The following is a 115,343-nucleotide window of genomic DNA, read 5'->3' as shown; positions in this document are numbered from 1 at the left end:
TGAGGCGCGATCGCTTGGTGGTGTTGCTCGGGAGCCTGCTGCTTCTGACCGGCGTCTTGTTGATCATCCGAGCCGCCGATCTGCTTCCCACCGATCGGCCGGTACCAGCGCCACGTCAATCCATCGACGACAACCAGCCAATGCGACCGGTTGCGACCGTCGCCAATACGCCATGGCGAGGACGGGCACGAAAGATTGCCCAGGACCTTATCGCGCCGCCACAGCTTGACCCGGCGCAAATCGAACGGGCGGAGCCGCGCCCGCCGCTCGGCGACCTTGGCCTGGCTTCGCCTGCAGGGATGCGGATGCCAAAGGATTGGACAGCGGTCCTGCTGTACCAACCGGTTGCCACCTCCTCGGCGACCTTCGAATCCATGGGGCGCACGGTAGCCATCAGCGGGGTCCAGGGCATCGACCTGGACAAGGCCTGTTCGTTTCGGGACGTCGCCTGGCCTTGCGGCCAACGTGCACGGGCGGCTTTCAATTCCTGGCTGCGCGGTCGGGCACTTAATTGCGTCGTGCCGCCGGAGATCGATCGTTTCGCCATTGCCGCACCGTGCAATCTGGGCAAACAGGATGTCGGTGCCTGGCTTGTTTCCAACGGCTGGGCGACGGCCTTGGCAGGTGGGATGTACGGCAAGGCGGAGGCAGTGGCCAAGGATGCCGAGATGGGCATATTCGGCCCGCCACAATAACCGACAATTCGGTGTCGCTACCGTTACCAGCGCAGCCTTGCTTTGAAGCCAGGTTTCGGGCCGATGGTAGGCGATTGCGCCATTACTCAAATTGTATGATTCCTCGAAACTGAATGTGCAGCACCCTGGCCTATGCTAGTCGATCAAGCGGGAGATTGACTAATGATGACACCGATGGCGAATAGTTCGCCCAAGCAATGGAAAGAGGTCGCATGGCTTACCGCCCTGGGATTGGCGGGAATTTTGCTGCTCTCCATTGGCCTCAACTATCTGCTTCTGTTCTCGGAAGCATTGACGCCGTTCGGCCGCAGCATGGTCACAGCGATCCTGTTGCCGGTCATCATCGGTTGCCCGCTTCTCCTGTTCATTGGCCTGCAGCGGATCGAACTCGGCCACTATCGAAGAGAACTCAACAAGTCGGCGACCTTTGACAGCCTGACAGGCTGCCTGAACCGCACGGTCTTCACGTCGATGGTCGACAGGAGAACAACCAGGCAGGACTCGTCCGGTCCAAGATCTGGCGCCTTCCTGGTCATTCATCCCGAACACATCAGGTCCATCAACCTGCGCTTCGGGCTGGGCTGGGGTGACGAAGCCTTGCGGCTCATAGCCTCGACCATTCAGTCATCGGTGCGCAAGGAGGATCTGGTGGGGCGCATCGGAACGTCCATGTTCGGGGTCTTTCTGCCCGGTGCGACAGAAGACGACGCCAAGGAGATCGGCGAGCGTATCCGGGCGCGCGTGGCGCAAGCCTATTTCGCGCCGAAAGGAACCGAGGATGTCCTGGCCATCAGCGTCGGCGGTGTGGTGTTTGAAAACGAACTGGAATTCGAAGAGATGTTCCGGTCGGCGGAATCGCTGTTATCTGGCGTCGAACACAAGCCTGGATTTCAATTGTCGCGTCTGCACCACTAACTCAGAAGCGCCGCCTGGCCGCGTCCGCCGGCGACCTGCCGCGCGTCAGTCGCGCGATATGGACAGCCCCGCGAGAAGCGGCGCGTACGCGGCGAGCCTGCGGGATACGAACTCGGTGAAGAGCCGCACGCGCTTCGTCTTGCGTGTCTCGCCCTGTGTGAGAAGCCAAACCGTTCCGTACATGTGCAGGTCGGTACCCGGCACCCTCACCAGTAGGGGGTCGGCATCTCCAACGAAGCATGGCATTGTCGTCATCCCGAGCCCTTGCCGTACGGCAGCGATCTGCGCCTCGCCGTCCGTGGTCCTGAATGGAACCCCCGTGGTGCGAACCTCACCCTCGCTGGCCCAGTCCGGGATTCCATGAATGCTTATGACGATCCACCGGATGGGATCAGGCGCGCCCGCACGCCACGCGGCTAGTCGATCCCGGGACATGTAGACGCCGCCGAACAGCTCCGGTCCCTTCATGCCATGAAGATTGAGCGGCAGGGTTTTGCGGTCGTAGACGACGCGGATCGCCACGTCGGCCTCCCGGTTGGTCAGATTTGCCAGCTCACCGGACGACAAAATTTCCATCTCGATGTCGGGATGCAGACGCGCGAAATCGGCGAAGTCCGGCATCAGCAGATGTGTCGCGAGGGGCGGCGCCAGCGTCACCCGCAGAAGCCCGCGCACGCTCTGGTCGCGCCCGAAGACGCGCGTCTCCAGCTGGTGCGACGACGCTTCCATCTGGTTCGCGAGCTCGAGGACCTCCTCCCCCGCAGCCGTCAGCCGGTAGCCCGAAGGCAGCTTTTCGAACATCTGCGCCCCGAGGCGCTCCTCAAGCTGGGCGATGCGTCGCAGCACGGTTGAATGATTCACCCCGAGATGCGCGGCGGCAGCCCGCACCGAGCCTCCGCGTGCGACGGCAAGAAAGTAGCGAACGTCATCCCAGTCGACCATGGTGCAATCCCGCACCGCAAGGTGCGCCTTCCAAAGCCTGTGTCCAACACATCGAACAGCGTCTCGTATGTAGGTGGCGCGGGGCGGTCATCATAGCCCATGCTGACAAGCACGGCCGAATTCCCAACGGCGGACACCGATCGTCACGGCTGGCGTCAGTCGTCCAGCCGGATCGATTTTGCACCACCGATGTGCGCCTTTCCGCACTCAAAGGCTGACCCCGGCAGACTTACTTCCAGGCTCTCGGGGTTCTTCCCCAAAAGCAGAGCCTGAAAGGAGAAGTCATGGGAAAGCTTGACGATAAGGTTGCAGTCATCACGGGTGGATCGAGCGGCATGGCGCTGGCGAGCGCCAAGCGGTTCGTTGAAGAAGGCGCCTTCGTTTTCATCACGGGCCGGAGGCAGGAGGCGCTCGACGAGGCCATCAGGCTGATTGGCCGGAACGTGACCGGCGTGCGCGGCGATGCGGCCAATCTCGACGACCTCGACCGCCTGTTCGATACAGTCAAGCGGGAAAAGGGCAAGATCGACGTCCTGTATGCGAGCGCCGGCACTGGTGAGGCGGTCCTGCTGGGCGAGATTACCGAGCAGCATTTCGATGCGACCTTCGGCCTGAATACGCGCGGCACGCTGTTTACGGTGCAAAAGGCCTTGCCGCTGTTCAACGATGGCGGGTCGATCTTCATGACCGGATCAGTTGCTTCGATCAAAGGTTTTCCTGGTTATAGCGTGTATGCGGCGAGCAAGGCGGCGTTGCACGCATTCGCACGCGGGTGGCTCAACAAGCTGAAGGACAGGAATATCCGGGTGAACGTGCTGCACCCGGGCCCCATCGCCACACCGATGCAGGACCAGGTTCTCACCGAGGAGGCGAAGCAGATGTTCGAATCCCTGATCCCGCGGGGAAGGATGGGGCGTCCTGAGGAAATTGCGACGGCCGCGCTGTTTCTTGCTTCAGACGATTCGAGCTTCGTGAATGGGCTGGCGGACCGTCAAATATTCGAGCTTTTGATTTCATTGACGAATTTCCACCGATTGGCGATTCCATGCTTTCGCAGACTATCGACAGGACCGGCATGCGCTTGAGCATCCACGTCGGTGATCAGCATGTGTCCGGGCGACACTGTGATCGAAATCGCGAGTTCGGCACGAGCAAGTGCGTCCTGGGCGGTCAGGCTGCTGGCCCAGAAAACAGGGACCTCTCCTTTCAGGATTTCGACCGCATCGCCCCAGTCGGGAGCCATCAAGTCGCTTATGCCGATGATCGCGGGCTCTCCGACATGGATGGGAGAGCCGTGGGCTTGCGGGAAGCGTGCGGTAAGCGCGCGAACCTTGTCGACGTCGCACCGTTTCACCGGCCGCATCGAGACAACCATTTCGCCACCAAACGGTCCGACGCGGCACGTCTCGATTCTGGTTCGAAACTTGGGCGAGGCTTTGCCGCAGCCGATGCGACGGAGTTTCACGCCCTTTTCGGCAAGTGCAGCTTCGACGGTAAGCGAACTGCCGAGCGCGAAAGCGGCGAAGTCATCCCGCCACAGGTCGATAATGTCCGTTGTCTGGCAGATCATCTCCCCGAAACAATAGATGTTGTACTGGGGCGCATCGGTGCGGATATCGATATCACCCAGGCCTGGGAGCAATGGGCTGCCGGTACGGCTCACGCCCACCAAAGGACAGGGTTTCGGATTGCGGACGCAAAACTGATGAAAATCGCCAGCGAAGCTGCGGGGCACAATCGCAACATTGGCCTGAAGCTTGCCGCGCGCAAGCCCTCCCGTATGCCCTTCATAGGCGCCCATTCTGACCAGTCTGCGCAGCCTGTCTGCATCGACCAATCGCAAATCCTCATAGATCAATGAAGTGGTTTGGCGAGCCATGGATTCCGAGGCGTATGCATGTTCAGAGACACGTCGAGAGCGCGTAAGATCATCGACGGGTCAGCCGCTTGTCAAATTATCAGAATCTTTCCTCGTCGATAAATTGTATTTATTGGTCGACCAACCGGCGCTTCTGTTATTATTAGCAATTACTCATAAAGCTTCCGCTCTCATTGACAGCTACGGCAGCCGATCGCTTCTATCTGACGGCCTGCCTCGTGCAAAAAGCCAAGGTCGCGGTTCATGTAGAAGAGCAGGAAAGCCGCATAGAGGACAAAGACGAGACTGAACACCAGCGTCTTGACGACCAGCGAAAGCGCAAAAACATTCAGGTGCGGCGAGGCGCGCGCCAGGAAGGCCAACACAATGTCGGACAGGAGCATACTAATGACGAGCGGGAACACGAGGGTCAGCGCCATCATTACAATGCGGTTCAGCAGACCGAGGAAGATTCCGGCTGCATCCTTGCTGAATACGGGCAGAAGTTGGTCGATCGGCCAAAGGCCATAGCTGTCGTAGAGGCTGGTCAGGGAAAGTTGCAGGCCGCCGGCCGCGAGGTAGACCGTGACCATGACGACGGCGAGCAAGGTGCCGGTAGCACTCGTCTCATGGGTCATCATCGGATCGATCAGGGTTCCCATCGTGGAACCGCGCTGCAGGTCCACGATATCGCCCGCAGCCTCCGCCGCCCAGAACGGTATGCCCATTGCCAGCCCGAGCGTCACCCCGACAACGACCTCCTTGAGCATGTACAGAACGATCATCGTTGTCGTGATGTCGGTGTTCGTCAGCCTGGTCACGATCATCGGAAAGACCGGAACCGCCAACGCCAGAGCCACGCCATTGCGCAGAAGCCCAGATAGCGGCACGCGCGAAAAGAGCGGCATCAGGAGCATGAAACCGGTCAGGCGTGCGAGCGCGAAAGCCCCTGCCAGAAGATAGAACTGAAGCTCTCTGACCGACGCGAAGATTGGTTCGACCGGCATCCGCGTGCCTCAGCGCGTGACGACGGGGAATTCGTCGAGCGCTGTCGAGGCCTGCTCCGCGATCTGCTGGCCGAGCAACGGGCCGAAGACGATGATGACCAACAGGATCACGACGAGCTTGATCGTCTGCGGCAGCGACTGGTCCTGAATCTGCGTCAGCGCCTGGGCGAGACCGACTAGGATGCCGACAGCCAGCGCCGCGATGATCGCCGGACTGGACGCGAGCAACACCGTCAGAAGCGCGCTTTGGACCTTCGCCAGGATGAAGTCGTTGCTCATGCAAACCCCGCGGTGTCAGCCGTAACTCAAGATGAGGCCGTGCATCAGCCGCGACCAGCCATCAATGGCGACGAAAAGGAACAGTTTCAGCGGAATCGAAATGAGAACCGGCGAGACCATGATCATGCCGAGCGTCATCAGAACGTTCGCAACAACGATGTCGATGATGAGGAAAGGAAGATAAAGCAGGAAGCCAATCTCGAAGGCGCGGGTAAGCTCCGATGCGACAAAGGCGGGAACAAGGATCGAGAGATCGTCGTCCTTGAGATTCTGCCGCGCCTGTTCCGGCCACAGGCGACTGGTGCCGTCGAGAAAGAACCGCCGTTCTTCCGGCTGGGTAAATTTCATGAGATGTCGCTGCAATGGTTCCCTGACCAGTTGCGCGGCCCTGGCAAGGTCGTCCGTGGTCTGGAACTGAACCTGCCCCTCCTGAAGCCGGCCCGACATTTCGCTCAGCAACGGCGTGGTGACATAGACCGTAAGCACAAGCGCTATTCCGTAGAGCACCAGATTGGGCGGCATCTGCTGGACGCCGAGCGCGTTGCGGACGAGAAACAGCACGACCGAAATTTTCAAGAAACCCGTCATCGTGACGACGGCCAGCGGCAGCAAGCCGACGAAGCCGACAGCGATCAGAATCCCAAGGAGGTTTGGCGAATTCTCAAGCATTGTCGAACATACGGACGATCCGCACGCCCAGGTTTTCCCCGATCCGCACGATCTCGCCACGACCGACACGCTTGCCGTTGGCGATGATGTCGACGCTCTCGTCCGTCACATCGGCGAGCGGAACGATGGCGCCGGGCGCAAGCTGCCTGACTTCCCCGAGAGCCATTGCCGTGCGGCCGATCTCGAAGGCAAGCGCGACCGGCAACTCGTCCAAGGTCGACTCTTCCAATGTCTGCCCGGATGGCGGCGGCGTGTTCTGATTCATGGTCCACTCCCAATTCGATCCAGCGATTGCAGTCGGCGCGGCAAGCAATTGCGGCCCACCGGCAGTCAAGGTTACCGGCGCATAAAGGCGCTCGGCAATGACGAGTGCCGCCATGCGTTCTTCCTCGACATCCCTGAAAAGCACCACATCGCCGGGCTGCAGGCTTTGAAGCTCGCCAAGGGTGATCGTCAGCGCGCCACGCCGAAGGCAGACCGACAGCGGGAATTCGGCCGAGGTCGGGGGCGTCTCTTTGCCGATCTCGTCGAGAAGGCGGCCGATCCGCGCCGCCAGGCGGGCGTCAGTCGTGTTCAACACGCAGTCTATCGTTTCGCCGTTGCCGACCATGACAAAAGCGAACGGGGTTTGCTCCGAGACCGTATCTCTTCGTTCAACCGACGTGAGCGCGATCCTCTCACCCAGCTTGCCCTCGATCCTTTCGAGGTCCTCTTCGAATACGGATTCCAGCAGCAGTGCAGCGTGAGTAGGCGCCAGTCGTTTCATGTCGACCACGTCGTCCGCCTTGGCGAAGGCCCGTTCGACGACAGAAAGCGGCAGGCGCAATTTGGCGACCTTGTCTGCGACGGTGAACGCAATCGTGCACAGCCGCTGGTCCGCGGGGTTCGCCGCCGGCCAGACGGCAGCGATCGCCATTGCCTTCCCGGCGATGGTGATCTGCGCGGGAGCGCGGCGGCGGTAGAAGGCGTTCAATGCCCCCACTTCCACGGCCGCAACAGATTCCAGCGTTAGCCGTTCGCCGACACGCGGCAGTCTGGCCGTTTGTTTCACCGATTTTCCGCGCGCTTTCGTTTTTGCCGACGCCAGGGCCTGAGGCATTACACTTCCATATCCACGATCACGGATGGCTATTGTTCTGTAGGCAAGCGCAGCGGAGCGCGTTCCTCTTCCTCGACAAGCTCGGAAAGAGCCAGGCGACGGCGCGCGCTGCGTTTGATCAGATGCTCCAACAGTCCATCCAGCTTCGTCACGGCCTTCATGCTCGCACGATGATCATTGCGGGCTGCCGACAACTCCTGTTCCCGTCGCTCCTGGGCGGCACCGGCAATCTTCTCGTTTTCGCGCAACTGTTCGGTGTTTCTGGCGGCGACTTCAAAACGCCCCTGAAGCCGATGGAGGCTGGCAGCCTTTACCGGCTGCCCAACCAGCGAACCGAACGCTGCCTCTTCTGCGTCAACCGTGCGCTGGAGGTGTTCAGTGACCGCTGCGGCTGCCGCCTGAACTTCCTTCGCGGCCCGGTGCGCGGCCGCGTGCCTTCTGATAACGCCTTCCTTCGCGCGTTCTTCCCGGCGGCGTCTGAGGTCGCGCAATCGAGCGATCATGTCACGATCTTTCATTGACGATTTCCCGCATGAGTTGGCGCGTCTTCTCGATGCTCTCGTGTGTGGCGGACGCCTGACGCAGAAAGGCATTGATGCCATCGATCTTCGCCACCGCCTCGTCCGCCATGGCATCGCTGCCCTTTTCGTATTCACCGACCCGCAGCAGAAGTTCGATATCGGCGTAGCGGGCAAGCAACTCACGCAGGTGGCTGGCGTCAGACCGATGTGCCGGCGGCACAACCGCATCCATGAGGCGGCTTCGGCTGCGCAGGATGTCGATGGCCGGGAAATGATTCCGCTGCGCGAGTTCGTTCGACAGGAAGACATGGCCATCGAGGAGCGCCTGAATTTCCTCGGCGACAGGATCCAGCGTGCCGTCGCCTTCCAGAAGAACGCTGTAGAGGCTGGTGATGGAACCGACGCGGCCGGGGCCTGATCGCTCGAGCAGGCGCGGCAAGACCGCGAACAGCGAAGATGGAAAGCCGCGACGCGTCGGTGGCTCGCCCGAGGCCAGGCCAATCTCGCGCTGCGCACGGGCAAACCGCGTTATGTTGTCCATCGCAAGCAGCACGTGCTTGCCCTGGTCACGAAAATATTCGGCAATGCTGGTCGCCACATAGGCGGCCTTGACGCGCTCGATGGCAGGCCGGTCGGAGGTCGCGACAACGACGATTGCGCGCTGCCGCCCTTGCGGCCCAAGCTGATGTTCGAGGAACTCGCGCACTTCACGTCCGCGTTCTCCGACAAGGGCGACGACGGCAACGTCGGCATCGGTACCGCTGACGATGTCGGAAAGCAGGATCGACTTGCCGACGCCCGGTTCGCCGAAGATGCCGACGCGCTGCCCACGCGCGCAAGTGAGCAGCCCGTCGAGGGCGCGGATTCCGAGCTGGATCGACTCGGAAATCAAACTGCGTTCCAGCGGAGACGGCGGATAGGCGTTGACCGGATAGCTGCCGGTAATGCCATCCGGCGAAAGCGGCTTGCCATCCAAGGGTTCGCCGAGCGCGCTGATCACCCGACCAAGAAGCCCGGGGCCGACGGCCACACGCTGGTCCTTTCCGGTCGCAACGACCTCCGTCAGGCTTGAAAGACCGTTCAGATCGCCAAGCGGAACAAGGATCGCCATCTCGTCCATCAGGCCGACGACTTCCGCCTTGGTCATCTTGCCGGTCCTGGGGTCGACCAGTTCGCATATCTCGCCGATCCGGGCCTCCTCCACGGTCGCATGGATGACCGTGCCGATGACCCGCCGCACACGCCCCTTCCTGGGCCGGCTGGCGTCGTCGCGGAGGGCGGAACGCAGGTTGGGAATGACGGAAGCCAGACGGCGTTCGATATCAACAGCGGGCTCTGTCATGGAACCTGCGCCTTTGTCGCAATCGCGGCAGCGATAGCCTGGAGCTGCGCGTCGATGCTCGCATCGACGACGGCAAAGTCAGTCGAAACGATGCAGGCACCGGTTGCCAATGCGTCATCAGCGTCGATCTCGACCGTCATGCCGAGATCACCCTCGCGCAGAACCGCGTCCAGCGTATCGCGAACCCTATCGACGGAAGCGGGATGAACTCGGACTTTCAGATATTTGGCGCGGCGAATTTCAGTCACAGCCTGCCTTGCGGCCTTGGCGACAAGCGTGCTGACATCGAATTCTCCAAGGATTCGCCTGACGACATCGAGGGCCAGGCTGATGACTTCGGCTTCCAACCCGCCAAAATAGCGATCCACCTTGACCGCCGTCTCGCTCATCAACCGCATGGCGTCCGCATCGCCTTGCGCCTTGCCGTCTTCATAGCCCTGCGCATATTCAGCCGCATAGGCTCGCCGAGCGGCATCACGCAACTGCTGCGCATCGCGCCTTGCTTCATCGAGAAAGGCATGCCCGTCTTGCAGCGCGCGCACCTCGGCAGCGCGCAGAATCCGGGCGTAAGGTCGCCTCGGCACGGCATCGGTCGCTTTGCCAGGTTCGGCCATCCCGTCTAGCTCATCGCTCGTCGAACAATCGCGGGACCAGTCTCGGCAAAGGGTTCGGCTGCCGTCTGATCGACAAGCTCGTGCGGCACCAGCTTGAGGCGTACCCGCATGCTCGTCCCGCCAGGCATCGCCTGACACCAGGCGCCAAGGCAACTCAGTCCGTCGGCATAGACACGGGCGTAGATGTCCTCCAGGGGCTCCAAGCGCTGCATCGGACCGGCCAGATCGCGGTTGGCCACCGCGAAAGCGCAGAGATCCGCGCCAAGCGCAGCCTGCCACGCGGCCGCTTCGCGTCCAACAATGACAGCGGCCAGACTGCCGGCCCAGTAGATCGCGCCGGCGCGAAGCGCAAGTTCCTCCAACTCCTCGCCAGAGGACAAGGCGATCGCTCGATCGACCTCGTCGCCCGGCTCTTCGACTGCTGAAGAGAGCCCGTAACGCTCGATCAGAAGCTCAGACAATCGTTCATTCAGACGTCGCGACTGCAGCATGCGCCCGCAGGCAGCCTCGCCGATCGTGCCGTCAAAGCATTCCGCGAGCCTGGCCGCATCCACATTGGATGCAAGGTTGGACACGAATGCCTGCCATTCCAGGCTGGCTGGTTGCTTCGAGCCGGTCTGGGTCATGTCTTCTTCACAGGCATTGCCGAAGCCTCGAGCGCATAGACACCGGATTGTCGGTACCACTGCATGTAGGCCAGGCGGGCAGCCAGCGCGAGTATGGTTCCCGCCATGCCGTAGAACAGCCACATCGCGGCGACGATGCTGTCCGGATGCAACCAGAGGCCGAGGAACGTCGTGAGTTCCGCTTCGCCGGTTCCCTGCTCTGGGGTCGCCGCCGTTACCGGAATGAGGGTGACGGACACATTGTCATAGGTCAGTCCGGCTATGCCCTTGGCCACCAGCATCTTGACCTGCGGGATCAGCTCATTCATCGGAACCGATGCGCGATGCCGAATGAAGACGGAGGCGGATGACGGCACCAGTTGCTGTCTCAGCGGATCGTTTTCGGGCAAGACGAGATGAACACGCGCGGAAAGCACGCCGTCTATATCCGAGATCGTCTGCGACAGTTCCTGGCTCAGGCCATAGATCATCGCCGCCCGCTCTTCCACCGGCGAGGACACGAGCCCACCTCTCTTGAACACGTCGCCCAGCGTCTGGAATTCCTGTTTGGGCAATCCGCTTTCATCCAGAATCGCCATTGCTTCGGCGAACCGGTTTTTCTGCACGGAAACCGTCAGTTTCCCATCTTTGGCGGTCTCGCGTTGGGCCGGAATCCCATGGCGCATCAACGTGGCCACGATCTCGTTGGCTTGCCGCTGGTTGAGGTTGGAATAGAGCTCCTCCGAACACGCCTGCAACGCAAGCATGCCGATGACAATCAACGCCACGCGGCATCGATTAAATAGCGTTGACCGCCGCGGCAGGGATGGCGTGGGCACGAACACTCCGTAGCGCTTACTGTTGTTTGATCAGCGTGCTGGTGGACGACGTGACGGCGGTCACGCTGCTCGTTACCACCTCCAGATTGGCGGCTGCCCACATCACCGAAATGGATCGTTCGAGGAGTTGCGCGGCATTTTTTTCCGGGGAATTTTCGCCTTCCTTGCCTGACGGGGCCGCCTTGCCGGCGGCGTCCTGCACCGTGGCCGCATCAGCGTTCACAGGGGCGTTCGCTCGACCAAGGGCCTTCTGGACCTGTTGCATGGTTCCTTCCAACGACTGAACGGCGGAGCCGAACAGTGCCGACGGATCCGTGAGCGCCCCGCCCCCTGCCTTCTCGGCCTCGGCCAGATAGTCGAAGAGCTGGCGTTCGACGATCGGCTCTGTCCTTTCCGGTTTTGAGGATTGTCCAGCCATTGCCGGATTGGCTCCGGACGATGCCTGTGCCACCTGCTGACCTGCCCGTGTGGCGACATCACCGCGCTCAGGCGTGTTGACCTTCGCGGCGTCGCGCTTTTCCTGCTTGGCTCCGACCATCCGGTTGCCAGGCTGCGCCGCCGCGCCGGCGGTGATCTGCTGTTGCGAGCTTATGCTGGTGGTCAAGGTTGCAAGCGTAGCTTCCAGAGCTCCAATCGGCGCGATTTGCATGGACCTGCCCTCCTGTTTCCTAGTTCTTCGTGGCGGAGGGGACATCATACGCCTCCACCTGCCTTCCGCGGAAAACGCGGACCGAAACAACCTTGCCCGGCTCCGGCTTCGTGCCCGTTGCCGCGGGAACTCCGAGCGTTTTCCTGACCAGTTCGATGTAGGAGGGTGGCCCCGATACCGAGACGACATCGTCTTGCTTGGAAACCTTTACCGGAAACCTCGGATCGATGACGCCCAGCCGCGAAAGCCGATCTTCCGCACCGGCAGCCGTGTTTGCATCAAGCGGGATCATTTCCGTCTGGATTTCGGCTTCGGTTGCGACGTTCATGACAATGCCGTCGAAATGCCAGACCAGCCCGTATCGATTGCAAATCTCTTCCAGAAACTCGCGGGCCGTTCCCATCGGCATGCCGGCGCTGAGGCGTCCCTTTACAAGCTTGCTGACACGCATGGGCACCCGCATGTTGCGGCCAAGCTCGACCAGCGCGTCTGTCACCGACTGGTCGACCGTGATGTATTTGTAAGGACCGGGGGGCCAGCGCGGTTCGGCAGCGTGTGCCTGCTGCGAGCCAAGGCCGAGCGCCAAGACCATGGCAAGGCCGCAGGCGGCAAAAGCAGCCCTGGCTCCCGACAACCGATCCGCATGGCAAATACCGCGTCCCGTCAACTTTGGTCCTATTGCAAGCGACCCACGAGTGGTGACCCGCGTCGCTCGCTTCATGGTTGCCCGCCGGTTTCACTCTATCGCTCACACTGGAGAAATGGAAGTCCAATTGGACTACGTATTAACTTCCCGTGCCAAATGTTGCGAACCACCCCTAACGCGATATGGTGCGCGCTGGAATCAATCACCGGTTCGTGATCGCCGGTTCGATGCTTCGCAGAAGGGGATCGGTCTCGGTGGCGCCAAACAAGATCTCGCTCGCGAAGCTCGATGCTCGCGCAAGCGTTTTTGGAAGCAGGATTCCAATCAGCCCGCATCTCATCCGGAGATTGGGTGCATCGCTTCTGCTCGCCGCCACGTTGATTGCCGCCATGGCGCCATCGCAGGCCCAATCGAACAGCGGTTATGACCCCAGAAGTTGGGCTTACGATCAGGCAAGAAATGTGTTGGTCTCCCCTTCCGGTCGCGACCGGACTTCGGGTGAAGAAATTCAGCCCGGGTGGTCGGCAATCCCCCGGGAGATCGTGACTGTCACCAAAGCTCAACCGAAGGGATCGATCGTGATCAACACCACCGAGCGGCACCTGTACTACATCCTGGGAGACGGCAAGGCGCTGCGATATGCGGTGGGCGTCGGCAAGGAAGGGCTGGAGGGGTCCGGCCGTGACAACGATTTCGAGCAAGAAAGACTGGCCAGATTGGCGGCCGCCCGCCGAAATGCGATCCAGGGAAGCATCAAAGGGCCGCCTGCCGCCCGCGCGCGTCGCGGGAGGGCCGAACAACCCATTGGGCGCCCGCGCGTTGTATATCGGAAACACGCTTTATCGCGTCCATGGCGCCAATCAGCCATGGACCGTCGGACAGGCCAATTCGTCCGGCTGCATCCGCATGACCAATAAGGACGTTATCGACCTATATGACGGAGCAAAGATCGGTGCTCAGATTATTGTCCGGCATTGAATCGTGATCCCTTTCAACATCAAGCAGCTCGAAACCTTTCTCCTGGTGGCGACTTTCGGGAGCTTTCGAAAGGCGGCGGAACGCCTGAACACGACGCAGCCGGCGGTCTCCACGCGAATTGCCGGCCTGGAAGAAGCGCTGGGTGCCAGGCTGTTCGAGCGGCAGAGCGGCACCGTCAGGCTGACCGCCGAGGGACAACGGCTGCTGCCACCTGCTCAACGGGTCCTGCGCGTCGCGGAACGGCTGCAGCTGGCGGCCAACTCTCTTTCGGAGACGGCGGGGGTGCTTCGGCTCGGGGTTGCCGAATCCATCGTGCACACCTGGCTTCCGGATTTTCTCAGGGAACTGCAAGCGAACTATCCGCTTGTCGATACCGATATTGTCGTCGATGCGACGACCACCCTGCGCAATGAACTCATGTCCCATCGGCTCGATCTTGCAGTGCTCATGGGTCCTATACTGGAATACAGCATCGAGAATATCGAGCTGCCATCCTTTCCCCTGGTCTGGGTCTGCTCGCCGCAATTGAAATTGCCCAACCGACGCAAGCTGACGCTGAAGGACCTGATGCAGTTTCCAATCATCAGCTACGCGCGCAGCACGAGACCCTACAGCGAGCTTTACCGCAAGCTCACTGGCGAGTTGGAAGAGACGCCGCGCATCTTTCCGGCTAATTCCCTTGCCGCCTCCATCAAGATGACGCTCAACGGTATCGGCATAGCCACTCTGCCCGAGGAAGTCGTCCAAGAGTATACCGCAAGCGGCAAACTACGCATCGTCGACTGCGAATGGCACCCATCCGACCTGCGGTTTACCGCCTCCTACTCTTCTGAACCATCCAATCCGATAGCGGAGCGGGCGGCGAGGCTGGCCGCCTGTGTTGCAAACGCCTATGCCGCGAGAACCGGCCAAGGCCAGCAAGCCGCCGGACGCTAGACGCTAGACGCTAGACGCTCCGCGCCTAGCGTCAAAACAAGGTAGAGCAGTTCTGCGTTTTCATCAGACGCTGAACCGCTGCGCTCCAGGATTCGGTCGTTCCTTTCTCAGCCGATCGACGTCGCAGGCAGGTAGATGCGGTCGCCCGAGAAGATCATATCCGGGCTCAGGATATGATCCATGTTGAGCACCACGGTCTGCGCCACATCCGCTGAATGGCTTTTGGCGATCAGGCGAATAGAGTCACCGTTCCTGACCTCGACCCATTGATAGCCGTCCTTCTCCAGCGTTGGATTCGTGCGGCCCTCGGAATTGCTGCTGCCCTCGGGATGGACCTCGACATAGTCGCCGGAAACCCAGCCGCTATGCATTTCGCCGTCCGGTCCGAAACCCTCGACGGGTATCCAGGCTTCTCCCGACGGATCGGTCGACGGCTTCGCGGTCTGTTCGACGAACGTGCCGGGTTGCAGGACCGTCGCCACCGTCGAAGTCCCGTCAGGCTGGGTCCGCAAATTCAGGCCGTCATCCCCCTCCACGACGAGCTGCGGGAAGTCCTGCGGCGGGGTTTGCGTCTCACCTGGAACATCCGAGGGATCCTCGGGTTGCTTGGACGACGCATCGCCGTCGGGTTTTTTCGGATCGGGTGGAGAGGCCGGCGCGCCCTCCCAAGGCTTCGTCAGCAGAGAGTCCAGCGAGAAGAGAAGCATGCCGACGCCGAAGGTTATGCCCAGGGTCCACCGATCCCACGCGCCCCATCTTTTGTCGGACTTTTCCGCCGCCGCCATATCGGCATCGGTTCGCGGCACCGAACGGCGATTCATCCGGTCCGTCCTTATCGCCGACGCCCAGAATTCGGCGCAGCCGAACGTGAACAAGGTGCCCGCGACTGTGGCGATCGGCGCCGGCCAGGAGTGCAGCGTATAGACGGCGCAGCCAAGCACATAACCGGGTCCAGCCAGATGTTCGGCCACATTTCGGATCACCGGTCTGCCCGTGAACGACTGCAGCATCGACTTCGTACCATAGACGACGTTGCCGAGCGAAAACGTGCTGTTGACGACAAGGTCCTTGCCCTGGATCATCCCGGTCGCGGCACCTGGCGCCGCTGCAATGAATGTGGCCCCGCCGAGCGCGTTGAGGAATCGCCCGAACGGCTTGTGATTTGCGGTTGCGTTGGGGAAGATCGCCTGCGAGCCGAAAACGAAGCCTCGCACGCCAAATGCCACCGCTGCGGCAGTCGCGCTCCAGGTTGGCGGCAACGAACTCCACAACGCGTAGGAGGTGGTCGACATGCCGCCAAAGGTGGCGAGCGCCTGAGCGTTTTCGCGCATCCTCGCATGGCTGAGCGCCAGGTCGACGCTGGCAGCCTGATCCGGCGTCATCGCCTTGTTGTGGGTTGCCCGGAAGGTCGTCACCTGCAGCACGGAAAGCGCGTTCGTCTGCTCCGTCGACATCCAGGCAAACTGCGTTGGCGTGAACTTGCGCAATTGGCCGGGGCCGAGCTCGCCAAGCTGCTTCGGCGTGAGAGCCGCTATTTGCTGCTTCGTTAGTGCCTCGACCTGATGAATTGTCAGGGCGCCAAGCTGCTCACGCGTAAGCGCCGAAATATGGTCAGGCGACAGCTGTGCCGTCGTCATGGGATTGCGTGCCGCGACGAGATCGGGATTCAACGCTGCGAACTGCGTGGCATCGAGATGGCCGAATTGGGCAGGTCTCATGGCGGCGAACTGTTCCGACGTGAAGGCATTGCGCTGCTCGTCGCTGAGCCCGGCTATCTGGTCGGGCGTCAGCTTGCGCACTTGCTCGATGGTCAAGGCAGCAAGTTGCTCAGGTGAGAGGGCAGCGACCTGATCTGGCCGCAAGGCGGTGATGCGGCCAGGGGCAATTGCCTGCAATCTGCTTGGCCTGATCGCCTGCAGCTGTTCGGCGCTCTCCGCCTGCAACTGCCTCGGCCGCAGCGCCGCAACCTGATCGAACGTCAGCTGCCCGAATTGCTCGGGGCCCAGTGCAGCCAGCTGTTCGGGCGTCAGCTTGGCGATGTGCTCCGGCTTGATTGCATGCAGTTGCGCGTCGGTCAGCCCGGAAATCTGATCGGCCGAAAGCGACCTGACCTCTGGCCCGGTCGGCGCGCGCACAGGTTCGGCAAATCCCGGCTCTGCGGCGGAACTTACCGGAAGCTCGAGGCCGACGAACTTTCCGCTGGCAGGGTTGAAGATCGCCCTGCCGCGGTCAGGCGTTGGGGGCCATGCGGCACCTGCGGACGATGCTTCGGCGGAAGCGTTCAACACCTGCGGCGCTTCGCTGGCCAGAGGCGCCACCTCATTGACGACGGCTTCGGTCACCGGCGGCGCGCTGACATCCCAGAATTCGTCGGCTGGCCGCAGGATTATCTGCGGGCGTTCGGGCGTCGACGCGCCCGGAGCAACGGCATCCTCGTTGCGGGTGAACCCGCCGACGAAGTTGCCGTCAGGATCCATCATCCTCCAACCGTAGACCTCGCTCCACGGTATAGTGCCGTCGATCGCCGTCTCGTCGACGCGGGCCATCCTGTCGCCGACAGGCCGGCCCATCGCCTCGAACTCGGTCGGGACGTGGAGGCGCGGTCTGCTTGGATTCAGCGTATAAAGATAGGTGTAGCCTTGCTGGCGCGCCGCCCGCGACTCTTCCGCGACGAAGGTCTTGGCCCCGGAGACCGACTGGCTCGTACCAACGAACCGGCCATGGGTGTTGCCCATCACATAGTTGCTCAGCGCGATGCCTTGCGGATTGTCCACCCAGATTCCTGTCGGCGGCGGTGGCGAGAAGCCGCCGGCGTCCCTGATCTCGCTCGGCGAGCGCGTATCGGCGCGGAAAACATAGGGGCCGACATTGCCGCGCGACGGGCGGCCGGCATTGCTTGCTTCCTCGGCCGCATTGGCAGGTTGATCGCCCTCTTCCGGCAGGCTTCCCGGCACATGGTCGTCGGAGGCACCGCGTATCCAGGGCAGCACGACGGCTTCGCCCGTGTCGGGGTCGTAGACCAGTATGTGCGTCTTGTCCTGCACCTCCGGAGCATCGGCCGGGGCGCGGGGTCCGTCGGAAGGCGGCACATAAACCTGTTCCGGGCTCCTCGGCTCCGTGCCCAGCATTGCCGCGACGATCACCTCGCCATTCCTGTCCTGGAGATGGATGGTGCGGCCCGCGGCGACCTGGCTCGACACCAGTTGAGATTGCGGAGTTGCCGTAGCGGGCTTGCTGTGTCCGAAGATGTTGCCGACAATTCCCGCATCGTCGAGCGCCCGCTGCAATTCCGCGGAAGGCGGCGCATCGAGGAAGACCCAGCGCGGCTGATAGGCCGGGTTCTCGTTGCGCAGCGCCACATCCTTGTTGATCTGCTCCTGCAGTTTTGGCGTCAGCGGCACTTCGCGCATCTGGGCGACACCGTTGATGGTCGTCCAGCGATGGTAGGTCTTTACCTCGATGGCCTCGATCACGTCAGGGCTCTTGAAGACAGGCGAATCCACGTAGCGCCCGCCCTCGCCGAAGACCGGATGCGGGCCGCCCGGATTGGCCGCGACCGGGAAATGCGCCTCCCCAAGCGATCCGTTGAGTTCGCGTGTGTAAGTCTCGCCGGCCTTCCATTTTTCAGGCTGCCGCATGTTGCGCACCTGCTGCAGCGAATAGGTCGTCGTCGGCGCCGCCTCGATGGCCTTCCTGGCCGGCATTGCCTGCGGCGGCACCGCTTCTCCCTCCGGCCGTCCCTGGCTGCCCGGCACGTGGTCCTGCGAGCCGCCGCGCACCCATGGCAGGACATATGCTTCGCCCGTCTCCGGGTCCCGATAAAGAATATGCGACTTGTCCATCAGCTCCGGTTCGTCGCCGCGCGCCTTTGGTCCGTCGGCCGGCGGCACATAAACCTGCTCCGGACTGTTCGGCCCGTTGCCCAGCATTGTGGCGGTGATCACATTGCCGCTCTCGTCCTCAAGCTGCAGGGTTCGTGGCGGGCGTTTACCGGCCGACGCAGCGTTGGCGGCGCCAGCGGCCGCGTCTTGCCCAGGCGCAGTGTTGCCTGCCGGCGGTGCTGGCCGTCGAAACCAAAGAGGCCTGTCTGAGGGCGAAGGAGCAACTCCTTGCTCTTGATACCAGCGCGCAAGTGCCTGCTGCTGGTCGGATGGTGCCAGATAGACAAATTCCGGCGGAGGCATCTCGGAAGGTTTTGCCTGTGTCTCGAGGAAGTCTCGGACGGCGCTCATCGCGCCAGGTGGAATGAAAGCTTCATCCTCAAGTGACAGCAACGTGGATTGGCGGAACGCCTCAATATCGGCCTTCTGACTGGGTGTCGCGGTAGTCTCGATTTCATCCAGCCATTTTGCGAACGACGCCTGGCCGCCTCTCGGAAATGCGAGCCCTCCCCCCCTGTCAGCACGTTGGTCGAGTTCATGCAGCCAGCGTGGAACCGCTATTTCCACAGGCAGTTTGTCGTCGAAGGCAAATTCACGTCGAACGAAGTCGGCCTTCGCGACGATCGGGGCGACCTCAGGCAAATTCGTTCGGTAAAAGAACCTGATTTCGCCCGTGAACGCCAATGGCAATTGGAGGAACGGGACCGAGGGCACGCGCAACTTGAGGGCCGGGCTCCGCACCGCGAGCGTGACGTCAACTGTCGCCGCGACAGCCTGACGCTTGCCGAAAAGGTTGACATAGATCGGACCACCCGAGCGAACATAATGATTGTAGGGCGCTGGCAGTTTACGCAGCAGAATGCGATCGGGACTTGGCAGGAATTTGTGGAATGCCTCGTTGACGATGACCTCGAGCCGGCTTGCACCGGCATCCCACACGCGTCGACTCCTTCCCGTGAGATCGACAATTGTCTCTCCCAGTGCCAATCCGGGAACCGCAGATTGCCGCATCCCGCTTTGTGAGCCAGGAATGAACAATATCGATTTCTGGGCATCGATTTCTCCCGACGCCACCAGTTCTCGGATCGTGCTCATGTCGGGATTGTCGGCAAGAGCCTCCGCCGTATGTTTGTCGTTCACGACGAACTGGGCCCTCAGTCGGAGGCGGTCAAGTACTCCCTTGTTTGCGTCGACGAATTCCGAGTTGACGATCGTTCCCTTGGGCAATGTTGCGTTCATCGCCACTTCGTAGCGCTTCTCGACGCTTAGCAAACTCGTCAGATAATACTTGTCTTCCAGGTAAACCTTCCGATAGGGAACGTCGCCGTCGAACTCTAAGAATTCTGTCTTGCCGTCCGCTGTTTGACGCAAGAAGTCGCTTTCCCCGTCGTTCAAAATTGCCGACTTTGAGCGAAGGGCCAGGCTGAATGTGAGCTCCACGGCCCAACCCTTGTTCCCCGCCGGACCGGCAAGACGGGCAGAACGCGGCATGACCGTGAAGACAGAGTCCGAGGCTTCGCCGAACAGCCTTTGATGTGCTGCGTCGAGAAGGTCCTGCCCTTTGAATTGAAAGGCCGTCTGGCGCTGAACTTTGAGGCCGAGTTGTGCGAGCGTGATATTGCGATGCTCGTTGGGGCGAATGGAGATTCCCAGTTCTTTGCCGAAAGTGTAGCGCGCCGGTTCGAGCGACCGATATTTGACGCTGTCCGCAAATGATTGCCCAAGGGCACGATAATTGGTGCGTGTCCCGAAGCCCACCATGTATGACCGCCAGGTCGGCGATCCCAGCTGGAATGCCTCAGGCATACCCGGGATCGAATGGAGAGCAAGATTTATAGGATCGGAATTGACCCGGACTCGTCCGAGCGCGGATATCCTGAAATCTCCCCAGCTCTTGTGTTTGGCCGGCTTGACGCCCGCCGGTGGGTTGGCGCCAGGAGCCGCGCTTTCGTTCACCGTCCTCCGTAGCGTTTCTGGAATGCCATCGGGACCGTAGCGATCGGCCAACTCATGGCTGGAATAGTAGCTTTTCTCCTGCTCGTAACGGGTCACGAGCTGTTCGGTGGTCAAGCCGTCGAGATAGGCCGAGGGTGTCTTCGGATCCTTGCCACTGGTGTACACATACCCGCTCGTGTCGCGTTCGGGCGCGCCGGTGAAGCTGCGCGTCTCCGGGTCCCATACGAGATGCACGGGACCGTCCGTCCCGATCGGCGTTTTCGACACGATGATGGGATCGCCGCCAGCGGGATTTGGGCTTCGCTCGGCCGAGCCATCTGGATCGCGGCCCGGCAGCATCGTCGGGTCATCGCCTCCGGTGGCGTCCGGGGCTGGCTCATGCAAGACGATCGGCCGCGACGGCTGGCCGTCCCCTGAGGGATCATTCTTGTCGCCCGGGAGTGGCGGCAGGTTCTGACTCTCTGAGTCGCCGGCCGGCAGCGCGCGCTGACCGGTTGGATTGCCCGCGTCCGGCGCGTTGCGGAAACCTTCCCAGGCAGCGAAACCGGGCTCCTGCTGGCCGCTCGTTTCGCCGAGCACCTCGCCGTCGATGACGATCTCATTCGGATCCGGCATGACCTGCTCGCCGGTGGGCCTGTAGACACCGTCCGGGCCCATCTCATAGACTGCCCGCGGTCGCGGCCCCGAATCCGGTCCGCCCGGCGGTGGAGAGCCCGACGCGGGAGTCCCGTCGCCGCCCCGAGGGCTGGACGCTCCAGGCATATTGTAGAGCAGCGAACGGCCGCCCAGGCCGGTGCCGACCGCGCCGGTGCCGATGCCCATGATGGCGTTCGCAAGTTCGGCAAATGACATTTCGCCGCCATGCTTGGCCAGATCCTCCGCCGATCTGGCAAGCACCGGAACACCCGTGACAACGCCCCCGGCATCAAGGCCCCACGCAGCGGTAGTCAGCTTGCTGCCGCTTTGCAGATAGCTCGCTGCCTGTTCGGCATAAGAGGATTGCGTTACGTTTACGCGGAGTTTGCCAATGCCCCAACTGGCATCGCTCATGCGCGCCATTCCGAATCCGCCTGCGAAAGCCTCGGAGGTGGACAAGCCGGCCCTTGCCAGGCCGAACGTGCGCAGAGCACCGGCTCCTACGGGCAGGAACGCAGTCACGCCGGTCGCGATGTTCCAGGCCGACTGACTATCGAAGTCGCCGCCCTGAAGCAGGTGCTCACCTTCCTTGTACAGAGTCTTGCCGCCAAGAGCCGCGCCGGAGGTGATCGCGATAGGGATGGCCCATTGACCGCCTGGAACGAACGAGACGATAGTGGCGGTGCCGGCCACGATGCCAAGACCGATGTCGGTGGCCTTGTCCCAGAAATCCACCTTGCGTGCGTCGGCGACCTCCACTTCGTCGAGCGAGAACGCATCGGCGCCGAGTTTCATGTCGCCGCCCTTGGCCAGGATCAGCTTGCCGTTCTCGCTGAAGATGCGGTTCTCATGCTGGAATTCGTCGAAGCTGCCGTAGTATTTGCCGGAGCTGTCGACATAGCCGATTTCTTTTCCATCGTTCTTGATCGCGAATAGTGCGGTCGACGATTCCACCCCGCCATCAAGCGCGAAGATCGGCACGACCTTGACCTCTGCGTTTTCGCCGGCACGGTCGGTGATCTCATCTGTAACCTTTGTGACCCCGTCGCTCGATTCATCGAGACCGAGTGTGCGGGCAACCGTCCCGCTGAGTTCCCCAGGCTTGTATTGCTTGTATTCGCCGGTGACCCCGTTGTCGTACAACTGCTTGAGCTGGACCTGGTAGCCGGCGAGCGCCTGATCCCTGTGTTCCTCAAAGTACGTGTTTTTGAGCCGCGCCTCATGCTCCTCGTTGCCATATGTCAGAAGCTTGGAGTTGCTTGCATAGAAGCCGTACCAATCGCGCGCCGCCACCATCGCCGGGCGGACATCCTTTTCCCATGTCTCCAATTGGGTCTTTTCGGTTTCTGCCAGACCCCTGTCGATTTCCGCGGCCGCTACCTCGGGGTGCACCCATAGCCACTGGCCATTCATCTCGATCCGGACTGACTTGCCGCTGGCACCGATTGCGCCCGCTCCTTCCTTCTCGTAGGCATTGGCAACCTCGGGTGCGACCCAGAGATCGCGGCCGTTAACCGTGATCTTGACCGGCTTCTCACCTGGCTGAAGCGTGCCGGCAGGCGCGTCGACGGTTCCCCCGCCGTGCTCGGTGATCGCCTTGTCGCGAGCCGTCGTCGCGTCGACGAGCTTGGTTTTCGCGTCTTTCAGCTGTGCGTCAAAACGATCGACCTGCACGCCGACGATCTTGGACTTGGCGGCCGCCAGCGCCGATTGCGAACCTGTTCCATAGGGCGTGCAGACCTGCGCCGAAGTCGAGCTTTGCGTCGACGCCAGCAACTCCTGCCATTGCTTGTTGAGCGGATCGTTGCGGAAATCGTCCCTGATCTTCTTGTCGTTAAGATCGTATGTGAGCGCATATTTCAGGACCGGCGTGTCATTGCCGTGTTCATCGGTGAAAACATCATTCTCATAGGTGTTTACGAGATAGAGCTGTCCATTTTCCTCGATCACTTCCTGCGATTTCAGTTTGCCGGTGAAGTCGCCCGCGCCGTTCGTGTAGCCGTCCCAATCAAAATGGTGCGGATTTCTTTGCATCGCTCGCGCGACCAAGGCCTGCTTGATCGGCTCGACATCCACGGCAAGGTCGGCCGCATTTTTTTGCGCAACTCCAAATTCCTCATACGCCTCAGCCAGGGTCACCTGGCTGGCTGCCCCCTCCTGCAGCCCTTTAAGGCCCTCGAGCCGACCCTTGATTTCGGTATACTCGGGGCTTCCGGGTTTGGCCTCGGCAAGCTCCAGCTCTGTGGCACCGACCATCTGGTCGATCGTGGCCTTATTGCCTCGCGCGGTATGCAGCGCGGCGTTGATCAAGAGCTGCGTGACCCCGGCGTGCTCAGCTTTGCCCTGCAGGTTGATTTCTTCGCGGGTAGGCCCGCCGGGAGTCCCCACGGCCGGCTTGCTCGGATCGCTGAGCACCGGCAGCGTTGCCTGCTTATCAATAGCACCGAGAAGGCTCTTCTCGCCCGCTTCGTACTCAGCCCTGGCAGTGGTGGCACTTTGAAGCACGCTGTTGGCGGTGGTCAGCCGCTTTTGCGCATCGGCCAGCGTGCCTTTCGGCTCCGGGGCCTGCCATTGCAGTCCATAAGGCGCCAAGACCTCGTCGAGCGTCGTCTCGGCACTCTTCATGGCTCCCTTATATTCGGGATCCAGTGCATAGACGTCGAGTTGGGCCCCGCTCTGCTCAGGCTTTGCCTGTGCTTCGCCGAGACGCGCTATCACAGCGTTCTCGGCGGCGATCGCCTTGGCAACTTGCGGATCGAACCATTGCCAGCTCCCGTCGACCATCAGCGGCACCCATTTGCCGCCTGACGGAGCCGTAGCCGACGGCGGATCGCCGAACGGGAATGTGGCGCTGCCGTCGAGATTCGGCGTGGCAGGCTTGCCGCCACCATATTGCTTGATCGCATCCTTTACCGCTTGCTGCTTGTCTGCGACTTCTTGGGCAAGCTCGGGACTTGCCCCGCCGAGCACCCCTTCCAGAGTCGTCTTGAGAACCGTGTCGGTCTTGGCCTGTTCGGGATCTTTGCTCTGCGGGTTGATTGCCAGCAGCAGTTCGGCCAACGCCTGCTGCGCCGTGCCTGCCTTGATCTTCAGGTCACTGCCGGTGGTGGTGTTGTGCAGCGTCATGCTGCCATCGGGCCTGGTGGTCAGCGTATAGCCGTTGAAGGTCACCTCCACGGTCGTGCGCGTACCGTTGTCGATGGTGATTTTTTCGCCCGTATGGATGGTGTCCGGGTCGCGAGACGAGCTGAAAAGCTCCGGGTTCGTCCTTCTAAGATCCTTCAGTGTCACGCCATATTGCTGCGCAATCCGAGTCAGGTTGTCGCCGGGCTTGACCTCGTACTCGACGGGCTTGCCGCCATTGATCTTCTCGGTGGTGGTGGTCGTCACCCGGCCGTCCTTGTCGGTGACGATCTTGGTCTCGGTCCCTGTTTTCGGATCGACGATGGTGGTCGTGGCCTCGCCCGTTTTGGTGTTGCGTACACTGCTGCGGGTCCCGCCGTTGCCATCGACTGAGTGCGAGGTTTCCTTGCCGTCGGCCGTGGTGGTGACGGTGCGCTCGTCATGCTGATAGTCGTGAGAGTAGACGGTCTTGTCGCCGGTGTGCGGGTCGACGACTTCGACCGACTGCACGTCGCCATTGCCGCTTGCCGCTGCCTGCGTCTTGATCTGATAGCCCGCAGCCTGCAATTCGGCGATCACCTGCTGGCTTGTGAGGCCATGTTCCTGCGCGATCTGGTCGATGCTTTTCCCGTCGGCAAGATCTTTCTTGATGTTCTGCGTGCTTGTGCCGCCTGGATCCTGAGCGGGCGCCAGGATGGTCTTTTTGCCATCAGGACCGGTGACGGTGGTCACGGGAAGTGACGGTCCGCGGCCCGGCGTCACCGTTTCCACCGAAGTGTGATTGGGCAGCGACGTTCGCTCGGTGACGGTACCCGTGCCGAGGTCGTCTTCATACCGCGTCGTGATGGCGCCGGTGTCGGGATTGTAGCTGCTGGTCTCCTTGCGGCCGAGCCCGTCGCGAACCGGGGTGGTGGTCTCGGTGCCGTTGGGCTGCTGCACGCTCGTATAGTAGCTGTCGTGTTGATAGTCGTAATATTGCGTGACGGTGCGGCCATTGGCATCCGTGATTTTCGTCGTCAGCACGTCGCCATTGCCGCTCGGATCGGCGGTCGATACGGCCATGCCGCCAGACCTGAGCGCGGCAATGACCTGGTCGCGCGTCATGCTGCGGGAAGAGGCGATCTGGTCGATGCTCTTGCCGCCGGTGACGTCGTTGACGATGGTGCGGGCAGTCGTCGCTTCCGCGGCGTTGTCTTCGGGCTTGTCTCCCTCAAGTTTCACCGGCGTCAGCGTGGGTGCCGCGAGATCCGTCCGCACATAGACCGCCGGCGTTACCGTCGTGCCGTTGCCGGATGTGCCGGTGCTGGCGTTCACAGCCGGCGCTGCCGGAGCAGTGACCGGCGGCGGCTGAAGGGAACTCAGTTGCGTGTTGACCTGCGCCAGTTCCTGGCGGGCCTGCGCTGCCCAGTCACGCTCGCCCATCCTGTTGGCGAGCCTGATCTGCTCCCGGAGCTTCGCCGCCTGCGCCTCCAGCCGCGCTATCTGCTCGGCGTTTGCCGTGGCATTGACCTTTTGCGGCTGGACGGGCGGCTTGTTGAGCGTTATCGGGCGAACCATCTGGACGACCTCCGGAAATCACTGTTGCCGGCAGCTTGACCGCCGGCACGCCCACCCGATCGCACCCTTTCGGATGTTATCGAGGGGGCTTCCAATAAATGCCGAAAGCGGCAAGCTGCTCTTCCGACTGTTTTACTCGTTCTGCGACATCCTTTTCGGACCGCACTGCCGTCAGTGCCGCCAGAAGTTCGACGGCGGCGAACGCCGGCGCCATGCTTCGGAAGAACGACTGCGAATTCGACGTGACGATGATTGTCTCCCGCGCGATCCGCGTCAGCGGAGACACGCTGCTGTCGGTGATTGCCACCACGCCAACACCCTGCCGAGCCGCCTGGCGCGCCACGTCGATGGTCGTGCGTTCATAAGGCGACATGCCCACAGCCAGCAGCACATCGCCACGTCCCGCGTGCCGGAGAGCGTCCAGGCCCTGTCCGGCCATCTCGCCGACAAGCGTTACCTTGCGGTCACCGCCAGCCAGAAACGACATGACGTGAACGAAGCGGCTCGCGACCGGAGAGGTGGAGCGTGAACCGAGACCGAAAAGATCGCGTGATCTTGCAAGCAGGTCGGCGGCGGCGATGAACTGCATGGCATTGCCGTATTCGCCAAGACTTGAAATCTGGGCCGCGAGCGTGTCGGCAACGACGCCGACGGTCGAGTATCCAGGGGCGCCATACTGCCTGATATCCTGGCGCGCCGGCTCACCAGCGACCGTCTCACGCAACGCGCGCGCATAAAGGCTGCGCATATCCTCGTAGCCTTCAAGGCCAAGCCATCGCGCCAGCCGCATCATCGTGCTGTGCGAAACGCCGGCCTGGTGCGCCTGTTCGCGCATCGACATCAGCGCGACATCCTTGGGATGATCCAGCACGAAACGCGCGGCCACCCGTAGCTGCGGCGGCATATTCTCGAACCGTTCGACCAACAACTCGGCCAAAGGACCTTTTTCCATTGTGACATACCCCATTCACCCGACGCGGAGGTTACTCCTTGAGCGCCCGCGACGCAACAGTTGGAACCTTTATGGCTCAAATATTCCAAATGGACTTTCATTTTCGATCATGCTGTCTTAAGCTTCTTTCGCAACGTGCCGGATCGCAGCGTTGTGAGTCCGCAGTTTGCAACTTGAATAGTCCCTCAAGGAGACAATGATGGCACCTACCCCTCCCATTACGTCCGGCTCTGCAGGGTCGCCGGAACAGAACCTGGACAAGATGATCAAGCACCAGGAGCGCATGTTTGGCCTGGAGATCACGAAAGAGATCGCGAAATCCCAACATGACATGCTGATGAGCACCGCGAAGACCCTCGGTCAGTCGGCTGAGAAGGCCTGAGGCAAGGATTCTCGCACCCATACGCCGCCGCAGCAACCGGCGGCGTACTTGCGCGGCAGAATCTTTGAACGCCGTCGTCGCTGTATTGAGATCGTCATCGGCGGGAGATGAAGTGGCATGACCGATAGTCCTATCGGCAGATATCTGGATGCGGCACCAGCGCGCCTCCTGTCAATTATTGCCCCCTCCCCGGCGACCGGACATTCCATTGCGCTCAGCGTAACCCAGGGATTTCACGCCGGCGCCGAACTTAGCCTGGTCGAGCCGCTATATACGATCGGCTCCAGCACAGAGTCGGACATCGTCCTCAGGGATGGCGGCATCGCACCGATCCACGCGAGGCTGCGGCGCAGGGGCAGCCAGCTTGAAATCGAAGCCGTCGGCGGTGATGTCACACTGGCCACCGGCGAGACCATCCGTGAGGGACATGGCAGCCGCTGCAGGCTGCCGCTGACGATAAGTGTCGGTGACGCCCGTATCCGGCTGGTCAGTCCGGAACGCCCATCGAACAGGTGGTCCGTTACCAATCGCCCTCTCCTGGTTGCGGGCAGCGTTCTCATCGCGGTATTCGCTGTTTCCGTTGCTGCGAACGGGTTCTCTTTCGCCCAGCCCGACATTGGCGAGCAGGTATCTTCTCAGGACGTCAAACCGATCAGAATGGCCTTTGCCGGCGAGGCGGGGCAAGAAGTGCTGGACGATTCATCACCGGCACGGATACAGGGCGCCGCCGAGGCGGAAAGCCAGCTCAAGCTGCGTCTCGAGCAATCCGGCATGAGCGCATTGACGGTTCAGCAATCACCGGGACGCCTCGTGGTCTCGGGAATGATCCCTAATGAAAAGAGCGGCGTCTGGACGGAAACACAATCCTGGTTCGATGAGGCGTTCGGCGCCCATATTACCCTCGTCTCCAACGTCATGATCGGCAACGCGGAGCAGGCTCCGCGCCTGACGCTGCAGGCAATCTGGTATGGCGAGCGGCCATACGTCATCGCAGCCGACGGCGCACGTTACCACGAAGGTGCATTCACGAATGACGGCTGGACCATAAAGCACATCGGCGAGACGGAACTCCTCCTGACCAAGGGCGGCGCCACGGTCGCGCTGAAATATCCGTGAACCGCCGGCTTGAAGGGCCGCGGTTCGACACGGCAAGGGTGGATAGTGCCGGCCGCGAGGTACGGCAGGCGGAAGGTGTGCGCGGCCAGGCAATCAACCGGCGGCGGATGAATGGCGTCGACAAACCCGCAAACCGTGCCCAGGGAACGAAGTCGGCGGCTGGTGCGGAAAAACCGGAAACCGCGGAATTCCAGTCCTCTCGAGGCCCGGCCGAGCAATCGCTTGACGAGATACTCATCAACTTCGTCATGCCCAGCATTCCCGACCCAGCCATCCTGCGTCGCTCCGTACCCATTCTCCAGCATTTTGTAACGCACCTGGTGCCCGACCTTGAGGGCGGCGAGCAGCTCAAGACACTCGCCAGAACGCTGATGGAGGATGAAATCGAGCGTCATCGCGATCTGCTTGGTCGCATGCAGGAAGGAATCGAAATCTGACCGACCCGCATGACACCGTGCACCTGCTGCATGTCCTGGGCTATCTCTACGGGTCTCACGGGCAGGCAAAGCGGGGCGCGGCGTACCTGCTTATCGCTGCACAGCTCGCGCCGGGAAATGCCGGTGTGCTCAGGACATTGGCGCACCTGCTCATACTTGATGGCGAGGCCGAAAAGGCGCTTGCCACCATCGTCAGGCTGGAGACCTTGGAAGGAATGGACCAGCCGGCGCTTGCATTGCTGAAGAGCCGCGCCTTGCTCGTGGCCGGGCGCAAGACCGAGGCGCGCAGTGCCTTGCTGAGCTTCCTGTCGCAACGAGGTGTTTGAATGACCATGTCGGAGCGACTTCTCCAATTCCTCGCCAGGCTTTCACGCCGCAGCGACCTGGTCATTGCCATCCTGATGCTCGTCGCAGTGGTGATGATGCTCATTCCATTGCCGACGTTTCTCGTCGACATTCTCATCACCGCGAATATCGCCATCAGCGTGCTTATCCTGCTGGCCTCGTTTTATGTTTCTCATCCGCTCCAGTTCTCATCGCTGCCGTCGGTCATCCTCATCGCCACCTTGTTCCGGCTGGCGATCACGATCACCACCACGCGACTGATCCTGCTTCAGGCCGATGCTGGCGACATCATTACCGCCTTCGGCACCTTCGTCGTCGGCGGCAGCATTGCGGTGGGCCTCGTCATCTTCCTGATCATCACCGTCGCACAGTTCATCGTGGTGGCGCGGGGCGCCGAACGCGTCGCCGAGGTGGCCGCGCGCTTCACGCTCGATGCGTTGCCGGGCAAGCAGATGAGCATCGATGCCGAGTTGCGAAACGGCGACATCGATCAGGCGGAGGCACGCCGCCTGCGCCAGCAGCTGGAGCGCGAGAGCCAGCTGTTCGGCGCGATGGACGGCGCCATGAAGTTCGTCAAGGGCGACGTCATCGCCGGAATCGTGATCATCCTGGTCAACCTTGTCGGTGGTTTCGCGGTCGGAACGCTGCAACACGGCATGTCGCTGGGGGACGCGGCCGCGACCTACTCGCTGCTCACCGTGGGCGATGGGCTGGTCGCGCAGATACCGGCACTGCTCGTCGCCGTGGCCGCCGGCACGATGGTGACGCGCGTCGGCAGCGCGGACGGCACCGGCGATCTTGGCCGGCAAATAACCAGCCAGCTCCTGCGGGACTCCCGCGCGCTCGCACTCGCCGCGGTGATCATGGTCGGCCTTGCCCTGGTGCCAGGCTTCCCTTTCATCGTGTTCCTGATCCTTGGCGCCTCATTCGGCGCGGGCGCCTATGCAATCAATCGCCGTACCGCCCAGGAATCCGAGCCTCAAGCCACCGGCCAGATCGCCGTGCACGAACAACCGGGGAATTCCACGTCGCTTTCGGCCATTGCGACCGGAACGCTGCCTTCGTCCTACCGCGTCGTCGTACGCTTCGGAGCCGAACTCGGACAGTCGGTTCCGGAACCCGAATTTACCACGCTCGCCGACGGCGTTCGGCGCGAACTCTTCGGCGATCTCGGTGTCGACGTTCCGGCGATCGGCATACAGGTCGATGAGATGCTTTCACCACGAAGCCTCCGCGTCGATCTGGAGGGTGCGCCCATCCTGGATGCGGAAATTCCCGCCGACCGTGTTCTTGTCGAAGCGGACGCAACGCATCTCGATCTGCTCGAGGTAACTTACGAGAAAGGTGCTTCGATTGCAGGCCAGCGCAAATTCGTGTGGGTCGATGACAGCCACGTCCCGGCACTGAAAGAAGCCGGCTTCGCCTTCTGCGCTGCCGCGGAAACAGCGGCCAAATGGACCGAAAATGCACTGCGGCTTTATGCCGGCCATTTCGTCGGAATCCAGGAGACACGCCGGCTCCTGTCGGACATGGAGCCGGATTATGCGGATCTCGTCAGACAGGCACAGGAGATCGTGCCGCTGCAGAAGATCGCTGAAGTGCTCCGCCGGCTTGTCGGCGAAAACGTGCCGATCCGCAATCTGCGGCTGATCCTCGAAGCATTGATCGAATGGGGCCAACGCGAACAGGACGTCGTCCTGCTGACGGAATATGTCCGCACATCCCTGAAACGCCAGATCAGCTTCCGCTCCGCCGGTCGCAACAACATCATCGCAGCCTATGTCCTGCAGCGGTCGGCCGAGGATATCCTGCGAAACGCGGTGCAAAGCACTTCGACCGGCACATTCCTGAATCTTTCCGACGATGACGCGCAGGCCCTGGTGACCGAGATCGAGCGAGCCCTGTCGCAGAACTCGACAGATGTATCGCCGGTGGTCCTCGCCGCGATGGATGTACGGCGTCATATGCGCAGCCTGCTCATGCACAATGCCATCGAGCTTCCGGTTCTGTCCTTCCAGGAACTGGCGCAGGAATTCAATGTCCAGCCGTTGGCCACGATCGCCGGGCGCTCCGGCAGGGCTGGCGCTCGCAACGTCTCCCAGTCGCTGCCATCGGCCCAGGCGAAAGCCGGGCAAGAGGCAGCCTCATGATGCCAACCGGACGGATGGTGACAGTTGGGGAACCCTCATGCTCAGGAGAGGAACGGCATGCGCTGGCTGGCTATCGCTACGGTTGGCTTCCTGCTGGCGTTTCAGCTTCCACTGGTCGATGCGACAGCACAGAACGCATCGCCATTGCCGAGCAAGCCAACGCTCGACCTGCCGGTCGGGCAAGGACGTTTGTTGCGGTTCAATGATCCGGTCGAATCCGTCCTGATTGCGGACACCACCATCGCGGACCTCCAGATCGTATCGCCGAGCATGGATAACGACTGGCAAGAATACGACATGCTGCCGCATATCCACCTCTCCGTATTCAAGCCCGCCCCACCTGACAGTGCGGTAAGATTGCAACATGGCCGAAGAAGCTGAGGAAAAGAGATTACCGGCGTCCGACAAGAAGCTTCGCGACGCCCGCCGCAAAGGCCAGGTTTCGCAGAGCCGCGACCTGGTCTCCGGCTTCACATTCCTCGCAGCGCTCGCGTATCTCTATTTTTCCTGGCCGATGCTCTTCAGGCGCTTTTCCGAACTCGTGCAGACCGTGACCTTGCCTGGCGACTCATTCGGGGAGGTCAGCTTGCGGGCCATCCGCCATTCGTTCTCGTTGCTGATGCTTGCCACATTGCCGCTGGTCGGCATCGTTGTCGTTTTCACCGTGGCCTTCGGCATGCTGGGGACGTTCGGGCCAGTCTTCTCGTTTGAACAGCTCAAGCCGCAGTTCGATCACATAAACCCGGCGAAGGGACTTCAGAAAATCCTGTCGCTGCGCAATGTAATCGAGTTCACCAAGGGCCTGATCAAGGTGGTGTTGCTGGCAAGCCTGTTCGTATTCATCCTGGCCGCGTGGCTGCAGCCGCTCTTCGATGCGCCAGGCTGCGGTCCGTCATGCCTGGAGCCGATTATCAAGGCGGTGCTGACACCCCTTGGAGCCGCCGCGGCCCTGGCCTTTGTCGTTATCGGCTTGATCGATGTTCCCATTCAGCGTTGGCTGTTCCTTCGCGACATGCGCATGACGACAACCGAATACAAGCGCGAACACAAGGATCTCGAAGGAGATCCATTGATCCGCCATGAACAGCAGCGACAGCGGCGTGAAGCGGTGATGCAACCTGCGAAGCTGGGCGTGAGGAATGCGGTCATCGTCTTCGTGTCCGGTGACCGCGCGGTGGCTTTGCGTTACGTCAAAGGCGAAACGCCGGTGCCGACGGTTGTCGCCAAGGGTCAGGGCCGCCCTGCCGATGAGATAATGGCTCAAGCGCGCCAAGCAGGTATTCCCATCGTCGAGGATGCGGCCGCCGAGGCGCTCTTCGAAAATGCGAACACCGGGTCCTATATCGGCCAGCAGGTGTTTTCGCCGGTCGTTCGCCATCTCGTCCGGCTCGGGTTGACCTGATGCAAGAATCCCTGCTGTCGTTCTTTAAATATCGTTGCCGCGAGCGATCAATCGGGGACAAGATGGGCGAGCGGCGCGCCGTCCGTGGTAACGCCTTCGCTGCACGGTTTGAGGACGTCACTCGGGGTCTATCTCGCCGACGCGGAAGCGTCCACCCGGCAGATGATGGACCTCTTGCAATACGGGAGCCATCCACAGAGGACATTGCAGGATCCATCACCAACGTCGTACGCGCGCGCCATCAACGGACATTGATCAATGGAACCACGGGCATTGCCCTCACAGCCAAAAGACAAGCCTATGCCCTGACCAGAGCAAGCTGGCGATACAAAGCGAGGCGCTTTTTAGTCGGGAAGGCCAGCCTTGCGGTAGCCTTCGACGAAGCGCTGGCGTAATTCCTCGTCGCCGAATGGCTGCGATGTTGCCCAGTGCGTGATGGTGAAATGGGGATTGCTCATCATGAAGAGTTCCGCCTCCTGACGGGCTTCTTCCAGGCACCCGAGCTGCGCAAGGGCTGCGGCTAGCATGCGCCGCGACGTGCTGCGGTAGGTTTCCGGCATGCGCAAAGCCTCGACCGCGGATTGATAGTCGCCGAGCGCATAATAGGCCTGGCCCGCCATCCAATGGTACCACCCCGGCGGGTGCGGATTGAGCCGCAACGCCCGCTTCACGAATTCGACGCCCTTGACTGGGTCGCCCCTCAAGGTGATGAGATCCGAGCGGATCGCCCAGGCATCGGCATGATTGGGATCGAGCTTGAAGGTCGCCTCGAACTCGGCATCCGATTCCGCGAAACGCCGTTCGTGACCAAGTATGATGCCCAGAGCCCACCGGTTCCCGGCATCGTTAGGGTCGAGGGCCACGGCCCGCTGCGCTTCCGCGATCGAGCGAGGCCGGCAGGTTTCCTTCGGCTCGTTCCAGAACAGCCAGCCGAGCCACAGATTGAGTGCCAGCCAGCAATGTGCTTCGGCATAATCGGGATCGAGTCCGATCGCCTTTTCCAGGAGGATGCGCGCTTCCCGCGCGCCTAACCCGGTCTGAAAACTGACGCCGCGGGCCTGCACGCAGAGGTCATAGGCTTCGAGACTCGTCGGTCGCTTGCGCGCCGGCTGTCCGGCCAATCGGCCGACCAGGGCTTCGACGATCTTGGCCGTGACCTCGTCCTGCACTGCAAAGATATCCTCGAGGCTGCGGTCGTAGCGCTCGGCCCAGATATGATCGCCGCCGATCGCGTCGATCAGCTGTGCATTGACGCGCACGCGCCCTGCAGCGCGCCCGGCGCTGCCTTCAACCACATAGCGCACGCCAAGATCGCGCGCGGTCAAACGCACATCGACCGGCCGCCCCTTGTAAACAAAGGTGAAGTTGTGCGCGATGACGAAGAGGCCGCCGATCAGCGGCATGGAGGTGGCTTGTCCCTCAGCCTGCTTGGGCGTTGTCAATGTCCATGCGGGGCGATGCTGACGTCGCGACTTTGCCAAGCTTGAAGACCTCCGTTGCCTCGCCACGTCCGCGCAGCCTGTGTTTGCCCGCCGGGATCGTTTCGAATTTTTCGTCGAGCCGCGACGCGGTCTCGCCGGAAATGGCGATTGCCGCTGTGGCACCCGGTTCGAGCTGCTTGCCGAGGTCCTGCAGCCGCTGGCTAACATTCACGGTGTCGCCAACGATCGTATAGTTGACGCGGTCGGATGCGCCGATATTACCGACGATGACGGAGCCCGTGTGGATGCCGATGCGGACATGAAGCGGAGGTCGGCCTTCGCCGGCAGCGTCCAGATTGTCCTTCTCCAGCTGCTCGCGGATCGCCGCGGCGGCGCGGACGGCCGCGGCGGGATGGCCCTTCAGACGGTCCGGCGCACCGAAGAACGCCAGCATGCCATCGCCCAGGAACTTGTCGACGGTGCCGCCATGCGCGTCGACCGCGCCGCACAGGATTGCGAAGTGATGGTTCAGGAGCCTCGCCGCGGCGGCGGCGTCCATCTGCTCCGATAGCGTGGTGAAGCCGGCGATGTCGGTGAACATGACGGTGACGACCGCCTCGCGCGGTTCGGCGATGCCGACCTCTCCGCTGCGCACCAGCTTGGCCACCAGAGAGCGCGGTATATAGGTCGAGAATGCACGCAGACCGATCAGCATTGCATTGAACGCCGAAGCCTGGTTGTCCAACTCCAGAACCCTGCTGGGCGCCAGGGGCGTTACGCCGTCGAGATCGAAATCGGCAACGCGCGTGGCCTGGCCGGCGATCGCCTGGATCGGGCGCGATAGCCGCCTGCCAAGGAGGATCGCCACGATGACCGCCACGACCATCGCCCCAAGACCGAGCAGGGCCGATCCCATGACACGCTCGATCTCGTCACCGATCTGGCTGCTTTCGAAATACCCGCCGATCATCCAGGGCTTATCGCCGTAGCCGGTGATCTTACGGGTGATGGCGATGTAAGTTTTCTCTTCTTCCCATGAGGTAGGATCGTCCCGGTCATCAACGCGGATCTCGGCGATTTCTATGTCGCGGGCATGGCGCGTGTCGAACTCCCGCTCTACCTTGCGCGAACTATATGCGGCCAACACCGGATCGCCATACGTGGCCAGCGGCGTCAGCGGCAGGACGCCATTCTTCAGAGCGCCGGGGTCGGCCAGCCTTTGATCGGCGAGCACGCGATCTTCGCCGCCGAGAATAAAGGCATGCGTGCCAAATCGCGATGACAGCTCCCGCGTGATATCGGACAGTTTGCGCAATTCGACCGCTGCGATCACCCAGCCCTGCGTCACGCCGTCACGTGCCAGCGGCACGGAGACATGCGCGTACAGGCCGAACTCATTGGCCACGAACGCTCCCCACTGCAGGCCGCCAACCCGTCGGCGCTGCTCGAGGGCGGCGCGGACTTGGGGCGACTTCTCGGGCTCGGCCGGAAAATGCTCGATCGCGCCCGTTGCAACGTTGTTTTCGGTGGTGGAGCGCGCGGCGCCACGGCAGACAAGGTCGGGTGTGCAGATCAGCATCGCTTCGACCCCCGAAGCGGCAGCCAACGCACCGCCAACGGTTGCAGACATCGCCGCGTCGTCGATCTGGAACTCGCCCTGGGCATAGAGCTGTGCGATGCCGTTCACCGCATTCTCGGCGTCTCCCATCTCGGCGCGCAGGGAGTCCTCCATCGCGTCGATAAGAAGCGTTGATCGCGCGCCGAGCAGGTCGAACGTGTTGCGAAAATTGGCACCGACCGACAATGCGAGCACGCCGCCGACCGACAGGAACACGAGTGTGCCGAAACTCAGCGCCATGAGGACGGCAATTGGGATGCGACGCCGTTTCTTTTCGGGGCGGACCAGACGCACTGGTTGTGCGGGCGTGCTCATGCACCCAATGTCGCAATGCGTCACCGAAATGCAAGCCCGGTAACGGCTTAACGGGGCAGTTTTGGAAGCCGTTTGACATGAAGCGCAGGAATCACTCCTGCTCGACTTCCATCAAACGAACCAGGTGACGCGTGGCGTGCAGGCAAATCAAGCATCAGGATCGCTCCACCCAACTCTTGCTGTCGGTCTTGATAAGATGCGCAAAGGCATGCGCCGGCCCTGTTGTTGGGCTGGCTGTCCTCATCGTTGAAATACCACATACGGCTCCAGACCTGAGGTGACAGGAACTTCTGTCAGTCCCTGCGCCGGCTGTGCAACATTATTGAAGCACAAACGTTCACCGTCCACTCGGAGGAGGTGCACCATGCGCTACATGATCTTGATCCACCGCACGCCAGATTTCTGGACCAAACTCAGAAAGGATGAGCGTGCCGAGCTCCGCAGTGCTTACATTGCTTACGAAGACGCCGTGAAGAAAGCGGGCGTGCTGGTGGCTGCCGATCAGTTGCAGCCCGCAATGGCAGCCAAAGTCGTTGGCGAAACCGCTGTTCTCGATGGACCTTACGCCGACACCGACTCCAAGGAGGAATTGGGTGGCTATTTCCTGATCGACGTCCCCGGTGAAGCCGATGCCATTGCCTGGGCACGACGTTGCCCCGGCGCCCATTATGGCCGCGACGGCCGCGGCGTCGAAGTGCGTCCTGTCATCCAGCAATGAAGGAAGAACTGGGGTCAGAATGAACTTGATTGGAGTGGCTGAAGTTTCAATTTCAGCCTAACTCTTCACACCGGCGGCACCCCCTCGCCGGTAGGCTGCCGCGCATCGCGCCTCGCTTGTGCTCGCCGCGCCCGTGGCTCGAATTGGTCGACCGGACCAAATCGTCCTTTCACTCCCACTCGATTGTGCCGGGCGGCTTCGAGGTCACGTCGTAGACGACGCGGTTGATGCCCTTGACCTCGTTGATGATGCGGGTGGCGGCGGCGCCGAGGAAGGCCATGTCGTAGTGATAGAAATCCGCCGTCATGCCGTCGACGGACGTCACGGCGCGCAGGGCGCAGACGAATTCGTAGGTGCGGCCGTCGCCCATCACGCCGACGGTCTGCACGGGAAGCAGCACGGCAAAGGCCTGCCAGATGGCGTCGTAGAGGCCGGCCTTGCGGATCTCGTCGAGATAGATGGCGTCGGCCTCGCGCAGGATTTCCAGCTTGTCGCGGGTGATGCCGCCCGGGCAGCGGATGGCCAGGCCCGGGCCCGGGAAGGGGTGGCGGCCAATAAAACTTTCGGGAAGGCCGAGCTCCTTGCCGAGCGCCCTCACCTCATCCTTGAACAGTTCGCGCAGCGGCTCGACCAATTGCATGTTCATGCGCGCCGGCAGACCGCCGACATTGTGGTGCGATTTGATGGTCACCGACGGGCCGCCGGTGAAGGAGACGCTTTCGATGACGTCGGGATAGAGCGTGCCCTGCGCCAGGAAATCGGCGCCGCCGAGCTTCTTGGCCTCTTCCTCGAACACCTCGATGAACAGCCGGCCGATGGTCTTGCGCTTCTTCTCCGGGTCCGACTCGCCTTCCAGCGCCGAGATGAATTTTTCCGAGGCGTCGACCAGGATCAGCGGCAGGTTGTAGTGCTGGCGGAACATCTCGACCACGCCAGCGGCCTCGTCCTTGCGCATCAGGCCATGGTCGACGAGGATGCAGGTCAGCTGGTCGCCGACCGCTTCGTGGATCAAAAGGGCCGCAACCGAGGAATCGACGCCGCCCGACAGCGCGCAGATGACCTTGCCCTTGCCGACCTGCTTGCGGATGGTCTCGACGGCGTGCTCGCGATAGGCGCGCATCGTCCAGTCGCCCTCGATGCCCGCAATGTTGTGGACGAAGTTGCGGAGCAGCCTGGCGCCATCGGGCGTATGCACCACTTCGGGGTGGAACATGATGCCGTACATCTTGCGCGCGACATTGCCGAAGATGGCGAAGGGCGAACCTTCCGACTTGCCGAAGACTTCGAAGCCCTTGGGCAGCGAGATGACACGGTCGCCATGGCTCATCCAGACCTGGTGGCGCTGGCCCGGAGCCCACAGGCCCTCGAACAGCGGGCTGTCCTTCTCGATCTCGACGAAGGCGCGGCCGAATTCGCGATGGTTGGAGCTTTCGGCGACGCCACCCATCTGCACGCAGAGCGCCATCTGGCCGTAGCAGATGCCGAGCACCGGCACGCCGGCGTCGAAGACGATCTGCGGCGCGCGCGGGCTGCCGATATCTGATGTCGAGGCAGGACCGCCGGACAGGATCACGGCTTTTGGCTGGATGCGCTTGAAGGCAGCTTCGGCCGATTGGAACGGCACGATCTCTGAAAACACGCCGGCCTCGCGGATGCGGCGGGCGATGAGCTGCGTAAACTGGCTGCCGAAATCGACAATCAGGACGGTGTCGGGGTGATTGGCTGTCGTCATGGCGAGCCTTTAGAGAAAGAAACGAGTCGGCGCAATGGGTTGCGAAGCCACGCCGTCACTGAACTTCGGTCTCTTTGCCGGTGGCATCCGGCGATCCCGCATCGAGGGTCCGCAAAGCGTCCATCAGTGCTGCGAAGCGCTGCTGGCCGATACGCTCGACGTAGCGCCGTTCGATCTGCAATTTGATGCGGTCACCATCACGCAGGGCGTCCAGACCCTTGCGCGTATAGCCGACAAGCTTGCCACGCCCGTCCCGCGGATCGGGCAGGCGCTGCACCACGCCTTCCGCCTCCAGCCCGTCGAGCAATTGCTGGACCGCCTGCTTGGAAATCGCCGAGCGGTCGATCAGCGCAGACTGGCGAATGCCGTTGCGGGAGATATGCCCGAGCAACCCGGCGCGCGCCTCTGTGAACCAGCTGTGGCCGGAGGAGCGCATCGCGGCGGCGAACTCAGCCTGCCAGGCCCGGCTCGCTTGCCACAGCCGCCAGCCGACGTGATCGGGTAGCGCTTCGGTTTTTTCGTCAAGCTCCTTGACCATTTTGCCAGCACTCCATATAGTCAAGATACTTGACGACTTCGATTGCGTCGAGCGCTTTCAAACTCAACCTGGGAACTGGGACCATGACAATTCTGAACAGGGATACGCTGGCCATTATCATGATCGGCACCACGCATGTCATCGACATGGGCGGCAAGAGTGCGTTCATCCACTACGAAACCGTAGATCGGGCGCACATGCTGCTGCCGAACGGCGCCCGCTTTCATGGAAAATGGGACCTGCTCGACGACGGCTACAAGGTCGAATGGACCGATGGCCCGGCCGGCTCGTGGAAACTCGACCACACGACCGGCGCGATAGACTATGTCGATGCAACCGGCGCCGTGCGCGGGCGCATTTCGCGCATCGATTTTGGCGATCCGAACCGCCTTGCGGCCTGATCGCTACGCTCAGGCGTCGAGCAGGCCGCCGCCTATCGCCTGTTCGAGCCGTCCGACTGCATCCGCCAGCTTTTCGTCGATGACATGGAGATATTCGGTCCAGTCGCCGACATGCCGCAGGTCGGCCGCGCCGTCGGAAATGCCGCGCAGGCCGATCAGCGGGACATCGAACAGCTGGCAGGCGCGCAGGCAGGCGAAGGTCTCCATGTCGACCATGTCCGCGGCAACAGCGTCATAGGCGGCGCCGGTGATGATGGCGCCGCCGGTCGACAGGCTGGCTTGCCTGATGTCCGGAATCCTGAACGGCAGCGGCACGGTCACCGGCAGCTCGAGGAACGGCGTCGCGCCCTTCTCGAAGCCCAAGGGAGACGCGTCGATGTCGCGGTACCTGACCGAGACCGCCTGGTAGATTTCGGTCTGCTCAAGCGTGCGGCTGCCGGCGGAGCCGAGCGAGACGACGAGATCGGGCAACGCGGTCTCAGCCTTCAGCGTTGCAAGCCCGGCGCCCAGCCGCACGCCCGCCTCGACCGGGCCGACGCCCGTCATCAGCGGTTTAAACAGTTTTTGCAGATGCGGGCCGTATTCGGCCTGCGCCGCCATGACGAAGAGGACATGCTTGCCGCCAATACGCACAACGCTGGCCATCAGCCGGCGATTCCGTCGCGGCCAACCACGGTCATCATCGTGCCGGTCATGGTGGCGATCAGCTTTGCCTCGCCGTCGGCGGCAAAGGCATAGGCCTGGCCGTCGGCGACGATGATGGTGCGGCCGGGTTTGGTCACCGAGCCGCGGAACAGGAAGCGCTCGCCCCTGCCCGGCGCCAGCAGATTGACCTTGAACTCGATGGTCAGCACGCCGGAATTTTCCGGCATCAGGGAAAAAGCGGCGTAGCCGCAGGCTGAATCCAGCGCCGTCGAGATGACGCCGGCATGCAGGAAACCGTGCTGCTGGGTGAGCTCGGCCGAATAGGGCATTTCGATCTCGATGATGCCCGGCGTCACCAGCGTCAGTTCGGCTCCGATGGTCGCCATCGCCTGCTGGCGGGCAAAGGACGCCCTGACGCGATCCTCATAATCGGGAGCGGGTACGATCTTTGCTGCCATGGCCATCGCCTTCAATTTTGCCGGAAAAGCTTATCGCAGAGGCACGGGCGGCAAGCAAATGCTTTTGCTGCACTGCAGCAAACGCGCTTGGTTCAACAGGAACAGCGATGCGTTGAGCAAGGTGGCGAACGCCACCCATGTCAACGGCAGCGTCAATTCGCCCGGCGCAGCGCGCAGAAGTAGAATCCGTCGGTAGCGCTGAGCGCCGGCGACAGCGAGATGTCGCCTGCTTTTCCGATCCGCGCAGCCGCAGCGTGGCCGGGGAAATGGACGTCCCAGAGAGCGCGATGATCGATCGGGACAAAGTCTTTGTGGCGCTCGCGGAAGGCGGCGATCTGCTCGCCATTCTCCTCGTCGAACACCGAACAGGTGATGTAGACCAAGAGGCCACCGGGTTTGACGTAGGCATTGGCGGCATCGAGAATGGCCGACTGCTCGCCCTTGCGGGCGTCGAGCTGCCTTAGCGTCAGCCGCCATTTGGCGTCGGGACGGCGCCGCCAGGTGCCGCTGCCGGTGCAGGGCGCATCAACGAGCACAATATCCATGTGACCCACGAGCGGTGCCAGTTCGGCCGGCTTGGTGACCACCTGCACGTTGCGGTTTTCAGAACGGCGGATGCGGTCGAAGATCGGCGCCAGCCGCGCCTTTTCGGCGTCGTGAGCGAAGACCTGGCCTTTGTTGGCCATTGCAGCCGACAGCGCCAGCGTCTTGCCACCGGCGCCGGCGCAGAAGTCCAGCACCTGCATGCCGGATTGCGCACCGGCGAGTGCGGCGACGATCTGCGAGCCCTCGTCCTGGACCTCGAACCAGCCTTTCTGGAAGGCGGGCTCCGCCTGCACATTCGGGTGCCGGCCATCGCCATCGATCGGCGGGATACGAATGCCGTTTGGCGCGATACGGGCCGCCTTCGCGCCAGTATCGGCCAAGTCCGCAAGCACCTTGGCGCGGTCGGACTGAAGCGTGTTGACCCTGATGTCGAGCGGCGGACGGGCAGCCAGGGCGGCCCCCTCCTCCACCCAATCTGTGCCGAAGGCCCGTTCGAACAGCGGCGCGCACCAGTCGGGAATGTCGGCCCGCACCGCCTTGGGCGCGTCTTCAGGGCTGCGCTCGGCCAGCGCCTGCAACTCGGCCGCGCTGAGCAGCGGCGGCGCGAACTTGTCACCGTCGAGCGCGTCGTTGAGCGACCCCGCCGTCTGGCCCCATTCGATGAGAAGCGCGCCGAAGCCGATGGCGCGCGGCGTGTCCTCGCCCAGCAGCCAGCCAGCGGAACGCTTGTGGCGCAACGCGTCGTAGACGATGTTGCCGATCGCCGCGCGGTCGCCGCCGCCGGCAAAGCGATGCGACAGACCCCAATCCTTCAGCGCATCGGCCACCGGCCGGTGGCGCCGGCCAATGTCTTCCAGCACTTCGATGGCTGCCGCCAGCCGTCCGCCCAGTCGCATTCGTCATTCCATCAATCGAGCATCTTCCGGCCTGCTCTTAGAGCCTTTCACGTCGAGATTGAACCCCGCTTGCGTTTCGTGGCGAAAGCTATTGCGATCGCGGTCGGCGAACTTCCCCAATCGGCAAATGTCAACCCGCTGGCGACAACAAATCCCAAATATATGCGAGGCCTCTAATGTTTGGAACTGGCCGCCGCAAGCATCGCCTGTGGCGCAACTGCTCTGCTTTCCAAGCTTTTGCGTTGGGAATACTCTTTGCGCCATGATTCGCGGCGCAGAAAACGCGAGCCGGCGGATCGATACGAGGAGAGGGCAATGAAAATGTATCTTGCGGAAGTTTTGGGAACATTTCTGTTGGTGTTCATCGGTACGGCGTCGGTGGCGACGGGCGGCTTCCTTGCGGACCTGCCGCTCGGCCAGGAAGCCATCGGCCTGGCGTTCGGCATCGGCCTGATTGCGGCGGCCTATGCGGTCGGCCCGATTTCCGGCGCGCATCTCAATCCGGCCGTCACGCTCGGCGTCTTCCTTGCCGGCCGGCTGCCGGCAAAGGATGTGGTTCCCTACTGGATCGCGCAGATCATCGGCGCCATCCTGGCCTCGCTGGCGCTGTGGATCATCGTTTCGGGCCAGACCGGCGGACACACGACCGGCTTCGGCGCCAATGGCTGGGACGTGGCCAAATGGGGGATGAGCTCGGCCTTCCTGTGGGAGCTGATCGGCACCTTCACCTTCGTCACCGTCATCCTCGGCGTCACCGCCGAGAAGCACTCGACGGCGTTCGCCGGCCTGGTGATCGGCCTGACCCTGGCGGGGCTGCACTTCGCCATGATCCCGGTGACCGGCACCTCGGTCAATCCGGCACGCTCGATCGGCCCAGCCCTGTTTACGGGGGGTGCTGCCCTCAGCCAGCTCTGGCTGTTCATCGTAGCCCCACTGATCGGCGGTGCTGTTGCCGGCGTCGTTGCCAAGGCGCGCATCTTCGAAAAGGACTGATTTTCGAAGGCATAAAAAAGGCGCGGGCCGCGGCCCGCGCCTTTTTTATTGGGAGGGCTGCGATCAGCCGACGATGTCGAAGCGGTCGGCGTTCATCACCTTGGTCCACGCCCTGACGAAATCGCCGACGAATTTCGGCCCGGCATCCGCCGACCCGTAGACCTCGGCCAGCGCGCGCAGCTGCGCGTGCGAGCCGAAGATCAGATCGGCGCGAGTGGCGGTCCATTTGACCGCCTTGGTCTTGCGGTCGCGCGCTTCGTAGACCTCATGCGAGCCCGGCTCGGAGGCCGGGTCCCAGACGGTCGCCATCGAGAGCAGGTTGACGAAGAAGTCGTTCGTCAGCGTGCCCGGCCTGTCGGTCAACACGCCATGCTTCGAACCGCCGGCATTGGCGCCGAGCACGCGCAGGCCGGCGACCAGCACCGTCATCTCCGGCGCCGTCAGGTTGAGCAGTTGCGCGCGGTCGACCAGCAACGCTTCGACCGACATCGGCAACTTACCCCCGACATAGTTGCGGAAGCCATCGACTTTCGGCTCGAGCGCGGCGAAGGAATGGACATCTGTCTGCTCCTGCGAGGCGTCGGTGCGGCCGGGCGTGAACGGCACTTTCACCGCGTTGCCGCCGTCCGTCGCCGCCTTCTCGACAGCAGCGACACCGCCGAGCACGATGAGGTCGGCCAGCGACACCTTCTTGCCGCCCGCGTTGAACTCCTTCTGGATGGCTTCGAGCTTCGCGAGCACCTTGGCCAGTTCGGCCGGCTGGTTGACCTCCCAGTGCTTCTGCGGCGCCAAGCGAATGCGCGCGCCATTGGCGCCGCCGCGCTTGTCGGAGTTGCGGAAGGTCGAGGCTGAGGCCCAAGCGGTCGAAACCAGCTGCGAAACAGTGAGGCCCGAGGCGAGGATCTTGGCCTTCAGCGCGGCGATGTCCTGATCGCTGACCAGTTCATGGTCGACTGCCGGTACCGGATCCTGCCAGATCAGCTCTTCCTTCGGCACCAACGGGCCGAGATAGCGCACGACCGGACCCATGTCGCGGTGGGTGAGCTTGTACCAGGCGCGGGCGAAGGCATCGGCGAACTGCTCCGGATGCTGGTGGAAGCGCCGCGAAATCTTCTCGTAGGCCGGGTCGGCCCGCAACGCGAGGTCGGTGGTCAGCATCGCCGGCGCGCGACGCTTGGACGGGTCGTGCGCGTCCGGCACCGTTACCGTGCCGGAGCCGCCTTTCGGCGTCCACTGATGGGCGCCGGCAGGGCTCTTGGTCAGCTCCCATTCGAAGTTGAACAGATTGTCGAAGAAGTTGTTGCTCCACTTGGTCGGCGTCGTCGTCCAGGTGACTTCGAGGCCCGACGTGATCGCATCGCCGGCGATACCGGTGGCGTGCTTGCTCGACCAGCCAAGGCCCTGAGCCTCGATGCCGGCGCCTTCCGGCTCGGCCCCGACAAGGGCTGCATCACCCGCGCCATGGGTCTTGCCGAAGGTGTGACCACCGGCGATCAGCGCCACAGTCTCTTCGTCGTTCATCGCCATACGCCCGAACGTCTCTCTGATATCGCGCGCCGAGGCCAGCGGATCGGGCTTGCCGTTCGGCCCTTCGGGGTTGACGTAGATCAGGCCCATCTGCACGGCGCCGAGATGGCCGTGCAGTTCGCGGTCGCCGGAATAGCGCTTGTCGTCGAGCCACTTGGTTTCGGAACCCCAATTGACATCCTGCTCGGGCTCCCAGACATCGGCGCGGCCGCCGGCAAAGCCGAAGGTCTTGAAGCCCATCGATTCCAGCGCGACATTGCCGGTGAGGATCAACAGGTCGGCCCAGGAAATCTTGCGGCCGTATTTCTGCTTGATCGGCCACAGCAGCCGGCGCGCCTTGTCGAGATTGGCATTGTCCGGCCAGCTGTTCAGCGGCGCGAAACGCTGCTGGCCGGCGCCGGCGCCACCACGGCCGTCGCCGATGCGATAGGTGCCGGCGCTGTGCCAGGCCATGCGGATGAACAGCGGCCCGTAATGGCCGAAATCGGCCGGCCACCAGTCCTGCGAGTCCGTCATCACCTTGTGCAGATCCTTGATCACCGCATCGAGATCGAGGCTTTTGAATTCCTCGGCATAGTCGAACGCCTCCCCCATCGGGTCGGAAAGGTTCGACTGCTGGTGGAGAACGCTGATGTCGAGCTGGTTCGGCCACCAGTCACGATTGGTCCTGCCGGACGTTCCATGCGCGACCGGGCATTTGCCGGCGCTGTTGTCGTCGGTGTTCGCGTCCATCTTAGCCTCCGAATTGCTGATTTTCTTTGTTGGTTTTCCGGGCCGGCCGGGAGCCGCGCCACTCTGGAACTGTTCCAGACTAGGCCGTCTCTTCGATAAAAACAAATTGCCTTTCCTGTTTGTTGCGATAGGTTTTTCTTATGATTGGTCTCACCGTCCGGCAGATGCAATATTTCGAGGCTTTGGCGCAAACGCTGCATTTCGGCCGCGCCGCAAAACTCGCCGGCGTCAGCCAACCAGCGCTGTCAGCACAGATCGCCGAGATGGAACAAAGGCTGAGCTGCCGGCTGTTCGAGCGTGGCGGCAAGACGGTGCGGATGACGCATGAGGCGCAGGCCCTGCTGCCGCGCATCGAACGCATTCTGCGCGACATCAGCGAGGTCGAGACGACGGCGCGGCGCGGCCGCCCGGCCATGGAGGGGCGCTTCCGGCTGGGCATCATTCCGACAGTGGCGCCCTATCTGTTGCCGCACGTGCTGCCGGAACTGAAGCGACATTTTCCCGCTTTGCAGCTCGAACTGCGCGAAGCGGTGACGGCATCTTTGGTCGAGGACACGGCGACGGGACGTCTCGACGCCTTCATCGCCGCGCTGCCGCTCGACCAACCGGGCCTGGTCACCGAAGAACTGTTCGCCGACCGCTTCTTCCTCGCCGTGCCGTCAGGCGACCCGGCCTTCGCCTCGCCACCGGTGCCGCCAGAAAGCCCGGCGCTGGAGCGGCTGATGCTTCTGGAGGAAGGCCACTGCCTGCGCGAACAGGCACTCGCCCTGTGCGGCAGCGTGCGTCCGGTGGCGATGGCCAGCTACGGTGCGACCAGCCTGACGACGCTCCTGCAGATGGTGGCGCATGGGCTCGGCGTCACGCTCATCCCGGAAATGGCGGCCAAGCCGGCCAGCGTCATGCCGGACCTCAAGATCGTCCCGTTCCAGGAGCCGATGCCGCAACGCACGATCTGCCTGGCGTGGCGCCGCAACAAGGTGCGGCATGACGAGTGCGTGGAACTGGCCAAGATCATTCGTGGGCTGGGCGAGGTCGTGCTGGCGGCGTGAGTTGTCTGATAGGCCAACATCGAATGCCTGTTTCTGATCAAGGGGACCTGCGTGAGGGCCGGATGGGGGCTTTGCGCCGCTTCGCGGTCATTGAGATGTTAGCAGCCGCTTCGCCGACGACCTTTTCGACGATGTCAGACTCCCCAACCCGCCATTGGCAGAGCTTGAATTGAAGCTGGCTGAAAGGATGTTGCCCCCACGCATTTCCCAGGACGGCCATTGATCGCTCAGGCCGGAATTCCCGGCCGGTCCGGATCACTCAAACGAGATGGCGTCTGCAGGTCGACGCTGGCGTCGGTCGGCGTACATCAACTCATATTAGGCCGCAATAACTTCGAGAACCACAAGGCGGACTGCCGCGGCCGGAAAAAGCTGTCGTATTTCCGCACTGGTGCGATCCGATACTTTACCTACTATGCGACCTTCAATTGGGGGCTATAGCAAATGAAAGAAGAGACCGGCGTTCAGAAGTTGGTGCGCACGCTGCGTGCCCGAGCACCCGATGACGCAGCTGAGTTGCTCGCCAGAGAGTCTCCCGAGTTCATCCGCGACACACTAAAGCTGTTGCCGGACGGGCACGCCCGTAAGGTGGCCGAGCATTTGCCACTGCATTTGCGGCCCATCGGATCTCATGGCGGTGGCGAGGGTGTCGCTATGCCCGAGTCGCTCATCGAGCTGATGGACCCGATTTCCGCCAGCGTTCCTGTCGGGACGACCGTTGCTGCCGCGGTTGAAGCTGTCAGACGCGCCCAGGTGCCGACCGAGCTCACTTATCTCTACGTCACGGACGAGGGCAATAAACTGGTTGGCCTGGTGGTCCTGCGCGATCTGATGCTGAGCGAACCGGACGCGATTGTCGATCAGATCATGCTGCCCAGGCCGTTCGCTCTTAATGTCGATCTCTCTTTGAGCAACGCATGCGAGGCAGCGGTACGGCGTCACTACCCTGTCTACCCGGTGGTGGACGCGGAGAACCGGCTGCTCGGGCAGGTTCGCGGTTGGCGCTTGTTCGAGCAGCAAATCATCGAGATTTCCGCCCAGTCTGGCCAGATGGTTGGTGTCCAGAAGGAGGAGCGCTCTTTTACGCCGCTGTTTTCAGCCTTCTTGAAGCGTCATCCGTGGCTGCAGTTGAACCTCCTGACGGCCTTCATGGCCGCATTCGTGGTCAGTTCGTTCACAGGCACGATCGAGAAGATCGTCGCCCTGGCGGCGTTCCTCCCGGTCTTGGCCGGGCAAAGCGGAAACACTGGCTGCCAGGCACTGGCTATGACGCTGCGTGGCCTTGCCCTGGGGGATGTGGACAAACGACCGAAGCTGCACTTGGTGATGAGAGAGGGCGCGCTCGGGATCGCTAACGGCTTGCTCGTCGGCCTTGTTGCGGCTGCGGCGATGTGGTTCTACGCCTCGAGGCAACCGGAGTCGGCGGCCCAAGCGCCCATGCTGGCACTCGTGATCCTGCTTGCCATGTCCGGAGCGTGCCTCATGTCCGGAATCTCCGGCGTGCTGATCCCGCTGGGCCTGCGCCGGGTCGGCGCCGATCCGGCGGTCGCTTCGGCGATCTTCCTCACCACCGTGACCGATATTATTGGCATGGGCCTGATGCTGGGGCTGGCCACCATGCTCGTGCTGTAGCAAGGCACGGCCAGGGACGCGTTCCTGCGAATTTTGGGGCAATAAGCTGACCTCGTCGCGTTCAGCGAAATTGTGAGAAGCACCTCACCTCTCCGACCCCTTGCGCAACGCGACGGAAGACCTTTGGAGAAGTCGTGGGTGACCTTGAAGCCTCATTCGGTGACCAGATATGCGCAGAATCGCGCAACAATACAAATCTTGTCGGCTTGCGATCCACCACTGAGGATTTGAGTTATTTGCCGCTGGTGCCGAATACTCCAATTACGTTCAGCAACGCTAAGAAGATGTTTTGGCAACCAGCGCAGCCGAAATAGGAATAAACCCGATGATTTGTTGCACAGCTGCAACAGCTGCTGAAGCTCGCACGGTCTGGTGCCGGTTCCGTCGCCCTTTTTTCTTGTAGTCGTGCTAAATCCTTCGCAGTAGTCGGGTTGGGGTGGGTTCTCGGCATGCTACCTTCGGCTCGAACGATCTTCGGCTTCGCCGCAGCGCTGTTTTTCAGCGGCGTATTGCCGGCCGGCGCACAAGGTCTTTTCACGGTCTATGACGATGCGTTTTCGGCCCGCATCGCCAGTCCGGCCGACAATGGAACGCTCGCCCAATTCGTCACGGTTGCGGTCAACGCGGGACAATACGATCAGGCGATCTCCTCAATCGAGCAGTATCTGATCAAATACCCCCGCGATGCGCGCGCCCGGCTTGCGGCCAGCCGGTTGTATTATCATGTCGGGTCCTATGAATTGGCCCGGCGGCAGGTGCAGTACGGCATCGAAGTCGGCGGTCTGACCGCAAGTGAGCAGCAGGAAGCTGTTCGTTTGCTCGCTCGCATCGAGCGCGCGTTGCGTGGCGTCACCTGGGAACTCGCCTTGACTGGAGGCGTATTCAGCGCATTCACCGATTTTGAGCCAGGCGGGGCGCAGGACGACGACAGCTTCGTCTCGCCCTACGGGCGGGCCGACGGCTTTGTTCGGTGGGACCTCGGCACGCCAAGTGCTGACGCCCTCGTTCTTTCGGGCTCGTTGACGGCGACAGAGCGTTTTTTCACGGAAGACCTGTCGGTTCCGGGTAGCGAGAAGACTTTTATCCACGGCAACGCAGCGATTACCTGGGACAAGGGGCTGCCCAACAGTGGGATCGATTCGCTTCGCCTGCTGCTTTCCGCGTTTACCGTTACAGATCGTTTCGACAGCGATATCAACGAAACCGGCGTCGGCCTCAGTGGACGTTTCCTCGTTCGCCCCACGGTCGAGACGACCCTCTTCGCCGGTGGCGGCTACATCGATCTAAGCGCCTCGCAAGGCATTTTCGCCGATAGCAGGGTCTTCTATGAGGCAGGCGGCAGCTACCGCTTCCGCAATGGCCAGGCGCTCGGACTGCGCTTTGTCGGCTCGAATGACTTCGCGTCAGGATCTGGCGAAATCGGCCACAGCTACTCGGGCGAGGTCCGCTATGGCGGCCTGTTGATGACCGTACCGGATCTTTTCGCATGGTCGCACCAGATCGCCTTCTCGGCCGGCCACAGCGACACTCCCGATCTGTCTGTCGGCATCGGCACAAATATCAAGAGCGACTTCTGGCGCATTGCCTCGGAAAGCGATTTTCAGATGACGGAAGCCCAGAAGATCAGCGTTGATCTCGCCTATCGAGAAACCAACTTCGCAGTCGCTAGCCGCGACCAAAAATCGTTCGAAATGCTCATGAGCTATACGTTGACGCTCAACTGAAAGGGCCGCGATGATGTACCGTCCGATCGCGATTTTTATCGCCTGCCTTGCCTTCGCGGCACCCTCCGCCGCTGAGACGGTCGGGTCGATGACAGCCTATCAGACCAACATCGTCCGCAACAACGGTGGGACAATGGACGTTGGTGCCGGCGTCGAACTGGGCGACCTGCTGCGCAGCGATCCCACCGGTCTTGGAATGCTGGTGTTCCGGGATGAATCGAGCGCCAAGATAGGTCCGAACACCAGCCTGACGATCGATGAATTCGTCTATAATCCGGGCTCCGGATCGGGAAAGATCGACATCGGCATGAACAGCGGCCTGGCCCGTTTTTATGGCGGCCAGGTTTCGAAACGGGGCGCCATGCAGGTTGCGACGCCGCACATGGTGCTCGGCGCGAGGGGCGGCATCATCGAAGTGCTGGTGGCAGCTGGCCAGACTGTCGGCATTCTGCGCGCCGGCCGTATGACCTGCACGATCAATGGCAAACGGCTGGTTATCACAAACCCTGGCTACGCCTGCACATCACAAGATGGCAAGCTGCTGGCCGGCTACGGCGGGATCGACACCTTCCCGATATTGGACAGTATCGACCGGATAGCCGGTACCGGCCTGCCAGGCGCGCCGGGCCCTGGTTTGGACGTAAGCGCACTTTGTGCGTCGGCACTCGGCGGCTCGCTCAAAGTCTGCGATTCCACGGACGGCGCATTGCCAGGAGTGGTCATGGACTTCCCTGACAGCCCAACGCCACCCGTGGGCAGCGGGGGGCGGAGGGACGATGGCGAGGGCGAAGGCTGCGGCCGCTTCTGCAATTAGGCCCGGGCGCCCGGTATGAGCCCCTTTGCTGATTGGCGCTGGGCTGATCGACGTTGGGCGGATTGGCACTGGACCGTGAGGCGCAAGATATCCGGTCTCTTGCTCATTCTTTTGCTGCTCGCTTGCCATTTGGCTTTCGACGGGCCGCTGTCGCGCCTGCGCGAACGCACGTACGACTTCTACCAGTTTCTCGCCCCGCGCCAGGCGACGAGCAATCCTGTCGTGATCGTCTCGATAGACGACGCCAGCCTCAACGCACATGGACGATGGCCCTGGAACCGTGGCCTCTTGGCCGATCTGGTCGATGGCATCACCCAATCCGGTGCGTCGGTGGTCGGGCTTGCGCTGGTACTCCCCGAGGCCGACACCTCGCCTGAGGGCATCGCCGGAGACAAGCGCCTGGCCACGGCGCTGGCCAAAAATCGGACGGCGCTTGCCGTCAGCCTGGGCAATGAGGCGACGGTTTCAGAAGCAGAACCCAAAGCCGGCTGGTCGATCGTCGGGCAAGTCCCGGATACACTTCCCGGTTTCACCGGCCTGACTGGCTCGCTTGCCGAATTCTCGAACGCGGCCGTGGGCCTCGGCGTGATTCGCACCTTGCCCGATCCCGACGGCGTACTGCGCCATGTGCCGCTGCTCTGGATTCGCAACACCGCTCAAGGCGTGCAGCTGTGGCCGTCCTTCTCACTCGAGCTCCTGCGCCTTTACGCCGGACAGGACGGGTACATAGCCCGGATGAATGCAGCCGGGTTCGACGCGCTCAGGATGGCCGGCGCCATTGTGCCGCTCGAGCCGGAGGGGGGGATCCGGCTCTGGGAAACCGCCACCGATACGCCCCGCCTGTCTGCCAGCACCATCCTTTCGGGCCATGGCGATCCGCGGCTACGGAACGCTATCGCCATTGTCGAGCTGTCGGCTGTGGGACTGATGCAGTACCTGCCCACGCCGACGCATCCAACGCGGCCAGGCGCGGATATCCACGCCGATGCCATCGCCCAGATGCTTGCCGGGCGCTACCTGGCAGAGCCAACGCACGCGCGAATGCTCGAGCGGCTCTGGTTTCTCCTCAGTGCCGTCGTTTTCATCGGTCTTTCCGGAGTGCTCGCCGGGCGTGTCGTGCTTGGCGCCCTCGCCCTGGCGCTGCTGGCTGTCGCCCCGTTCGTGTTCGGCGCTCTCGAGTACAGCCTGCAGGGTGCACTCTACGACCCGCTGCAGCCGGCGCTTGCAACGATCATGGTTGCGGGCTTCGAAGGCTACGTCCTATACAGGCGCAGCGAGCAGCGCCGGTCCACCCTGACGCGACAGTTCTCCCAATATCTTTCGCCATCCGTCGTGCAGCGCCTCGCAAGCTCGGACACAGAGGCAATCCTGTCCGGCGAGAAGCGCGAGATCACAATTCTGCTCAGCGACATACGCGGCTTCACGACGATGAGCGAACAGCTCGACACCCAAGAAATCGCCAAGGTGGTCAACCATTTCCTCGGCATTGCGACCGATGAGATCCTCAAGCGCGACGGCACCATCGACAAGTTCATGGGCGATGCGGTGCTGGCCTTCTGGAACGCACCGCTTGATCAACCCGATCATCGCGAACGTGCGCTGGACGCGAGCCTTGCCCTCATCGAGCGGGTGAAGCGCGAAAACGCCGCCTTCACCGCGGATGGCCATCGCTCCATCGAAATCGGCGTCGCCATCGAGACCGGCATCTGCTCGGTAGGCAATTTCGGCTCCGAACGGCGCTTCGATTACACCGCGATCGGCTCCCCGGTGAACCGCGCGGCACGGCTCGAATCGACGACCAAGAAGCTTGGCATCCCCCTGGTGCTGGGACCCGGCTTTGCGGCAGGAGCATCGATGCCGGTCGTCCAGGCAGGCGCCTTTGAGCTCCAGGGTTTCAAGGGCGAGGTACCGGTTTTCACCGTTCCGGAGATGCAAGCTGCTCACCAAGGTATGAGCCGCGAAGTAGAGAGCCAACGTGGTGAGCAATCTGGCGCCCCTGCCGGGGTGGTTGGTTCGCCGCCATCCGTGCAAATGGCCCCGCCTGATGTTGCACCCCGAACCCGAAGCACACGCTGACCGGATCCAGCGGATTGCAGGGGTGCCGACTGAGCGCGGCTTGAAGTTTGATTACCGCTCGGTGTGGGAGTTCGTCCACGCCCGACAAGCTCAGTCACAAAAAAAGACGCTGATCGCGGCTGAGCAGGATCGCCCGGATGTGGCGCATGCCGGCGGGCACAGTGGGCAAAGTATCAGGACCGTATCGATCCTTCCCGCCTGGTGTTCATCGACGAAGAGCTGACCCAAGCAATCGAGGAGTCTGCCGCGTCGCAAAACCAGGCGGGCTTGTTGCCGTGAAGGAGGTCGATATCCAGGTTTGGCAGCATCAACCGCAGGACCTAAATTGACATGGCGTCTGCTCCGCCGCCATGAGGGGCACTCGCGTGTCAGCTTGGCTTCGAGCGGCTGAGCCTTGAGAATATCTCTGCCATCACCAACGCTGGCCGAGCGCCGTCAGCCACTCAGGCCGGTGGAGCGCGAATACATCGGCAACAATCTCTGCCTCACGCCGTCTTCCAAGCCACCATCCCCAGTTCCTTGACCATTGCCTCACGCATCAGCAGCCGCATGCGTCGAACCTTTCATGGTACAAATATAAGAAATACATAAGTAAAAAATACAACAGCATGGACCATTCCGGTCAGGAACGTCGTCCTTTCGTTACTAAAACTTACGCCGCATATGAAAAGCGCCAAAACCAAAAGTACGGCGTCAGCCTCCGGGAGCGCCAGGGTCAACCCTCGTCCCGTCGGCAGGCTGGCTGCTGCGACCGCCGATATCGTCAAAGCAATTGTGGCGCAGGCCGAGCCCATTGCGACATTCAGGCCGCGCTGCAACTCATTGTTGAGTGAAGCGCGAACCGCCGAAATGGCTTCCGGCATCAAAACCAGACCCGCGATCATTGCTCCCACAATGCTGTCAGCCTGGATAGCGGCTTCGTCGAAGTTTCCCATCCTGGAACCGGCTCGGTGCACATCGGGGCGTGCAGATATGATACGGTCAGTCAGGTGCTCGATTCTCGTCCGCGCTCATTCCAGAAATGGCTGTGAGGCCGGCCAGCGCCATGCCAGATCTCAAGATCGTGCCACAGGGCCGTAACAGGCTTATGCCTCACACCATACTGTCTCACTATTTGATGTAGACGAGCACGTACCTGTTTTTGTAGGGCTGGTAGTATTTCGTGCCGCACTTCCAGACCACGATCCCACCGCTATAGGTGGTCTTAACGCAGCCCGATGGAAGTGTCGTAATGTAGATGGTGGTCTTCTGGATGACGACCGTCTTTGCTTCCGCCGATGCGATGAAACGGAATCCAGAGGCGCCTGCCATCGACGAAATCGCGAGCAAAGCTCCAACGGCAAATGTGCATGCAAACAAACCACGTCTGACCATAGGTTTCCCCTCTCCTTAACCTGCAGCCTCTCTAATGTAGCATCAGCGAGCGAAAGCCTCAACGGATCGATTGATTCCGTTCCAGTGAGGCGCGGCCAGATCGGCGATGCAGCACCACCCGGCACAGCCGGACCCTGCATCAGTGGCCAGTTTCACGGCACAAAGATCAGAAACACATACGTAAAAAACACCACGATATGGACCATGCCGGTCAGGAATGTGGTTCTTTCGGTACTGAAGCTTACGGCGCATGTGAAAAGCGCCAGGACCAAGAGGACCGTGTCAGCCGCCGGCAGCCCCAGGGTCAACCCCCTCCCCGTCAGCAGGCTGGCGGCTGCTACTCCCGGTATTGTCAGGCCGATCGTGGCGCAGGCCGAACCCATCGCGACATTCAAGCCGCGCTGCAACTCATTGTTGAGCGAAGCGCGAATTGCCGAAATGGCCTCTGGCATCAACACCAGCCCTGCTATCATTGCTCCGACAATGCTGTCGGCCTGGGTCACCTGGTAGGCAACGAGCATATCTTCAACGCTTGCGGCGACCTGCTCGGCAAGCATAACAATTCCGATCAGCCCGGCCATCAACAGCACAGCGCTGACAAAGATGTTCTCGTCAGAAGCCATTCGCACCGAAACGTGGTGCTCTTGTCCCTCGACAAAGTCTTCCCGGTGCCGGACCGTCTGCGCGAACACGAAGCTTGCATAGAGCAGTACTGAAAGGGCACTGACGAAACCAAGTTGAGCTGCCGAAAACGTGCCGGGACCCGTGGTCTGGGTGTAGGTCGGCAGAACAAGCGTCATGACGGTCAGCGCGATCAAAACCGCCAGATAGGCACTGGTTCCTTGCCGGACGATTGCCTGCTTGCGGTGGCGCCAGCCGCCAAGCGCGAGACAGATGCCGACGACGCCGGTTGAAGTGATCATCACCGTCGAGAAAACGGACTCGCGCGCCAGCGTAGGATTGTTTTCTCCGTGCAACATCATAGAGACGATGATCGACACTTCGATTGCCGTCACCGCAAAAGTCAGCACCAACGTTCCATAAGGCTCCCCCACGCGCCGGGCGACTGCCTCGGCATGCTCGAGCACCACGAAAATGGTGGTGAACAAGATCGCGCTCGACAGCGCGCCAACGAGGATCCTGAGGTTCAGCGATCCTTGGTCGACCGAAAGGCCGCTGGCCCTCACCGCGAGAGCCATGGCCAAGGCACCCAAAGGCATCACCCAAGACATCACCGATCGCCCGAAACCGCCCGATGCGGCCTTGGATGTTGCAACCTTGGGCGTTTGCGTAGGCCTGTCTTCAAGCATCCAGCCAACATTCCACGAGATCAGCGGGCCTTGCCGGCCAGCGTTCGCTGATCCCGCTCAGTCGTCGGATAGGACGAGCCCTAGAGCACTCTATCCCAATTCCGGAGGCAAAATCACCGCGCACTTTTGCTGGAATTGCCTTGGTGGCCCTATTGGGGCGTATTCTCCTTGACGACCTTCTGGCATTGCGGCGTCAGGTCACTTAGATGATCGTTCAGGCACTTGATGATGCGGCCTCCGCCCTGCTCCACCCCCTTGCAGAATTTCTCGTAGTCAGACTGGCAGGCTTCGCGCTCGGCCGCAGTCTGCGCAAATGCGACATTGGCCGTCACCTGAGTTGCCAGAAAAAGCACACTTAACGCAATCCGCATGACAAACTCTCCAAAAAAAGCTAGGTTCACGCAATTTCACAGCAATACGATATATATACCGAAGTATTCAGAGGGGCAAAATGGTTTTCTCATGGAGGAGAGCCGCGCCGACGGCTGGTTCATTCGCACTTGCAGCAATTTTATTGTGCGCCTGCAGCAATGAAAACAGTTACGCGCCGCCCCCGCCACCCAAGATAGATGTAGCGCTTCCGGTCAAGCAGACTGTAACCCCCTATCTCGAGGCCACAGGCAGCGCCGCGGCGGTGAACACGACGCCGCTGGTTGCGCGTGTCTCCGGCTTCATCCAGGAAATCGACTATAAGGACGGAGATGAGGTCAAGGCTGGCACCAGGCTGTTCCTGATCGAACAGGATACCTACCAATTGGCACTCGAACAGGCCCAGGCCGGGCAGGGTTCGGCCGACGCCTCCGCCAAGCAGTCCGGAGCCGACCTCAAGCGGCAGCAGGAGCTGCTATCACAGAAGATCATCTCGCAATCGACCCTCGATCAGTCCGCCGCGGCGGCGGATGTCGACGCGGCCAAACAGAAGCAGAGCGCCGTCGACGTCGAGCAGGCCCAGCTCAATTTGAGCTACACCGAGGTCAAGGCGCCGTTTGCCGGCATCGTTGGCGCCCGCCAGGTGTCGATCGGGCAACTGGTTGGCGCCGGCAGCGCGACTACGCTGGCGACCATCGTTCAGCTCGCGCCCATCTATGTCAACTTCAACATCTCGGAGCAGGACGTGCTGCGCATTCGCGCCGCCATGGCCAAACGGGGCATAACCGGTCAGGACCTCAAGAAGATACCGGCCGAAGTCGGCCTGCAGAACGAGACAGGCTATCCGCACAAGGGAATGCTGGACTACGCCTCTCCTGAGGTTACCGCCACCACCGGCACGCTCGCGGTGCGCGCCGTGCTGCCCAACGACGATCGGGCATTGCTTCCGGGTTACTTCGTGCGCGTGCGCGTGCCGCTGGGAGAAGAACCGGATACGCTGCTGGTTCCCGACCGAGCGATCGGAAGCGACCAGAGGGGTCGCTACCTGCTCGTTGCAGGAAAAGACGACGTCATCGAGGAGCGTCCGGTCGAGATCGGCCAGCTTGTCGGTGCCTTGCGCGTGATCAGCAAGGGGATCACTGCGGAAGACCGCGTCCTAGTCTCCGGCTTACTGACGGCCGTGCCCGGCCAGAAGATCGAGCCGCAGGTGAAAACGCTGGAAGCGGCTGCGGCCGACGGCACTGCCCAATGATCTCCAAATTCTTCATCGAGCGGCCGGTCCTGGCCAATGCAATCGCTGTCCTCATGGTCGTCATCGGCCTGGTCTCGCTCTTCGGCCTGCCGGTGGCGCAATATCCCGACGTGGTGCCGCCGACCGTTTCGGTGACCACCCGCTATCCTGGCGCCAGCGCGCGCTCGATGATCGACACGGTGGCGCTGCCGATCGAGCAGCAGGTCAACGGCGTCGAGGGCATGCTCTACATGCAGTCCTTCTCCGCGTCGGATGGCAGCTACAATCTGACCGTCACTTTCCAGATCGGCACGGACCTCGACCAGGCGCAGGTGCGTGTCCAGAACCGGGTGTCCACAGCGCTCGCATCGCTGCCGCAGCCAGTGCAGGTGCAGGGCGTCAACGTCCAGAAGAAATCGACCTCCATCCTCGAGATCGTCACGCTGACGTCGCCGGACAAACAATACGACAGCCTTTATCTCGCCAACTACGCAACCATCCGGCTGAAGGACGAGCTCTCCCGGATACCAGGTGTCGGCAACGTGAACGTGTTCGGCGCCGGGCAGTATTCGATGCGCGTCTGGCTCGACCCGCAGAAGATGCAGGTGCGCGGCCTTACCACCCAGGACGTCGTCCAGGCCCTGCAGCAGCAAAGCGAGCAGGTCACCGCGGGCCAGGTCGGCGCGCCGCCGGCGCCCGACGGACAGTCCTTCCAATATACGATCGAAGTTTCCAGCCGCCTTGACGACCCCGATCAGTTCGGCGCGGTGGTCGTCAAGACCGGCGCCAGCGGCGACCTGACCCGCGTGCGCGACGTCGGCCGGGTCGAGCTCGGCGCCCAGACCTATGGGCAATTCTTCAATCTCGACGGCCAGCAGGCGGCTGGCCTGGCCATCTTCCTGTCGCCGGGCGCCAACGCGCTCGACGTGGCCGGCAAAGTTGAGGCCAGGATGAAGGAACTGTCTGGCGAGTTCCCGCAAGGCCTTGCTTACTCGATCCCGTTCAACACCACGATCTTCGTCAGCCAAGCGATCGACGAAGTCTATAAGACGCTGCTCGAGGCCGCGGTGCTGGTGCTGATCGTCATCCTGCTTTTCCTGCAGGACTGGCGGGCGATGCTGGTGCCGGCAACGACCGTGCCGGTGACCATCATCGGGGCCTTCGCTGCGATGCTCGCGCTTGGCTTTACCGTCAACCTGTCGACCCTGTTCGCCATCGTGCTTGCCATCGGCATCGTCGTCGATGACGCCATCGTTGTGGTCGAGGGGGCCGCGCACAACATGGAGCGCGGCATGTCCGGCCACGATGCGGCGGTCGCGGCCATGAATGCGCTGTTCGGGCCGATCATCGGCATCACGCTGGTGCTGATGGCGGTGTTCCTACCGGCTGCGTTCCTGCCCGGCCTTACCGGGCAGATGTATGCGCAATTCGCCCTGGTGATTGCGGCAACGGCCTTGATCAGCGCCGTCAACGCGGCAACGCTAAAGCCCACGCAGTGCGCGACCTGGCTGAGGCAGCCGGTGCCGCTGGACAAGCGAAACGCCTTCTTCCGCGGCTTCAATGCCGCCTATCAGCGCGCCGAAAACGGCTACGCCCGCCTGATCGGATCCATGGTGCGCCACAGCACGGCGATGGGCATAATCGCGTTGCTTATCATTGGCGCGGCTGGCTACGGCATGTCGCGCGTGGCCACCGGTTTCATTCCGATCGAGGACCAAGGCTATCTGCTCGCTTCGGTGCAACTGCCTGACGGCGCGTCCCTTGGCCGTACGCAGGAGACGCTGCAGCAGATTTCGAAGATCGCCAAGGCAACGCCGGGCGTGGACCAGGTGGTGACGATCGCCGGCTTGTCGGCCCTCGACAACAACTCGACTTTAGCCAATGCCGGCGTTGCCTACATCGTCCTCAAGGACTGGAGCGTGCGGGGCAAAGGTGAGGATCTCGCCTCGCTTTATGCGACGCTGAACAAGAACCTGTCAGACATGGCGGACGGCAATGTCCTGGTGCTGCCACCGCCGCCGATCCAGGGCATCGGCAACGCCGCCGGCTTCACCATGCAGGTCGAGTTGCGTGACGGCAGTTTCGACCTTGCGAAATTGCAGGGCGCGACCAGCGCGCTGATCAGGGCAGCAGCTACGCAGTCCGGCATCCAGCGCGTATCGGCAACGTTCCGATCCAACGTCCCGCAATACCAGGTCGAGTTCGACCGCGAAAAGGTACAGAAGCTCGGGCTGACCACCGACCAGGTGTTTCAGACGCTCGCCGGCTATCTAGGCTCCACCTATGTCAGCCAGTTCAACAAGTTCGGGCGGGTCTTCCAGATCTATGTGCAGGGCGATTCTCAGTTCCGACTGTCGCCCGAGGACATCAGCCGCTTGACGGTGCGCAACCAGAACGGCGATATGATCCCGCTTGGCACGGTCCTGACGGTCACGCCAAGCGTCGGCCCCTCGCTGATCAGCCTCTATAACCTCTACCCCTCCGCATCGGTCCTTGGCGTTCAGGCGCAGGGTTTCTCATCAGGTGATGCGATCAAGCTGATGGAAGCGGCCGCGGCCGACACGCTGCCGCCCGGGACCGACTACGAGTGGACTGCGCTTTCCTTCCAGGAAAAGCTCGTCGGCAGCCAGATCTACCTGGTGTTCGGCATGGCACTGCTGTTGGTCTATCTGGTGCTGGCGGGCCAGTATGAGAGCTGGCTGGCGCCGATCTCGATATTGCTCGCCGCGCCGCTTTCGCTGGTCGGCCCGGTGCTGGTCCTCACCGGGCTCGGTATCGATAACAACCTCTATGTCCAGATCGGCCTGATCCTGCTGATTGCGCTGTCGGCCAAGAACGCCATTTTGATCGTCGAGGTCGCGCGCGAATTGCGCGCCGCCGGCAAACCGATCATCGAGGCGGCGATAGAGGCCGCGCGCGCCCGCTTCCGCCCCATCTTGATGACGTCCTTCGCCTTCATCCTCGGCGTCGCGCCGCTGGTGCTGGCGACGGGCGCCGGAGCCAGTGCGCGCAAATCGATCGGCATCACGGTCTTCTCCGGCATGATCGCCTCCACCTGCCTTGCTGTTCTCTTCGTGCCTGCCTTCTTCGTGATCTTGCAGCGGTTTGAGGAATGGCGCGCCGAGCGCAAAGGGAAGCAGGTTACGCTTCCCGGCTAGGCATTATGGGCTTGTCGGGCCGCGCCCTGCCCTCACGCGGTCTTCTGCACCACCAGCCCCAACTCCTCCACCATCGCCTCGCGCATCAGAAACTTCTGCGGTTTTCCCGTCACCGTCATCGGCAGTTCGGTGCGGAAGCGGATGTAACGGGGAATTTTGTAGTGGGCGATCTGGCCGGCGCAGAAGTTCTTGATCTCCTGCTCGGTGGCGATCTGGTTGGGTTTGAGCACGATCCAGGCGCACAGCTCCTCGCCATATTTGGCATCGGGAATGCCGAACACCTGCACTTCCTTCACCTTGGGATGGCGGTAGAGAAATTCCTCGATCTCTCTGGGATAGACGTTCTCGCCGCCGCGGATGACCATGTCCTTGACCCGGCCGACAATGTTGCAATAGCCCTCGGCGTCGATCGTCGCGAGATCACCCGTGTGCATCCAGCCGTCACTGTCGATCGCCTCGGCGGTCTTTTCCGCGTCGTCCCAATAGCCCTTCATCACGGAATAGCCTCGCGTGCACAGCTCGCCCGGCGCACCGACCGCGACGGTGGCGCCGTCGGCATCGATGGCCTTGACCTCGACATGCGGATGGATGCGGCCGACGGTGGAGACGCGCTTTTCCAGCGGATCGTCGACGCTGCTCTGGAACGACACCGGGCTGGTCTCGGTCATGCCGTAGGCGATGGTGACCTCTTCCATATGCATCAGCGAGACCACCTTCTTCATCACCTCGATCGGGCAAGGTGAACCCGCCATGATGCCGGTGCGCAGGCTGGAGAGGTCGAAGGTGGAAAAGTCCGCATGGTCGAGCATGGCGACGAACATGGTCGGCACGCCGTAGAGGCCGGTACAGCCTTCCTGTGCCACGGCTTTCAGCGTGGCGCCGGCGTCAAAACCTTCGCCGGGGAAAACCATCGTGGCGCCCTTGGTGACGCAGCCCATCGTGCCCATCGACATGCCGAAGCAGTGATAGAGCGGCACCGGGATGCACAGCCGGTCGTCGACCGTGAGCTTGATCGCCGCTGTGACGAAATTGCCATTGTTGACGATGTTGGTGTGGGTCAGCGTCGCGCCCTTGGGCGCGCCTGTCGTGCCTGACGTGAACTGGATGTTGATGGCCTCGCCCGGCTTCAGCCCCTCGGAGATGCGGTCGAGGCTGTCATGCTCGTCGCGCCCGGCCATCGAAAGCACATCGGCAAAATTGAACATGCCGGGCGAGTTGTCGTCGCCCATGCGGATGACGATCTTCAGCGTCGGCAATTTCTGCGCCTTGAGCTTGCCGGGTACGGCTTTGGCGAGTTCCGGCGCCAACGTCTCGATCATGCCGAGATAGTCCGATGTCTTGAAACTGGCGGCCGTCACCAGCGCCTTGCAGCCGACCTTGTTGAGGGCATATTCCAGTTCGGTCAGCCGGTAGGCCGGGTTGATGTTGACCAGGATCAGGCCGATGCGGGCGGTGGCGAACTGCGTCACCAGCCATTCCCAGCGATTGGGCGACCAGATGCCGACGCGGTCGCCCTTTTCGAGGCCGAGCGCCAGGAAGCCGGCGGCCAGAGTGTCGACCGTGTCAGACAGTTCGCTCCAGGTGAATCGCTTGTCCTGACCGACGAAGACGGCAGCATCCTGGGTGGCGTATTTGCTGACCGTATCGGAGAACAGCTCAGGGATGGTCTTGTCGAGCAGTGGCGGGGTGCGCTCGCCGGAGACATGCGCCCGGCCGTCGATCGGGGCAATGAAAGTGCCACGCGCCCCACGCCCGCGCAGATTGGTGGCGTTGTTGAGCTCGTCGAGATTGATCGCCATCGCCGTCTCCTCCCGGGATAAGCTGAACCTATCAGCCTGATGAGGCGGTGGAAATCCCGTCGATGGTGGTGGGGACGCGAAGGCCCCCTCTCCGTCTCGGGCTTCGCCCGAGCCACCTCTCCCCGCCCTGCAGGGGCGAGGAACCCAAGCTTTGCGACGACTGGGACTTCAATGATTAGCGTTTCCTCGCCCCCCGGAGTGGGGGAGAGGTCGGAGAGGGGGGCGGCGCCGACGTTAAGCGACTATCGCGCTCATCTTCGCGGCTATATCGCGCAGCAGCGCCTCATCGGCCGCCGAGCGCTGCTTCTTTGATGCCACCAGACAAGCCTGCGACTTCAGCACGACCCCATCCGCCAGCACCTTGAGATGGTTGGCGCGCAGTGTCGAGCCGGTGGTGGTGATGTCGACGATGACATCGGCGAGGCCCGCCGCCGGCGCGCCTTCGGTGGCGCCGAGGCTCTCGACGATGCGGTAGACCTGGATGCCATGCTTTTGCGAGAAGAACTGCTGCGTCAGCCGCCAGTATTTGGTGGCGATGCGCAGCCGCCTGCCGTGGCGCTGGCGGAAATCGGCGGCGACATCGTCGAGATCGGCCATGGTGTCGACGTCGAGCCAGATGCCAGGCACTGCGACCACGACATCGGCATGGCCGAAACCGAGACGCGCGACGATTTCCGCACGTGCCTCCCAGTCGGCGAGGTTTTCGCGCAGCAGGTCTTCGCCGGTGATGCCGAGGTCGACCGAGCCTTGGCCGATCTCGCCGGCGATTTCTGACGCCGACAGGAACGCCACCTCGATGCCCTCAGCGCCGTCGATGCGGGCGCGGTACTGGCGCTCGTCGCCGGGCAGGCTGACGGCCAGGCCGGCTCTGGCCAGCACCTCCAGCGCCTGTTCCTTGAGGCGGCCTTTCGACGGAATCGCCAGGGTGATCATTTGGGCTCTCCCCGCAGCGCTTCGATGCGGTCGAGCCAGACGGAGAAGCCGACGCCGGGGATCGGCGTCTTGGCGCCGAGCAGCGTCAGCAGCCGGTCATACCGGCCGCCGCCAGCCAAGGGCCGCTCGCCACCTTTCGCCGCGATCTCGAAGACGATGCCGGTGTAGTAGTCGAGCGGACGGCCGAAGGCGGCGTCATAACGGATGATCTTCGCTGGCAGGCCATGCGTCTCGATGGCGCGAGCGCGGGCAGCGAATTTTTCCAGCGCCGCACCCAGCGACAGGCCGGCGGAGGCGGCGAAGCTTTCGAGCGCAGCACTCGCACCGTCGAGCGGTACGTCTATGGCCAGAAAACCTTCGAGCGCCGCGAAGGCCTCGTTCGACAGCCGCACGCTGCGCAGTTCGGCTTTCTCGATCAGCCGACGGGCAATATCAGCGGGTGCGCGCCCGCCCGATGCCGACAGACCGGCCTCTTCCATGCCGCCGGCGATGTGGGCGGAGAGCGCTTCGAGATCGCCGTCGAGAACAAGTGCTGAAACCTCGGCCTCAAGCTGACCATTGCGGGGCGGGTTGGCAAGATCGGCAAGCGCCGCCTGCAGCATCGGCGCCGAGCCGAAGGCGCGGGCAAGGCGCATACGCCAGCCGCGCGGCAGGCCGAGTGCTGCCAGCACCGCCTCGAAGATGGTCTGGTCACCGAGCGTGATCGCGAGGGGCTGGTCCGGCAGCACCAGCTCAAGCAGCGCATGCGCATCGGCCAGCGAACGGGCATCGGCTTCGGCCGTATCGCGGTCGCCGAGATCCTCGATGCCAGCCTGGAAAAACTCGTTGCCGCCCTCGCGGCGCTGGCGAAACACTTCGCCGAGATAGGAATAGCGGCGCGGCGTGCCGGCTTGCGAGGCGATGTGGTCGAGGCAAACGGGGATGGTGAATTCCGGCCGAAGGCACAGCGTCTTGCCGGTCTCGCTTTCGGTCAGAAAAATGCGGCGGCGCAGATCTTCGCCGGCCATGTCGAGGAACGGATCGGCCGGCTGCAGCACGGCGACCTCGACCGCATGGGTGTTGCGGGTGGCGAAGAGGTTGGTGATTTCGGATGCGATGGCGGGATACCGATTCATCGGCTGGTTGGGCGCGAGGCACCCCCCTCTGTCCTGCCGGACATCTCCCCCGCAAGGGGGGAGATCGGCAGCTTGCGGCTCGGTGCCTTTTCTTCAACGCAGAAAATTGGCGAAAGCCTATGCGACATCCAATCTCCCCCCTTGCGGGGGAGATGGCCGACAGGCCAGAGGGGGGTGTTCAAGCGCCACCTTTCGCGCGATCGGCCGCTTGCGCCGCCAATATCTTTTTCACCTCGGCAACCAACTCGCCCTCCGCCACGGTCACCTGCGCCGGCCTTGCGGCCCGCCATTCGGCATTGTCGGCAATCTCCGCCGACATGCGCGCGCCTTCGATCAGGTCCTTGATCTGCACCTCGCCCTTGGTGCGTTCGTCGCCGCCCTGGATAACGGCGACCGGGCTGCCGCGACGGTCGGCATATTTCAGCTGTGCCTTCATGCCGGCGCCGCCGAGATACATTTCGGAGCGGATGCCGGCGGCGCGCAGCTCTGCGACCATTTTCTGGTAGCGGCCGAGGCTTTCGGTATCCCTGTCCATGACCAGCACGACCACCGGCGCGATCACGTCCGCGGTGTCCAGCTTGCCGAGGTTCTTCAGCGCCGTCATCAGCCGCGAGACGCCGATGGAAAAGCCGGTCGCCGGCACCGGCTCGCCACGGAAGCGCGAGACCAGACCATCGTAGCGGCCGCCGCCGCCGACCGAACCGAAGCGCACGATCTGGCCGTCCTCGTTGGGGATCTCGGCCAGAAGCTCGGCCTCGAAGACCGGGCCGGTGTAATATTCGAGGCCGCGAACGACGGAGCGATCCATGGCGATACGATCTTCGCCGTATCCGGCCGCCCTGACCAAGGCTTCAATGGTCGAGAGTTCGCCAACGCCTTCCTGATAGATCGCGTTCGCATTGACATTGGAATCCTGGCGGGCTTGTTCCCTCGCTGTCGCGAGAAGGACGGCCTCGGCTTGCCCCTCATTCAGTCCGGCACCCTTGGCAAAGTCACCCTCGCCTTCGCTGCCGCCATCCCAGCGCCCCGGACCAAGCAGCAGTCTCACGCCTTCCGGCCCGAGCTTGTCCAGCTTGTCGATGGCGCGCAGCACCGTCAGCCGGCGGCCGGCATTCTCATCGCCGCCAAGGCCAATCGCCTCCAGCACACCATCGAGCACCTTGCGGTTGTTGACGCGGATGACGTAGTCGCCGCGCTTGATGCCGAGCGCTTCCATCACGTCGGCCATCATCATCGCCATCTCGGCATCGGCGGCCACGCCCGGCGTACCAATCGTGTCGGCGTCGAACTGCATGAACTGGCGGAAGCGGCCGGGGCCGGGCTTTTCGTTTCGAAACACCCAGCCGGAACGGTAGCTGCGATAGGGTTTCGGCAGCCGTTCAAAATTCTCAGCAACGAAACGCGCCGTCGGCGCGGTCAGGTCGTAGCGCAGCGACAGCCACTGCTCGTCATCGTCCTGGAACGAGAACACGCCTTCGTTCGGCCGATCCTGGTCGGGCAGGAATTTGCCCAGCGCATCGGTGTATTCGATCAGCGGCTGGTCGGCCGGCTCGAAGCCGTAGAGTTCGTATACCGAGCGGATGGTCACCATCATCTTCTCGACGGCGCGGATGTCTTCCGCACTGCGGTCGGCAAAGCCGCGCGGCAGCCGCGCTTTCGTCTTTTCCGATTTGTCGGCCATGGGATGGGTCTTCCGATCAGCAATAATTTGGTTCGAGCGCGCGTTTCCTAGACGATGCGGCCTAGAGCGGCAAGGGTTAGCGCCCTTCCCTTCTCCCCTTGTGGAAGAAGGTGGATCGGCGCGCAGCGTCGAGACGGTTGAGGGGTGTTCCAGCAGAGTGAGCGGCTGGTGCCTTCTGGAGCACCACTCATCCTACCTCCCGCAAGGAGAAGGGAGAGGCGCTAGCTCTCGAAACAAACACACCAAAAAGGAAACAATTCCGCCATCGGTGCGGCATTGTGCCGACACAATCGGAGCCGATAAGCGCGCCGAAACAAGGGGTTGGGGCCATGACCACGGCACACAAATTCGATATCAGAGACGACGGCTTGCATGAAGTCCGGTTGCGGCCGGCCGAGATCCGTGCGCCGGTGACGGCGAGCCTCGGTCCGTTCGAGGTCACCGCCGACGAGCGGAAGGGCTCGACCATGCGCGAGGCGCTGATGACCGGATTGCTGGTGATCTATCCCGCTTTTGCGGCGCTGGCTGCGATTGTCGCGGGGCTGTTCCTGACTGGTGCTAGCGGGACTTGATTGCCAGCCTTGCCTTCTCCCCTTGTGGGAGAAGGTGGATTGGCGCGATAGCGCCGAGACGGTTGAGGGGTGCTCCAGCGGAGTGAGGCGTTGGCGTTCCCTGGAACACCCCTCATCCGACCTCGCTTCGCGAGGCCACCTTCTCCCACAAGGGAGAAGGTAAAAAGGCGCTCTACTTCGGCCGCTTGAACGCCTTGCGCTCCTTCTCGACCTCCTTGCGGCACACACAGCCTTCGAGATGGTCGTTGACCAGGCCCATGGCCTGCATGAAAGCGTAGACCGTGGTCGGGCCGACAAAACTCCAGCCGCGCTTTTTCAGCTCCTTGGAAATGCGAACCGAAACCGCCGTCGTCGGGTTGGCGCGCAGGTGAGCGAGGTCGACGATCTCAGGCCGCTCCTCCTTGCCGGGCTCGAACTTCCAGAACCAGGCCGCGAGCGAGCCGAACTCATCGACCATTTCTCTCGCCCGTTTCGCGTTGTTGATGGTCGAGACGATCTTGCCGCGGTGGCGGATGATGCCGGCATTGCCGACTAGGCGCTCGACATCCTCGTCAGTGAAGGCGGCGATCTTGTCGAAGTCGAAACCGGCGAAGGCCTCGCGAAAGTTCTCGCGCTTGCGCAAGATGGTCAGCCAGGACAGGCCGGACTGAAAACCTTCGAGGCAGATCTTTTCGAACAGCCTGCGGTCGTCGGCGACCGGCCGGCCCCACTCATGGTCGTGATAGTGCAGATAGTCCGGCAGATTAGCGTGCCAGAAGCAGCGCATAACCCCGTCGGGGCCGGCGATCACGCCTGTGTTTTCTTGTGCCATCGGCAATATCCGTTCATTAACGCGCCTGAGCGCCGGTTTACTGCGGCTTTACCAGATTCCTGAACCCGGCGGTAACCACACCAAAAGGTTTACTGACAAAGCGGCATTTTACGCATTCCGATTCATGTTTCGGTTGCGGCTTCGCGCCAAGGATCGCGCAACCGGGGGCAAGTTCCGCCTCCGTCCGTTCGACGATCAAGGTGCGTTCCGATGAAGATCTTTTTGCGTTCCGTGCTCGGTGCCGTGGCCATTCTGGCCGCCGGCGTCACCACCTCCACCGCGGGCGACCGCTATGCCGACAGGCCGCCGGTGATGGTGAGCCCCGACCTTTCGGCACCCTGGGTGCTGCAGCTTGGCCGCGCGCCCGGCATCGTGCGGCAGAGCCGACAGATGGTCCAGCAGCCACGCCTGCGCTATGCGCAACCGGCGCGACCCGACCGGGTGCGCACGGCTTCGGTGCAGGCGCCGGTCAAACGCATGGCCATGCGGCCGCAGGTCAACCCGCTCTATCTGCCGCAGGAAGTCGCCTATGACGGCCCGCAGAAGCCGGGCACGATCGTCATCGATACGACGCAGAATTTCCTGTTCCTGGTCGAGAACAACGGCAAGGCGCGGCGCTATGGCGTCGGCACCGGCAAGCCGGGCTTCGAATGGTCTGGCACACACAAGATCACCAACAAGCGCGTCTGGCCGGACTGGCGTCCGCCGGCGGAAATGATCAAGCGCGAGGCCGCCAAGGGCCGTTACCTCCCGACCTATCTGGCCGGCGGCGAAGAGAACCCGCTCGGCGCCCGCGCGCTCTATCTCGGCACGACGGAATACCGAATCCACGGCACCAACCAGCCCTGGACGATCGGCGGCGCGGTCTCCTCCGGCTGCATCCGCATGCGCAACGAAGATGTTGTCGATCTCTACGAGCGCGTCAATGTCGGCACCACGGTCGAGGTAATATAGTCACGTCGAATCAGCCGGTTAGGCGGCGCAGCACTTTTAGTCTCATGCTGTTGCAGTCAAGTCATAGTGCGATCCCGCGGGATGTGCTTTAACCGGTGAAGGGTTTACGGGGGACGGGCCGTGTGGGGATACGGCCGGTCACGAAAAGGCAGCGCAGGGAAACCGCGCTGCCTTTTTCGTTCTTCAGTTTTCGTTTGATGCACGGCACGGCAAGTCGCGCCGAAAGCAGGCGGTTTCGCTTTCGGGGCTGATTTCCCGGCGCTCCTCTGCTATTGCAGCGCACAAATCTCGGTAGTTACGCAATTCCGGACCGAAGGCCGCTTCAACGCTTGTCCTCGAATTGCTCCAGAAGGCAAAGGTGCCAGCCATGACCCGGACCGACGACAGCCGCTACCTGAAAGGCGGCCCGGTCGCCCAGCGCATCATCGCTTCGGTGCGCGAAGACGCAGCGATCGCCGCGGCCGAGGGCTTTCCGCCGAAGCTGGTTTCGATCACCGTCGGCGATACCGATGCGGTCGATGTCTATGTGCGCAATCAGCGCGCCAAGGCCGCGCTTGCCGGCATCGGTTTCGAGGAGCGGCGGTTTCCAGCCGACATCACCGCTGGCGAGCTCGAAGCGGCGATCCATGGGCTGAATGCCGATCCGCGCGTCACCGGCATCATCATCCAGCGGCCGGTGCCGGTACACATCCCGATCAAGACGCTGCAGGCGGCCGTACATCCGCTGAAGGACGTCGAGGGCATGCATCCAGCGTCGATCGGCAACATCGTCTACAACCAGCTCGATCTCGCGCCCTGCACGGCGGCGGCCTCTGTCGAGCTGCTGAAGGAAACCGGCCTCGACCTCAAGGGGCTCGAAGTCGTCGTCGTCGGCCATTCCGAAATTGTCGGCAAGCCGATCGCCTTCCTGCTGATGAGCGAAGGCGCGACGGTGACGGTGTGCCACCACATGACGCGCTCGGTGGCCGCACACGCGCGCCGCGCAGACGCGCTGTTCGTCGCCGTCGGCAAGCCGAGGCTGATCAAGGCCGATATGGTGAAGCCCGGTGCGGCCGTCATCGACATCGGTATCAATTCCGAGATCGGCCCGGACGGGCAAAGCCGCATCGTCGGCGATGTCGACACCGAGAGTGTGAAGGAGGTCGCGTCCTGGATCACGCCGGTGCCGGGCGGCGTCGGCCCGATCACCGTGGCGATCCTCTTGCGCAACACCATGGTCGCGCTCAGCCGCCAGCGGGCGCGCTATCAGGCGACATACGGCGTGGCGGACAGGCTGGCGGCGGAGTAGTTTCTACTCCGCGGCGACGAACCTTCCTTCTGCAACGCCTTCCGGCTTCGGTCCGCCATAGGCCCAGTCGAGCAGCTTGATCGTGTGCACCACGGGCAGCTTGGCGGCCGACGCGATCTGGGTGATGCAGCCTATGTTGCCGGTGGCGACGATTTCGGCGCCGGTCGCCTCGATGTTTTTCACCTTGCGGTCGCGCAGCTTGGTCGAAATCTCCGGCTGCAGGATGTTGTAGGTGCCGGCCGAGCCGCAGCACAGATGCCCTTCGCGCGGCTCGCGCACGATGAAGCCGGCCTTGGCGAGCAGTTCCTTCGGCTGACGGGTGATCTTCTGGCCGTGCTGCATCGAGCAGGCCGAGTGATAGGCGACGACGGTGCCGGGCTTGCGCACCGGCTCCGGCAGGTCGAGGCCTGAGAGATATTCGGTGATGTCCTTGGCCAGCGCCGAGACACGCGCGGCCTTGTCGGCATAGGCCGGATCGAGGCGCAGCATGAAGCCGTAATCCTTGATGGTGGTGCCGCAGCCGGACGCGGTGATGACGATGGCGTCGAGCCCGCCCCGATCGATGGCGCGTGTCCAGGCATCGACATTCTGCCGCGCCGAAGCAAGGGCTGCTTCCTCACGACCCATGTGATGGACCAGCGCGCCGCAGCAGGCCTCGCCTTGCGGCACCACGACCTCGACGCCAAGCCTGGTCAGCAGCGCGATCGTCGTCTCGTTGATGGCGGGATCGAGCACCGATTGCGCACAACCGGTGAGGATGGCAACGCGGCCCTTCTTCGTCCCCCGCCCGGCATGGACGCCGGGAGACGCCATCGGCGAGGCCGCCGGGATCGATGCCGGCGCCAGCTTCAGCATCGCGCCGAGCGGGTTCAAGGCTGGGACCTTTTCGAACAGGCCAATGAACGGCTTGCCCAGTCTCGCCAGTTTCAGCGCGGCGCGAAAACGCCTGGGATAGGGCAGCACGAAGGCCAGCATGGCTCGGGCCAGCCGATCGAGCAGCGGCCGCTTGTAGGTGTCCTGGATATGGGCCCGGGCATGGTCGACCAGATGCATGTAGTTGACGCCCGACGGGCAGGTCGTCATGCAGGCAAGGCAAGACAGGCAGCGGTCGATATGGGTGACGATCTCCTTGTCGGCGGGACGGCCGTTTTCGAGCATGTCCTTGATCAGATAAATGCGGCCGCGCGGCGAATCCAGCTCGTTGCCGAGCGTCACATAGGTCGGGCACGTCGCAGTGCAGAAGCCGCAATGCACGCATTTGCGCAGGATCTTCTCCGATTCCGCGACATTCGGATCGGCAAGCTGGGCAAGGGAGAAATTGGTTTGCATGATTTAGCTCTGCGCCATGCGGCCGGGGTTGAGGATGGCCTTGGGATCGAACTCGGCTTTGAGCCTGGCCGACAGGGCAGCCAGATGCGGCGCCTGCGGCTCGAACACCGGCACGGCGGCGCGATGCGAAGGGGCGGCGCGCACCAGCGTCGCGTGACCGCCACCATGCTTTCGGATCAGCCCGCGCAGCAAGCCGGCCTCGGGATCGCCCTCCTCCATGCGCAGCCAGACCAGCCCGCCCTGCCAGTCGTAGAAGGCGCTGACGCCAATCTGCATGCGCAGTGTCAGCACCATCTGGTGGGCCTGGGAGGGCGCCATGGAGACGCGCCAGACCGGCCTCTCGCTACCGTCGGCGAAGGGCGCACAATCCCTGACATCGCGCCAGAGGGTATGCGAGGCATCACCCGCAATCTCCTGCAGCGGGCCTGCATTCTTCAGTAAGGTTTTCAGCGCCTCGATGCGGTAGGCAACAGAGGGGCCAAAGCCTTCGACGCGCAGCAGCGTCGCGGCGTCAGCGCCGAGACTGCCGCCAGCAACACGCGCGGCAATGCGTTCGGGCAGATGGGCAGCGCTCGACACTTCGGCGCTAGAGCCGAGCGCCAGCGCCATGGCGGCGGCCGCGGCATCGTCGAGCAGGCCGCGCACGGCAAGCGTGACCTCGGTCTCGGCCGCCGGCAGCACCTTGAAGGTGACGTCGGTGAACACGGCGAGCGTGCCCCAGCTGTTTGCCATCAGCTTCGACAACTCATAGCCGGTGACATTCTTGACGACGCGGCCGCCGGACTTGAACGCTTCGCCGCGACCGGCCACCGCATTGATCCCAAGGATGTGGTCGCGCGCGGCACCCGCCTTCAGCCGGCGCGGGCCGGACAGGTTCGCGGCAAGCACGCCGCCGATCGTGCCTTTGCCCGGCGTTCCGCCGAGCAGCGGGCCGTAGTCCATCGGCTCGAAGGCGAATTGCTGGCCGTTTTCGGCGAGCAGGGTTTCGATCTCGGACAGCGACGTGCCGGCCTTGGCCGACAGCACCAGTTCGGCCGGCTCGTAAAGGGTGACGCCGGTGAGTTGCGAGAGGTCGAGCGTGTGCTCGCTCTGCTGCGGACGGCCGATGCCGCGCTTGGAACCGTGGCCGATGGTTTCCAGCGGCGATTCCTCCGCCGCCGCCCATTGGACGGTGGAGAGGACTTCGGCTGACGTGGTGGGGGTGAAGGTGGTCATGGGCGTGACGCGCCACTTGCGAATGCAGAGACGTCGCGTTCCTTCGCGCCCCCCTCTGTCCTGCCGGACATCTCCCCCACTTGGGGAGAGATTGGCAGCTTTGGCGACCGCGCCTCTCTTGCAACGTCGAAGATTGGCGAAGGCAGAGATGATAGCTGATCTCCCCCCTTGTGGGGGAGATGTCCGGCAGGACCGAGGGGGGCGCGAAGGATCGCTAAGGTATGAAACGGACCCCCCATCAAAACCTCGGAATGTCCGGAAACGCCACCTGCCCGCGATGCACATGCATCCTCCCCAGCTCGGCACATCGCCGCAGTTGCGGGAACACCTTGCCCGGGTTGAGCAGATGGTTGGGGTCGAAGGCGCATTTGACGCGCATTTGCTGGTCGAGGTCGATCTGGTTGAACATTTCCGGCATCAGATCGCGCTTCTCGACGCCGACGCCGTGTTCCCCGGTCAGGACGCCGCCGACCTTGACGCAGAGCCGCAAGATGTCGGCGCCGAAGCTTTCCGCCTTGTCGAGCTCGCCCGGCACATTGGCGTCGTAGAGGATCAGCGGGTGCAGATTGCCGTCGCCGGCATGGAAGACGTTGGCGACGCCGAGCCCGTATTTTTCCGAGAGTTCGCGCATGCCGGCCAGCACGCGCGGCAGTTCCTTGCGCGGGATAGTGCCGTCCATGCAGTAATAGTCGGGCGAGATGCGCCCGACCGCAGGGAAGGCTGCCTTGCGGCCGGCCCAGAAGCTCAGCCGCTCCTGCTCGGACTGCGAGATGCGGCAGGTGGTCGAGCCGTTCGTGTAGGCGATCGCCTCGACGAGTCCGATCAGGTGATCGACCTCGACGCCCGGCCCGTCGAGCTCGACGATGAGCAGCGCCTCGACGTCGAGGGGGTAGCCGGCATGGACGAAATCCTCCGCGGCGTGGATTGCAGGGCGATCCATCATCTCCATGCCGCCCGGAATGATGCCGGCGCCGATGATGTCTGCGACGCACTGGCCACCCTGCTCGCTGGTCGGGAAGCCGATCAGCAGCGCACGCGCCGTCTCCGGCTTTTTCAGAATGCGCACCGTGACTTCGGTGACGACGCCGAGCAGGCCTTCTGAACCGGTCATGACGCCAAGCAGGTCGTAGCCTTCACTGTCCAGATGGTTGCCGCCGAGGCGGATCACCTCGCCGTTCATCAGCACCATCTCGATGCCCAGCACATTGTTGGCGGTCAGGCCGTATTTCAGGCAATGCACACCGCCGGAATTTTCCGCGACATTGCCGCCGATCGAGCAGGCAATCTGCGAGGATGGATCAGGGGCGTAGTAAAAGCCTTCCTCCTCGACGGCGGTGGTGATGCCGAGATTGGTGACGCCGGGCTGGGCGACGACGGTTCGGTCGGGATAGTCGATGGCGAGGATGCGGTTGAAGCGGCTCATGACCAGAAGCACCGCATCTTCCAGCGGCAGCGCGCCGCCCGACAGCGACGTGCCGGAGCCGCGCGGCACGACGCGGATGTTGCGGTCGTTGCAGTATTTGAGCACCCGCGACACCTGCGCCACCGTTTCCGGCAGCACCACCACCAACGGCAATTGCCGGTAGGCGGTGAGGCCGTCGCTCTCGAAGGCCCGCATTTCGTTGGTGGCGTCGACGACCCCCTCGCCCGGCACGATGATGCGCATGTCGGCAACGATCTCTGCGCGCCTTCGCATCGTGGCGTCGTCTGGCTTGGGCATGGCAAGGCCGGACATCGGCAGCCTCCTCTGCTTGACTGGTAAAAATCTTTTACCAGCGAGGCGCCATCCTTGCAAACCCTGCTTTGGTCGAGATCGCGGGCAAGGCTGAGAAGTGAGCTTCCGCAGCGGCAATCTGCCGCTGTGTTCTATACCCTCCTGTTGTGGGGAGGGTCGCGAACGAAGTGGGCGGGGTGGGGTCGGCACAGGCTGGAGCTTTACGAAGACCCCGATCCGCTACGCGGATCGACCCTCCCCACAAGGGGGAGGGTAAACGTGCGCTTACTCGCCCGGATGTTTCGCCGGTTCGGAATGCATGCGGCGTACGCGGCGCACGCCCCACCAGACCAGCAGTATGGCGACCGGGACCGAGGCGGCGGTAACGACTTCCGGCGCGAAGGCATGGCCGAAGGTCGAGGCGCCCTTGGCGATATAGCCGATCAGGCCGACGACATAATAGGACACGGCGGCGACGGAGAGGCCTTCGACCGTCTGCTGCAGGCGCAATTGCAGGCGGGCGCGGTTGTTCATCGAGGCCAGCAAATCGCGATTCTGCTTCTCGACCTCGACATCGACCCAGGTGCGCAGCAGCGTGGTGGCACGGGTGAGTTTTCGCGACAGGTTGGCCTGGCGCTCCTCGACCGAACGGCAGGTACGCATGGCGGGTGCCACGCGGCGCTGCAGGAAGCCGCCCCAGGTGTCGTGACCGGGCACCGCCTCTTCCTCCAGCGCTTCCAGCCGCTCGACAACGATGCCGTCATAGGCGCGGCTGGCGCCGAAGCGATAGAGGCTGGAGGCAGCATCGGCCTCCAGTTCGGCGGCAAGCTCGGTCAGGTCGGCAAGCAGCGTCTGGCTGTCGCGCGTTTCAGTGACCTTCATTTCCAGCGTGGTCTGCGCCAGCCGATCCTCGATGCGGCGGGCGCGCCCGGACAGCGTCAGCGCCAGCGGCAGGCCGAGCATGGCAAGCGTGCGATAAGTCTCGATGTCGATCAGCCTCTGCGACAGCGCGCCTGTGCGCGCCGGCGTCAGGCCGCGGTCGAGCACCAGGATGCGGGTGAGGCCGTCGCCATCCTGGCGGAAATCGGTGACAATGGCCGCGTTGCCGCGCTCGACCAGCGAATAGCAGAGGCTTGTCGGGTCGAAGCTGGCGATCAGTCTTTCGCTCGCCTGCGTCCATTTGCGGATTTCTAGCCTGATGCCGGAAATGACCGTTCCCGGCGGCGAAAACCCGTTGCCGAAGGGAGAGTCCTCCTGCGCCCTGCTGCTTTCCGCAAGCGGCCCTTCCCACAGATAGGTCGAGAATTCGGTGTGCCGCTCCCAGCGCAGCGTGCCCTTGCCCCACTTCATGGCGTGGTGGCGGGCATGGCGATCGGGTGCGGCGATGCCGAGGCGCCGCGACAGTTCAGAAAGCACGGCCATATCGACGCCGGAACCGCCTTCGGTCATGAAGGCGAGTTGCACCAGCACGCGTGGCTTGTCGATCAGCGGATGCGGCCGGGCATGGACCTCGCCAAGCGCGCCGGGCCGTCCCTCATGCGCGGGAAAACCCATCACGCTGCCCTGGGCGCGCGGCTGGAATTCGAGGTTGGACGTCTCGTCCGACACGGCTGGTCCCCCTGTTCTCGACCCTTCGTGTTGTCGTGTCCTCTTGAGACAATCAATGAGGCGCGTAAACAGCAAAGTTTAGCCGAAGCGATTTCGCCGGCGCGGCGCTGAAGCCGACCAGATCGGGCGAATTGGATAAATAATTTGACCAGTTCGCGACACTGGCTCTAATCTACGCACCCTAAGACAGGATTTCCCAGGCGCCCCGTTGAGCGATATTTTCTCAAGGATCGAGCATTCGCGCACCGCCGACGAGGTCGTGCAGCAGATCGAAAACCTGATCCTCGAAGGTGTGTTGCGCACCGGCGACCGGCTGCCCGGCGAGCGCGAACTGGCGCGCCAGTTCGACGTGTCGAGGCCGATCCTGCGCGACGCGCTGAAGGCGCTGGAGGGGCGCGGGCTGTTGACCACCAAAGCCGGCGGCGGCACCCATGTCGCCGATGTCATCGGCCAATTGTTCACCAAGCCGGTAACCGACCTCATCTCCATGCACCGCAAGGCGGTGACCGACTATCTGGAATATCGCCGCGAGATCGAAGGCGTGGCGGCCGAATATGCGGCGCGGCGCGCGACAGCAGACGACATTGCGCTACTCGACCGCATCATGGCGCGCATGGACGAGGCGCACCGCACCGGCAATTTCGACGACGAGGCGGAGATCGACATCGAGTTCCACCATGCGGTGTGCGAATGCGCGCACAACATCATCCTCCTGCACACGCTGCGCTCCTGCTACCGGCTGTTGTCGGAAGGCGTGTTCCAAAACCGGCTTCTGGTGTTCACCGTGCCCGGCGCGCGCGAGGCACTGCTGGCCCAGCACCGGGCTATCTACAGTGCGGTGAAGGCCGGCGATCCGGCTGCCGCCCGCCAGGCGGCGATGGACCACATCTCCTATGTCGAACGCTCGATGCTCGAGGCCGAACGCAGCGGCGACTGGCAGCGCGTGTCGCGACTCAGGCTCAAGCAGCGCTCCGACGCCGGCGACGGCGCAAAAGCAACAAACTAGCGAACCCGCGAGAACCACCATGAGCGACATCCTCACCATTGCCGACCTCAAGGATCTTGCGCGCCGGCGGGTGCCGAAGATGTTCTTCGACTATGCCGATTCCGGCGCCTGGACCGAGAGCACCTACCGCGCCAATGAGGAGGATTTCGGCAAGATCAAGTTCCGCCAGCGCGTGCTGGTCGACATGAGCAACCGCTCGCTGGAATCGACCATGATCGGCGAAAAGGTGGCAATGCCGGTGGCGCTTGCCCCAACCGGCCTGACCGGCATGCAGCATGCCGACGGCGAGATGCTGGCGGCGCAGGCGGCGGAGGAATTCGGCGTGCCGTTCACGCTGTCGACGATGAGCATCTGCTCGATCGAGGATGTCGCCTCGGTGACCAGGAAGCCGTTCTGGTTCCAGCTCTACGTGCTGCGCGACAAGGATTTCGTGCTCGACCTGATCGACCGGGCGAAGGCGGCGAAATGCTCGGCGCTGGTGCTGACGCTCGACCTGCAGATCCTGGGACAGCGCCACAAGGATGTCCGCAACGGGCTGTCGGCTCCGCCCAGGATGACGCTGGCCAACATTGCCAATATTGCGATGCGGCCACGCTGGCTCCTGGGCATTGCCGGAACCAAGCGCCGCACCTTCCGCAACATTGTCGGCCATGCCAAGGGCGTTGGCGACGTCGCTTCGCTGGCATCATGGACGACAGAGCAGTTCGACCCGCATCTGTCGTGGAAGGATGTCGCCTGGATCAAGGAACGCTGGGGCGGCAAGCTGATCCTGAAGGGCATTCTCGACAAGGAGGACGCGCTGATGGCGGTCGAGACCGGCGCCGATGCGATCGTCGTTTCCAACCATGGCGGGCGCCAGCTCGATGGCGCGTCGTCCTCGATCATGGCGCTGGAAGAAATCGCCGATGCCGTCGGCGACAGAATAGAGGTGCATATGGATGGCGGCATCCGCTCGGGCCAGGACGTGCTGAAGGCGCTGTGCCTCGGCGCCAAGGGCACCTATATCGGCCGTCCGTTCCTCTACGGTCTCGGCGCCATGGGCAAGGAAGGGGTGACCCTGGCGCTGGAGATCATCCGCAAGGAGATGGACATCACGCTGGCACTGTGCGGCAAGCGCCTGGTGACCGACATGGGCAAGGATCAGTTGCGGCGCTAGGGTCTTGTTCACCGATTGGCCCTAGCCTCGCTGGGATCACGGAGACCACGCCAGCCTTGACCGAGACCGGCATCCACTATCTCGACGCACGCGCGCCGGACGGCATGCGCCTTTATGCGATCGGCGACGTGCATGGCCGGCACGACCTGCTCGCCGCCATGCACCGCCGCATAGAGAGTGAGCTCGAATATAGGCCGACCGCCGACTGGCGCGTCATCCACCTCGGCGACTATGTCGACCGTGGGCCCGACTCCAAGGACGTCATCGATTTCCTGATCAAGGCGCAAAAGCGCGATCAGCGCAACCTTATGCTGGCCGGAAACCACGACATCGGCTTCCTGGACTTCCTCACGGAGCCCGATCCGGACGGGTTGTTCATGCGCTATGGCGGCGTGCAGACGGCACAGTCCTATGGCGTTGACCTGATTGGAGACGCACGCTGGTTCGGCAAGGCGGACGCAGTGCGGCGCGGGCACGCTGACTTGGTCAATGCAGTGCCGCAAGCCCATGTCGACTTCCTGCGGTCGCTGCAATTGTCACTGATTTTCGGCGATTTCTTCTTCTGCCATGCCGGCATCAGACCGGATGTGCCGCTGGACAGCCAGAGCCCGCAGGATCTGGTCTGGATCCGCGACGTCTTCCACAACCATCCGGGGCTCTACCCGAAAGTGGTCGTGCACGGCCACACGCCCGTGCCGGAGGCCGAACTGATGCCGAACCGTGTCAATGTCGACACGCTCGCCTGGCAGTCAGGCATGCTCAGCGCGCTCGCCGTGGACGGCGCCGACAAGCGTATCCTGACGGTGCAGGGAAAAGCGTTTTAACGGAGCGCGGCGGTGACGCCGTAGCCGTCGACGGCCTGATGGTTGTTGGCTGCATCGGCGGAATAAATGCCGAGACCGCACAGCACGATGGCAGACAGCATGACAAAGGACAGAAGCGCTGCTTTCACGGACGTCATCTCTTGTTGAGCTTCCTGCATCTGGGCACGAGGCGGTTACCAATGCGTTGAAACGGAGAATTCGTCTCAAAGTTTCGACGATTTCGCGCTTGTAGGTCGATTCTGTATCGGCGGTGTGTCGCGCGGATCACACAAAAGGTTCATCGCGGTTGCATTGCCGATGCAGAGCGCGCGCCTTCTAGGATGGCGGCGGGACACAAGCCAAGGATGAAAGATGTTGTCCCCGGCGGATTCACCGCCGCGTGCCAATTATGCAACGGCCGGCTTCCGCGGCGGGGCTCAGATCGTCGCCACCCAGGCACGCGCGATGGCCAGCCCGGCGGCATCGGCGTCAGGACCGTTGCGGGCCATTTCGGCATCAAGCCGGTCGTGCCAGTCGGGATGGCGCTCGGCAATGAGCGGTGCGAAGGATGTGCTCCAGTCCTTCACCATCGGCCGGTCGGCCTCGAAATGGAACTGGAAGCCGTAGACGGCGCGGCCGATGCGAAACGCCTGGTTCTCGGCAACCGCGCTGCCGGCAAGCCGCACGGCATTTGCAGGGAGGGCGAAGGTATCGTCGTGCCATTCGAAGATGGGGAAGTCCTGGGGAAGTGCGGCGAGCACCGGATCGGTTTGGGCATCCGGCGTCAGCGACACCTTGTGCCAGCCGAATTCCGAGGCGCCGCCGATCTGATTCTCGCCGCCGAAGGTGCGGGCGACCAGTTGGCTGCCGAGGCAGATACCGAGCACCGAGCGATCCTTGGCGGCGAAATCGCGAGTCAGGTCGAGCAGTGTGGGGAAATAGGGGTAGTCGTCGTCGGCCAGCGCGTTCTGCCCACCGCCGAGCATCACCATGGCATCATGTCCGGTCGCGTCGTCCGGCAGCGGATCGCCCTTGTAGGGCCGGCGCAGGTCGAGATCGGCGCCGGCTTCGGCAAGCGCCGCGCCCACCTGGCCGAGGCCGGTATTGTCGTAGTTCTGGACCACCAGCACCCGCATATGGAAACCCTGCTGACATGAAATGACGGGACGAGCGATATCATGTCGCCAGCATTGCAGCCAAGATGCGCATTCGGGAGAGAACTATGCCACTGCAAAATCGGGTAGACCCGTTCGGCGCCATCCATGCCGTGCGCGAGCGCGGCCTGCTTACCGGCAACCGCGGCATCATCCACGACCCGCAGACCAAGACGCTGCTGAAGAAGCGCTGGGCTTTGCCGGCCTGGATCATCTGCGTCTGCCAATTCCGTAACGTTCGGCGCGAGCCGATGGGCAGAAACAGGCCGGGCGGCAAGGCCGGCTGGACCGAGCTGTTCTTCCTCGACGAGGTGACGGCGCTGGCGGCCGGGCATCGGCCTTGTTTCTATTGCCGGCGTGAGCGAGCCACGGATTTTGTCGGCCGCTTCGGCAAAGCCGTTGGCATAACCGAACCGCGCGCGCCAATGGTCGACAAGCGCTTGCACAAGGAGCGGCTGGCGTCGGGGGGAAAACTACCGGCTGTTACCGCGGAGGAGCTTTCCGGGTTGCCCGACGGAACAATGATCGCAGATAGCGGCTCCGCCTATGCGCTGCGCGGCGGCAAGGCACTGCCCTGGTCGTTCGCGGGCTATGGCGATCCAGCTGCCTTCGACACCCTTGCCGAGCGGAAGCTGCGGCTACTGACACCGGCGACTTCCCTTTCGGTGCTGCGACAAGGCTACCTTCCGGTGTGGCATCCTTCCGCCGAGGCTTGACGCCGGGGATCGCCTCGCCCATTCCTCGGCGATGCGCGCCAATTACAAGATGCAGCGGCTGTTCGTGCCGGGCGATCTCGCACCCGATATCGAATTCGATGCCGGCCAGCAGCAGAGCCATTATCTCATGCATGTGCTGCGGCTCGGAGAAGGCTCGGAGATCCTGGTTTTCAACGGCCGCGACGGCGAGTGGTCGGCGGCGATCGCCGCCAGGTCGAAGAGGGCGGTGCGGCTGAAAGTTCTGGTCCCGCAGCGGCCGCAACCGCCGCTGCCCGATCTGATCTACTGCTTCGCGCCGCTGAAGCAGGGCCGGCTCGACTATCTCGTGCAGAAGGCGGTGGAGATGGGCGCCGGCATCCTGCAGCCGGTGATCACCCAGCACACGCAAGTGGCAAAGCCCTCCATCGAGCGCCTGCGCGCCAATGTCGTCGAGGCGGCCGAGCAATGCGGCATACTGGCGGTGCCGGAGGTGCGTGATGCCGAGAAATTCGAGCGCCTGCTCTCCGGCTGGGACAAGCAACGACGGCTGATCTTCTGCGACGAGGATGCCTCGACCAACAATCCGCTGCCGGCATTGCAGGCGATCAAGGAAAAGAAGCTTGGGCTGCTGGTCGGGCCGGAGGGCGGCTTCTCCGATGAGGAGCGCAAGATGCTGCGGGCGCTCCCCTTCGTCACCGCCATCCCGCTCGGCCCGCGTATCCTGCGCGCCGACACGGCGGCGGTTGCGGCGCTTGCCGTGATGCAGGCAACGACCGGAGACTGGTGAGACTTCGCCTATTGCAAGGGACGGACGGGGCGGTCAGGTTCAATTCCTGTTGACCTGTGGCTCAGGATTTTTCGCTTGATCGGCTACTGACATTTCGTCCATTTAGCGCCGGCGGTCTTCCGAGAGCCGCACTACAGCGCCGCGCGTCCTTTCGGACGCGCAAAGGACGCTGTAGCATTTTGATTTGAGCACATGATCCTTCCGAAAATCGAAAGTCGATTTTCGGGGTCATGTGGGGGGTTTCCATGGCGCGCGACACAACCGATTTCCGGCCGATCGAAGACTTCGACGAACTGGTCGAACACCTGGCCGAAGGCAACAAGCCTCGCGACAAGTGGCGGATCGGCACCGAGCACGAGAAGTTCCCGTTCTATGTCGACGGCAACGCGCCGGTTCCCTATGGCGGCGAGCGCGGCATCCGCGCCATCCTCGAAGGCATGCAGCACAAGCTTGGCTGGGATCCGATTATCGATGATGGCCGCATCATCGGCCTGGTCGAGCCGACCGGCCAGGGCGCCATCTCCCTGGAGCCCGGCGGCCAGTTCGAACTGTCCGGCGCGCCGCTGGAGTCGATCCATCAGACCTGCCGCGAGGGCAATGCGCATCTGGCGCAGGTGCGCGAGATCGCCGAGCCTATGGGCATTCGCTTCCTCGGCCTCGGCGGCAGCCCGAAATGGTCGCTTGCCGAGACGCCGAAAATGCCGAAGTCGCGCTACGAGATCATGACCCGCTATATGCCCAAGGTCGGCACCAAGGGTCTCGACATGATGTATCGCACCTGCACCATCCAGGTGAACCTCGACTTCGAGAGCGAAGCCGACATGCGCCGCAAGATGCAGGTGTCGCTAAAGCTGCAGCCCCTGTCGACGGCGCTGTTTGCCAACTCGCCCTTCACCGACAGCCGGCCGAACGGGCTGCAGAGCTGGCGCGGCGACATCTGGCGCGACACCGACAACCAGCGTTCGGGCCTGCTCGAATTCTGCTTCTCGCCCGAGTTCGGTTTTGCCGACTATGTCGAATGGGCGCTCGACGTGCCGATGTATTTCGTCATCCGCGACGGCCACTATCACGACATGACGCACGTCACCTTCCGCCAGTTCATGGCGGGTGCTGCCCGCAATGAGGTGCCGGACGGGCTGCCGACCATGGGCGACTGGGCGAACCACCTGTCGACGCTGTTTCCGGACGTGCGTTTGAAGCGCTTTCTCGAAATGCGCGGCGCCGATGGTGGACCGTGGCGGCGCATCTGCGCGCTGCCGGCCTTCTGGGTCGGGTTGCTCTATGACGAAGCAGCGCTTGACGCCGCCGAAGCGCTGACCTCGAGCTGGACCTATGAAGAAACGCTGGCGATGCGCAACGCGGTGCCGAAGCAAGGCATTTCGGCGCCATTCCGCAACACGACGCTGCGCGAGATCGCCCGCGATGTGATGGCCATTTCACGCATGGGCCTGAAGAACCGCGGCAAGAAAAACCGCGACGGCTATGACGAGACCTCATTCCTCAACACGCTCGACGAAGTCGTTGCGCGCGGGACCACCAGCGCCGAGGAAATGCTGTCGGCCTACCACACGCGCTGGGGCGGTTCGATCGAGCCGGTGTTCATGGAATATGCGTATTGACTGCGCGCCTTGAGGAGCGGCAAAAGCCGCTTCAATCGAACATCGAAACGAACTAGGTTCTCCCAAGGATTTCCCGGAGGAGAAACCGATGCCTACCTTGTTCGACATATTGGCACAGGCGCAGAACGGCAACGGCATGCAGGCGCTTGCCCAGCAGTACGGGCTCTCAATGCAGCAGACGCAGGCGGCGGTCGCCGCGCTGCTGCCCGCTTTCTCGCAAGGGCTGCAACGCAACACCGCCGACCCCTACGGGCTCGGTGCCTTCATGACGGCGATGGCCAGCGGCCAGCACGCCAAGTACTTCGAGGACGTGAGCAGGGCCTTCTCGCCGCAAGGCCTCAATGAAGGCAACGGCATTCTGGGTCATCTGTTCGGCTCGAAGGAGCTTTCGCGCGCCGTGGCCAGCCAGGCCGCGCAGGCGACCGGCGTCAGCCAGCAGGTCCTGCAGCAGATGCTGCCTGCCATCGCCTCGATGGTGATGGGCGGACTGTTCAAGCAGACCACAAACCAGATGCAGGCCGGCGGCTTCGGCGGTGGCAGCAATCCGCTCGGCGAGATCATCGAGCAGATGATGCGGCAGGCCGGCGGCGGCGCCCAGCCGGCGCCGCAGCCGGCGCCCAATCCTTATGGCGAGAACCCGCTCGGCAAGGTGCTGCAGGACATGTTCGGCGGCGGCGCGCAACAGCCGCAAAGCCAGCCGCAGCAAGCGCCCAATCCCTATGGCGACAATCCGCTCGGCAAGGTGCTGCAGGACATGTTCGGCGGTGGTGCGGCGCAACAGCCGCAGGGCCGGGCGCAGCCAACGCAGCCGCAACAGACTCAGAGCCCTTACGGCGACACCCCGCTGGGCAAGATTTTTGAGGAGATGCTGCGGCAAGGTGGTGGCGGTGGTTTCGGCCTGCCCGGTGGACAACCAAGCGAGCAGCCAGCGCCGCAGCAGCCCCAGGCGAAGCAGCGCCAGGCCCCGCAACCGCAGGCCAATCCGAGCGGCAGGCCACGGAATCCGTTCGACGATATTTTCGGAAAGATGTTCGAGACCGGTGCTCAGCAGCGCGACGAATATCAGAAGGGCGTGGAATCGATCTTCGACCAGTTCAAGCGGGACATGGACCAGCGGTAGAGGCTTCGCGCTGGCTGAATATCAACTCATCTAAAAGAAAAGCCCGGTCCTGGGAGGGACCGGGCCAGTGTGCAGGCTGGCCGGCGGGGAACCGGCAGGGAGTGGGGAGCCTGTTGTACTCCTGGGTTGCCGCGAGCCTGAAAAAGGTTCACCGCCACCGAAACAAGGCGCCTGATATCACACTACCTGGCGGGCAAGATTTTCGATCGTGTCGACACGATCGCTCGCGATCGCACGCAGCTTCACAGTCGGATCGCCGCCGAACGGCACACCGATAGCGACATGGAGGTCGGCGCGCGTCAGGCCGATATCGGCAAGCTCGGCGTCCGACATCTCGCCAAGGCGATAGAAGGCGCGGCGATTTTTCCAGGCTTGGAAGGCGTTGAGAAGAGCATTGGCCACGCGCGTCGCAACGGCCGGACGCGAGGTTATGCGCGAGGTCTCGGTGGCGAAATCATACGTAGCCATGTCAGTCTCCTTCGGAGTCGAGCGGACGAAGCCGGGCAAACGGAGCCTGGGAGAAGCGCCGTTCCGGTCTCGATTCACATGCATTCATGTGGACAATCCGAATTTGCCATGAGCCGATTGATTAATCCAACGAATGTTTCTAATCTTTAGCATCAACGCTAGTGATGGATTGGACCGATGAAAGCGCCACTCGATCTCGACCAGCTGCAGACCTTCATCTCGATTGCCGATACCGGCAGCTTCACCCGCGCGGCCGAGGAAGTGCTTCGCACCCAGTCGGCGGTGTCGATGCAGATGCGCCGGCTGGAAGAGCGGATCGGCAAGCCGCTGTTCGAAAAGGACGGCCGCACCAACAGGCTGACCGAGGAAGGCGACAAGCTGCTCTCCTATGCGCGGCGCCTGCTCTATCTCAACCGCGAGACGCTGGCCGCCTTCGATGACCGGCGGCTCGAAGGCACCATCCGCATCGGCACGCCCGACGACTATGCCGACCGCTTCCTGCCCGAGATCATGGCGCGCTTCACGCGCTCCAACCCGCGTGTCGAGCTGACCGTCATCTGCGAGCCGACGCCAGGGCTGGTCGAGCATATCAAGCGCGGCAATCTTGATTTGGCGCTGGTGACGCACAACGACACGCGCGGCCAGTCGGAAGTGGTGCGGCGCGAACCGCTTCTGTGGGTTACCTCGGCCAACCATGCCACACATGAACAGGAAGTCCTGCCGATGGCTTTCGGCCGGCCGAATTGCATCTGGCGGCGCGCCGCCGTCGATGTACTCGACCGGCAGAACCGCGACTATCGCATCCTGTTCACCAGCTTCTCGGCGACCGTCATCACCGCCGCGGTGCTGTCGGGCCTGGCGATCTCGGTGCTGCCGGAATGCGCGCTGCGGCCCGGCATGCGGGTGCTGGGCGAAGCCGACGGCTTCGGCGCCCTCCCTGATTGCCGCATCGGCATCATGCGCGGCCAAACCTCGCGGCCGGAGATCGTCGACGCGCTGGCGCGGCACATCTCGGAAAGCCTCGACAACATTTCCGTACCGCTCGGCGATGAGGCGGGCAGCTTCGACTTCGCAGCCCTCGCCTTCGCCAAGATGAAGCGGACCAAGCCGAACCAGATCCTGCCGGGCTGGTAACAATCAGGCGCGGGCGGCCGTCTGCTTATTAACGTCGCCGCCTGACGACAGGTCCGCTAAAGCCAGCAATTGCGCCGGCTCGAGCGGCGGCGACAGAAGGTAGCCCTGCAGCTGGTAGCAACCCATGCCGACCAGCTGCGCCTTCTGCTGCTCGGTTTCGACGCCTTCCGCGGTGACTTCGACACCAAGCGCGACGGCAAGATCGATCAGCGCCTTGACGATCGCCACCGGGCTGCCGTCGCCGTCGAGAAGCCGCACGAAGGAGCGGTCGATCTTGAGCTTGTCGATGGCGTGACGGCGCAGATAGCTCAGCGAGGAATAGCCGGTGCCGAAATCATCGAGCACAATGCTGATGCCCGACTGGCGCAGAGCCGCCAGCGCCGCCCCGGTCGCATCGTTGTTTTCGAGAAGCACGTTTTCGGTGATCTCGATCTGCAGGCGTTCCGGCGCCAGCCCGGTTTCGGCAAGGATCGAGGCAACCTCGTCGGCGAAACCGACATCACGTAACTGCAGCGGCGACACGTTGACGGCTATCCAGGGCAATGCGGAGCCGGCGGCGAAGCGGCAGGCTTCGAGCAGCACCCATCTGCCGAGTTGCCCGATCATGCCGCGTTCTTCGGCGATGGCTATGAATTGTGCCGCCGGCAGTGCGCCATGCACCTCGTGGCCCCAGCGGATCAGGGCCTCGGCGCCGAGGATCTTTCTGCCGTCAGTGCCAAAAACCGGCTGATAGGCGAGCTTGATGTCGGTCCCGCCAGCCAGCGCCTCGCGCAGCGCGCTTTCGACCTTGCGTTTGCGCAGCAACAGATCGTCCATGTCGCCGGCGAAGACCTGGTAGCGGCTACGGCCGTTCTTCTTGGCCTCGTAGAGGGCGATGTCGGCCTTGCGCAACAGGTCGTCGGCCTCCGCATCGGGCCCGGTCGACAGCGCGATGCCGATGCTGGCGCTGACAAAGACCTGATCGTCCATCAGCTTGAAGGGTTCCTGCAGCTTTTGCAGCAGCCTGTCGGCAACATCCTCCGCACTTCTGACATCGCGGACATCGATCAGGACGACGGCGAATTCGTCGCCGCCGAGCCGCGCCACAGTGTCGACCTCGCGGGTGATGGCCTGGAGCCTGGCGGCGGTCTGGCGCACAAGCTCGTCGCCGGCCGGATGACCGAGCGTGTCGTTGACATGCTTGAAGCGATCGAGGTCGAGGTAAAGCAGCGCCACCTTGCCGGTTTCGTGGCCGGTGGTGAGCAAGGCGCGCCGCAGCCTGTCCTCGAACAGCGCCCGGTTGGGAAGGCCGGTGAGCGTATCGTGGAAGGCGAGATATTGTGCCTGGTCCTGGCTGGTCTGCAGCGCGGACGAGGCCCGGCGCAGGCGCCTGAGAAGGAATGCCAGGACGCTAGCGGCGAGCAGCGCTGCCAGGATCAAGGCGGGGCCGGCCTTGCGCACCAGCGTCAGGCCGGGCCGTTCCTGGTCCCAGCCGATATAGCCTAGGATGACGCCACGCGAATCAAGCAGCGGAATGGCGGCCGAGCCGACCGGCTGCGACAGCGGCAGCAGATGCGCGCCCGCCAGCAGATATTTTTCAGCGATCCTGCCTATCACGACGTCGTTGATGAACTCCACGGAAACATGGAGATATTCGCTGCCGGGCGCCTGGGTGAGCCGGTCCGAACTCGGCACCAGCGGCATGATACTGAGGATGGCCGGCTTGCCGCCGAGCGACACCAGATCCTCGGCGACCAGTTTGGCCGGATCGCCGGCCTGGTTTGCATCCGCCGCGCCGATCAGCTGGCGCAACCTGACGATCATCGGCCGCAGCGCGGGCTCGTCCTCGTCATAGGCGGCCGGCGCCACCACCTGCCCCTCCCGCATCGCATGGATCGCGCGGTTGGCGTCGTCCAGCACATAGACCCGGTTGTGCCCGTAATAGGAATACATCCAGACGCTGATGTTCTCGACCATCCACTGCTGATTGCCGGCCTTGGCATTGGTGACGGCGTCGTCCCAGACAGCGATGCTTTCCTGTTCACGCTCCACCGTTGCGATCTGATCCTGGAGGCCGTTGGCGAAGAAGATCTTCTGCCGCTCGAGCGAAACGCGGTCGGCCTGCATGGTGGCGTAGAGGCCGAAACCGACGACCATTGCCAGCGCAAAAACGGCAAGCGTCAGCACCGTCACGGTGACCTGGACCGTCAACGGGCTGCGGTGCGCGCGTGCGCTCATGCGTCTTGGGCCATCTTTTGCGTCGTGAGCCATTTTTCCCTGCGCAGAGCCAATCAAATCCGCCTTAAGATCGCGTTATGAAACCGGCGACGATTGCAACGGCCTTATTGCAGCGCCCTTGACGCGGGCGGACAAACCGTCCCCCAATCGGCCGATGAGCGACGCGGCATCCGAATCACGCACCAACGCCACCGAATACACGGTGAGCGAGATTTCCGGCGCGCTGAAACGCACGGTCGAGGATGTCTTCGGCCATGTGCGGGTACGCGGCGAAATTTCGGGCTATCGCGGGCCGCACTCCTCCGGCCATGCCTATTTCACGCTGAAGGACGACCGTGCGCGGCTCGATGCCGTGGTCTGGAAAGGCACGATGAGCCGGCTGAAATTCCGCCCCGAAGAGGGGATGGAGGTGATCGCCACCGGGAAGCTCACCACCTATCCTGGCAAATCCAACTACCAGATCGTCATCGACAATCTCGAGCCGGCTGGCGCCGGCGCGCTGATGGCGCTTTTGGAAGAACGCAAGCGGCGGCTGCAGGCCGAAGGATTGTTCGACGCCGGCCGCAAGCGGCGACTGCCGTTCATGCCGCGCACCATCGGCGTCGTCACCTCGCCGACCGGATCGGTGATCCGCGACATCATTCACCGCATCAAGGACCGCTTCCCGCTGCATGTGCTGGTCTGGCCCGTGCGTGTCCAGGGCGACACGGCAGGCGCGGAAGTGACCGCCGCCGTCAACGGCTTCAACGCGCTGGCATGGGATGGCGCCATTGCACAGCCCGATCTTCTGATCGTGGCGCGCGGCGGCGGCAGCCTCGAGGATCTCTGGGGGTTCAATGATGAAGGGCTGGCGCGCGCGGTCGCAGCCTCGCGCATCCCGGTAATTTCCGCCGTCGGCCATGAGACCGACTGGACGCTGATCGATCTCGTCGCCGACATGCGGGCGCCGACGCCGACGGGTGCCGCAGAGATCGCGGTGCCGGTGAAAACGGACCTCGAAGCGACGCTTGCCAGTCTTGGCGCACGGCTCAAGTCGGCCACCTTGCGCAATTTCGAACGCAAGCGGCAGGCCTCGCGCGCAGCCGCCCGCGCACTGCCCTCGCCCGACCAGTTGCTGGCGCTGCCGCGTCGGCGCCTGGACGAGGCAACCAGCCGGCTCGGCCGGGCGCTGTCGGTCAGTATCGAGCGCAAGCGGACCAAGCTGCAGGGCCAGCGGCTGACGCCGGCTACCCTGTCGCGGCGCATCAACGAGGCCCGCACGCTGACCGGCCGCGACCTCGCCCGCGCGCAGGCGGCGTTTTTCGCCATCGTGCGCGAACGGCGATCGCGCTTTTCCCGTACGTCGACAAGACTATCGCCGGCGCCGATCGCCAGGCGGCAGAAATTGCAGGCGGACGCGCTGGCCGCACTGACGCGCCGTCAGGACCAGGCGGTGTGGCGACGGCTGGACCGGCTGCGCGGACAATTGACGCAGGCCGACCGGTTGCTGGCGACGCTGTCGCACAAGGCGGTGCTGGCGCGTGGCTTCGCGCTGGTGAAGGACGCCGAAGGCGCAGTGATCAAGCTGGCGGCTGACGTGACGCCAGGGGCAGCGCTGCAACTGGAATTCGCGGACGGCACCACGGATGCAGTTGCGGCCGGCAGTACGGGGCAGCCGGAGGCAGCTGCCAAACCGGCGGCGACGCCACTTGCCAGCAAGCCCGCGGCCACCAAGGCGGCTCCCGGCAAACCAAAAGAACCGGGAAATCAGGGCTCGCTATTCTAGGGCAGTTCATCGTTTCTCAGAAACGACGAACCGCTCTATCTGCTTGTCTTGATGCCATTCCGGACGGAAAACCGTTTCACATTTTCCTAGATTGCTCTGGAGGACGGCATGACCGGATACGACCCGCATCTTCAAACGCCGGCCGGCAAACCGCGCGCCCGTACTTTCGGCATTGCCTTTGACGGCATGCCGGGCCGCTTCAATGCCATCACCGATGTGCCCGGTGTGAGCGTCGGCTACGCGACACTGATCTCAGGCGACGGGCCGCTCGATGTCGGCACGGGGCCGGTGCGCACCGGCGTCACCGCCATCCTGCCGCGACCGCTGGTCGAACTCGCCACGCCGGTGTTTGCCGGCGTGTTCAGCCAGAACGGCAATGGCGAGCTGACGGGCTCGCACATTATCGAGGAGGTCGGCGCCTTCAACCTGCCGGTGACCATCACCAACACGCATTCCTGCGGCGTCACCCGTGACGGCACGCTGCGCTGGATGCAGCGCGTGCTGCCGGCCGCACTCGACAGCGGCTGGGGCCTGCCAGTGGCGGCAGAAACCTATGACGGCTTCCTCAACGACATCAACGGCCATCATGTCGGCTTCGAACATGTCGAAGCCGCGCTCGACGGGGCTATGGGCGGAGCGATCGAGGAAGGCAGCGTCGGCGGTGGCACCGGCATGATCGCCTTCGGCTTCAAGGCCGGTTCGGGCACGGCGTCGCGCATCGTCGAATGGCAAGGTATCAGGCATACGGTCGGCGTGTTCGTGCAGGCGAATTTCGGCAAGCGGCGCAACTTCACGCTGCGCGGCGCGCGCGTCGGGACCGATCTGGCGGAGCCGGCGATCCGCGAAGGGACGCAGCGCACTGAGAAGGGCTCGATTATTGCCATCGTCGCCACCGACGCGCCGTTCCTGCCGCACCAGATGAAGCGGCTGGCAAGGCGTGTGCCGCTCGGGATCGCGATGACCGGCGGCTTCGGCTACCACAGTTCGGGCGACATCTTCCTGGCCTTCACCACCGCCAATCCGCAAGCAGCACTTGCGCCGTCAGGACAGACGGCAAGCGCCGATTACATCCCGGATGTCGATATCGACCCGTTCTTCGACGCCGTTGTGCAAGGCGTGGAGGAGGCAATCCTCAACGCCTTGGTCGCCAATGAGGACATGAGCGGGCGCGACGGCAATTTCGTGCCGGCGCTGCCGAAGGCATGGCTCAAAGAGCGGTTCGGATAGATGCAGAGCCCGGCTCGTGCGGCCGGGCAAGAGACGTCATTCGGACGGCTTGTCCGAATTCGCTTTGCCCTGATCGGCCTCGGCCGCCTCTTCGAGCCGCGAAGCGATCAGTTCCTGGATGTCGCCGACTTCTTCCTGGATGTCCTCCAGGGGAATACCGGCCTCAGCCGCCTTGGCCGCACATTCCCTGGCGAGGGTTTCGGCCTGCTTTTCGGTCTTTACCGGCGAATGCTGGCAATGGTCGCCAATCCACTCGCGCAAGAACTCGATCGCATGTTCACTCATACTGCCATTCCCTAGCGGCTATGCCGGTTGGTAATCGTAAACGTCTGCATCCGGCAAAGGATGCATACTCCCATTCCAACCGAGTCGGCTTCCCCCGGCAAGCCGATCTTGTCCAAGGTCCACAGAGCCGGAGGAAAGGAAGGGTTCAAGGAGCACGTTCTGATTGTTTGATATGGTGGTACCGTTGGCTGGGATCGAACCAGCGACCTCCGGATCCACAATCCGGCGCTCTAACCATCTGAGCTACAACGGCACGTTCGCCCGAGCCAGATCGTGGTGAAAAATTCATTCTCCGAGATCCGCTCTGTCGTTCGGCGATGCGTCCAATACGGTCTATCAGAGTCTAATTCAAGGCCTTTGATAAGGCAAAGCCCGGTTCCTCGAACGGGCACCGCTTTTCAGCGGGCAAAAGAAAAGGCCGGCGGGAGGAGGTGCCGGCCTTTTCCTGTTACGAGCCAGCGGGAGGAGGTGCTGGCTGGTCACCCCGGAGAGCAGAGGGAGGAGGTTCCACTCGCCGGGTATTCACTGAACAACTCTATCGCACATCTATTTGTCTGACGAAATGCGACGTTTTGATGCATCGTAGAGTTGTGCGCAATTATTAGGCGGCCTTGATGTCCTTCAGGGCCTTCTCGAAAGCGGTCTTGACCGGCTTGGAGACGTCTTCGGCAGCTTTGGAAGCAACGGCCTGGAAGTCCTTGGCCTGCTCGACGGTGGTCTCGACGCGCTTGCGCAGGAAGGCGGTCTGCAGCTCGACGACTTCCGACAGCGACTTGGCGCCGATCAGGGCTTCGAGGTGCGAGAAGCCGGCTTCGGCATTGGCGCGCAGAGCGGCGATCGTCTTGAGCGACAGGTCGCTGGAAACGGCCTTGGCGGTCTCGAAAGTCGATTCGAGAACTTTCTGGGTCTCTTCGGCGCCGGTCTTCAGCTTGGTATAGGCTTCCTTCGACTGCTCAACGCCCTTTTCGGCGAAAGCGCGGATCTGGTCGGTCGCCTTGGAAGCGTCGAAGCTCGGGAATTCAACGTTTTCGATGGTCTCAGCGGTCTTGGCCTTGGTCATTATCCATCCTTTCGGGGTAGCGGCTTTGACAAAAAGCCGTCTCGTTCATGTATGATGGCAATATAGCGGTTTTTTTGTGCGATGCAATATCTTTGTTGCAGTGCACCATAAATTTCTTCCCATACGTTACCCCCAGGCATTACCCAAGGGCCGTTAACCAAGAGGCCAGAGATTCCATCTGCTTTCCGCCATGGCTTGTGGACCTTCGCCGCGCGGGCTTTTATTAATAAAGCGTTAACTGCAAATTGCCCGCCTTGTAGGTTCGCCAAGAGGTTTTACCGAAAGGGTCCGCCAAGCGCATGCCTTCCGAGAACTACTCTTTCCTCGATGTCGCCGTGCTCGACGCGGTCCGCCAGCGCTTTGCCGCCGGCGACGCGATCGCGATCCTGTCGGCTGACCTCGAACAGGTGATCTGGGCCAACGGGCCGGGCGCGGCGGTGTTCGGCTATCCCGATATCGAAACCATCATCGGCGCTTCGGCACAGCTGCCGCTGATCGCCAGGCGACAGATCATGGCGACCGCCGGCTTCCCGAAGATCGGCAGCGACCGCGCCATCACGGTGCGGCTGGCAACCGGCATGACCAGCCGCGCCGCCGGCTTCCTGGCCAGTGCGGTGACGATGCCGGATGGCGAAAGCGCTATCATGCTGGCGGTTCCGGCGGCGCAGACCGGCTCGCGCAATGCCGCCGAGATTGCGGCCCGCGCCATCAGCGGCTTTACCGAAGACGGCCATTTCATCGCCTTCGTCGACGCCGCCGGCACGGTCGAGGCGGCTTCGGATGGTTTTGCCGCGCTCGCCATCCGGCCTGAGACGCTGGCTGCCCTTGTCGCCGACGTGGCGAGCCAGGACGACCGCATCGTCAAGCGGCTGGTACCCGGCGGCACCAATTCCTATCCGGCCGGCTTCGCCCGCCTGACCGATACCAGGCATTTGTTGGTGGTCATCGACGAGGATCAGCTCGGTGAGGAAAATCCCGTCGGTGAACTGGATGCCGAGCCTGTTGCAGCCCAGCAGAACGCAGGCCCGACTCAAGCCGCCCCAGAGGACGCGGTAACGTCGGATGCGGTGGCTAACCAAGCCGCCGCGAGCGAGAATCACGACGCACCAGTCACAGCCGCGCCGGACGTCGTGGAGACAGTTCCGGCTGCGACCGAACATGATGCTTCGATGTCAACCGGTACAAAAGCAGACGATCGCGAGCAGACGACCGGCCGCGAGAAGGCGGCCAACGACAGCGCGCCAGCGCAACATGATCATTGGTACTTCCATGCCGGCGAAGAGCCGCAGGCAAGTGAGCCGGACAGCCCTGGACAAGCCGGGGTGGAATCGGGGGCCGATAATGCGCAGCCCGACAGCGCTGCTGCCGCCCGCGAGATCGACCGTTCGGCGCCGCCGCTGCGTTTCGTATGGCGCACCGACGCTGACGGCAAATTCAGCGCGCTGTCGCCAGAATTCGCAGACATTGTCGGCAAGCCCGCCGCCGATGTGATCGGCCGCCGCTTCAAGGACGTTGCAACGACGTTCGGCCTCGATGCCTCGGGCGAGATCGCCGGCCTGCTCGAACGGCGCGACACCTGGTCGGGCCGCTCGGTGCTGTGGCCGGTTGCCGGCACCGACCTGAAGATCCCGGTCGATCTGGCCGCACTCCCCGTCTACGGCCGCAGCCGGGCCTTCGAAGGGTTTCGCGGTTTCGGCGTCGCCCGCGCCAGCGATGCCGTGGTCGACCCGGAAGCGCTCGGCATGGCGTTGGTTCCCAATGGCGCGCCACCGGCAGCAGCCGGGCCAGCCCCGAAAGAGACCGTGGCGGAAGTTCCCAAAGCGGCCGATCCGTTCGAGGGCGAAGTGCCCGCACTGACCATCGTGCCGAAGCAGGAACGGCGTTTTGCCGACAAGGTCATCCGGCTGGCTGAGCATCGGCAGCCCGCCAATGACAAGGGGCTGTCGACGCTGGAGCGCAGCGCTTTCCGCGAGATCGGCGAGCGGCTGAAGAAGGACAATCCCCCGCCGGAACAGGCTGAGACCACCAAGCAGGCCGAACCTGCCAAGCCAGGTCAGGTCGCGCCGAACCAGGCCGGGCCGGACCACGCCATGGCAGATCAGCCCAAGCCGGATCATGTCGAGGTGGACCAGGCTGAAACGGCCGCGCCAACCCAGCAACCCGCCGAGGCCTCCAGCCCGGACGAAGCCGCCCCGGCTGCCGCGGCTGAACCATCGGCAATCGCAACCGAAAGCGAAACGGCTGAGGCCGAACCGCCGGAAAGCGATGCCGAGGACGAAAAGGATCTGGCGCGGCTCGACGGCGCGCTGCCGGGCGACGTCATTGCGGGCAGCGAAGCAGGCAAGGCGAAGGCGCCGACAGTCTCGCGCTCGCTGCTCGACTATGCCGATCCCGAACCAGGCTCCGTCACCGGAGAAAGTCCCGAAGCGACGTCTTCCAACAGCGAAGCGATGCCGGTTTCCGAACCGGATGAGACGAAAGCTCAGGAGATCGTCCAGGCCGTAGAGCCACAGCCGGCTGTTGCCGAGGCGCCGGCCGATGCCGGTGAAGACGACAGCATGACGGCGGCCGATTTCCGCGATGCCGAGGACAATGAGGATTGGGCCTCGGCCGACGAGACGACCGGTTCGGCCGCGGAGGACGGGGACAAGGCCGGCGATGCAGACACAGTGCCGGCAGAACCGCCACGGCTGAAAGTGCCACCGCTGAAACTTGAGGGGTTTGTGCCTTCGGCATTTTCGGCCGGAGACGAACACAAAGCGCCGGACACGTCGATCCTCGGCAAGCTGCCGGTGCCGTTGCTTATCCATTCGGGTGACGAGCTTCACTACGCCAATGAGGAATTCCTCGGCCTGACCGGTTATAACACGCTCGAGGACCTGAGCGACGCCGGCGGCCTCGACGCCCTGTTTGCCGACCCTTACTCCGAGGCGGCCGATGAAAGCGACCATACGCTGCGGCTGAAGACGCGCGAGGGCCAAGAATTTCCGATCGAGGCCATTTTGCGTTCGGTTCCGTGGCGGGCCGGCAAGGCGCTGATGCTGGTGGTGCGGCGCACCGGCGAGGACGAGGCGCCGATGGTCGCGCCTATGGCAGGCGAGGAACACACGCAGCCCGACGTTTCCGAGCTCAAATCGCGCATCGCCGAAATGCGCACCATCATCGACACCGCGACCGATGGCGTGGTGCTGATCGGCCGCGACGGCGACATCCGCTCGATCAGCCGGCCGGCCGAGGCGCTGTTCGGCTTCGACAGCGACGAGGTCACCGGCAAGCCGTTCGCCTCGCTGTTTGCCATCGAAAGCCAGCGCGCGGCGCGCGACTATCTCAACGGCCTATCCGAACCCGGCGTGGCGAGCGTGATGAATGACGGCCGTGAGGTGATCGGGCGGGAGGCACAAGGGCGCTTCATCCCGCTGTTCATGACCATTGGCCGGCTGCCCAACGACAGCGGCTTCTGCGCCGTGGTGCGCGACATCACGCAGTGGAAGCGGGCCGAGGAGGATCTGACCCAGGCGCGAGCCGTGGCCGAGCGCGCCTCCTCGCAGAAGACCGATTTCCTCGCCCGCATCAGCCACGAGATCCGTACCCCGCTCAACGCCATTATCGGTTTTTCCGAGCTGATGGTGGACGAGAAGTTCGGCCCGGTCGCCAATGACCGCTACCGCGACTACCTGCGCGACATCAACCGCTCGGGCAACCACGTGCTCGATCTCGTCAACGATTTGCTCGATATCTCGAAGATCGAGGCCGGCCAGCAAGAGATGGACTACGAGGCGGTGTCGCTCAACGATACGCTGGCCGAGACGGTGGCGATGATGCAGCCGCAGGCCAACCGCGAGCGCGTCATCATCCGCTCCAGCTTCGCTTCGCGTCTGCCGGAAGTGGTCGCCGACCTCAGAAGCGTGCGCCAAATCGCGCTCAACATCCTGTCCAATGCCATCCGCTATACGCAGGCCGGCGGCCAGGTGATCGTGTCGACCGCCTATGAAACCTCCGGCGATGTCGTCATGCGGGTGCGCGACACCGGCATCGGCATGAGCCATGCCGAGATCGAGCAGGCGCTGAAGCCGTTCAAGCAGATCAACGCGCTGAAGCGCGGACGCGGTGACGGCACCGGTCTCGGCCTGCCGCTGACCAAGGCAATGGTGGAGGCCAACCGGGCACGCTTCACCATCACCTCGACGCCGGGCGAAGGCACACTGGTCGAGGTGGCCTTCCCGTCGACGCGGGTGCTGGCCGAATAGGGTCGATCGATCCTGAACCGGCACAAAGAAAAGGCGTCCAACAGGACGCCTTAAAGGGATTTTGCTGTCACAACGGGGGCTTGAGCGAATCTGGTCCTCAGGGGACGAGGAACGGGATTTCTCCCTCAAGTTACGTGCGACTATCAACGCCGGGCCTTAACAACTCCTTACCGGCCGCCCAAAAAATTTACGAATGTGTACCACTCGTGAAATCTAGGTAAATTCGACCGACATATCTCGTTAACCATAGCGGCGGCGGTCACTCCGCCAGCTGCGGTAAATCCTTGAACAACTCCAGCGCTTCCGGATTGGCCAGCGCTTCCTTGTTCTTGATGGCGCGACCGTGCACGACGTCGCGCACCGCAAGCTCGGTGATCTTGCCGGATTTGGTGCGCGGGATGTCGGTGACGGCAACGATTTTTGCCGGCACGTGGCGCGGGCTGGCGCCTGTGCGGATCTTCGCCCGGATGCGCTTTTCCAGGTCCTCGTCCAGCGTCACGCCGGCGGCCAGCCGCACGAACAGCACGACGCGTACGTCATTGTCGAAATCCTGGCCGATGCACAGCGCTTCCAGGATTTCCGGCATCTGCTCGACCTGGTTGTATATCTCCGCCGTGCCGATGCGCACCCCGCCCGGATTGAGCGTCGCGTCGGAGCGCCCATGGATGATCATGCCGCCATGCGCCGTCCATTCGGCGAAGTCGCCATGGCACCAGACATCGTCGAAGCGCTCGAAATAGGCCGCCCGGTATTTCTTGCCCTCAGGGTCGTTCCAGAAGCCGATCGGCATCGACGGAAACGCTCTTGTGCAAACCAGTTCGCCCTTCTCGCCGCGGATCGGCCTGCCGTCGTCGTCCCAGACATCGACGGCAAGGCCAAGGCCGGGCCCCTGGATCTCGCCGGTCCAGACAGCTTGCGTCGGCACGCCGAGCACGAAGCAGGAGACGATGTCGGTGCCGCCCGAGACCGATGCCAGATGGACGTCGCTCTTGATGCCCTCATAGACGAAGCGGAAATCCTCAGGCGAAAGCGGCGAGCCGGTGGAGGAAATCGCCCGCACGCTCGACAGATCATGGCTGCGGATCGGCTTCAGCCCGGCCTTGCGCACGGAATCGATGAATTTGGCCGAGGTGCCGAAGAAGGTCATCTTCTCGGCATCGGCGAAGCTGAACAGCACATTGCCGTCGGGGTAAAAGGGCGAGCCGTCATAAAGCAGCAGCGTCGCTCCCGAAGCCAGGCCCGACACCAGCCAGTTCCACATCATCCAGCCGCAGGTGGTGAAGTAGAAGAAGCGGTCGCCTTCGAGCAATCCGGCATGCAGCCGATGTTCCTTGACATGCTGGATCAGCGTTCCGCCAGCCGAATGGACGATGCATTTGGGGATGCCGGTGGTGCCTGACGAAAACAGGATATACAGGGGATGAGAGAACGGCAGCCGCTCGAAGGTGACAGGCTTGGCAGCGAAAGGTGACAGCGCCTCTTCGAGCGCGACGGCCTTGTCGATGATCCCTGCGATGTCGCGCGACGTGCCGAGATAATCGACGATCAGCACCTTGCCGACGGTTTCGAGTTTCCCGGCAACGGCAGCAATCTTGTCGGCGACCTCGATTGCCTTGCCATTGTACCAATAGCCGTCCGGCGCGATGAAGATGACCGGTTCGATCTGGCCGAAACGGTCAAGCACGCCCTGTTCGCCGAAATCGGGAGAGCAGGACGACCAGACCGCGCCGATCGAGGCGGCCGCCAGCATGGCGGCGACGGTCTCCGGCATATTGGGCATCATCGCCGCGATACGGTCGCCCTTCTTCACCTTGAGCGACAGGAAAAGCTGCTGCAAGCGCGAGGTCAGCTGGTGCAGTTCGGTCCACGACAGCCGCCGCTCGATCTTGTCCTCGCCGCGAAAGACGATGGCGTCACCGGAACCGGTCTTTTTCAGCAGGTTCTCGGCGAAATTCAGCGTCGCATCGGGGAAGAAGGCGGCGCCGGGCATCTTGTCGCCGTCGACGAGCACCGTCTCGCCCTTGTCGCCGACAATGCCGCAAAAGTCCCACAGCAGGCTCCAGAAGCCTTCGCGATCCTCGACCGACCAGCGGTGCAGTTCGGCGTAAGAGGCCAAGGATGTGCCGATTTTGGCTGCCGCCGCCTTCGTGAAGGCGGTTAAGGGCGCTGCGTCAATCTGGTCTTGCGTCGGGGTCCAGAGCGGTGCTTCGGCAGCCATGATCGATCCTCCTTGAAGCCCGTCGCGTCGCAAGACTGATATGCTTTTGTTTCTATGCATGTCGCTGTCCCGGAACCGCTGCACACTTCCGTGCGACATGCATTAGCCCCAGCCTTACAGGCGCAGCTGTCCCAAAAACGCCGCGCCTCGTAGCAGGCTGGAGCTGCACCGCTTATGCCTATCGCCCTGCGGCAGAGCAAGATTTTGTTCAGCTAAACTCGGTCACATGTGCGCAATTGCCATCGCCGAGCCATAAAGACTTGAAATGCGTCAGCGCTGGGTTACACCCGTCGGGTGATTTTGGCGGAATGAAAGCATACGGGGCGATATGCCATCACCTTTGATCCGGCGCGGAATATGGGCGATCGGCGTTGCCGTGCTCGTCATCGCGCTGGTCGTCGCCGCTCTGCCGCTGATTGCCTCGACCCGGATCGTGCGCGACCGCATCGCCTGGGAGATGAGCGCATGGAGCGGTTTCAGGGTCACCATTGACGGTTCGCCGCGCATCGAGGTGTGGCCGAAGTTCCGCGCCATCTTGAGCGACGTCACGCTGTCTCAGTGGACCGAGACCGACGCGCCGCCGGTGATCGAAGCCGAGCGGGTCGAGGTCGACCTTTCCGCCATGGCGGCGCTGCAGGGCGATGTGGTGTTTTCGACCGCACGGCTGGTGAGGCCGACGATCCGAGTTCAGCGCACCGCAAACGGGATGTTTCTGCCCGCCGTACCGACGGGAGGACGCATCACGCGCTCGATTGACACCGCGCGCGGCGTGGTGAGTGCGGATCCGTCCAAGCCCGATCTGAGCAAGCTGCCGACCGATCCGTTCGGTACGGTGGAGTTCAGGGACGGCCGCATGGTCGCCTCCATCGGCGGCAAGGACGTCGAATTGCTCACAAGCCTGTCCGGCCAGGCGAGCTGGGCGGCGATGAACAGCAACGCGACCTTGTCGGCGACCGGCATCTGGCGCGGCGAGAGTGTAACCGTCGATGCGTCCTCGGCCAATCCGCTGGTTTTGTTTGCCGGCGGTGCTGCGCCAATCACCTTTTCGTTCAAGGCTGCGCCGGCCAGCTTCTCGTTCGACGGCACGGCCGGCATGTCGCAAAATGCCTATTTCGACGGCCAGGCGAAATTCGCCGCGCCCTCGCTCAGACGCGTGCTGGAATGGTTGCAGGCCGGCATTGCCCCTGGTACCGCGATCGGTTCCGTCTCGATTTCGAGCAAGATCACGGCGACCTCCGGCCGCGTGAAATTCGAAAACACCGCGGTTGCGCTCGACAATAACCCGGGAATGGGTGCGCTGGACTTCTCGTTTGGCGACGCCCTGCCGGTGATGTCGGGCACGCTCGCCTTCGACACGCTCGATCTCAGGTCGCTGTTCTCGGCCTTCACGCCGCTGGCGCCGACCGGCGAAACCGGGCCCGGCGAGATCGACACCAGCTTTGCCGACCGCGTAAATCTCGATCTGAGGCTATCGGCGGCGCATGCCTCGGCCGGCGCGATCCAGCTTGCCGACGTCGCCGCCACCGCGCAGGTCAAGAACGGTCTTGCCGTCTTCGATATCTCCGATGCGTCGGCCTTTGGTGGCAACATCCAGAGCAGCCTGCGTTTCGACCGCAAGCCCGAGGGTTCGCAGGTCGAGATCCGGCTGCTCGCCTCCGATATAGACGGCGGCGCTTTTGGCAGCGCGGCCGGAATGACACGGCTGGTGCCGGCCAGCACCGGCACGGTCTCGGTCATTCTCAAAGGGCCTGGCAAATCCTGGGACTCGATCTTCGAGAACGCCGACGGCTCGGTCTCTGCGACGTTCGGGCCGGGCGCGCTGAGCGGGCTCAATTTGCCGGCGTTTCTGAAGCACACCGAACAGGGCGGCTTCTTCGCGCTCGACGATGTCTCGGACGGGACGCTGCCGATCGACGGCGCCGAGCTCAAGGCCACCATCTCGAAGGGCGTGGCGCGGTTGGACAAGGCCGAGGCCAATTCGGCGAAATACAAGATCTGGCTGTCCGGCATCGCGTCCTATGGCGGACGCGGGCTGGCTCTGTCGGGCGGCGTTACCCAAGCCGATCCGGCGGCAGCACCCGCCAATGGCCAGCAGGGGCCCAACCAGTCGTCCTTCTTCGTCGGCGGCACCTGGAGCACACCGTTCATCTCGCCGATCAGCCGCGGCATTTCAGGCGAATAGGCAGCCCCTCGCCTGGGGCTGCCGTGCTCTGTTTGTTTGACGCAACTCCGGACGGAATTGCTCTGGATCAACCGCGTTGAGCGGCCTGCTCATCGAGTTGACGTTGCACCTCGCGCCGCTTGTTGGCGACCGAGGCGATGATGACGCCTACCGCCACGACCGCGATCAAGATGGTGCAGGCGGCGTTGATTTCCGGCGTCACGCCGAGACGAACCTGGCTGTAGATCTTCATCGGCAGCGTGGTGGCGCCGGGGCCAGAGGTGAAACTGGCGATGACCAGATCGTCGAGCGACAGCGTAAAGGCCAGCATCCAGCCGGACACGATGGCCGGCATGATGACCGGCAGCGTGATCTGGAAGAAGGTCTTCACCGGTGTTGCGCCGAGATCCATCGCAGCTTCCTCCAGCGACCGGTCGAACGAGACAAGACGCGACTGCACGACAACGGCCACAAAGCACATGGTCAGCGTGATGTGGGCAAGCGTGACGGTGAGGAACCCGCGGTCGAGACCGACGGCGACGAAGAGCAAAAGCAGCGACAGGCCGGTGATCACTTCCGGCATGACCAGCGGCGCAAACACCATGCCGGAAAACAGGATGCGACCGCGGAAGCGGGTGTAGCGGGTCAAGGTGAGGGCGGCCAGCGTGCCGAGCGCGGTCGCTACCGTCGCCGAAATGACGCCGACGCGCGCGGTCACCCAGGTGGCGTCCATCAGGCCCTGATTGTGGAACAGCGAGACGTACCATTTGGTCGAGAAGCCGCCCCAGACGGTGACCAGTTTCGATTCGTTGAAAGAAAAGACGATGAGCAGCACGATCGGGAGATAGAGGAAGGCAAAGCCCAGCACGACGGAGGTGACGTTGAAGCGGCTCCAGGTGGGGTTCATTTGTCCTGCTCCTGGGCGCGTGCCTGGGCCCGCTGGAAGAACATGATCGGTACAATCAGCAACAAGAGCAAAATGACCGCAACCGCCGACGACACTGGCCAGTCGCGATTCTGGAAGAACTCATTCCACAGCGTCTTGCCGATCATCAACGTCTGCGATCCGCCGAGCAGGTCTGGAATGACGAACTCGCCGACCGCCGGGATGAACACCAGCAGGCAGCCGGCGATGACGCCGGGCAGCGACAGCGGGAAGGTGATCTTCCAGAAGGCGCTGGTCGGCGGGCAGCCGAGATCCTTTGCGGCTTCGATCAGCGAGTAATCCATCTTTTCCAGCGACGAATAGAGCGGCAGCACCATGAATGGCAGGTAGGAATAGACGATGCCGATGAAGATCGCATAGTAGGTGTTGAGGATGACCAGACGCTCGTCGATCAGGCCGGTGGCGAGCAGCAGCTGGTTGAGCAGGCCTTCGGGTTTGAGGATGCCGATCCAGGCGTAGACGCGGATCAGGAATGATGTCCAGAACGGCAGGATCACCAGCATCAGCAAGGTCGGGCGGATCGTCGACGGCGCCCGCGCCATGCCGTAGGCGATGGGGTAGCCGACGAGCAGCGTGAGCACGGTCGAGATCGCGGCGATGATAACGCTGGTCACATAGGCCTTGAAATAGAGCGCGTCCTGCGTCAGCAAGGCATAGTTGTCGAAGCTGAGTTCGCGCAAGCCGGAAAACCAACCGGAAATGCCATCCTTGAAGTCGAGCACTGGCGTGTAGGGCGGCATGGCGATCGCCGTCTGCGACAGCGATATCTTGAAGACGATGATGAACGGGATGAGAAAGAAGAACAGCAGCCAGAGGTAGGGAACGATGATGACGAGCCGGCTGAGGAAGCCGGCGCCGAGCCGCGTCAGCAATGGTTTGGCCGCTGTCGATGGGCCGGCGTCGGTGATGGCGATGTTGGACATAGCCGCCACCTACCGCGTCAGGACAACGCCGGCGTCGGGCCGGAAGGAGATCCAGGCGCGGTCGTTCCAGGTCAGCGGATCCTCGGTGACGCGCGCCGCATTGAGTGCGCTTGCCCTGATGATCTGCCCGTCATCCAGCCTGACGTGGTAGACGGTCATGTCGCCGAGATAGGCGACGTCGTAGACTTCGCCCTCCAGCGCATTGACGGCGTCCGCCGGCTTCTTCGACGTTACCTTGATCTTCTCCGGCCTGATGGCGAAGACGATGTCGGAACCGGCCTTTGAATCGGTGCTGTTTTCGACGACGATCTGGGCGCCTGTCGCGCCGGTGATACGCGTGGTGTTTGCCGCCCGCTCGGCGACCTTGCCTTCGAACATGTTCACATTGCCAACAAAGTGCGCGACGAAGCGCGAGCTAGGCGCCTCATAGACTTCGGCGGGCGTGGCGACCTGCATCACCTCGCCCTTTTCAAGGATGGCGATGCGGTCGGCCATGGTCATGGCCTCCTCCTGGTCGTGGGTAACGACGACAAAGGTGAGCCCCAGCGTCTGCTGCATATCCATCAGCTCGAACTGCGTTTCCTCGCGCAGCTTCTTGTCGAGCGCGCCGAGCGGCTCGTCGAGCAGCAACACTTTCGGCCGCTTGGCAACCGAGCGGGCGAGCGCGACGCGCTGGCGCTGGCCGCCGGACAATTGGTGCGGCTTGCGCTTGGCGAACTGCTCGAGCTTGACCAGCTTCAGCATCTCGGCGACGCGCTTTTCGATGTCCGGCGCCGGCATGCCTTCCTGCTTGAGGCCGAAGGCAATGTTCTTTTCCACCGTCATATGCGGGAACAGCGCATAGGACTGAAACATCATGTTGACCGGGCGGCGGTAGGGCGGGATGCCGCGCAGGTCCTGGCCGTCGAGAAGGATGCGGCCGGCGGTTGGCTCCTCGAAGCCGGCAAGCATCCGCAGCAGCGTCGACTTTCCGCAGCCCGACGCGCCGAGCAGGGCGAAGAACTCGCGCTCGAAGATGGTCAGCGAGAGATTGTTGACGGCGGTGAAGTCACCAAACTTTTTGGTGACGTTGTCGAATTGAATATATGGCTTGGCCTTCGGGTCGTTCCATGGCGCGAAATCCCTGCGGATGCTGCCAAGCGATTTCATGTCCCACTCCGTCCTGTTTTTTTGCTTCTTGCCCCAGAGAAGAATGGCCCCGGCAGGTGACTGCCGGGGCCATGTCGCATTGCTTACTGGCCGGTGACGATCTTGGTCCAGCTGCGCGTGATCAGACGCTGCGTCTTGGGATCGTAGGGCTGGACCGTATAGAGTTTTTTCAAGGTCTCGGCATCCGGATAGACCGCCGGATCATCCAGCAGCGCCTTGTCGACGAACTGCTGCGAAGCCTTGTTGCCGTTGGCGTACAGCACATAGTTGGACGATTTGGCGATCACTTCCGGCTTCATCATGTAGTTGAGGAATTCGAGTGCCTCGGCGACATGCGGCGCATCGGCAGGGATCGCCATCTGGTCGAACCACATTTGGGCGCCTTCCTTGGGCACCGAATAGCCGATCTCGACGCCCTGCTTGGCCTCCACGGCGCGGTTGCGCGCCTGGAAGACGTCACCCGACCAGCCGACCGCCAGGCAGATATCGCCATTGGCGAGCGCGTTGATGTATTCGGACGAATGGAATTTGCGGATGTAGGGCCGCACCTTCAGCAAGGTTTCCTCGGCCTTGGCGATGTCGTCGGGCGAGGTGCTGTTAGGGTCGAGGCCGAGATATTTCAGTGCCGCCGGGATGATGTCGGCCGGCGAGTCCAGCACATAGACGCCGCAGTCCTTCAGCTTGGCCAGGCTGTCGGGATTGAAGAACACATCCCAGCTGTCGATCTTGTCGGTGCCGAGTGCCGCCTGCACTTTCTTGAGGTTGTAGCCGATGCCGACGGTGCCCCACATATAATTGATCGAGTATTCGTTGCCCGGATCGTATTTGGCGGTCCGCTCCAAAACCGTGTCCCACATGTTGGAAATGTTCGGCAGCTTCGACTTGTCGAGCTTCTGAAACACACCGGCCTGGATCTGGCGCGCGAGGAAGTTGCCGCTGGGCACGACGACGTCATAGCCGCTGCCGCCAGCAAGCAGCTTGGTCTCGAGGATCTCGTTGGAATCGAAGGTGTCGTAGACGACCTTGATGCCGGTTTCCTTGGTGAAGTCGTCGATGATCGAACTGTCGATGTAATCCGACCAGTTGAAGACGTTGACGACGCGGTCCTCGGCATGGCCACCGACGGTAAAAAGCGTCAGAAATGCCGAGGTAGCCGAAAGCCAGAGCGCTTTGCGGATCATGCTGTTCTCCTTTGATGAGTGTTCCTTCGCCAATTCGTCGCAGGTTCAGCGCGATTGGGCATTTGCTTCAGAGTATTGAGCTTTCCGGACAGCCACAAGCGCGAACTGCCGGCGCCATTCGGGCGGTTCGACAAGCGGCAGATGATGGCTCTGTGTTCCCGCCTGGCGGGCGCGCCGACACCGTCAGAGGCTGTCGCCGTGGCGCGGGCAGAGATACGACGATGTGATCCGGTCTTGGTCCGACCGGCGGGGACACTTGGCAAGATAAGCCTGTCTTGTTGTTGCCGTGCCCCCAGCCTGCCCGGGTGGCAGCAAGGTTGTCAATGGCCCGCGCGGGGGAAGCGCCTTCAATATGGCCTGGCCGCGTCAATTAGGGGACGGCAGGCCGGTGACGCCGGGCCGCGCCGGTCGCGCCTGCCGCTTGAATTCGAGCCCGATATGGAGGAGCAGCGCGGCAACCACCACCGCGCCGCCGATGATGGTGCGCACCGAGGGCACTTCGCCATGGACAAGCCAGACCCAGATCGGGCCAAGGATCGGCTCGAACGTGCCGAGCAATGCGGCGATCGCCGCAGGGACCAGCCGAGCGCCGGTGGCGAAGAAGGCAAGGCCAAGGCCGAGATTGATGACGCCGAAGGCAAACAGGAAAGCCATGTCGTGGCTGGACACGGCGAACTGCGTGGCTTGCGATGCCGCGAACGCCGCTGCCAGCATCGTGCCGAGGCAGGTCGCCGGCGTCATCCGCACGTGGGCGAAGCGCCGGGTGATGACGGTGGCGATGGAGAACATGACGGCGATCAACAGTGCCAAGCCGTCGCCGATCGGCGATACGGCGCCGTCGAGCGATTCCGACACCATGATGGCGACGCCGGCGATGACGGCGGCGATCGCCACCCAGGTCGCGACGGCGACGCGTTCGCGAAACAGCACCCAGGCAAGCAAGGCCGCCAGCAGCGGCACGCCGGCCTGCATCAACAGGATGTTGGCAACAGTGGTGTAGGCCAATGCGACGACGAAGCACGTCGACGCCGTGGCAAAACAGGCCGCCACGGCGAGGCCGGGCAGGCCCATGTCGCGAAACAATCTGAGCATGCCGCGCCAGCCGTCGCGCCAGGCCATGAAGCAAATCAGGAACGCGGCTGCCCACACCGAGCGCCAGAACACCACCGTCCAGCTGTCAGCGGTGTCGATGAAACGGGCGATGGTGCCGCCAAAGCTCCACATCAGCGCCGACAGGAAGACCAGCAGGAAGCCGACGCGCTCGTCGCGTGGCGAAGCGATCTGCGAAATGGTTGTCGGAGAAGATGCGGTATCGGTCATGAGGTGCGACTGTCGGCTATCTCGGGACGGCATGATGCACAATGGACGACAGAAACGTGCCGCATTCGCCTAGCGCAAAGGCAAAGGCCGGAGGTGATCCAGCCCGGCATTCCCGTTGGCGCACCACCTGCCGGTCGGCGGCAATGCCACCAAACGGGGGCCTACGACGTGCTCTTGTTGCCGCGGATGAAGCGCCAGAGACCGGCCAGCGGAACCAGCAGCAGAATGCCGAATTTCTTCAAAGCGATAAGCGCCACCGCAATGAGGCCCGCCTTTGCGGCCAGCTTTCCGGCAATCAGGCCGCCAATGCCGACAGCGGCGACCGTGTCGGTGCCGGGCAGGAAGTCGGTGTATTTCTTGCCGGTGTTGAAGTCCGCCACGCCGAGCACTTCATCCAGGCTCTGCTTGATCTCCGGCAATTGTTCCACCGTGGCGATGTAGCTCATCACAAAGACGCCTTCCCGGCCAAGGAAACGCACGTCGTAATTGAGCGTATGGACGGTATCTGCGCCGAACTGCAGCTCCTTTGCCCAGTGCAGCCGCTTGTGGACGAAATCATAGACAGGGGGCGAAGCCCAGCCGACCAGCTTGATCGGCTGATAGCCGTCCTTCACCCGCTGGTCGTTGGCCGACAAAGTGTCCGCTTGCATGCTGCTCAACAGTTCGGAATAATCGATGGAGGCGGCGTCGCCATCATCGACATAGCCGATCTTTTCATAGCGAAGCTCGATGCCCCAACCGTTGCCGGCGATGGGTTCGTAATTGACCGGAAAGATCATGCCGAGGGCTTCGTTCGCGGTATCAGGCGGATTGCCCCAAGCCTCGGTCAGGACAGACGTGGCGTCCTTCTTGTCCAGAAAATAGAACTTGTCCTTGAGATCGAGATGGATGCCTTCGGGAAGGTCGACCACGCCGGTCTTCGGCTCGATCTTGTCCAGGAATGCCTTCCCGTCGTCACTATACTGTTGATAGTTCTTGAAGAATTCCGAGGATTTTTCCGCCCCGGCCGGCCCTGCCGAAAGGGCAAGCGCTACGCCAAGCCACAAAGCTTTCCTGTCCATCCTTGAATCCCCCGGCCGCCACGCAGCTTGCCCTTCGAATACCGCAGCGCCGATGCTTAATCAATATTTGGTTCGGCGATGGTTCGAACCGCACTCTATTGTTCAGCGAAATTAAGGAGCACCTACCTTGCGGCCGGCGAGACCTGGAACGTCACTGGAAATCGAAAGCGCTCAAGCCGGTCACCATCTCGTCGAGGCCGAGCGGGCGGGTCACCGGTGGCTCGGCGCGGGCAAGGCAGCCGACGCGTTCGCAGAGCCGGCAAGCGGGACCGATCGCCGTGGCGGCGCCCTGTCCGGTCTTTGCCGACGCCGGCAGCCCCGCGCCATAGACGATCTCGTCGCGAAAGCCGATGTCGCAGCCCAACAGCAGCGCGGTACGGCGCGGGCGCTCCGAGAACGAGCCCTGCGGCCCCTCGAGCGTGCGGGCGATGCAGAGGAACTCGGCGCCGTCAGGCATTTCGACCGCCTCGACCAGGATCTGGCCAGGCAGTGCGAAGGCGGCATGGACCGGCAGCTTCGGACAGCCGCCGCCAAAGCGGCTCTGCGGAAAGCCCTGGCCGCCTGCCTTGCGGAAGCGATTGCCGGCATTGTCGACCTCGAGCATGAAGAACGGTACGCCGGACATGCCGGGACGCTGCAGCATGGTCAGCCGGTTTGCCGCCTGTTCGAAGGAGACGCCGAAACGCGAGCGCAGCACGTCAATGTCGTAGCGGGCCCGAACGGCAGCGGCATGGAAGGCCTGGTAGGGCATCATCAAGGCATGGGCGGCGTAGCGGCCAAGCTCGAAGCGGGCGAGCCGTCGGGCTTCGTCCGTACCGAGCTTCAGCGCCTGGATTTCGCCGGCAACCGCGACCGTCATGCGGATCAGGCAGGCTTCCATGGCGACCTCACGCAACTGGTCGAATGGCGACAGCCGCTCCGACAGAAAAAGACGCTGCGAATGACGGTCATAGCGACGCCGCCAGTTCGGCATCGTGGCGACCGGCAGCACCTTGACGACGATACCGTATTCACGCTTCAGCCAGGCTTTCAGCGCGCCGAACAGATCATCGCCCGGGTCGAGCACCGAGGTGAAGGCCTCGGCCTCTTCCTCAAGTGCTGCAAAATGGTTCGGCCGGCGTTCGAAAATTTCGTGCACTTCGTCGATCGGCAGCCGCGCGCCGGAAAGTGCGGTGGCCCGACCCTCGCGCGCCAGCAGCTCGTTGAGGTCGGAAAGCCGCTCGGCCTGTTCGCGATAGGCGCGAAACAGTTTGATCATCGCCGCCGACGCGTTCGGGGCGGCTTCCGCAAGCTCGATCAGCTCCTGGTCACCCGGCAATTCGCCTGAAAGCAGCGGGTCGCCGAACACTTCCTTCAAAGCCGAGATCGATCCCCTCGCCTCGCCCTGCAGCTCATGCGGGTCGACCTTGTAGACGGAGGCCAGTTTCAGGATCAGCTGCACCGTCAATGGCCGCTGGTTGCGTTCGATAAGGTTGAGATAGGAGGGCGAGATGCCGAGGCCTTCGGCCATCGCCGTCTGGGTTAGTCCCTTGGCGATACGGATGCGGCGGATGCGCGGCCCGGCGAAAATTTTCTGATCGGCCATGGCTGTCCTTGACAGGAATTTACACGACTTGCGCGCGGCGAACGGCGCATCGTCTTTTACAATCGTGACAAATTTACAGCGCCAACCAGTCAAACACAACACAGATTTTCTCTTATTATCGGCTGAGAATGCCGGTTTTCCTCGCTCCTTTCGCAACCGCAATGTAAATGATGTCACACACCGACGGCGCAAATCCTGGATGGCGCGGCGTTGCAAGACACTGACATCGATTGACCTGGAGTGAACAATGACCGATTTTTACAACCTCGTTCCCTCGGCCCCTGAAGGCCGCTTCGACGGCATCGAACGGCCCTATTCGCCGGACGACGTGAAGCGGCTGCGCGGCTCGGTCCAGATCCGCCAGAGCCTTGCCGAAATGGGCGCCAACCGGCTGTGGAAGCTCATCCATGATGAAGACTTCGTCAACGCGCTCGGCGCCATGTCGGGCAACCAGGCGATGCAGCAAGTGCGCGCCGGGTTGAAGGCGATCTACCTCTCGGGCTGGCAGGTCGCCGCCGACGCCAACACCGCGTCGGCCATGTATCCGGACCAGTCGCTCTATCCCGCCAATGCGGCGCCGGAACTGGTCAAGCGCATCAACCGCACGCTGCAGCGCGCCGACCAGATCGAGACTTCGGAAGGCAACGGCCTGTCGGTCGACACCTGGTTCGCGCCGATCGTCGCCGATGCCGAAGCCGGATTCGGCGGACCGCTCAACGCCTTTGAGATCATGAAGGCGTTCATCGAGGCGGGCGCCGCCGGCGTCCACTATGAGGATCAGCTGGCCTCGGAAAAGAAATGCGGCCATCTCGGCGGCAAGGTGCTGATCCCGACCGCTGCGCATATCCGCAACCTCAACGCAGCGCGCCTTGCAGCCGACGTGATGGGCACGCCGACGCTGGTCGTGGCGCGCACCGACGCGGAAGCGGCGAAGCTTTTGACCTCGGACATTGACGAGCGCGACCAGCCCTTTGTCGACTATGACGCCGGCCGCACGGTCGAGGGCTTCTACCAGGTGAGGAACGGCATCGAGCCCTGCATCGCGCGCGCCATTGCCTATGCGCCGCATGCCGACCTGATCTGGTGCGAAACATCCAAGCCCGATCTGGCGCAGGCCAAGAAGTTCGCCGAGGGCGTTCGCAGGCATCACCCGGGCAAGCTGCTCGCCTATAATTGCTCGCCGTCGTTCAATTGGAAGAAAAACCTCGACGACGCGACGATCGCCAAGTTCCAGCGCGAACTCGGCGCCATGGGCTACAAGTTCCAGTTCATCACGCTGGCCGGTTTCCACCAGCTCAATTTTGGCATGTTCGAGCTGGCGCGCGGCTACAAGGCACGGCAGATGGCGGCCTATTCCGAGCTGCAGGAAGCCGAGTTCGCGGCCGAAGCGCACGGCTACACCGCGACCAAGCACCAGCGCGAGGTCGGCACCGGCTATTTTGACGCCGTCTCGATGGCAATCAGCGGCGGCCAGTCTTCGACAACCGCCATGCATGAATCGACCGAGCACGCCCAATTCAAGCCGGCGGCGGAATAACCGGAACAGCATTACCGACAGAGGAAACGCCCAGAACGGGCAAGGGACATAGGAGAAGAAAAATGGCATCGATAAGCCGCGTCAAGGAACGTGCAGAAGAGCAGTCCACCACGATGAGCGTCGACCAGCAGGCGACCATCCGGATGCTGGCCAACGACCTGCACCGGCTCAATCAATCGGTGATGAAGGCAGTCGAGGCGGGCGTCTCGGTGGAACTGGTGCGCTCGGCCCGGCACCATGGCGGCGACGGCAATTGGGGCGACCTGCTGATCCCGGTCATCGTCACGCAGCAGAGCCACGGTTGATCTTCCCTTACGGAAGCTTTGTGCTTACGGAATCTTCTGACACGGCCGTGCACTGGCTGATTTCAACGTCACCCGCGCGTTTTCAGCGCGGGTGACTTTCGCTTTTGCGCATGCACTTAACTACAGTTTAAAAACAGACCTTGGCATCGAGTTTAATATTTCTGGCTATATTTCCCAAGTCCGCCATTTCAGCTTGACATGGCGCGCGATCTCGCGCCATTTGACTCTCGTATTTCAACCCTGCATTGAAGCAGCGCCGAGTGCCCGCCCCGCCCATGTGTCCTGTGAATCGCGAGACCGACACCGCCAGACATCTGAATTCGAAAAGCGAGGATGCGAATTCCGAAATGCTCACGGATTTCTCCCAGGTGCTGGTGGTCGGAAAATCGCCGATCAACCGGGTGGTGGTGTCGAAGATCGTGGAGAAGTCGGGGCTGAAGCCTATCTCTGAGCCGCCTGAGATGGCGACCAAGACGTTGCGAACGGTCATTCCGGGCGCCGTCGTTCTCGACGGCGGCGCGGACAACAAGGACTGCGACGCGCTGATGTCAGCCATCGATGCCTTGCGGCGAGCGTCGGGGCGGTCGCTGCCCTCGGTGATCCTGCTTTCGACCAGAACCGGCACGCCCGAAAGCCTCGGCCTGTCCAGCGTCATCGATGTGGTGGTGACCAAGCCGATTACCACCGAAAGGCTGCAACCGGTGATCGACCGGCTGATCGGTTTCGGGCGCGGCTGATCGCAGTCCGTCGCATTCGAAACCGCAGCGATCCGGTCAACCTTTCCTGTCGATGCTTTCGATCAAAGCCGGCAGTTCACCAAGATCGGCAATCGAGCGGAAGCGGGGAGCTTCGACCGGCGGCTCGACGTGCTCCAGCACCCAGGTCAGTTCGTGCGGCACGTGGACGCCCCAGCTGCCGGCCTCGATGGCCGGCACAACGTCGGACTTGAGCGAATTGCCGACCATCATGCTGTTCTGCGGGCTGCCGCCGTGGCGACTGAAGATCCGGGCATAGGTGGCGGAGCTCTTGTCGCTGACGATCTCGACGGCATCGAACAGGTCGCCAAGGCCGGAGGCCGCCAGCTTGCGCTCCTGGTCGAACAGATCGCCCTTGGTGATCAGCACCAGATGATAGGCGCCGGCGAGCCTTTCCACGGTCTCGCGCGCATGCGGCAGCGCCTCGACAGGGTGGCCGAGCATGTCGCGGCCCGCGGCAAGGATTTCGGCAATGGTCGAGGCCGGTACACGGCCCTCGGTCACCTCGACAGCCGTCTCGATCATCGACAAGGTGAATCCCTTGATGCCGAAGCCGTAGATGGCAAGGTTGCGTTTCTCAGCTTCGAGCAGACGCGCCGAGATGTGCTCGGCCTCGCCATGATCGGCGAGCAGGGCCGCAAAGCGCTTTTCAGTCAGGCGGAAGAACTGCTCGTTCTGCCACAGCGTGTCGTCGGCATCGAAGCCGATGGTTGTCAAATGTTTGAGAGGTTGCATGGTCGACTGCCCGTTTGGGTGAATGTCGTGATGTAGACGTTGTCGCCGGGCACTGCTAGCTAAGGCAAGAGTTGTGGGTGGGGCAATATGACGGAACCGAGCGTCTGGAAGGATAGGCTGGAGCGGATTCTGGCGTCATTACAAGGTCATAATCCAACCGAACTCATCAATGCCATTCGAGATCTCGGTATCGCAATGGGGCACGACGCGGGCGAGGAACTGCTTGACGCCCACCCGGAACTGTTCTCACACCGGCCGGCGCTTACCGCCGCATTCGGCAAGATGGTGCAGGCGCAGGACACCGCCGAGATCAGGCAGATGCTGGATCAGGATCTGGATGGTCCGGCATCGTTCGGACGGATCGCGGCGGGGAAAACAAGCATAGGCGTGCTGTCGTCAAAGGATGCCTATAACCGCCTTGACGAAGTCTTCGATCATGTCGATTTCGATAATTGCCGCCGCGCTGTCATGGTCGGCTGCGGCGGTCGACCATTCACCATGTTCCGTATTCACGACCAGACAACGGTCCCTGAGATCATCGGCCTCGACATCGTTCCCGAAGCCGTCGAAACGGCAAACAGGCTCGCCGCCAAGCTCGGCTATGCGCGCATGCGGGCCGAGTTTTGCGATGGGTGCGATTATGATTACGGCGACGCTCAGGTTGTCTATGTTGCGAGCATGGTTTCGCCCAAGGCAGCCGTCGTGTCTCGTATCGCCGATACCGCGCCAGACACTGTGCAGATCGTGTTGTGGGAGCCAATTTCGCTAGGCAGGCTTTGGGCTGAAAATGCGGAACGCACACTTGACCCCCGGCTTGAGGTCATCGGCCGCACGAGCATTTCGCGAAACATGACCAGAGATGTGTTCGTAACCCGACGAGGCGGTTCATCTTCGACCCGGCAGATGGGCTGATCGTGTCGGCTCTTGGAACGAGCGATCGAGTGATCCTCGCCCTGGCGCGGGCATGGTGCCTGGTGCGCCACCCCATCATTTGCAAACGCACATTCGACCATAGCGGCGTGCTGCCGGATCCGGCGAGACCGGCTTCCTATGCGGACAAGTTCTTGTGGCGAAAGCTTTTCGATCACAATCCGTTTTTCACGACGGCTTGCGACAAGCTCGCCTCGAAAACCTACGCTTTGTCCACCTGTCCAGAACTCAAGACTGCCGAAGTCCTGTGGTCCGGGGACGACGCAACAAAGATTCCGGCGGAGTTGCTTGCCGGCAATGTCGTGGTGAAGGCCAATCATGGCTGCCGCTGGAACATGATGATTCACAACGGTCGGGTGGACAAAGCCACGCTGCGCCGGCGTACAGCTCGCTGGATGCGCCGTCGCTATGGCAGGAAATTCGGCGAATGGGGCTACAGGGACGCCATCAGGCGCATCCTTGTGGAGGAGATGCTGCTCGAGAACGGTGAGCCGATCCGCCTGGAGTACAAGTTCCACGTCTCCAACGGGACGACAGCCTATGTCTACGCGGCACGTCGCGACGAGCTCGGCAACGAACAAAAATGCCATTTCGACCGTGAGGGCAACTACGCGCCACCGCCGCCTGGAAGCGGTCCGCAATGGGTGAAGATTGATCTGCCACCATCTTTCCCGCGCATGCTTGAAATCGCGGAGAAACTGACAACGCCGTTCGATCATATGCGTTGCGATTTCTACGACCTTGACGGCGCCATCTACTTTTCCGAATTCTCGGTCTACCCGCTGTCGGGCAAAGGCATCATCAACACCAGGCTCAGAGACCTGTGCGCAGACAGTTGGGATTTGCGCAAATCCTGGTTTCTGACCGCACCGCAGACCGGATGGCGCAGGCTCTATGCCGGCGCTTTGCATCGATGGCTGGATACGAACGCGCTGCCCGGCAAACCCTTCTAGCCGAAGTCTGTCCCGTTGCTGGCACCACCTATCGGGTGGGCTCCCCTTCCCTTCCATCGCCGGCCACGGCTATACTGCGCAACCCGCAACCCAAACTGGTGAATGATGCCGCCTGCGAAAAAGGAAGTCCGTCCGTCGAACCGCGGAGGACGCGTCCGCACGCCTGCCTTCGTGAAAAATCAACGCGGCGTGAAGAACTGGAAGGAAGTCAGCGCCTGGCTGGAATGGCGCGGCATCGAAGACATAGAATGCATCACACCCGACCAGGCGGGTGTTGCCCGCGGCAAGATGATGCCGTCGAAGAAATTCACCTCCAATACCTCGCTGGCGCTGCCTTCGGCGGTGTTCATGACGACGATTTCAGGCGGATATCCCGAGGATGGCAACGGTTTCCACTATCCGGAGGACGATGGCGACCTGAAGCTGATGCCGGATCTGTCGACCTTGACCGTGGTGCCATGGGAAGAGGACCCGACAGCAGCCGTCATCTGCGACCTCGTCCACCAGGACGGCCGTTCGGTGGAGTTCACGCCGCGCAATGTGCTGAAGCGCGTGCTGGCTGCCTATGACAAGCGTGGGCTGAAGCCTGTGGTGGCGCCCGAGATCGAATTCTACCTGGTGCGCAAGAACCCCGATCCGGACTACCCGCTGACGCCGCCGGTTGGGCGTTCGGGGCGGGCGATCGGCGGCGGCGCCGGCTATTCGATCGCCGGCGTCAACGAGTTCGACGAGCTGATCGACGACATCTACCATTTCTCCGAAAGCCAAGGCCTGGAGATCGACACGCTGATCCACGAGGAGGGCGCCGGCCAGCTCGAGATCAATTTGCGCCACGGCGATCCGATCGAGCTTGCCGACCAGGTGTTCATGTTCAAGCGCACCATCCGCGAGGCAGCGCTCAAGCACGAAATCTATGCCACCTTTATGGCCAAGCCGATCCAGGGCCAGCCTGGCTCGGCCATGCACATCCACCAGTCGATCATCGACAAAAAGACCGGGCAGAACATCTTTTCGGCCGAAGACGGGTCGGAAACCGACGACTTCTTCCACTTCATCGGCGGCATGCAGAAGCATGTGCCGAATGCGCTGGTGATGTTTGCGCCCTACGTCAATTCCTACCGCCGGCTGACGCAATCGGCCTCGGCGCCGGTCAACAACAAATGGGGCTATGACAACCGCACCACGGCGTTCCGCGTGCCGCGCTCGGACCCGGCGGCGCGGCGTGTCGAAAACCGCATCCCGTCTTCCGACGCCAATCCCTATCTGGCGCTGGCGGCGTCGCTTGCCTGCGGGCTGATCGGCATGACCAGCAAGGTCAAGGCCGAGCCTCCGGTGCTGACCACCGCCAACGCAGACGAGATCGACCTGCCGCGCGGCCTGCTCGAGGCCGTCGACCTGTTCGAAGGCGACGAGGAACTCAGCGCCCTGCTGGGCAAGTCCTTCGCCGCCACCTATGCAGCGATCAAGCGGGCGGAGTTCGAGACCTTCATGGAAGTGATCAGCCCATGGGAGCGGGAGTATCTGCTGCTGAACGTTTAGGGGAAGGGAGTAAGGCAGTAGGGCAGTAGGGCAGTAGGATGGCCGGCGATGGCGAAAATCCAGTCGTACAGAGATCTGATCGTCTGGCAGCAAGCAATGGATCTGGCGGTTTCGATTTACGAAGCAACAAGAGCCTGGCCGAAAGATGAACTCCACGGACTGACAAGCCAGACTCGCCGTGCGGCCACCTCAGTTCCTGCCAACATCGCCGAAGGCTACGGCCGCGAAAGCCGAGCCTCGTATCAGCAATGTCTCAGGATAGCCCAGGGGTCGCTCAAGGAATTGGAAACACATCTTATGATTGCGCAGCGCGTCGGGATCGCGTCGAAGGAAGCCGTCGAGCCCCTGATGACCAGCAGCGAGAGCGTTGGCACCCTATTGCGGCTTCTTATCCGCAAACTATCTCCGGAATAGCTGCCCTACTGCCCTACTGCCCTACTGCCCTACTGCCCTACTGCCCTACTGCCCTACTGCC

At 62.7% G+C, this 115,343-nt stretch carries 96 protein-coding genes, 1 tRNA gene and 2 pseudogenes (1 of these 99 running past the window's edge); 46 read left to right on the top strand and 53 right to left on the bottom strand.

Annotated elements, in window-relative coordinates:
* Both ACWGTO_RS25245 and ACWGTO_RS25240 read left to right on the top strand, forming a co-directional pair.
* Positions 1–695, top strand: partial view of a thermonuclease family protein gene (locus tag ACWGTO_RS25245; RefSeq protein ID WP_454577519.1) — the 3' portion only. 10 nt of this gene lie to the left of the window's left edge; only the last 695 of its 705 coding nucleotides appear in the window; the start codon falls outside the window, past its left edge; the stop codon is at positions 693–695.
* Positions 696–857: 162 nt separating this feature from the next.
* Entirely contained in the window at positions 858–1,610 is a 753-nt protein-coding gene (locus ACWGTO_RS25240; protein WP_454577518.1) for a GGDEF domain-containing protein, read from the top strand.
* A gap of 45 nt (positions 1,611–1,655) precedes the next feature.
* On the opposite strand, the gene ACWGTO_RS25235 is transcribed toward ACWGTO_RS25240, so the two are convergent.
* On the bottom strand, positions 1,656–2,552 hold the full coding sequence (locus ACWGTO_RS25235; RefSeq protein WP_454577517.1) for a LysR family transcriptional regulator: 897 nt from the start codon (positions 2,550–2,552) through the stop codon (positions 1,656–1,658).
* 284 nt (positions 2,553–2,836) lie between these two features.
* On the opposite strand from ACWGTO_RS25235, the pseudogene ACWGTO_RS25230 reads away from it, so the two are divergent.
* Positions 2,837–3,535 (top strand): annotated as a pseudogene (locus ACWGTO_RS25230) (SDR family NAD(P)-dependent oxidoreductase); the annotation flags it as partial.
* Positions 3,536–3,543: 8 nt separating this feature from the next.
* Here the strand turns inward: ACWGTO_RS25230 and ACWGTO_RS25225 are convergent.
* The 13 genes from ACWGTO_RS25225 to ACWGTO_RS25165 form a co-directional block, all read right to left on the bottom strand.
* On the bottom strand, positions 3,544–4,431 hold the full coding sequence (locus ACWGTO_RS25225; RefSeq protein ID WP_454577516.1) for a D-glutamate cyclase family protein: 888 nt from the start codon (positions 4,429–4,431) through the stop codon (positions 3,544–3,546).
* 170 nt (positions 4,432–4,601) lie between these two features.
* Positions 4,602–5,417: a type III secretion system export apparatus subunit SctT gene (gene sctT, locus ACWGTO_RS25220; protein ID WP_454577515.1), complete on the bottom strand. Its 816-nt coding sequence runs from the start codon at positions 5,415–5,417 to the stop codon at positions 4,602–4,604.
* Positions 5,418–5,426: 9 nt separating this feature from the next.
* Entirely contained in the window at positions 5,427–5,696 is a 270-nt protein-coding gene (locus ACWGTO_RS25215; protein ID WP_023758730.1) for an EscS/YscS/HrcS family type III secretion system export apparatus protein, read from the bottom strand.
* 15 nt (positions 5,697–5,711) lie between these two features.
* Positions 5,712–6,365 (bottom strand): type III secretion system export apparatus subunit SctR, encoded by a 654-nt coding sequence (gene sctR / locus ACWGTO_RS25210; protein ID WP_454577514.1) that lies wholly within the window; start codon positions 6,363–6,365, stop codon positions 5,712–5,714.
* Positions 6,358–7,416: a type III secretion system cytoplasmic ring protein SctQ gene (sctQ, locus tag ACWGTO_RS25205; protein WP_454577513.1), complete on the bottom strand. Its 1,059-nt coding sequence runs from the start codon at positions 7,414–7,416 to the stop codon at positions 6,358–6,360. The genes sctR and sctQ overlap by 8 nt, the downstream gene beginning before the upstream one ends.
* A gap of 77 nt (positions 7,417–7,493) precedes the next feature.
* A complete protein-coding gene (locus tag ACWGTO_RS25200; protein ID WP_454577512.1) occupies positions 7,494–7,982 on the bottom strand; it encodes a hypothetical protein in 489 nt (162 codons plus the stop codon).
* The gene (locus ACWGTO_RS25195) at positions 7,969–9,327 is read right to left on the bottom strand and encodes a FliI/YscN family ATPase (protein WP_454577511.1); all 1,359 of its coding nucleotides are present in this window, start codon (positions 9,325–9,327) and stop codon (positions 7,969–7,971) included. The genes ACWGTO_RS25200 and ACWGTO_RS25195 overlap by 14 nt, the downstream gene beginning before the upstream one ends.
* Complete coding sequence (gene sctL, locus ACWGTO_RS25190) at positions 9,324–9,941, bottom strand: type III secretion system stator protein SctL (protein WP_454577510.1); 618 nt, start codon at positions 9,939–9,941, stop codon at positions 9,324–9,326. The genes ACWGTO_RS25195 and sctL overlap by 4 nt, the downstream gene beginning before the upstream one ends.
* 5 nt (positions 9,942–9,946) lie before the next feature.
* The gene (locus tag ACWGTO_RS25185) at positions 9,947–10,567 is read right to left on the bottom strand and encodes a SctK family type III secretion system sorting platform protein (RefSeq protein ID WP_454577509.1); all 621 of its coding nucleotides are present in this window, start codon (positions 10,565–10,567) and stop codon (positions 9,947–9,949) included.
* Positions 10,564–11,334, bottom strand: a complete 771-nt coding sequence (sctJ, locus tag ACWGTO_RS25180; protein ID WP_454577508.1) for a type III secretion system inner membrane ring lipoprotein SctJ — start codon at positions 11,332–11,334, stop codon at positions 10,564–10,566. The genes ACWGTO_RS25185 and sctJ overlap by 4 nt, the downstream gene beginning before the upstream one ends.
* 67 nt (positions 11,335–11,401) lie before the next feature.
* Entirely contained in the window at positions 11,402–12,034 is a 633-nt protein-coding gene (locus ACWGTO_RS25175; protein ID WP_454577507.1) for a hypothetical protein, read from the bottom strand.
* Between the two features lie 19 nt (positions 12,035–12,053).
* Complete coding sequence (locus tag ACWGTO_RS25170) at positions 12,054–12,668, bottom strand: type III secretion protein (protein ID WP_454577506.1); 615 nt, start codon at positions 12,666–12,668, stop codon at positions 12,054–12,056.
* Between the two features lie 214 nt (positions 12,669–12,882).
* The gene (locus ACWGTO_RS25165) at positions 12,883–13,071 is read right to left on the bottom strand and encodes a hypothetical protein (protein ID WP_454577505.1); all 189 of its coding nucleotides are present in this window, start codon (positions 13,069–13,071) and stop codon (positions 12,883–12,885) included.
* 248 nt (positions 13,072–13,319) lie between these two features.
* Between ACWGTO_RS25165 and ACWGTO_RS25160 the strand changes: the two genes are divergently transcribed.
* Both ACWGTO_RS25160 and ACWGTO_RS25155 read left to right on the top strand, forming a co-directional pair.
* Positions 13,320–13,658, top strand: a complete 339-nt coding sequence (locus ACWGTO_RS25160; protein WP_454577504.1) for a L,D-transpeptidase — start codon at positions 13,320–13,322, stop codon at positions 13,656–13,658.
* Positions 13,659–13,661: 3 nt separating this feature from the next.
* The gene (locus ACWGTO_RS25155) at positions 13,662–14,594 is read left to right on the top strand and encodes a LysR family transcriptional regulator (RefSeq protein WP_454577503.1); all 933 of its coding nucleotides are present in this window, start codon (positions 13,662–13,664) and stop codon (positions 14,592–14,594) included.
* A 107-nt stretch (positions 14,595–14,701) separates the two neighbouring features.
* Here the strand turns inward: ACWGTO_RS25155 and ACWGTO_RS25150 are convergent, their stop codons facing one another.
* Both ACWGTO_RS25150 and ACWGTO_RS25145 read right to left on the bottom strand, forming a co-directional pair.
* On the bottom strand, positions 14,702–25,747 hold the full coding sequence (locus tag ACWGTO_RS25150; protein WP_454577502.1) for a LysM peptidoglycan-binding domain-containing protein: 11,046 nt from the start codon (positions 25,745–25,747) through the stop codon (positions 14,702–14,704).
* Between the two features lie 76 nt (positions 25,748–25,823).
* Positions 25,824–26,684 carry a MurR/RpiR family transcriptional regulator gene (locus ACWGTO_RS25145; protein ID WP_454577501.1) on the bottom strand — a complete coding sequence of 287 codons (861 nt, stop codon included), beginning with the start codon at positions 26,682–26,684 and terminating at the stop codon, positions 25,824–25,826.
* A 214-nt stretch (positions 26,685–26,898) separates the two neighbouring features.
* Between ACWGTO_RS25145 and ACWGTO_RS25140 the strand changes: the two genes are divergently transcribed.
* The 7 genes from ACWGTO_RS25140 (at position 26,899) to ACWGTO_RS25110 (ending at position 32,531) form a co-directional block, all read left to right on the top strand.
* Positions 26,899–27,081: a hypothetical protein gene (locus tag ACWGTO_RS25140; protein ID WP_454577500.1), complete on the top strand. Its 183-nt coding sequence runs from the start codon at positions 26,899–26,901 to the stop codon at positions 27,079–27,081.
* A 117-nt stretch (positions 27,082–27,198) separates the two neighbouring features.
* A complete protein-coding gene (locus ACWGTO_RS25135) occupies positions 27,199–28,197 on the top strand; it encodes a SctD/MshK family protein (protein WP_454577499.1) in 999 nt (332 codons plus the stop codon).
* Positions 28,194–28,634, top strand: a complete 441-nt coding sequence (locus ACWGTO_RS25130) for a hypothetical protein (RefSeq protein ID WP_454577498.1) — start codon at positions 28,194–28,196, stop codon at positions 28,632–28,634. Before ACWGTO_RS25135 ends, ACWGTO_RS25130 begins: the two co-directional genes overlap by 4 nt.
* A gap of 17 nt (positions 28,635–28,651) precedes the next feature.
* Positions 28,652–28,960, top strand: coding sequence for a hypothetical protein (locus ACWGTO_RS25125; RefSeq protein WP_454577497.1), 309 nt, complete (start codon positions 28,652–28,654; stop codon positions 28,958–28,960).
* A complete protein-coding gene (gene sctV / locus ACWGTO_RS25120) occupies positions 28,961–31,129 on the top strand; it encodes a type III secretion system export apparatus subunit SctV (RefSeq protein ID WP_454577496.1) in 2,169 nt (722 codons plus the stop codon).
* A gap of 57 nt (positions 31,130–31,186) precedes the next feature.
* Positions 31,187–31,510, top strand: coding sequence for a pilus assembly protein N-terminal domain-containing protein (locus ACWGTO_RS25115; protein WP_454577495.1), 324 nt, complete (start codon positions 31,187–31,189; stop codon positions 31,508–31,510).
* Positions 31,494–32,531 carry an EscU/YscU/HrcU family type III secretion system export apparatus switch protein gene (locus ACWGTO_RS25110; protein WP_454577494.1) on the top strand — a complete coding sequence of 346 codons (1,038 nt, stop codon included), beginning with the start codon at positions 31,494–31,496 and terminating at the stop codon, positions 32,529–32,531. The genes ACWGTO_RS25115 and ACWGTO_RS25110 overlap by 17 nt, the downstream gene beginning before the upstream one ends.
* A 344-nt stretch (positions 32,532–32,875) precedes the next feature.
* On the opposite strand, the gene ACWGTO_RS25105 is transcribed toward ACWGTO_RS25110, so the two are convergent.
* Both ACWGTO_RS25105 and ACWGTO_RS25100 read right to left on the bottom strand, forming a co-directional pair.
* Positions 32,876–33,934 carry a tetratricopeptide repeat protein gene (locus ACWGTO_RS25105; RefSeq protein WP_454577493.1) on the bottom strand — a complete coding sequence of 353 codons (1,059 nt, stop codon included), beginning with the start codon at positions 33,932–33,934 and terminating at the stop codon, positions 32,876–32,878.
* 16 nt (positions 33,935–33,950) lie between these two features.
* Positions 33,951–35,885 (bottom strand): adenylate/guanylate cyclase domain-containing protein, encoded by a 1,935-nt coding sequence (locus ACWGTO_RS25100; protein ID WP_454577492.1) that lies wholly within the window; start codon positions 35,883–35,885, stop codon positions 33,951–33,953.
* A 364-nt stretch (positions 35,886–36,249) separates the two neighbouring features.
* Here ACWGTO_RS25100 and ACWGTO_RS25095 point away from each other — a divergent pair, with 364 nt between their 5' ends.
* Positions 36,250–36,603, top strand: coding sequence for a YciI family protein (locus tag ACWGTO_RS25095; RefSeq protein ID WP_454577491.1), 354 nt, complete (start codon positions 36,250–36,252; stop codon positions 36,601–36,603).
* 169 nt (positions 36,604–36,772) lie between these two features.
* On the opposite strand, the gene guaA is transcribed toward ACWGTO_RS25095, so the two are convergent.
* Positions 36,773–38,335, bottom strand: a complete 1,563-nt coding sequence (guaA, locus tag ACWGTO_RS25090; RefSeq protein ID WP_454577490.1) for a glutamine-hydrolyzing GMP synthase — start codon at positions 38,333–38,335, stop codon at positions 36,773–36,775.
* 55 nt (positions 38,336–38,390) lie between these two features.
* Entirely contained in the window at positions 38,391–38,873 is a 483-nt protein-coding gene (locus ACWGTO_RS25085; protein WP_454577489.1) for a MarR family winged helix-turn-helix transcriptional regulator, read from the bottom strand.
* 83 nt (positions 38,874–38,956) lie between these two features.
* On the opposite strand from ACWGTO_RS25085, the gene ACWGTO_RS25080 reads away from it, so the two are divergent.
* The gene (locus tag ACWGTO_RS25080) at positions 38,957–39,274 is read left to right on the top strand and encodes a hypothetical protein (protein ID WP_454577488.1); all 318 of its coding nucleotides are present in this window, start codon (positions 38,957–38,959) and stop codon (positions 39,272–39,274) included.
* A gap of 9 nt (positions 39,275–39,283) precedes the next feature.
* On the opposite strand, the gene ACWGTO_RS25075 is transcribed toward ACWGTO_RS25080, so the two are convergent.
* The 3 genes from ACWGTO_RS25075 to ACWGTO_RS25065 all read right to left on the bottom strand — a co-directional run bounded on the left by ACWGTO_RS25075 (position 39,284) and on the right by ACWGTO_RS25065 (position 41,819).
* On the bottom strand, positions 39,284–39,919 hold the full coding sequence (locus tag ACWGTO_RS25075; RefSeq protein WP_454577487.1) for a 5'-methylthioadenosine/S-adenosylhomocysteine nucleosidase: 636 nt from the start codon (positions 39,917–39,919) through the stop codon (positions 39,284–39,286).
* Positions 39,919–40,377, bottom strand: coding sequence for a PaaI family thioesterase (locus tag ACWGTO_RS25070; RefSeq protein WP_454577486.1), 459 nt, complete (start codon positions 40,375–40,377; stop codon positions 39,919–39,921). Before ACWGTO_RS25070 ends, ACWGTO_RS25075 begins: the two co-directional genes overlap by 1 nt.
* 152 nt (positions 40,378–40,529) lie before the next feature.
* Complete coding sequence (locus ACWGTO_RS25065) at positions 40,530–41,819, bottom strand: RsmB/NOP family class I SAM-dependent RNA methyltransferase (protein WP_454577485.1); 1,290 nt, start codon at positions 41,817–41,819, stop codon at positions 40,530–40,532.
* 315 nt (positions 41,820–42,134) lie between these two features.
* Between ACWGTO_RS25065 and ACWGTO_RS25060 the strand changes: the two genes are divergently transcribed.
* Positions 42,135–42,812, top strand: coding sequence for an MIP family channel protein (locus tag ACWGTO_RS25060; protein ID WP_454577484.1), 678 nt, complete (start codon positions 42,135–42,137; stop codon positions 42,810–42,812).
* 63 nt (positions 42,813–42,875) lie between these two features.
* On the opposite strand, the gene katG is transcribed toward ACWGTO_RS25060, so the two are convergent.
* A complete protein-coding gene (katG, locus tag ACWGTO_RS25055) occupies positions 42,876–45,071 on the bottom strand; it encodes a catalase/peroxidase HPI (RefSeq protein WP_454577483.1) in 2,196 nt (731 codons plus the stop codon).
* Between the two features lie 140 nt (positions 45,072–45,211).
* Here katG and ACWGTO_RS25050 point away from each other — a divergent pair, with 140 nt between their 5' ends.
* From ACWGTO_RS25050 to ACWGTO_RS25020, 7 genes and pseudogenes are all read left to right on the top strand, one after another.
* Positions 45,212–46,120 carry a hydrogen peroxide-inducible genes activator gene (locus ACWGTO_RS25050; protein ID WP_454577482.1) on the top strand — a complete coding sequence of 303 codons (909 nt, stop codon included), beginning with the start codon at positions 45,212–45,214 and terminating at the stop codon, positions 46,118–46,120.
* A gap of 444 nt (positions 46,121–46,564) precedes the next feature.
* The gene (locus ACWGTO_RS25045) at positions 46,565–47,752 is read left to right on the top strand and encodes a magnesium transporter (protein ID WP_454577481.1); all 1,188 of its coding nucleotides are present in this window, start codon (positions 46,565–46,567) and stop codon (positions 47,750–47,752) included.
* 134 nt (positions 47,753–47,886) lie between these two features.
* Complete coding sequence (locus ACWGTO_RS25040) at positions 47,887–48,066, top strand: hypothetical protein (protein ID WP_454577480.1); 180 nt, start codon at positions 47,887–47,889, stop codon at positions 48,064–48,066.
* A 117-nt stretch (positions 48,067–48,183) separates the two neighbouring features.
* Complete coding sequence (locus ACWGTO_RS25035; RefSeq protein WP_454577479.1) at positions 48,184–49,476, top strand: tetratricopeptide repeat protein; 1,293 nt, start codon at positions 48,184–48,186, stop codon at positions 49,474–49,476.
* Positions 49,477–49,486: 10 nt separating this feature from the next.
* Positions 49,487–50,290, top strand: coding sequence for a FecR family protein (locus ACWGTO_RS25030; RefSeq protein ID WP_454577478.1), 804 nt, complete (start codon positions 49,487–49,489; stop codon positions 50,288–50,290).
* 15 nt (positions 50,291–50,305) lie between these two features.
* The gene (locus tag ACWGTO_RS25025) at positions 50,306–52,366 is read left to right on the top strand and encodes a CHASE2 domain-containing protein (RefSeq protein ID WP_454577477.1); all 2,061 of its coding nucleotides are present in this window, start codon (positions 50,306–50,308) and stop codon (positions 52,364–52,366) included.
* Between the two features lie 34 nt (positions 52,367–52,400).
* Positions 52,401–52,594, top strand: a pseudogene (locus ACWGTO_RS25020) (IS630 family transposase); the annotation flags it as partial.
* Positions 52,595–52,929: 335 nt separating this feature from the next.
* On the opposite strand, the gene ACWGTO_RS25015 reads toward ACWGTO_RS25020, so the two are convergent.
* From ACWGTO_RS25015 to ACWGTO_RS25000, 4 genes are all read right to left on the bottom strand, one after another.
* Complete coding sequence (locus ACWGTO_RS25015; RefSeq protein WP_454577476.1) at positions 52,930–53,301, bottom strand: hypothetical protein; 372 nt, start codon at positions 53,299–53,301, stop codon at positions 52,930–52,932.
* Between the two features lie 175 nt (positions 53,302–53,476).
* Positions 53,477–53,740: a hypothetical protein gene (locus ACWGTO_RS25010; protein WP_454577475.1), complete on the bottom strand. Its 264-nt coding sequence runs from the start codon at positions 53,738–53,740 to the stop codon at positions 53,477–53,479.
* A 152-nt stretch (positions 53,741–53,892) separates the two neighbouring features.
* The gene (locus tag ACWGTO_RS25005; protein WP_454577474.1) at positions 53,893–55,050 is read right to left on the bottom strand and encodes a calcium:proton antiporter; all 1,158 of its coding nucleotides are present in this window, start codon (positions 55,048–55,050) and stop codon (positions 53,893–53,895) included.
* Positions 55,051–55,199: 149 nt separating this feature from the next.
* Positions 55,200–55,421, bottom strand: coding sequence for a cysteine rich repeat-containing protein (locus tag ACWGTO_RS25000; RefSeq protein ID WP_454577473.1), 222 nt, complete (start codon positions 55,419–55,421; stop codon positions 55,200–55,202).
* Positions 55,422–55,501: 80 nt separating this feature from the next.
* On the opposite strand from ACWGTO_RS25000, the gene ACWGTO_RS24995 reads away from it, so the two are divergent.
* Together ACWGTO_RS24995 and ACWGTO_RS24990 are read left to right on the top strand one after the other, a co-directional pair.
* Positions 55,502–56,671, top strand: a complete 1,170-nt coding sequence (locus tag ACWGTO_RS24995) for an efflux RND transporter periplasmic adaptor subunit (protein WP_454577472.1) — start codon at positions 55,502–55,504, stop codon at positions 56,669–56,671.
* Complete coding sequence (locus ACWGTO_RS24990) at positions 56,668–59,808, top strand: efflux RND transporter permease subunit (protein ID WP_454577471.1); 3,141 nt, start codon at positions 56,668–56,670, stop codon at positions 59,806–59,808. The genes ACWGTO_RS24995 and ACWGTO_RS24990 overlap by 4 nt, the downstream gene beginning before the upstream one ends.
* 32 nt (positions 59,809–59,840) lie before the next feature.
* Here the strand turns inward: ACWGTO_RS24990 and ACWGTO_RS24985 are convergent, their stop codons facing one another.
* From ACWGTO_RS24985 to hisS, 4 genes are all read right to left on the bottom strand, one after another.
* Positions 59,841–61,607, bottom strand: coding sequence for an AMP-binding protein (locus tag ACWGTO_RS24985; RefSeq protein ID WP_454577470.1), 1,767 nt, complete (start codon positions 61,605–61,607; stop codon positions 59,841–59,843).
* A 234-nt stretch (positions 61,608–61,841) separates the two neighbouring features.
* Positions 61,842–62,540 (bottom strand): ATP phosphoribosyltransferase, encoded by a 699-nt coding sequence (hisG, locus tag ACWGTO_RS24980; protein ID WP_454577469.1) that lies wholly within the window; start codon positions 62,538–62,540, stop codon positions 61,842–61,844.
* Positions 62,537–63,655 (bottom strand): ATP phosphoribosyltransferase regulatory subunit, encoded by a 1,119-nt coding sequence (locus tag ACWGTO_RS24975; protein WP_454577468.1) that lies wholly within the window; start codon positions 63,653–63,655, stop codon positions 62,537–62,539. The genes hisG and ACWGTO_RS24975 overlap by 4 nt, the downstream gene beginning before the upstream one ends.
* 178 nt (positions 63,656–63,833) lie before the next feature.
* Positions 63,834–65,336, bottom strand: a complete 1,503-nt coding sequence (gene hisS / locus ACWGTO_RS24970; RefSeq protein WP_454577467.1) for a histidine--tRNA ligase — start codon at positions 65,334–65,336, stop codon at positions 63,834–63,836.
* 329 nt (positions 65,337–65,665) lie between these two features.
* On the opposite strand from hisS, the gene ACWGTO_RS24965 reads away from it, so the two are divergent.
* Positions 65,666–65,908: a hypothetical protein gene (locus ACWGTO_RS24965; protein WP_454577466.1), complete on the top strand. Its 243-nt coding sequence runs from the start codon at positions 65,666–65,668 to the stop codon at positions 65,906–65,908.
* A 172-nt stretch (positions 65,909–66,080) separates the two neighbouring features.
* On the opposite strand, the gene ACWGTO_RS24960 is transcribed toward ACWGTO_RS24965, so the two are convergent.
* Entirely contained in the window at positions 66,081–66,719 is a 639-nt protein-coding gene (locus tag ACWGTO_RS24960; RefSeq protein ID WP_454577465.1) for a DNA-3-methyladenine glycosylase I, read from the bottom strand.
* A 210-nt stretch (positions 66,720–66,929) separates the two neighbouring features.
* Here ACWGTO_RS24960 and ACWGTO_RS24955 point away from each other — a divergent pair, with 210 nt between their 5' ends.
* Together ACWGTO_RS24955 and ACWGTO_RS24950 are read left to right on the top strand one after the other, a co-directional pair.
* Positions 66,930–67,673 (top strand): L,D-transpeptidase, encoded by a 744-nt coding sequence (locus tag ACWGTO_RS24955; protein ID WP_454577464.1) that lies wholly within the window; start codon positions 66,930–66,932, stop codon positions 67,671–67,673.
* Positions 67,674–68,040: 367 nt separating this feature from the next.
* Complete coding sequence (locus ACWGTO_RS24950) at positions 68,041–68,961, top strand: bifunctional 5,10-methylenetetrahydrofolate dehydrogenase/5,10-methenyltetrahydrofolate cyclohydrolase (protein ID WP_454577463.1); 921 nt, start codon at positions 68,041–68,043, stop codon at positions 68,959–68,961.
* 3 nt (positions 68,962–68,964) lie between these two features.
* Here ACWGTO_RS24950 and glcF read toward each other — a convergent pair whose 3' ends face one another.
* The 4 genes from glcF to ACWGTO_RS24930 all read right to left on the bottom strand — a co-directional run bounded on the left by glcF (position 68,965) and on the right by ACWGTO_RS24930 (position 74,827).
* Positions 68,965–70,290, bottom strand: a complete 1,326-nt coding sequence (gene glcF / locus ACWGTO_RS24945; RefSeq protein WP_454577462.1) for a glycolate oxidase subunit GlcF — start codon at positions 70,288–70,290, stop codon at positions 68,965–68,967.
* A gap of 3 nt (positions 70,291–70,293) precedes the next feature.
* Entirely contained in the window at positions 70,294–71,505 is a 1,212-nt protein-coding gene (locus tag ACWGTO_RS24940) for an FAD-binding protein (RefSeq protein WP_454577461.1), read from the bottom strand.
* A 238-nt stretch (positions 71,506–71,743) separates the two neighbouring features.
* Positions 71,744–73,240 carry an FAD-linked oxidase C-terminal domain-containing protein gene (locus ACWGTO_RS24935; RefSeq protein ID WP_454577460.1) on the bottom strand — a complete coding sequence of 499 codons (1,497 nt, stop codon included), beginning with the start codon at positions 73,238–73,240 and terminating at the stop codon, positions 71,744–71,746.
* Between the two features lie 264 nt (positions 73,241–73,504).
* Complete coding sequence (locus ACWGTO_RS24930; protein ID WP_454577459.1) at positions 73,505–74,827, bottom strand: DUF3422 family protein; 1,323 nt, start codon at positions 74,825–74,827, stop codon at positions 73,505–73,507.
* A 208-nt stretch (positions 74,828–75,035) separates the two neighbouring features.
* On the opposite strand from ACWGTO_RS24930, the gene ACWGTO_RS24925 reads away from it, so the two are divergent.
* Genes ACWGTO_RS24925 through ACWGTO_RS24915 form a run of 3 tightly spaced genes read left to right on the top strand, consistent with a single transcriptional unit; the run spans position 75,036 to position 77,813 of the window.
* The gene (locus ACWGTO_RS24925; RefSeq protein WP_454577458.1) at positions 75,036–75,833 is read left to right on the top strand and encodes an FCD domain-containing protein; all 798 of its coding nucleotides are present in this window, start codon (positions 75,036–75,038) and stop codon (positions 75,831–75,833) included.
* A gap of 19 nt (positions 75,834–75,852) precedes the next feature.
* Positions 75,853–76,989 (top strand): alpha-hydroxy acid oxidase, encoded by a 1,137-nt coding sequence (locus ACWGTO_RS24920; protein WP_454577457.1) that lies wholly within the window; start codon positions 75,853–75,855, stop codon positions 76,987–76,989.
* 56 nt (positions 76,990–77,045) lie between these two features.
* Positions 77,046–77,813: a metallophosphoesterase gene (locus ACWGTO_RS24915; RefSeq protein WP_454577456.1), complete on the top strand. Its 768-nt coding sequence runs from the start codon at positions 77,046–77,048 to the stop codon at positions 77,811–77,813.
* Here the strand turns inward: ACWGTO_RS24915 and ACWGTO_RS24910 are convergent.
* On the bottom strand, positions 77,810–77,950 hold the full coding sequence (locus tag ACWGTO_RS24910) for a hypothetical protein (protein ID WP_006206855.1): 141 nt from the start codon (positions 77,948–77,950) through the stop codon (positions 77,810–77,812). The two genes, ACWGTO_RS24915 and ACWGTO_RS24910, sit on opposite strands and share 4 nt — an antisense overlap.
* 279 nt (positions 77,951–78,229) lie before the next feature.
* Positions 78,230–78,928, bottom strand: coding sequence for a type 1 glutamine amidotransferase (locus tag ACWGTO_RS24905; protein WP_454577455.1), 699 nt, complete (start codon positions 78,926–78,928; stop codon positions 78,230–78,232).
* Positions 78,929–79,014: 86 nt separating this feature from the next.
* On the opposite strand from ACWGTO_RS24905, the gene ACWGTO_RS24900 reads away from it, so the two are divergent.
* The 4 genes from ACWGTO_RS24900 (at position 79,015) to ACWGTO_RS24885 (ending at position 83,167) form a co-directional block, all read left to right on the top strand.
* The gene (locus tag ACWGTO_RS24900) at positions 79,015–79,662 is read left to right on the top strand and encodes a hypothetical protein (RefSeq protein WP_454577454.1); all 648 of its coding nucleotides are present in this window, start codon (positions 79,015–79,017) and stop codon (positions 79,660–79,662) included.
* Positions 79,663–79,693: 31 nt separating this feature from the next.
* Entirely contained in the window at positions 79,694–80,428 is a 735-nt protein-coding gene (locus ACWGTO_RS24895; RefSeq protein WP_454577453.1) for a 16S rRNA (uracil(1498)-N(3))-methyltransferase, read from the top strand.
* A 245-nt stretch (positions 80,429–80,673) separates the two neighbouring features.
* Positions 80,674–82,047, top strand: a complete 1,374-nt coding sequence (locus tag ACWGTO_RS24890) for a glutamate--cysteine ligase (protein WP_454577452.1) — start codon at positions 80,674–80,676, stop codon at positions 82,045–82,047.
* Between the two features lie 88 nt (positions 82,048–82,135).
* Positions 82,136–83,167, top strand: coding sequence for a DUF937 domain-containing protein (locus ACWGTO_RS24885; RefSeq protein ID WP_454577451.1), 1,032 nt, complete (start codon positions 82,136–82,138; stop codon positions 83,165–83,167).
* A 177-nt stretch (positions 83,168–83,344) separates the two neighbouring features.
* Here the strand turns inward: ACWGTO_RS24885 and ACWGTO_RS24880 are convergent, their stop codons facing one another.
* On the bottom strand, positions 83,345–83,635 hold the full coding sequence (locus tag ACWGTO_RS24880) for a DUF1127 domain-containing protein (RefSeq protein ID WP_454577450.1): 291 nt from the start codon (positions 83,633–83,635) through the stop codon (positions 83,345–83,347).
* Positions 83,636–83,812: 177 nt separating this feature from the next.
* Between ACWGTO_RS24880 and ACWGTO_RS24875 the strand changes: the two genes are divergently transcribed.
* The gene (locus ACWGTO_RS24875; protein ID WP_454577449.1) at positions 83,813–84,769 is read left to right on the top strand and encodes a LysR substrate-binding domain-containing protein; all 957 of its coding nucleotides are present in this window, start codon (positions 83,813–83,815) and stop codon (positions 84,767–84,769) included.
* A gap of 3 nt (positions 84,770–84,772) precedes the next feature.
* On the opposite strand, the gene ACWGTO_RS24870 is transcribed toward ACWGTO_RS24875, so the two are convergent.
* Positions 84,773–86,986: a bifunctional diguanylate cyclase/phosphodiesterase gene (locus tag ACWGTO_RS24870; protein ID WP_454577448.1), complete on the bottom strand. Its 2,214-nt coding sequence runs from the start codon at positions 86,984–86,986 to the stop codon at positions 84,773–84,775.
* 154 nt (positions 86,987–87,140) lie between these two features.
* On the opposite strand from ACWGTO_RS24870, the gene xseA reads away from it, so the two are divergent.
* Positions 87,141–88,751, top strand: a complete 1,611-nt coding sequence (gene xseA, locus ACWGTO_RS24865) for an exodeoxyribonuclease VII large subunit (protein WP_454577447.1) — start codon at positions 87,141–87,143, stop codon at positions 88,749–88,751.
* A 108-nt stretch (positions 88,752–88,859) separates the two neighbouring features.
* On the top strand, positions 88,860–89,978 hold the full coding sequence (locus tag ACWGTO_RS24860) for a DmpA family aminopeptidase (RefSeq protein ID WP_454577446.1): 1,119 nt from the start codon (positions 88,860–88,862) through the stop codon (positions 89,976–89,978).
* A 36-nt stretch (positions 89,979–90,014) separates the two neighbouring features.
* On the opposite strand, the gene ACWGTO_RS24855 is transcribed toward ACWGTO_RS24860, so the two are convergent.
* The 3 genes from ACWGTO_RS24855 to ACWGTO_RS24845 form a co-directional block, all read right to left on the bottom strand.
* A complete protein-coding gene (locus ACWGTO_RS24855) occupies positions 90,015–90,263 on the bottom strand; it encodes a hypothetical protein (RefSeq protein ID WP_454577445.1) in 249 nt (82 codons plus the stop codon).
* A gap of 176 nt (positions 90,264–90,439) precedes the next feature.
* Positions 90,440–90,516: transfer RNA gene (locus ACWGTO_RS24850), tRNA-His, on the bottom strand.
* A gap of 348 nt (positions 90,517–90,864) precedes the next feature.
* Complete coding sequence (locus ACWGTO_RS24845) at positions 90,865–91,323, bottom strand: phasin (protein ID WP_454577444.1); 459 nt, start codon at positions 91,321–91,323, stop codon at positions 90,865–90,867.
* A 299-nt stretch (positions 91,324–91,622) separates the two neighbouring features.
* On the opposite strand from ACWGTO_RS24845, the gene ACWGTO_RS24840 reads away from it, so the two are divergent.
* Entirely contained in the window at positions 91,623–95,570 is a 3,948-nt protein-coding gene (locus ACWGTO_RS24840) for a PAS domain S-box protein (RefSeq protein ID WP_454577443.1), read from the top strand.
* A gap of 259 nt (positions 95,571–95,829) precedes the next feature.
* On the opposite strand, the gene ACWGTO_RS24835 is transcribed toward ACWGTO_RS24840, so the two are convergent.
* Positions 95,830–97,788 carry an acetoacetate--CoA ligase gene (locus ACWGTO_RS24835; protein WP_454577442.1) on the bottom strand — a complete coding sequence of 653 codons (1,959 nt, stop codon included), beginning with the start codon at positions 97,786–97,788 and terminating at the stop codon, positions 95,830–95,832.
* Positions 97,789–98,116: 328 nt separating this feature from the next.
* Between ACWGTO_RS24835 and ACWGTO_RS24830 the strand changes: the two genes are divergently transcribed.
* A complete protein-coding gene (locus ACWGTO_RS24830; protein WP_454577441.1) occupies positions 98,117–99,970 on the top strand; it encodes an AsmA family protein in 1,854 nt (617 codons plus the stop codon).
* Between the two features lie 67 nt (positions 99,971–100,037).
* Here ACWGTO_RS24830 and ACWGTO_RS24825 read toward each other — a convergent pair whose 3' ends face one another.
* The 7 genes from ACWGTO_RS24825 to ACWGTO_RS24795 all read right to left on the bottom strand — a co-directional run bounded on the left by ACWGTO_RS24825 (position 100,038) and on the right by ACWGTO_RS24795 (position 108,114).
* Positions 100,038–100,856 carry an ABC transporter permease gene (locus ACWGTO_RS24825; protein WP_454577440.1) on the bottom strand — a complete coding sequence of 273 codons (819 nt, stop codon included), beginning with the start codon at positions 100,854–100,856 and terminating at the stop codon, positions 100,038–100,040.
* Complete coding sequence (locus ACWGTO_RS24820; protein WP_454577439.1) at positions 100,853–101,818, bottom strand: ABC transporter permease subunit; 966 nt, start codon at positions 101,816–101,818, stop codon at positions 100,853–100,855. Before ACWGTO_RS24820 ends, ACWGTO_RS24825 begins: the two co-directional genes overlap by 4 nt.
* A gap of 9 nt (positions 101,819–101,827) precedes the next feature.
* Positions 101,828–102,967: an ABC transporter ATP-binding protein gene (locus tag ACWGTO_RS24815; protein WP_454577438.1), complete on the bottom strand. Its 1,140-nt coding sequence runs from the start codon at positions 102,965–102,967 to the stop codon at positions 101,828–101,830.
* An 83-nt stretch (positions 102,968–103,050) separates the two neighbouring features.
* Positions 103,051–104,148: a polyamine ABC transporter substrate-binding protein gene (locus tag ACWGTO_RS24810; RefSeq protein ID WP_454577437.1), complete on the bottom strand. Its 1,098-nt coding sequence runs from the start codon at positions 104,146–104,148 to the stop codon at positions 103,051–103,053.
* Positions 104,149–104,514: 366 nt separating this feature from the next.
* Positions 104,515–105,468: a DMT family transporter gene (locus tag ACWGTO_RS24805; protein ID WP_454577436.1), complete on the bottom strand. Its 954-nt coding sequence runs from the start codon at positions 105,466–105,468 to the stop codon at positions 104,515–104,517.
* Positions 105,469–105,629: 161 nt separating this feature from the next.
* Positions 105,630–106,529: a DUF2167 domain-containing protein gene (locus tag ACWGTO_RS24800; protein ID WP_454577435.1), complete on the bottom strand. Its 900-nt coding sequence runs from the start codon at positions 106,527–106,529 to the stop codon at positions 105,630–105,632.
* 151 nt (positions 106,530–106,680) lie between these two features.
* Positions 106,681–108,114: a helix-turn-helix domain-containing protein gene (locus ACWGTO_RS24795; RefSeq protein WP_454577434.1), complete on the bottom strand. Its 1,434-nt coding sequence runs from the start codon at positions 108,112–108,114 to the stop codon at positions 106,681–106,683.
* 247 nt (positions 108,115–108,361) lie between these two features.
* Between ACWGTO_RS24795 and aceA the strand changes: the two genes are divergently transcribed.
* The 3 genes from aceA (at position 108,362) to ACWGTO_RS24780 (ending at position 110,693) form a co-directional block, all read left to right on the top strand.
* Positions 108,362–109,651, top strand: a complete 1,290-nt coding sequence (gene aceA, locus ACWGTO_RS24790) for an isocitrate lyase (RefSeq protein ID WP_454577433.1) — start codon at positions 108,362–108,364, stop codon at positions 109,649–109,651.
* 62 nt (positions 109,652–109,713) lie between these two features.
* The gene (locus tag ACWGTO_RS24785; RefSeq protein WP_006202762.1) at positions 109,714–109,956 is read left to right on the top strand and encodes an SMc00767 family acetate metabolism repressor; all 243 of its coding nucleotides are present in this window, start codon (positions 109,714–109,716) and stop codon (positions 109,954–109,956) included.
* 347 nt (positions 109,957–110,303) lie between these two features.
* Positions 110,304–110,693 carry a response regulator gene (locus ACWGTO_RS24780; protein ID WP_454577432.1) on the top strand — a complete coding sequence of 130 codons (390 nt, stop codon included), beginning with the start codon at positions 110,304–110,306 and terminating at the stop codon, positions 110,691–110,693.
* A gap of 36 nt (positions 110,694–110,729) precedes the next feature.
* Here the strand turns inward: ACWGTO_RS24780 and ACWGTO_RS24775 are convergent, their stop codons facing one another.
* The gene (locus ACWGTO_RS24775) at positions 110,730–111,446 is read right to left on the bottom strand and encodes an HAD family hydrolase (protein WP_454577431.1); all 717 of its coding nucleotides are present in this window, start codon (positions 111,444–111,446) and stop codon (positions 110,730–110,732) included.
* Positions 111,447–111,533: 87 nt separating this feature from the next.
* Between ACWGTO_RS24775 and ACWGTO_RS24770 the strand changes: the two genes are divergently transcribed.
* The 4 genes from ACWGTO_RS24770 to ACWGTO_RS24755 all read left to right on the top strand — a co-directional run bounded on the left by ACWGTO_RS24770 (position 111,534) and on the right by ACWGTO_RS24755 (position 115,282).
* Positions 111,534–112,358 carry a hypothetical protein gene (locus ACWGTO_RS24770; RefSeq protein ID WP_454577430.1) on the top strand — a complete coding sequence of 275 codons (825 nt, stop codon included), beginning with the start codon at positions 111,534–111,536 and terminating at the stop codon, positions 112,356–112,358.
* Between the two features lie 29 nt (positions 112,359–112,387).
* Positions 112,388–113,329, top strand: a complete 942-nt coding sequence (locus tag ACWGTO_RS24765) for an ATP-grasp fold amidoligase family protein (protein ID WP_454577429.1) — start codon at positions 112,388–112,390, stop codon at positions 113,327–113,329.
* Positions 113,330–113,431: 102 nt separating this feature from the next.
* Positions 113,432–114,868, top strand: coding sequence for a glutamine synthetase family protein (locus ACWGTO_RS24760; RefSeq protein WP_454577428.1), 1,437 nt, complete (start codon positions 113,432–113,434; stop codon positions 114,866–114,868).
* A 48-nt stretch (positions 114,869–114,916) separates the two neighbouring features.
* Entirely contained in the window at positions 114,917–115,282 is a 366-nt protein-coding gene (locus ACWGTO_RS24755; protein WP_454577427.1) for a four helix bundle protein, read from the top strand.
* Positions 115,283–115,343 lie beyond the last annotated feature (61 nt).

The organism is Mesorhizobium sp. PL10 (assembly GCF_053714315.1).
Note: the sequence above shows the minus strand (reverse complement) of the source record. Positions and strands in the feature narration are given on the sequence as shown.

Coding starts and splice junctions, on each gene's coding strand:
- ACWGTO_RS25165 (WP_454577505.1), bottom strand. CDS start 13,071: ATGGCGGCAATCAACGTGGCGGCGAGCAGAAGCGATGCACCCAATCTC.
- ACWGTO_RS25160 (WP_454577504.1), top strand. CDS start 13,320: ATGCGGTGGGCGTCGGCAAGGAAGGGCTGGAGGGGTCCGGCCGTGACA.
- ACWGTO_RS24910 (WP_006206855.1), bottom strand. CDS start 77,950: ATGACGTCCGTGAAAGCAGCGCTTCTGTCCTTTGTCATGCTGTCTGCC.
- sctT (WP_454577515.1), bottom strand. CDS start 5,417: ATGCCGGTCGAACCAATCTTCGCGTCGGTCAGAGAGCTTCAGTTCTAT.
- aceA (WP_454577433.1), top strand. CDS start 108,362: ATGACCGATTTTTACAACCTCGTTCCCTCGGCCCCTGAAGGCCGCTTC.
- ACWGTO_RS25105 (WP_454577493.1), bottom strand. CDS start 33,934: ATGCCGCTGATCGGCGGCCTCTTCGTCATCGCGCACAACTTCACCTTT.
- ACWGTO_RS24885 (WP_454577451.1), top strand. CDS start 82,136: ATGCCTACCTTGTTCGACATATTGGCACAGGCGCAGAACGGCAACGGC.
- ACWGTO_RS24965 (WP_454577466.1), top strand. CDS start 65,666: ATGACCACGGCACACAAATTCGATATCAGAGACGACGGCTTGCATGAA.
- ACWGTO_RS24835 (WP_454577442.1), bottom strand. CDS start 97,788: ATGGCTGCCGAAGCACCGCTCTGGACCCCGACGCAAGACCAGATTGAC.
- sctV (WP_454577496.1), top strand. CDS start 28,961: ATGACCATGTCGGAGCGACTTCTCCAATTCCTCGCCAGGCTTTCACGC.
- sctR (WP_454577514.1), bottom strand. CDS start 6,365: ATGCTTGAGAATTCGCCAAACCTCCTTGGGATTCTGATCGCTGTCGGC.
- ACWGTO_RS24935 (WP_454577460.1), bottom strand. CDS start 73,240: ATGTCCGGCCTTGCCATGCCCAAGCCAGACGACGCCACGATGCGAAGG.
- ACWGTO_RS24840 (WP_454577443.1), top strand. CDS start 91,623: ATGCCTTCCGAGAACTACTCTTTCCTCGATGTCGCCGTGCTCGACGCG.
- ACWGTO_RS24755 (WP_454577427.1), top strand. CDS start 114,917: ATGGCGAAAATCCAGTCGTACAGAGATCTGATCGTCTGGCAGCAAGCA.
- ACWGTO_RS25065 (WP_454577485.1), bottom strand. CDS start 41,819: ATGCGACTGGGCGGACGGCTGGCGGCAGCCATCGAAGTGCTGGAAGAC.
- hisG (WP_454577469.1), bottom strand. CDS start 62,540: ATGATCACCCTGGCGATTCCGTCGAAAGGCCGCCTCAAGGAACAGGCG.
- ACWGTO_RS25200 (WP_454577512.1), bottom strand. CDS start 7,982: ATGAAAGATCGTGACATGATCGCTCGATTGCGCGACCTCAGACGCCGC.
- ACWGTO_RS24985 (WP_454577470.1), bottom strand. CDS start 61,607: ATGGCGATCAATCTCGACGAGCTCAACAACGCCACCAATCTGCGCGGG.
- ACWGTO_RS24990 (WP_454577471.1), top strand. CDS start 56,668: ATGATCTCCAAATTCTTCATCGAGCGGCCGGTCCTGGCCAATGCAATC.
- ACWGTO_RS24975 (WP_454577468.1), bottom strand. CDS start 63,655: ATGAATCGGTATCCCGCCATCGCATCCGAAATCACCAACCTCTTCGCC.
- ACWGTO_RS25015 (WP_454577476.1), bottom strand. CDS start 53,301: ATGGGAAACTTCGACGAAGCCGCTATCCAGGCTGACAGCATTGTGGGA.
- xseA (WP_454577447.1), top strand. CDS start 87,141: ATGAGCGACGCGGCATCCGAATCACGCACCAACGCCACCGAATACACG.
- ACWGTO_RS25185 (WP_454577509.1), bottom strand. CDS start 10,567: ATGACCCAGACCGGCTCGAAGCAACCAGCCAGCCTGGAATGGCAGGCA.
- ACWGTO_RS24875 (WP_454577449.1), top strand. CDS start 83,813: ATGAAAGCGCCACTCGATCTCGACCAGCTGCAGACCTTCATCTCGATT.
- sctL (WP_454577510.1), bottom strand. CDS start 9,941: ATGGCCGAACCTGGCAAAGCGACCGATGCCGTGCCGAGGCGACCTTAC.
- ACWGTO_RS24830 (WP_454577441.1), top strand. CDS start 98,117: ATGCCATCACCTTTGATCCGGCGCGGAATATGGGCGATCGGCGTTGCC.
- ACWGTO_RS24855 (WP_454577445.1), bottom strand. CDS start 90,263: ATGAGTGAACATGCGATCGAGTTCTTGCGCGAGTGGATTGGCGACCAT.
- ACWGTO_RS24825 (WP_454577440.1), bottom strand. CDS start 100,856: ATGAACCCCACCTGGAGCCGCTTCAACGTCACCTCCGTCGTGCTGGGC.
- ACWGTO_RS25150 (WP_454577502.1), bottom strand. CDS start 25,747: ATGGTTCGCCCGATAACGCTCAACAAGCCGCCCGTCCAGCCGCAAAAG.
- ACWGTO_RS24960 (WP_454577465.1), bottom strand. CDS start 66,719: ATGGCACAAGAAAACACAGGCGTGATCGCCGGCCCCGACGGGGTTATG.
- ACWGTO_RS24940 (WP_454577461.1), bottom strand. CDS start 71,505: ATGACCACCTTCACCCCCACCACGTCAGCCGAAGTCCTCTCCACCGTC.
- ACWGTO_RS24780 (WP_454577432.1), top strand. CDS start 110,304: ATGCTCACGGATTTCTCCCAGGTGCTGGTGGTCGGAAAATCGCCGATC.
- ACWGTO_RS24900 (WP_454577454.1), top strand. CDS start 79,015: ATGCCACTGCAAAATCGGGTAGACCCGTTCGGCGCCATCCATGCCGTG.
- ACWGTO_RS24785 (WP_006202762.1), top strand. CDS start 109,714: ATGGCATCGATAAGCCGCGTCAAGGAACGTGCAGAAGAGCAGTCCACC.
- ACWGTO_RS24820 (WP_454577439.1), bottom strand. CDS start 101,818: ATGTCCAACATCGCCATCACCGACGCCGGCCCATCGACAGCGGCCAAA.
- ACWGTO_RS24795 (WP_454577434.1), bottom strand. CDS start 108,114: ATGGCCGATCAGAAAATTTTCGCCGGGCCGCGCATCCGCCGCATCCGT.
- ACWGTO_RS24955 (WP_454577464.1), top strand. CDS start 66,930: ATGAAGATCTTTTTGCGTTCCGTGCTCGGTGCCGTGGCCATTCTGGCC.
- ACWGTO_RS24995 (WP_454577472.1), top strand. CDS start 55,502: ATGGTTTTCTCATGGAGGAGAGCCGCGCCGACGGCTGGTTCATTCGCA.
- ACWGTO_RS25005 (WP_454577474.1), bottom strand. CDS start 55,050: ATGCTTGAAGACAGGCCTACGCAAACGCCCAAGGTTGCAACATCCAAG.
- ACWGTO_RS24770 (WP_454577430.1), top strand. CDS start 111,534: ATGACGGAACCGAGCGTCTGGAAGGATAGGCTGGAGCGGATTCTGGCG.
- ACWGTO_RS25235 (WP_454577517.1), bottom strand. CDS start 2,552: ATGGTCGACTGGGATGACGTTCGCTACTTTCTTGCCGTCGCACGCGGA.
- ACWGTO_RS25115 (WP_454577495.1), top strand. CDS start 31,187: ATGCGCTGGCTGGCTATCGCTACGGTTGGCTTCCTGCTGGCGTTTCAG.
- ACWGTO_RS25240 (WP_454577518.1), top strand. CDS start 858: ATGATGACACCGATGGCGAATAGTTCGCCCAAGCAATGGAAAGAGGTC.
- ACWGTO_RS24895 (WP_454577453.1), top strand. CDS start 79,694: ATGCGCGCCAATTACAAGATGCAGCGGCTGTTCGTGCCGGGCGATCTC.
- ACWGTO_RS24805 (WP_454577436.1), bottom strand. CDS start 105,468: ATGACCGATACCGCATCTTCTCCGACAACCATTTCGCAGATCGCTTCG.
- ACWGTO_RS25070 (WP_454577486.1), bottom strand. CDS start 40,377: ATGGCAGCAAAGATCGTACCCGCTCCCGATTATGAGGATCGCGTCAGG.
- ACWGTO_RS25225 (WP_454577516.1), bottom strand. CDS start 4,431: ATGGCTCGCCAAACCACTTCATTGATCTATGAGGATTTGCGATTGGTC.
- ACWGTO_RS24870 (WP_454577448.1), bottom strand. CDS start 86,986: ATGAGCGCACGCGCGCACCGCAGCCCGTTGACGGTCCAGGTCACCGTG.
- ACWGTO_RS24810 (WP_454577437.1), bottom strand. CDS start 104,148: ATGATCCGCAAAGCGCTCTGGCTTTCGGCTACCTCGGCATTTCTGACG.
- ACWGTO_RS25100 (WP_454577492.1), bottom strand. CDS start 35,885: ATGAGCACGCCCGCACAACCAGTGCGTCTGGTCCGCCCCGAAAAGAAA.
- ACWGTO_RS24905 (WP_454577455.1), bottom strand. CDS start 78,928: ATGCGGGTGCTGGTGGTCCAGAACTACGACAATACCGGCCTCGGCCAG.
- ACWGTO_RS25080 (WP_454577488.1), top strand. CDS start 38,957: ATGACAATTCTGAACAGGGATACGCTGGCCATTATCATGATCGGCACC.
- ACWGTO_RS25215 (WP_023758730.1), bottom strand. CDS start 5,696: ATGAGCAACGACTTCATCCTGGCGAAGGTCCAAAGCGCGCTTCTGACG.
- ACWGTO_RS24815 (WP_454577438.1), bottom strand. CDS start 102,967: ATGAAATCGCTTGGCAGCATCCGCAGGGATTTCGCGCCATGGAACGAC.
- ACWGTO_RS25175 (WP_454577507.1), bottom strand. CDS start 12,034: ATGCAAATCGCGCCGATTGGAGCTCTGGAAGCTACGCTTGCAACCTTG.
- ACWGTO_RS25075 (WP_454577487.1), bottom strand. CDS start 39,919: ATGGCCAGCGTTGTGCGTATTGGCGGCAAGCATGTCCTCTTCGTCATG.
- ACWGTO_RS25025 (WP_454577477.1), top strand. CDS start 50,306: ATGAGCCCCTTTGCTGATTGGCGCTGGGCTGATCGACGTTGGGCGGAT.
- ACWGTO_RS25085 (WP_454577489.1), bottom strand. CDS start 38,873: ATGGTCAAGGAGCTTGACGAAAAAACCGAAGCGCTACCCGATCACGTC.
- ACWGTO_RS25060 (WP_454577484.1), top strand. CDS start 42,135: ATGAAAATGTATCTTGCGGAAGTTTTGGGAACATTTCTGTTGGTGTTC.
- ACWGTO_RS25050 (WP_454577482.1), top strand. CDS start 45,212: ATGATTGGTCTCACCGTCCGGCAGATGCAATATTTCGAGGCTTTGGCG.
- guaA (WP_454577490.1), bottom strand. CDS start 38,335: ATGACGACAGCCAATCACCCCGACACCGTCCTGATTGTCGATTTCGGC.
- hisS (WP_454577467.1), bottom strand. CDS start 65,336: ATGGCCGACAAATCGGAAAAGACGAAAGCGCGGCTGCCGCGCGGCTTT.
- ACWGTO_RS25195 (WP_454577511.1), bottom strand. CDS start 9,327: ATGACAGAGCCCGCTGTTGATATCGAACGCCGTCTGGCTTCCGTCATT.
- ACWGTO_RS24845 (WP_454577444.1), bottom strand. CDS start 91,323: ATGACCAAGGCCAAGACCGCTGAGACCATCGAAAACGTTGAATTCCCG.
- ACWGTO_RS24775 (WP_454577431.1), bottom strand. CDS start 111,446: ATGCAACCTCTCAAACATTTGACAACCATCGGCTTCGATGCCGACGAC.
- ACWGTO_RS25030 (WP_454577478.1), top strand. CDS start 49,487: ATGATGTACCGTCCGATCGCGATTTTTATCGCCTGCCTTGCCTTCGCG.
- ACWGTO_RS25045 (WP_454577481.1), top strand. CDS start 46,565: ATGAAAGAAGAGACCGGCGTTCAGAAGTTGGTGCGCACGCTGCGTGCC.
- ACWGTO_RS25140 (WP_454577500.1), top strand. CDS start 26,899: ATGGCACCTACCCCTCCCATTACGTCCGGCTCTGCAGGGTCGCCGGAA.
- ACWGTO_RS24760 (WP_454577428.1), top strand. CDS start 113,432: ATGATGCCGCCTGCGAAAAAGGAAGTCCGTCCGTCGAACCGCGGAGGA.
- ACWGTO_RS24800 (WP_454577435.1), bottom strand. CDS start 106,529: ATGGACAGGAAAGCTTTGTGGCTTGGCGTAGCGCTTGCCCTTTCGGCA.
- glcF (WP_454577462.1), bottom strand. CDS start 70,290: ATGCAAACCAATTTCTCCCTTGCCCAGCTTGCCGATCCGAATGTCGCG.
- ACWGTO_RS24890 (WP_454577452.1), top strand. CDS start 80,674: ATGGCGCGCGACACAACCGATTTCCGGCCGATCGAAGACTTCGACGAA.
- ACWGTO_RS24860 (WP_454577446.1), top strand. CDS start 88,860: ATGACCGGATACGACCCGCATCTTCAAACGCCGGCCGGCAAACCGCGC.
- ACWGTO_RS25135 (WP_454577499.1), top strand. CDS start 27,199: ATGACCGATAGTCCTATCGGCAGATATCTGGATGCGGCACCAGCGCGC.
- ACWGTO_RS25000 (WP_454577473.1), bottom strand. CDS start 55,421: ATGCGGATTGCGTTAAGTGTGCTTTTTCTGGCAACTCAGGTGACGGCC.
- katG (WP_454577483.1), bottom strand. CDS start 45,071: ATGGACGCGAACACCGACGACAACAGCGCCGGCAAATGCCCGGTCGCG.
- ACWGTO_RS25095 (WP_454577491.1), top strand. CDS start 36,250: ATGCGCTACATGATCTTGATCCACCGCACGCCAGATTTCTGGACCAAA.
- ACWGTO_RS24880 (WP_454577450.1), bottom strand. CDS start 83,635: ATGGCTACGTATGATTTCGCCACCGAGACCTCGCGCATAACCTCGCGT.
- ACWGTO_RS25010 (WP_454577475.1), bottom strand. CDS start 53,740: ATGGTCAGACGTGGTTTGTTTGCATGCACATTTGCCGTTGGAGCTTTG.
- ACWGTO_RS24920 (WP_454577457.1), top strand. CDS start 75,853: ATGAGCGACATCCTCACCATTGCCGACCTCAAGGATCTTGCGCGCCGG.
- ACWGTO_RS24950 (WP_454577463.1), top strand. CDS start 68,041: ATGACCCGGACCGACGACAGCCGCTACCTGAAAGGCGGCCCGGTCGCC.
- ACWGTO_RS25110 (WP_454577494.1), top strand. CDS start 31,494: ATGGCCGAAGAAGCTGAGGAAAAGAGATTACCGGCGTCCGACAAGAAG.